The following is a 111,252-nucleotide window of genomic DNA, read 5'->3' on the forward strand; positions in this document are numbered from 1 at the left end:
GCAGCCGGCCCACCAGCGCTTGCAGCGCCCCGGCCGCGTCGGCCGGGGTCTGGTCGCCCCACACCTCGTCGACCAGGACGGCCACCGGGACGGTCCGCCCCGGCCGCAGCGCGAGCGCCGCGAGCAGGGCACGCAGTCGGGCACCTCCGACGGCGGCGAGGGTGCCGTCGGGGCGCAGGGCCCGGGTGACGCCTAGAACGCGATATCGCACGCCCCCATTGTCGCCGTTCGCTCCCCGGGCCCGGGGCCGGGCTCCGCGGGGCCCGAGGAACCACCCGGCCGTCGCCGGACGTTCACGTACTCCTGCTGTACGGTCGGGCACGCCGCGCCAGGCCGCGCCTGCCGCGCGCCCGCTTCGGGCGTGCGGCGACCGCACGAACCCCAGGAGCCCCGCACCATGACCGGCCACTCCCACGGCGACCGCCGGGTCAGCCCCGTCTTCCTCGGCATCGCGGCCGTCACCGCGGTCAGCGGCTGGGCCGCCTGGACCGGCTTCGCGGACAACCCCGGCTTCGCCGTCTTCCTGTTCGTGACGTCGGCCTGGGTTGTCTCCCTGTGCCTGCACGAGTACGCGCACGCGCGCACCGCCCTGCACGGCGGTGACGTCTCCGTCGGGGCGAAGGGCTATCTGACCCTGAACCCGCTGAAATACACGCACGCGCTGCTCAGCATCGTGCTGCCCGTCCTCTTCGTGATCATGGGCGGCATCGGCCTGCCGGGCGGCGCCGTGTTCATCGAGCGCGGGCGGATCAGGGGCCGCTGGCGGCACAGCCTGATCTCGGCGGCGGGCCCGCTGACGAACGTGCTGTTCGCGATCGTGTGCACGGCCCCGTTCTGGCTGGACGCGCTCGACGGCGTCCCGGACACGTTCCGCTACGCGCTCGCGTTCCTCGCCCTGCTCCAGGTGACGGCGGCGATCCTGAACTTCCTGCCGATCCCGGGCCTGGACGGCTACGGCGTCATCGAGCCGTGGCTGTCGCACTCGGTCCGCCGCCAGGTGGAACCGTTCGCGCCGTTCGGCCTGCTCGCGGTGTTCGGCATCCTGTGGATCCCGGAGGTCAACCACGCCTTCTTCGACGCCGTGGACGCGATCCTGCGCGGCCTCGGCGTGGAGGAGTGGGACACCTACTGGGGCCAGCGCCTCTACCGCTTCTGGCAGGGCACCCCCGACATCCCCGAGATCACCGGCTAGCGGCGGCGGCCTCGCGCGCCTGCCGCTCCAGCTTGGCGCGGCGGACGTAGTACCAGGTCATGTTGGACGACAGGCCCGCGAGCAACACCCACACGATGCCGAGCAGGCTGCCCTGGGCGAAGGAGACCACCGCGGCGGCGACGGCCAGGACGCAGACGACGAGGGTGTACAGCGCTAGGCGGGGCATGGGGTTCGGCTCCTGATCACAGCAACGCGGCATTCCGGACGGACGTACCGCACCAGTGTCCCCCATGCCCCGCGCGCCGGGGCACAGGCCTAGACGTCGGTGACCCGGAGCCCCGCGTGCGCCTTGTAGCGCCGGTTGACGGAGATCAGGTTGGCGACGAGGGACTCCACCTGGTGGGCGTTCCGCAGCCGCCCGGCGAAGACACCGCGCATGCCGGGGATGCGGGCGGCGAGCGCCTGCACCTGGTCGGTGTCGGCGCGGCTCTCGCCGAGCACCATCACGTCCGTGTCGACCTCCTCGATCGAGGCGTCCTGGAGCAGCACGGCCGACAGGTGGTGGAAGGCGGCCGTCACCCGCGAATCGGGGAGCAGCGCGGCGGCCTGCTCGGCGGCGCTGCCCTCCTCGGGCTTGAGGGCGTACGCGCCCTTCTTGTCGAAGCCGAGCGGGTTCACGCAGTCGATCACGAGCTTGCCCGCGAGCGGTTCGCGCAGCGCTTCGAGGGTCTTGGCGTGGCCGTCCCACGGCACGGCGACGATCACGATGTCGCTGCGCCGCGCGCACTCGGCGTTGTCGGCGCCCTCGACGCCGAGGCCGAGGTCCGCGGCGGCGGCCTCGGCGCGCTCGGCCGCGCGGGAGCCGATGATCACCTTCTGCCCGGCGCGGGCGAGGCGGTAGGCGAGGCCGCGCCCCTGGTCACCGGTGCCGCCGAGGACCCCGACGACGAGCCCGGACACGTCGGGCAGGTCCCAGGGATCCTTGGCGGGCGCCTTCTGCACACTTTCCGTGGAAGTCATGGTCAGACCCTACGTCCGCGCCTTCCGCGGCCGCGGTCAGGTGAGCCGGTCGAGCGGCACCCGCCGGAAGGTGATCGTCTCGTACGCGCTGAAGTCACCGGTCTCGTACAGGAGTCCGACGGTGTCCTCGTCGACGCGTACGAGGTCGGAGTAGGCGGCGGGCAGCCCGTCGACGGTGTGGACGCGCCGCCAGGTGGTGCCGTCGTCGTCGCTCCTGCGGATGCTCATCCGCGCGCGGAAGCCGGGGTCGGCGGGGCCGGAGAAGAGCAGCACGTCGGGGTCGCGCACCTGGAGCACGCTGCACTCGACCACCGGGCCGGTCAGACAGGACTGCGGCCGGAACGGCTTGACCAGGCTCCTGCCGCCGTCCTCGGAGTGGGCGTCGGCGCGGTTGCCGGGGGCCGGCGAGTCGTTGCGGGTGTTGAAGTAGACGCGGCCGTCGGGGAGTTCGGCGGCGGTGGTCTCGTTGACGTTGATGTAGCCGTTGGTGTTGTCGTCGACGTAGCCGATGCGCCAGGTCTGGCCGAGGTTGTCGCTCAGCAGGCAGTGGCCGCCGTTGTACCGCCCCTCGGTGCCGTTGTCCGTGCCGGTGGGGGGCAGCGAGTGGTTGGCGGGCACCACGATCCGGCCGCCGCCGAGCTGGATCGCGTGGCCCGGCGTGGTCGCGTACCAGCGCCAGTCGGCCCGCTTCACCTGTTTGGTGATCTCCCGGGGCGTCGACCAGGTGAGCCCGTCGTCGTCGCTGTGCTGCACCCAGACCCTGCGGCCGTCCGCCGCGGTGACCCGGCCGCGCCGGATGGCGTCCTCGGTGGCCTCGGCCGCGTTCCTGACCTGGACGAGCAGGATCCGCCCGGTGTCGAGGACGACGGGTGCCGGATTCCCCGCCAGGTCGGTGCCGTTGGCGCCGACGACCTGGAGCGGGCCCCAGGTGCGACCGCCGTCGGTGGACCTCTTCAGTACGACGTCGATGTTCCCGAAGTCCTCCTGCGACCCGACGCGGCCCTCGCAGAAGGCCAGGACGGAGCCGTCGTGCGTGACGACGACCGCCGGGATGCGGAAGCTGGCGTACCCTTCGCGGCCCGCCCGGAACGGGACGGACACCTCATCTGTCTCCACTGCCATCCCCGCCCCTTCCCCACCTCGGGGGAATTCGTGGTGAACTCCGGCTGTACGAATGACTTGTTGAGGCAGTATGCGCCTCCATGGACGCGGTACGGGTCGCGCTGCTGCGCGAAGTTCTGAACGGCACCGAATGGCCGGACGCCACGCGCCGCTTCGCCGGGGCGCTGCGCGCCGGCGTGGTGCCCCACGGCGGGGGCCTGCTCCTGGTGGGCACGCACGAGTACGAGCCGTGGCACCTGGCCGCGCACCTCACGGACGAGGCCGCCTGGTCCGGCACGCCCGAGCTGACGCCCACGCTCGTGCGGCACCGGCCGCGGGCGGGGGCGCCCGCGCACCTGTCGGTGGGGCTCGGCCGCGTGGCGGCGGCCCGGCGCGGCGAGACGCTGCTCGTGGTCGCGCCCGGCACGCCCGCGCCGGGGCTGCTCTCCCGCGTCCATGACGCGCGGCGCGCGGGCGCCACGGTCTTCGCGCTCGGCGCGGACACGGGCGCGGGCGACGAACTCGGGGCGCTCGCGCATGAGGCGCTCACCGTGCCGCGCGCCGGTGACCTCGACCTGGACACGGTCCAGCACCTGGTGAGCGCGGCGACGGGCGAGAACAGCCTGCCCGCGCCGCGGGGGCGGCGCCGTGTGCGCGACCGGCTCTCCCGGCTCGCGGACCAGCTGACGGCGCCACCGCCGACGCGGTGGTGAGGGGCGGCCCGGGCCGCGGCGCCGGGGACCCGGGAAATCGTTTGCGCGCCGACATGCGCGCCGCTGACCATGACCCCTTGTGAAACGAATCGCCGCGATACTGCCCGACCTCTCCCCCTGGCGCTCCAGCCCGGACTTCCGCCTCCTCTGGGTCCAGGGCCTGGTCACCTACTTCGGCAGCTTCATGGCGCTGATCGCCCTGCCCCTCCAGATCAAGGACCTCACCGACTCGCCGCTCGCGGTCGGCGCGATGGGCGCGGTCGAGCTGGTGCCGCTGATCGTCTGCGGCCTGTACGGCGGGGCGCTCGCCGACGCGGTGGACCGGCGCAAGGTGATCCTCCTGACGGAGGCCGCGCTCGGTCTGCTCGCCCTCGTCCTGTTCGTCAACGCGCTGCTGCCGCAGCCGCTCCTGTGGCCCCTGTACCTGGTGGCGGCCGGGGTCTCCGGGCTCGCCGGGCTCCAGCGGCCCGCCCTCGACTCGCTCCTCGCCCGGATCGTGCCGCACGACCAGCTCACGGCCGCCGCCGCGCTCAACTCGCTGCGCTGGAACGTCGGCGCCATCGCCGGGCCCGCCCTCGCGGGCGTGGTCGTGGCCTACGCCGGGCACGCCAGCGCGTACGCCGTCACCGTCGCCGGCTTCGCCGCCTCCGTGGCGCTGTGCACCCGGCTCTCGCCCGCGCCCGCCGCGCACGGCGCGCCGAAGCCGTCGCTGCGGGGGCTCGCGGAGGGGGCGCGGTACGCGTGGTCGCGCCCTGTGCTCCTCGGCACCTACGCCATCGACGGGGCGGCCATGGTCTTCGCCTTCCCCAACACGATCTTCCCGTTCCTCGCGGACGACCTGGACGCGGAGTGGTCGCTCGGCCTGATGTACGCCGCGGGGGCCGTGGGGTCGCTGCTGCTCAGCCTCACCAGTGGGTGGACGTCACGGGTGCGGCGGCACGGGGTGCTCGTGGTGTGCGGGGCCGCCGGGTGGGGGCTCGCCGTCACGGCGGCGGGGCTCCTGTCGAACGTGTGGCTCGTCCTGGGCGCCCTCGCGCTCGCCGGGGCGGGTGACATGCTCAGCGGGCTCGCCCGCAGCACCATCTGGAACCAGACCATCCCCGACGAGCTGCGGGGGCGGCTCGCCGGGATCGAGGTCCTCTCCTACAGCGTCGGGCCGCAGCTCGGGCAGGTGCGGGCCGGGGCGGCGGCCGGGTGGACCGGGACGCGGCCCGCCATCTGGTCCGGGGGCCTCGTCTGCGTGGGCGCGGTGGCCGCGCTGTGCGCGGTGCTGCCGTCCTTGCTCTCCTACGACTCCCGCACCGACAAGGACGCCACTCGCCGCCGCACCACCGCTGCCGCTTAGCCTTGGCCGTGCGGGGCCCTGCCCTTGCCGCAACGGTTGCTCGGCGCCCAGGACTGTGCCCACCGGTCCCGCCCTGCGGCGATGCCGCGCTGCGCGCGACCGGGCCAGTCCCACCCACCCGCCCCCACCTGGAACGGCAGTCCGGGAGGGCACCACCCGCAAGCGCCCCGCGCCGGGGCCACACCCGGCAACGCCGGGGAAGCCCCGCGCAGCGGGAGGGCGGGGCCCGTCAGGGGGTGGGGTGGTCCGGGTCGGGGGTGTCGTGCCAGCGAGGGTCGGTGTCCCATTCCAGGTTCCGCTCGGACGCAGTCCGCATCGCGTGGACGGCCTCCTCCCGAGAGGCATAGGGCCCGAACCGGTCCTTGCCGGGACAGTCCGGACCCTCCTCGACCGTCTTGTGCTCCAGGCAGAAGTACCACTCCCCCGGTTTCCCGGAGGTCCGCTTCTTGAACAGCGCCATGACCGGCTCCCGTCTCCCGCGTCCTCTCCCGCCATGCTGCCCCATCCACGCTCGTTAGACTCGCTGGCATGTCTGGCCAGTCACTGCTCGTACCAGGGGAGCTGTCTCCCACCCGTTCCGTGCCCGGGAACATCAGGCGCCCGGAGTACGTCGGCAAACCCGCACCGACGCCGTACACCGGGCCGGAGGTGCAGACCCCGGAGACCGTCGAGCTGATGCGCACGGCGGGCCGCATCGCCGCGCGCGCGATGGAGGAGGCCGCCAAGGCCATCGCGCCGGGCGTGACCACCGACGAGCTGGACCGCATCGCGCACGCGTACATGTGCGACCACGGCGCGTACCCCTCGACGCTCGGCTACCGCGGCTTCCCGAAGTCGCTGTGCGCGTCGGTCAACGAGGTCATCTGCCACGGCATCCCGGACTCCACCGTCCTGCGCGACGGCGACATCGTGAACCTCGACGTCACCGCGTACATCGGCGGCGTACACGGCGACAACAACGCGACGTACCTGGTGGGCGACGTGGACGAGGAGTCGAGGCTCCTGGTCGAGCGCACCCGTGAGTCCCTGAACCGCGCCATCAAGGCCGTCAGGCCCGGCCGGCAGATCAACATCATCGGCCGTGTCATCGAGTCGTACGCCAAGCGCTTCGGCTACGGCGTGGTCCGGGACTTCACCGGCCACGGCATCAACACGTCGTTCCACTCCGGCCTGATCGTCCCGCACTACGACAGCCCGCACGCGACCACGGTCATCCAGCCCGGCATGACGTTCACGATCGAGCCGATGCTGACCCTCGGGACGCACGAGTACGACATGTGGGACGACGGCTGGACGGTCGTGACCAAGGACCGCAAGCGCACCGCGCAGTTCGAGCACACGCTGGTGGTGACGGACACCGGGGCGGAGATCCTCACCCTGCCGTAGTTCCTCGCTCTGCCGTGAGCCGGAGCGGCGCGTAACGTTTTTACCGACAGGGCGTCGGGAACCAGTTGACTTAGGTAAGCCTAACTTGGATGATCGGTCCTTGCCACACTGGTTTCCCGCCCTTCTCGGCATCCGGAGGTCCCGCATGGACTCGGCGATCCCTCAGCCCACCGCACCGCTCTCGTTCTCGACGCTCATCCGCACCGCGTCCCACGAACAGCACACGGAGGCGGAGACCTCGACGTTCATGGGCGACCTCCTCGGCGGCCGCCTCGGCGTCGACGCGTACGCGCGCTACACGGAACAGCTGTGGTTCGTCTACCGCGCCCTGGAGGACGGGGTCGAGGCCCTGCGCGAGGACCCCGTCGCCGGGCCCTTCCTCAAGGCCGAGCTGGAGCGCGTCGCCGAGCTGGAGCGGGACCTCGCCCACCTGCGGGGCCCCGGCTGGCGCGAGCGGGCGAGCGCGCTGCCCGCGACGGCCGCGTACGCGGCGCGGATCGAGGAGTGCGCGCGGACGTGGCCGGGCGGGTACGTGGCCCACCACTACACCCGCTACCTCGGCGACCTCTCCGGCGGGCAGATCATCCGGGGCCGGGCGGAGAAGGCCTGGGGGTTCGCCCGCAAGGGCGACGGCGTGCGGTTCTACGTCTTCGAGGGGATCCCCAACCCGGCCGCGTTCAAGCGGAGTTACCGCGAGCTGCTCGACCGGATCGAGGTCACCGTGCCCGACGAACTGGAGCGGCACCGGATCGTCGACGAATGCAAGCGGGCCTTCGCCCTGAACACGGCCCTGTTCCGGGACCTGGGCGGGGAGTTCCCGCACGCGGCCTAGGACCCGCTCGGCTCAGGGCCCCCAGGTGGCGTGCGACGGCAGCGCCACCCGGCCGCCCACCTCGATGAGGTCTCCGGGCCCCGGCGCCGTGATGATCTGAGAGCCGCGCCCTTGCGTGATGTTGAGGGCCCGGCCCAGCTGGTGGGTGAGGAGGAGGGCCGCAGCGCCGGTGGCCTCGTCCTCGCGGATGCCGTCGTTCCGCCCGGGGAAGCCCCGCGCCCGCACCCGCCCCGCGGCCTCGTCCTCCCACGCCCAGGCGTAGATCCACTCCCCGGCGGGCGGCACCGCGAGCGCCTCGACCTCGGCCGCCGAACCGTACGCCCGCAGCGTCCGCGGCGGCGCCCATGCGGCCCGAGCCGCGATCCAGGTGAACTCCCCGTCCTGCCGCGCCTCGACGACTCCGGCGGACGTGACCAGTTCGGGCACGTCGAGGAGCCAGGCGGCGCCCAGGCAGGGGTGTCCGGCGAAGGGCAGGCGCGTGGTGGGCGTGTAGATGTCGATGTGCCCGCGCTCGGGGTCGTCGACGAACACCGTCTCGCTGAAGCCGAGTTTCCCGGCGAGTGCCTGCCGCGCCTCGCGCGTGGGCACGCGGCCGCCGTTCCTGACGACGCCCAGCTCGTTGCCGTGCCGGCCCCCGGGGTCGCAGAAGACCCGCAGGACGTCGACCCCGGCGTGCACGTCGGTCCCACCGGGTGCGCCCGGCCCCTGTTCTTCGGTCACTTGGGCATTCAAGCATCCGGCGCCGCACGTGCGTGCGGCGCCGGACGAGGAGTTGGGGTCGTCACACCCCGGCCCGGGTCACGCCGGTGGCGTCACGCCCGCGCGCCGTGGCCGGGGTGGTGCCGCCGCGCCGCGTACACGGCGCCCGCGCCGGCCGCGACCACCGCGCCCGTGATCCCGAGCAGCGCGCCCGACGGGGTGCCGGAGCCGGTCTCCGCGAGGGCCCCGGTGTCCCCGCCGACGGAGCCACCGCCGCCCACGGACCCGGCGGGCCCGGTGTCGCCGCCCATGCCGGACGCTCCGGAGCCCGAGGGGCCCGTGGAGGACTCACCGGTGGAGGCCGGGGCGGGCGGGACGGCCGCCCGCTCGGACAGGGTGAGCACGACGGTCACCGGGTCGATCGGGTCGCCCGGCTTGTAGATGGAGCCCACGGTGCCGTTGGCGAACTGCCGCGCGCCCGCCGCCGTGAACTTCGCGGGGACCTTGCTGAGGAGCACCACGTCGTTCTTGGCGGCGTACGAGACGCGGGACAGGTCGAGCGTCGCGAACTTCACGTTGTCCCTCGTGCGGCCCTGCGCCTTCACGTCGGTGTAGAGCGTGCCCTTCTTGCCGCTGGCCTTGACCCTGAGGTCGCTGAACGTCATGTCGATGCCGTGCGCCTTGTACCGGAACCGCACGCTGCCGCCGAAGGAGGCGTCCACCGTCCTGGCGCTCGCGCTCCACTTGGCCTTGGCGTGCGGGAAGTCGTAGCCGCTCGCGGTCTTCTTGGCGCCGCCGGCCGTCGTCACCTTGCCGCCGGCGGAGATGTAGCGGCGGAAGCTCTCCTTCACGCCCCACGACATCTTGCCGCCGACGACCTTCTTCGGCTTGGCGGGGGCCGGGGTCGGCCTGGGCCCGGGCTTCGTCGGGGCGGTCGGGGTCGGCTTCGGCTTCGTGGGGGTCGACGGGGTCGGCTTCGGGCCGGGGTCGGGCGCGGCGGGCTTCACCGTGAGGGTGGCCGGGTCGAGCACCTCGCCCTCGCGGTACATGCCGTCGAAGGCTTCGGCGCCCTTGGCCGTCAGTTTCGCCGGGATGTCCTTGTACGTCATCGCGCCGCCCTCGCCGTGGCCCGGCTGGATGCCGTCGAGGTCGAGCGTGGCGAGGTCGATGTCGTCCTGCTTGGTGCCGTTGAGGGTGACGTCCGCGCGGATGGCGCCGGTCTTGCCCTTGGTGTGCACCTTCACGTCCGCGAGGGAGATGTCGAAGCGGTGCGCGGTGGAGGTGAAGCGGACGCCGCCCTTGAAGGCGGCCTTCAGGGTGTGGTCGCCGATGTCGTACGTGCCCTTGGCGCGGCCGAAGGTGAACACGCCGTTGCGCGGGGCCTGTCGGGCGCCGCCGCTGGTGGTGATCTTCCCGCCCGCGCCGTTCACCACGTACTCGCGGAAGGACTGCTTCAGGCCCCAGTCCAGGGTGCCGTCCACGATGCTGTGCACGGGCGGCGCCTGCGGGGCGCCTGCGGCGGGCTCGTCGGCGGCGAACGCCGGGAGGGTGAGCGCGCTCGCGCCGAGCGCTGCGGCCGTCGCGACGGCGGCCGCGCGGACTATGGGGCGGCGGGGGGCAGCCATGTCGGTGTGCTCCTTGGGATGGAGGGAGGGGAGAGCGGGGAAGGGAGGTTCAGGGGGTGCCGGTGGAGTCGTCGGCGGTGGCGGCCGCGCGGGCCGCGCGCCGCTTGCGGGTGAGACCGAAGGCCACGGCTGCCGCGACGAGCAGGGCGGCGACGGCGCCGACGGTGATCGGCAGGGCGGGCGAGGAGTCCGACGTGTCGTCCGCGGACCGCGCGGCCTTCTCCGTCCTCGGCCCGGCGTCCGGGGACTTCGCGGTCTCGGGCGCCGCGGCCGTGCCGAGGTCCGGCAGCGCGGGCAGGTCCGCCTTCCCGTCGACGGCGACGGCCAGCGACACGGGGTCCATCGCGGTGCCCGCCTTGTACATGGAGCCGAACGCCCTGGCCCCGTCCGCCGTGAGCTTCGCGGGCGCCTCGGTGACGGTGATGAGGCCGTCCTTCGGTTCGAGTCCCGCGAGGCCGGGACCGGTGAAGGTGACGAGCGGCGCCTTCTTCTTGGTGAAGTCACCGCTGTCGACGTCGGCGTAGAGCGTGCCCTCGCCGTCCTGGACGCCGACCGAGACCCGGCTCAGGGCGATGTCGAGACCGTGCCTGCCGGTGAAGCGGACGGCCCCGGTGAAGTCCGCGTCGAGGGTGCGCTTCTTCTCGTCGTACGAGCCCTCGCCGCGCGGGAAGCGGAACAGCGCGCCGCCGTCCAGGGCCCCGGCCGACAGGGTCCACTTGCCCTTGGCGATGGCTCCGGAGACGTACTCGCGGAAGGTGCGGCGCACGCCCCAGTCGACGGCGGCGTCCTCGATGCGCCCGGCGGGCTTCGCCTTCCCGTCCTTCTTCCGGTCCTTGCCGTCGGGCTTCTCCGGCTTGTCGGACGGCTTGTCGGACGGCTTGCCGGACGGTTTGCCGGACGGCTTGCCGCCGGTGGTCGCGGCGAGGTCCGTGGACAGGCTCACGGGGTCGAGCCGCGTGCCCGCCGTGTAGTACCCGGCGAAGGCCTTCGCGCCCCGGGCGGTGAGCGTGGCGGGGATGTTGGTGAGGGCGATCGGGCCCGAGCCGCCCTTCATGTCGATGCCCGACAGGTTCAGCGAGGCGAGGGGCACCTGCGCGGCCGATGTGACCTTCCCGGTGCCCTTGGCCTTGCTGACCACGTCGGCGTAGAGCGTGCCGGAGCCGCCGGAGACCTTCACGGTGGGGCGGCCGATCGTCAGGTCGAGCTGGTACGAGGAGCCCTTCTTGTGGCCGGTGAAGTGCACCCCGCCCGAGAAGGCGGCGCTGAAGGCTCCGTCGGCCGGGTCGTAGGACCCCTTGGCCGAGTGGAAGCGGAACTGGCTGCCGCCGACGGTCGCGGCGCCGCCCCGGAGGTTCCAACTGCCGTGCGCCATGGGCCCGGTGACATAGCTCTGGAACGAGGACTTGATGCCCCAGTCGAGCCTGCCGCCGCGCACGGTGCGCTCCTCGGCGTGGGCGACGGCCGCGGGCAGCAGCGCGGTGACGAGTCCGGCCGCTACCGCCACCACGGCGGCGCGGCCACCGTGGCCGCGGCGCGCTCGCGACGGTCTGGACGACGGCATGGGGCACCTCCAGGGCGAACGACGACCATCAAGGCCTAGATCGTTAGGTAAGGCTAACCTAAACTAAGATCTCGTCATCAGGGAACCACACGACAGGACGGTGGACTTCGGTGCGTAAGCCGCGCTCACTCCGGACGGCCGCCACCTTGGCGGCCGCACTCGCCCTCACCCTCGCCGGATGCGGAACCCCGGGTGACGGCGGATCAGGCGGAGGCGTCAAGGCGAAGGCGGCCGACGCCGACCGCGTCGAGCCGCTCACGGCCACACCCCGTCCGAAGCTCCCCGTGACCGTGGACTCCGCCGACGGCGAGAAGGTCACGGTGAAGGACACCAGCCGCATCGTGCCGCTCAGCGGCGGTCTGAACGAGATCGTGTTCACGCTTGGCCTCGGCCGGAACGTCGTCGCCCGGGACATCACCGCGACCTTCGACCAGGCCAGGAAGCTGCCCGTGGTGACGCGGGCCCACGACGTGTCGGCCGAGAGCGTGCTCTCCCTGAAGCCGACGGTCGTCCTCGCCGAGAGCACGACGGGCCCCGCGGAGGCCGTCGACCAGATCCGGGACGCGGGCATCCCGCTCGTCGTCCTCGACCCGGCCAAGGGCCTGGACGACGTCGGCCCGCGCATCGAGGCGGTCGCGCGGGCGCTCGGCGTGCCGAAGGCGGGCGCGGCCCTCACCTCCCGGACGCAAGCACGGCTCGACAAGGTGCGCCGGTCCGTGCCGGACAAGGGCAAGAAGCCGCGCGTGGCCTTCCTCTACCTGCGCGGCTCGGCCTCCGTCTATCTGCTCGGCGGCCGCGATTCGGGCGCCTCGTCCCTGCTGGAGGCGGCGGGAGCCCTCGACGCGGGCAAGGAGTCGGGCCTGCGGAAGGACTTCACGGCCATCACCAGCGAGGCCCTCGCGAAGGCCGCGCCGGACGCGATCCTGGTGATGTCCAAGGGGCTCGACTCGGTCGGCGGCGTCGAGGGCCTGGTGAAGATCCCGGGCGTGGCCGAGACCCCGGCGGGCCTGGACCGCCGCGTCGTCTCCGTCGAGGACGGCGTGCTCCTCAACTACGGCCCGCGCACGGACCGGGTCCTCGCCTCCCTCGTGGAGCAGCTGTACGGGGACGCCGAGTGACCCTGGTGACCGAGCCGCCCGCGGCGGCCCCCGCGCGCGAGCAGGGCACCGCCCGGCGCGGGCGGCGCGGCACGCCCGCGCTGCTCACCGCCGCCCTGACCGCCGCGCTCGCCGTGCTGTGCCTGCTGTCCGCCGGGCTCGGCGCGTACGACATCCCGCTCGGCGACGTCCTCGCCTCCGTCCAGCACCGCGCCGGCCTCGGCGGGCACGCGCTCGACCGGGTGGCGGAGAGCGTGCTGTGGAACGTACGCCTGCCGCGCGTGGTGCTCGCGCTGCTCGTGGGCGCGTCGCTCGGCTGCGCGGGCGCGCTGATGCAGGGCGTGTTCGGCAATCCGCTGGCCGAGCCGGGCGTCATCGGGATCTCCTCCGGCGCGGCCGTGGGCGCGGTCGCCTCGATCGCGCTCGGCCTGAGCTTCCTCGGCAACTGGACCGTCACGGTGTGCGCGTTCGTCGCCGGTCTCGTCACCGTGCTGCTGGTGTACGCCCTGTCGCGTGAGGGCGGCCGCAGCGAGGTGGTGACGCTGATCCTCACCGGCATCGCCGTGAACGCCTTCGCGGGCGCGCTGATCGGCCTGTTCATCTTCTTCGCCGACAACGCCCAGGTCTCGCAGATCACGTTCTGGCAGCTCGGCTCGCTCGCCCAGGCCACCTGGCCGAAGGTGCTCGCCGTCCTGCCGTGCGCGGCGGCCGGGCTGCTCGTCGCGCCTTGTTACGCCCGCAAGCTGGACCTGCTGGCGCTCGGCGAGAGGCCCGCGCGGCACCTGGGCGTGGACGTGGAGCGGCTGCGGGTCGTCCTGGTGCTCGTGGTGGCGCTGCTCACCGCGGCGGCCGTGGCGGTGGCCGGGATCGTCACGTTCGTGGGGCTGCTCGTGCCGCACCTGCTGCGGATGGCGGCCGGTCCCGGGCACCGCTTCCTGGTGCCGGGCAGCGCGCTCGGCGGGGCCGTGGTGCTCGTCGGCGCCGACCTCGCGGCCCGGACCGTGGCCGCCCCCGCCGAGCTGCCGCTCGGCGTCCTCACCGCGCTCTTCGGCAGCCCGTTCTTCTTCTGGCTGCTGCGCAGGACCCGTCGCAGGCAAGGGGGCTGGTCATGATCGGGCGGCTCTTCGGCGTGCGCGAGCGCGCGCTGCCCGGGCCCGTCGCGCCCGGTGACGTGCTGGCCGAGGCCGTGGACGCGCGGCTCTCGCTCGGCGGCCGGGAGGTCCTGGGGGGCGTGTCGGTGGCGGCCCGCGCGGGCGAGGTGCTGGCCCTCGTCGGCCCCAACGGCGCGGGGAAGTCCACCCTCCTGGCCGCGCTGGCCGCCGACCTGCCGCTCGCCTCCGGCTCCGTGCGGATCCACGGCCGGGCGGCCGGGGACTGGCCCGCTCCCGAACTGGCGCTGCGCCGGGCCGTGCTGCCGCAGTCGGCTGCGCTGTCCTTCCCCTTCCCCGTCGAGGACGTCGTACGGATGGGGCGCGCGCCCTGGGCCGGGACCCGCCTGGAGGAGGACGACGACAAGGCGGTGCGGGATGCGATGGCCGCCACGGAGGTCACGGAGTTCGCGGGGCGGCCGTTCTCCGCGCTCAGCGGCGGCGAGCGGGCCCGGGTCGCGCTCGCCCGCGTGCTCGCCCAGCGGGCGCCGCTGCTGCTGCTCGACGAGCCGACCGCCGCGCTCGACCTGCGCCACCAGGAGCTGGTCCTCAGGATCTGCCGGGAGCGCGCCGGGGCCGGGGACGCGGTGGTCGTCGTGTTGCACGACCTGGGTCTCGCGGCGGCGTACGCGGACCGCGCGGTGGTGCTGCACGCCGGGACCGTGGCGGCGGACGGCGCCCCCCACGACGTGTTCGGCGCGGAGCTGCTGTCCGGCGTGTACCGCCAGCCGATCGAGGTGTTCCCGCACCCGCGCACCGGCAAGCCGCTGGTCACACCGGTGCGCGAGGGCGGCTGACGGCGTCCGCGCGGGCGCGGGCCGCCGCTCGTCGAGCACCCCTCTGGGCGGATCGCTCACCCCGTACATCCCCCGGGCGCGTTCGGCGGTCTACGTCATCCCGTCCGGGGGCGGTACGAGGGCGACTGGTGGAGCCGTGCGCTGTGCACCGGGAAGGCGTGAGTGGTGTTCGGCACCTTTCTGATCGGTCTGCGGGCGGGCCTGGCCGCCGCGCTCGTGGTGAGCGTCCTCGCCGCGCGCCTGGCGAGGGCGGGGCGCCGCGAGGCACTGGCCCCGGCAGGGGCCGGCGCAGGGGCCGCGGCGGCGTTGTTCCTCGGCTTCGGCTGCGTCCTCACCTTCGGCTCACGGGAGTTGACGGCCGAGGCGCGGGAGGTGCTCGGTGGTTCCCTTTCGGTCCTCGCGGCGGCGCTCGTGACGTGGCTGGTCCTGCGGGCGCGGCCGGATGCCGCCCCGCGGTCGAGCACGGCTGCGCCGGCCGCGACGGCGTTCCTGGCCGTGGGCCGCGAGGGCCTGGAGACCTCCCTGCTCGTCTGGGCCTCCGTGCGCACGGCGGACGACGGCACGTACACGCCGCTGCTCGCCGTGGTCCTGGGTCTGCTCACCGCGGCCGCGCTCGGCCTGCTCTGCCGCCGCGGCGTCCTGCGCGTCGGCGGCGCCGGGTTCTTCACCTGGACCGGGGCGCTGCTCCTCGTGGTGGCGGCGGGCTTCCTCGCGTACGGCGCGCGTGCCTTCCAGGCGGCGCGGCTCCTCGGCGGCGTCGAGGACGTGGCGTTCGACGTCAGCGCGGCGATTCCGCCGGACCGTTGGTACGGCGCCCTCGTGGAGGGCGTGTTCGTCCTGCCGCCGCAGCCGACGGTCCTCCAGGCCGTCGTCTGGTCGCTGTACTTGGCATCGGCCCTCGCGGTGTTCCTGACGGCGCCCCCGCGCCGGGGCCCGGCGGGGCCCCGGTAGGGTTCGGGCCCGGGAGCGGGGAGAGCGAAGGGGTCCCATGAACAGGGTGCGCAGGCTCGGGCGGTCCGGTGCCTCGGCGGCAGCGGCACTGGTCCTGTCGGTGACGGCGAGCGGATGCGTGACGGTGCACGGGGAGCGGGAGGTCATCCCCACCGCCACCAAGGCCGAGGCCGCCCGGGCCCTCAAGGAGTTCACGCGCGCCTACAACAAGGCCGACAAGGCCTACGACCCCGCCCTGGACGCGGCCCGCGTCACCGGACCGCTCGGCGCCATCAACCAGGCGGGCCTCAAAGCGCGGCGCGCGCAGCACCCGGGCGGCAACACGCGGCACGTGCCGCTGCGGTTCACCGACGTCGAGTACGCCATCCCGAAGAAGGCGGGCTGGCCCCGGTTCTTCGTCGTCAACGCCCTCAGCAACCGCAAGCCGCACGGCTTCCGCTGGTTGATCGTCTTCACCCGCGGCAGCGGGGACCAGCTGTGGGAGGCCACGTATCTGAACCTGGTCCTTCCCGGCCGGATCCCGGACCTGAAGAAGGACGAGGACGGATACGCGGAGCCGGTCGCCGTCGACCAGGCCGGGCTCGCGGTGGCGCCCCGGCGCCTCGGTGCGGAGTACACGGCGTTCCTCAAGTCGGGCGGCGACGCGTTCGCGCCCGGCCCGCACACCACGCAGTGGAAGGCGGCCCGCGACAAGAACGGCAGGCGCCTCGGCCTCGCCGTGCAGTACCTGGACGAGCCCCGGAACACCGGCGCGTTCGCCCCCGTGGGCCTGCGTACCCGCGACGGCGGCGCGCTCGTCTTCTTCTCCACCCACCACTACGAGAAGCAGACGGCGTCCAAGGGCCTCACGGTCGACGTGGAACCGGACGTCAAGGCCCTCATGAAGGGCGAGGCCAAGCAGTCCGTCACCCTGGAGCGCGTCTCGAACCAGGTCTCCCTGACCCCCGGCTCCCGGGGCGAGATCTCGATACTGGGCCGCATGCAGGGCCTGGTCGGGGCGAAGGGCGAGTAGCCCTCAGCCGCGCAGCGGCCAGGCGGCCACGTCGCCCTGCGGCTCCCCCGCGTACCGGGCGCATTCGTCGGTGAGGATCTCCAGGAGGGTCAGCGGGTCGGGCAGGGGGAACTCGGGCCCGCGGACCCAGCCGACCGCCAGGTCACCCGGAAGGCGCGCGGGCGGTACGAGGACGTAGGACCCGCGGCAGTGCCAGCGGAGGCCCGGGTGCTCGTCCATCGTCTCCGGGTGGCAGTCCAGCTCGCAGGGCCACCACTCGTCCTCGTCCTCCGGCGTCCCTCGCGTGGCGGTGAAGAACAGCATCCGCGCCTGCCCGTGCGCGCCCTCGGACTCGGCGACGGGCCCGACCTCGATGCCGTCCGCGAGCAGCCGCTCAAGGGCGGCGCGGCCCGCCTCAAGGGGCACGTCGAGGACGTCGTGCACCATGCCGGTCGCGGTGATGAAGTTGGCCTGCGGCTGGTGCCGTGCCCAGCGCTCGATCTGCGCGCGGTCGGTGGTGGACTGGGTCTGCCAGGCGAAGGAGACGGGGTGCCGGGCGGGCGTGGGACAGCCGATGCGGTCGCAGGAACAGCGGTATCCGGCGGGGTGCGCGGCCGGGGCGAGCGGAAGGCCCGCTGCGGCGACGGCGAGCAGCAGGTCCTCACGGCGCGTGGCCTCGGCGGCACCGTCCGCGCCCGCACGTGATCGCCGGCGAAGCCATTGGGAGATCCTGCCCTGCGCGCCGGACGTCCGGCCGAACTCCGCGCCCATCTATCCCCTCACCTCGCCGTCGTGCGGAACAGCATGACCTATGGTCCCACCATCCTGCTCCCCGGGTGGCCGTAGCCCACATCCGAGGTAGCTGGGGTGATGCAAGGCGGGGGGTGACATAGCGCGTCATTACGGGCGAAGAGGCGATTTCCACTCCTACGGTGGTCGCCATGGTCACACGGACTGTGCTGTCACTCTCGGGCGTCACCGCCCTGGCCCTCACCGGACCCACCGCCTTCCTGGCCCCGCTGGAGTGGGGCGGGGGCCCGCTCACGGTCGACGCGCTGCCGCCGTTCGTCTACACCGCGCACCGGGGCGGTGCCCTTGAGGTGCCGGAGAACAGCATGTCGGGCCTGATGACGGCGTTCGAGCGGGGCACGGCACAGGTCATCGACGCCGATACGCGGATGCTGGCCGACGGCACCCTGGTGGTCATGCACGACGCGACCCTGGACCGCACGACGTACGCGACGGGCCCGGTGAACCTGCTGACGGCCCGCGAGTGGCAGCACGTACTGCTGCGGCCGCAGCGGCACGTGCCCGGGTTCTGGCGGATCGAGCGGCCGCCGACGGTGACGGAGGTGCTCGACCGGTTCGGCGGGCGGGTCATGCTGATGCTGGAGGCGAAGGACCCGGAGAGCCTGAACCGGCTGAGCGCGCTGATCCACGAGCGCGGCCTGGCCCGCTCGGTGTTCGTGAACTCCAACAAGCCCTGGGTGGCCCGGCGCGCGCACCACCTGGGCCTGCTCGCGCAGCTGTGGCGGTCCGGGCGGCAGCTGCGCACGGACCGGCCGGAGCGCTGGGCGGCGTTCGTCGACGTACTGGACGTGGACTACAAGGCGCGCGACGAGGATCTCAGGCGTGCGGTGAACTCCGGCATCCCGCGCGTGTGGGCGCACACCGTGACCACGCCCGCGCAGCGCGACCGGGTGCTCCGGCTCGGCTGCGACGGCGTGATCACGGACGCCCCTGGGCTGCTCACGCGGACGCCGGTCAAGGGCGGCAAGGCGGCGCGACGCCTGCTGGGACCGCTCAACCAGCGGTGATCCGCGCCGCCTTGCCGCAGGTCAGCGGGGCGCGATGCCGTACAGGGCGTACTCGACGAGCTTGTCGGCGTACGCGTGGGTGAGCGGCCCCGTGCGCTGCATCCAGCGCTGGGCGAGCGGGCCCGTCCACAGTTCGAGGGCGATGCGCGGGTCGATGTGGGCCGCGATCTCGCCGCGCTCCTGGGCGGCGCGCAGGCGCTTCACGTAGTGCTGGAGCTGGGGTTCGAGGAGTTTCTCCATGAACTCGGTGCCCAGCTCCTGGTTGACGACGCCCTCGGCGGCGAGCGCGCGGGCCGGGGCGTCGAACTTGGGGTCGGTCATCTCGTCGACGGTGGCGCGCAGCACGTACTTGAGGTCGGCTTCCAGGTCGCCGGTGTCCGGGATGTCGGTCGCGGGCTCCTCGAGCCCGGCCTCCTCGCTGAGCTGGGCGTTGGCCTGTTCGGCCAGGTCGAGGAAGGCGTCGAGCAGGACGGCGCTCTTGGAAGGCCACCAGCGGTAGATGGTCTGCTTGCCGACGCCCGCGCGGGCGGCGATCGCCTCGATGGTCATCTTGCCGTAGCCGACCTCGCCGACCAGGGCGAGAGCGGCGTCGTAGATCGCGCGGCGCGAACGCTCGCTGCGGCGCGTGGAGTCAGGTGCGGTCTTCTGGGCCATACCGTCGAATGTAGCAGCGACACGAGACGCTGCGTCTCACCAACGCCGACGGCGCCCCCGACCCCCTCGCAATCCCCTCGGTAATCCCCTCGGCAATCCCCTCGATAATTCCCTCGACAAGACGGAGCGTCTCGGTTATTGTCGACGTACAACGAGACGAAACGTCTCGTGTTTGTCGGTGCGGCACCCGCGCCGGCGACCACTTCGACGACTCACGGAGGTCGCACCATGTCGCGAGGCGGATCCGGAATGCTCGGCGTCGGCGGTACCCGCAGCAACCTGTCGCGCAAGGCACTGCGCGGCGGCAAGGGCGCGGGCCGCGTCGGCGGTGGGCTCAGCCCCCAGGAACAGAAGCGTGAGCTGCTGCGCAAACTCCAGGAGGGCCGGGCGGCGAACGACGGCTCATGACGCCGGATGCCCCCGCGAACGAAAGGCTCCTGACCGCCGGAACCTCCGGTTCATGAGCAAATTCCCGTCCAGACCACAGTTCGAGCCACTCAGATCACTGCGCGAAGGCTCCTCAGACCGCACCATGGGCAGCAATAGCCCCTGCGGTTCGTGAGGAGCCTTCGTTGCGTCAAGCTGCCCGGCGCGCCACACCCCGGCGCTACCTGATGTGCCCACCGGCGCACTTCAAGGTCACGTACTCCATCAATCCGTGGATGGACCCCGCCAAACCCGTCGACGTCCCGCTGGCCATCGCCCAGTGGGAGGACCTGCGCGACCGCTACCGCGCGCTCGGCCACACCGTCGAGGAACTCGAACCCCGCCCCGATCTGCCGGACATGGTCTTCGCGGCCAACGGCGCCACCGTCGTCGACGGCCGGGTCCTCGGCGCGAGCTTCGCCTACCCCGAGCGGCAGGCGGAGGCGGCGGCCCACCTGGAGTGGTTCCGCGCGCACGGCTTCGAGCACGTGCACGAGCCGACCCACATCAACGAGGGCGAGGGCGACTTCGCCGTCACGTCCTCGTACGTGCTCGCGGGCCGCGGCTTCCGCGCCAGCCCGCTCTCGCACGGCGAGGCCCAGGAGGTCTTCGGCCGACCGGTGATCGGCCTGGACCTGATCAACCCGCGCTACTACCACCTGGACACCGCCCTCGCGGTCCTGGACGACACGGCGGACGACGTCATGTACTACCCGGGCGCGTTCTCGCCGGGCAGCCAGGCCGTGCTCAGGAAGCTGTTCCCCGACGCCCTGATCGCCGAGGAGGCGGACGCCGAGGCCCTCGGCCTCAACGCCGTGTCCGACGGTCTGCACGTGCTGCTTCCGCAGGCGGCGACCGGGCTCTTCCAGCCGCTGCGCGACCGCGGCTATGAGCCTGTCGGCATGGACTTGGGCGAGTTGCTCAAGGGCGGGGGCAGCGTCAAGTGCTGCACGCAGGAGCTGAGGCTGCGGTAGGCCGTCCTTTGGCTGCGGGCCGTCGTGGCTGGTCGCGCAGTTCCCCGCGCCCCTTCGGGGCGCTCCTCTGTGCGGGCGGCCTGTGACCGCCCGCACCTCTCCTTCAGGAGTTCAGCTCGGCCGGGCACAGCCGCCGCGGCCTGGCGTCCGTGCGCAGCTTCGCGTCGACGCAGCCGCCCGGGAGCCCGGCGCGGGCCTTCGTGCCGAAGTTGGCGGTGGCGGTCAAGGTGCCGTCGCCGAAGACCGTGCGCTGGACGGCGCGGTCGCCGGTCAGCCATCGGAACGACGTGAGCCGCTCCGTCCCCGCCGCCCGGTGCAGCGGCGCGAAGTAGCGCTGGAGGGCGGCGAGTTCCCGGCCGTGGCGGGTCAGCGCGGGCCCGTCGAGGACGTAGTTGAGCGGCCGGTTGTACAGCATCGCGAGCAGCGCGCGCCGTGTCTTCTCCGCGGGCAGCTTCTCGTACGACAGCTCCCAGCGCTCGGCGCTGACGGTCGAGCCGTGCAGGGCTGTCCCGTACAACGGGACGCGGTAGCGCGGCGCGTACATGGCCCGGCTCAGGTCGGCGGGCAGGCGCACCGGCTTGAAGAACATCTTCGGGGCGCTCTCCGGGTAGTAGCCGCCCCAGTTCTCCCGGTCCTTCTGGAAGGCCCACAGCCTGTCGGCGACGGGGGTCGCGCTGCCGTGGTCGAAGGCGATGACCTGGTTGGCCCAGGCCTGGGCGGTCTCGGAGCCGAGGACGAGGCCGGATCCGCTGATGCGGCGCATGCGCGCGAGGCGGTGGGCGCGGTCCTGGGCCCTGGTCATCGGGTGGGCCGCGGAGTGGTCGCGGAACAGCTCGCCGGTGGCGTCCACGTCGAGGAAGTAGCTGTCGGCGCCGTTGCGGACCATGGCGCGGGTGCGGTCGGCCAGGTAGTGCCGGACGGGCTCGGCGCGTTCGAAGGCGGCGGAACTCAAGTAGCAGCCCCGGCCGCCGAATCCGGTGTGCGGGGAGCCGTCGGCGTCGCGGACGCAGAAGTCCGGGTAGACGCGTCCCGGCCACACGGAGGTGGGGCTGTCGGCGGTCTTCGGGTCCTGTCCGTTGGCGAAGGTGTCGTACGGGCCCACGAGGTAGCCGGCGGCCTTCGCCGCGGCGACCGCCTTCTTGTCCATGGGGCCCGGCCCCGCGTCGTAGCCGAGCCACATCCGGTCGGCGCCGAGCGCGCGAAGCCGCCGCACCCCGGCGGCGGTACGGGCCTCGCCCCACAGGTAGGCGTGGAACGCGCCGAGGAGCCCGCGCGCCGCCGGGTTCTTCCGGAACTTCGCGCGCAGGCTGCCGAGCCGGCCGCGCTCGGCGAGGTAGGCGCGGTAGTCGGCGGCGGGTGCGACGGGGTTGCCGTCGGTCAGGGCGAGCGTGACGGTGTAGACGCGGGTGCCCTCGGCGCGGCGGAAGGCGTGCGTGGCGGTGGCGCGCAGGCGCCCGTGGGCCTTGCTGAAGGCGAGCGAGGTGCCGAGGTCGGTCGGGGTGAGGTAGCTGACGCCGTGCCGTCCGGCGGAGTACCCCCACAGCGGCAGCGTCAGGTCGGCGCCCACGTCGACGCTCGTGCCCGCGAGACGGCCGCCCCCGGAGGTCCAGAAGGGGTCGGCCACCGGGATGTCGAGCCCTTCGCCGCGCGGGAGTTGCAGGCTTGCCGAGGCCGGGGCGCCGACGCCGGTGACGGGCCAGCGCAGGGTGGTGTCGCGGCGGGCGGCGAAGCTCAGCGCGAGGCGGCCGTGGTCGGCCCGGGCGGTGACGTCGAGGCCGCGCTCGGGGTAACTCCAGCGCACCTGGCCGCCGTCGAGCCGCCGTACGGGCCCCGGCTTACCGAGCGCGGTGGCGGAAGCGGCCGAGAGCAGCCGGTCGTGGCCGTCGCGGGTGCGGGCGCGCACGGCGAGCGTGGCGGTGTCCACGACGGCGGTGCCGCCGCGGACGGCCAGTTCGACGCGGGTGCCGGGGGCGCGTTCCGGGGCGGCTTCGGCGGTGGCGCTCCCGGCGGCGAGGGTGAGGACGAGTCCTAGGGCTGTGATCTTGAGGGGCATGGTGACGTGGATAGTCACCGGTTCTAAGGGGCTTCTAAGAGCCGGGCCCGCAGCGGCGCCTAGGCCGTGGGCCAGGCGTCGCCCCAGGCGGCGTCCCGCGCCTCGCGGTAGAGGGCGCCGTGCCGCTTCGTCACGGTCTCCCGGCGCAGCGCGCCCTCCGCCTCGCACAGGTCGAGGAGGACCTGGCCCTTGCGGATCTGCGGCTTGCGGACGACGCGGCGGGGCGCGGGCGCGAGGCCGTCGGCGGCGGGGCCCGTCGCGCGGACCGCGGCGACGTAGGCGAACTTCTCGTCCTCGTACGCCAAGGAGCCGCCCTTGACCTTGCGGTGCAGCGATGACCGGCTGACCCGGGCCGAGAAGTGGCACCAGTCGCTGCCGGGCTCGATCGGGCAGGCGCCGCTGTGCGGGCAGGGCGCGGCCACCCGGAACCCGGCGGCGACGAGCTGGTCGCGGGCCTTGAGGACGCGGGCGTAGCCGTCCGGGGTGCCGGGCTCCACCACGACCACGGCGTCGGTGGCGGCGCGGGCGGCCACGTCGACGACCCAGGCCCGGTCGTCGCCGGTCAGCTCGCCGAGGACGTACGAGAGGGTGACGAGGGCGGTGGGCGCCACGGTGAGCGAGGTGCCGATGCGGGCGCGCTGCCACTGGGCGGCGGCCAGGTCGGGGTGCGCGGCGGCCAGTTCGCGGCCCAGGTCCAGGGCGGGTTCGGCCCAGTCCATGACGGTGACGGGCCGCTCCCCCGGCCAGGTGGCGCTGACCGCCCAGGTGGCGGCGCCCGTGCCGCCGCCGATGTCGGTGTGCCCGGCCGGGGCCCAGCCCGCGGGCGCCGCGGCGGCGAAGGCCCGCAGCGCGGAGCGCACGGCCTCGAAGGTGGCGGGCATCCGGTAGGCCGCGTACGCCGTGACGTCGGCGCGGTCCCGCAGGACCGGGGCCTCGGTCGGGGTGGCGCCCCGGTAGTTCGCGATCAGCCGGTCCACGGCCCTGGCCGCGGCGCGCGGAGGGAGGTCCTCCAGCAGGTCGGCGAGGGCGGTGCGGAGGGTTTCGGCGGGGGAGAGGTGGTCGTGCACCTGTCGATTTTAGGCCGGTCCCGCGGGGGCTCGGCGCCCCCGCGGGGTCAGCGGGGGCGCAGCGCCCGGGCCAGGGTGGTGGCCGCCCGGGCGCGGGGGGCGCTGGTGGCGGGCCCGCGCCGGGGGTGGACCGTGGTGGCGAGGAGGACGAGGTAGGTGTCCGTGGCGCGGTCGAGCACCAGGGACGTGCCGGTGAAGCCGGTGTGCCCGGCGGCGCCCCGGCCCGCCAGCTCCCCCATGAACCACGGCTGGTCGACGGCGAAGCCGAGCCCGGGCGGTGCCAGCATCAGGTCGACATAGGCGGGCCCCAGGACGCGGGCGGAGCCGTACGCGCCGCCGCACAGCAGCGCGCGGCAGAACACCGCGAGGTCCCGCGCGGTGGAGAAGAGCCCCGCGTGGCCCGCCACGCCCCCGAGCGCCCACGCGTTCTCGTCGTGGACCTCGCCGCGCAGCATGCCCCGGTCGGCCTTCGCCCAGGGCTTGCGCTGGTCCTCGGTGGCGGCCGCGCCGGGGCAGGGGCCGAAGCCGGTGGCGGTCATGCCGAGCGGCCGCGTGATGCCCTCGCGGACGAGCACGTCGAGCGGGCGCCCGGTGACGCGGTGCAGGACGTGCTGGAGGAGCAGCAGGTTCAGGTCGGAGTAGAGGTAGGTGCCCGGCGGGCCTGAGGGCTCCTCGGCGCGCAGCGCCCGCAGCCGCGCGGTCGCGTCGGGCAGGTCGTACAGCGGCAGCTCGGGGCGGAGTCCCGAGGTATGCGTGAGGAGTCGGCGCACGGTGACGCCGTGCGCGGCGGCGCCCGTGAACTCGGGGAGGTACCGGCCGACCGGCTCGTCGAGCCCGATGGCGCCGCGCTCCAGCTGCTGCACGGCTGCCACGGTCGTGAACAGCTTGGTGAGCGAGGCCAGGTCGAAGGGCGTGTCCACGGTCATCGGCACCCGCCGCTCGGGCGGCAGCTCGACGCCCGCGTCGGCGTGCTCGTCGTACGCGGCGTAGCGCACGGCCCAGCCCGCCGCGTCGGCCACGGCGATCACGGGGCCGCGCCCGGCGAGGACCACGGCGCCCGCGCACCAGGGCCGCGGTCCGCGCGTCAGCTCCCGTACGTCCTGGACGAGGCGGGCGAGGGCGTCGGGGTCGAGGCCCGCGCGCTCCGCGGGGCCCGGGCGCAGCGCCCGGGGCGGCGTCAGCGGTCCGCCCCCTCCGGCTCCTGCTGGGTACTGCCGCTCCGCTGCCACGGGCGGCACAGTCCCAGGAAGCAGCCGACGGCCGCAAGGCCGCACGCCAGCTGGACGACGGCCATCGGGACGGCGGTGTTCTCGCCCGCGATGCCGACCAGCGGCGAGGCGACGGCGCCGATCAGGAAGGAGGAGGTGCCGAGCAGCGCGGAGGCGGAGCCCGCGGCGTGCTTGGTGCGCATCAGCGCGAGCGCGTTGGTGTTGGGCATGGCCAGGCCCATCGCCGACATCAGGACGAAGAGCCCGGTGGCCACCGCGCCGAGGCCCACGTCGCCGAAGACGCCGCTGGTCATGAGGAGCAGCGCGGTGGCGGCGAGCGTGATGACGGCGAGCCCGAGGCCGAGGGCCTTGTCGAGGCTGACCCGGCCGACGAGGAGCTTGCCGTTGATCTGGCCGACGATGATCAGGCCGATGGAGTTCACGCCGAACAGGAGGCTGAAGGTCTGCGGCGAGGCTCCGTAGATCTCCTGGATGACGAACGGGGACGCGGAGATGTACGCGAACAGGGCGGCGAAGGCGAAGCCGCCCGCGACCATGTAGCCGGCGAAGACGCGGTCCGCGAGGAGGCCGCGCATGGTGCGCAGCGCCTCGGCGGTGCCGCCGCCGTGCCGGTCCTGGGGCGCGAGGGTCTCCGGCAGGCTCCGCCACACGAGCAGCGTCAGGGCGATGCCGACGACCGTCAGGACGACGAAGATGCCGCGCCAGTCCGTCACGCGCAGGACCTGGCCGCCGATGAGCGGCGCGACGACGGGGGCGACGCCGGAGATCAGCATCAGGGTGGAGAAGAAGCGGGCCATCTCCACGCCGTCGTACAGGTCGCGCACCACGGCCCGCGCGATCACGATCGCGGCGGCGCCGGCGAGGCCCTGGAGCAGGCGGAAGGCGATGAGCAGCTCGGCGGTGGGGGCGAGCGCGCAGATCGCGGTCGCGAGGACGTAGACGAGCAGGCCCGCCAGGAGGGGGCGGCGTCTGCCCCACTTGTCGCTCATCGGCCCCACCACGAGCTGGCCGAGCGCCATGCCCATGAGGCAGGCGGTGAGGGTGAGCTGGATGGTGGCGGCCGGGGCGTGCAGGGCGTCGGTGACCTCCGGCAGGGCCGGGAGGTACATGTCCATGGACAGCGGGGGCATGGCCGTGAGGCCGCCGAGGATGAGGGTGACGAGGGCTCCGGTCGCCACGCGCAGGGCCCCGCGGTTCGCGGGGTCCACGCCCTCCCGGGCCGCGGCGCCCCCGCCGCCTATGTGCCCGTCGGACTGTGTGCCCGTCCCCTGCCCGCGCTCGGCCATCGCGCCCCTCCCGGTAGTTGTCACGTCCCCCTATCGTCGCAGGCGCCGAGGAGTGCCCTCGCGGGGCGCCCCAGGCCCACCCCTTCCCGATCCTGGGGGCTCCGCCCCCAGACCCCCGCTCCTCAAACGCCGGAGGGGCTGAAATCGCTGCCGCAACCGGCGACAGTTTCAGCCCGTCCGGCGTTTGAGGACGAGGCCGCGGGCCGATCAGGCCGGTCCAGAGTCAGGCCTCCGCGTCCCGGAGGGCGCGCCTCCGGGAGGCCACCAGCGCGGCCGTCGCGACCCCCGTGGCGAGCAGGGCCGCCGGTGCCATCCAGGGCCGGTTGAGGACGTCGCCGATGGCGTGGTCGGCGGAGAGGCGGCCGGGTCCGGTGACGGCGAGCGCCGCCGACACGAGCCCGAGTACGGCCGGGTACTCGAAGCCGCCGCCCTGGTTGAAGAAGCCGTTGGGGGCGTGCACGGGCGCCGCCCCCGCCATCGCGCCCGCCGCGGCGGCCCCGGCCGCGGGCGTGGCGAGGCCGAGCGCGAGGAGCGTGCCCCCGCCCGCCTCCGCTAGCCCCGCGAGCACGGCGTTGACCTTGCCCGGCCGGTAGCCGACGGACTCGAAGTACGCGCCGGTGCCCTCGACCCCGCCGCCCCCGAACCAGCCGAGCAGCTTCTGCGAGCCGTGCGCGGCGAGCACCGCGCCCGTGCCGGTGCGGAGCAGCAGCAGGCCGATGTCACGCCGGTCGGGGCGGCAGCGGGGGTGGGAGCGGCGACAGGTCACGGCGGCCTCCAGGGCGGGCTCGGGGCAGGGGCCCCGGAGAGGCGCGCCCCGGGCAGGGGCGCGCTCCGTGACCCCCGGTCCCCTCCACCGTCCACCGGGCGGGCCCCGCGCACCCGGTGCGGCCCGCCGTCCGGGTGAGCGGCCGCCGGGGCGTGCGGAGCGGCCGGGACGGTCACAGGGCGTGCGAGGCGGCCGGGGCGGTCACGGAGCGTGCGGGCGCCGGTGGCGGGAGCGGGGCCCCGGTGTGACCGTGGACGCATGACGATTCCGGTGAACCAGCTCAGCGACCCGACGGTGAGGGCCTTCGTCACCGCCCTGAACGCGGGCGACAGGTCCGCCCTGACGGGCCTGCTCGCGCCCGGCGCGACCATGTCCGACGACGGCTCGGACCGGGACCTCCAGGACTGGCTGGAGCGCGAGGTCTTCTCCTCCAACGGCCACATGGACGTGGAGTCGGAGGCGGACGAGGGCCGCGCGCTCGTGGCCGACTACCGCAACGACACCTGGGGCGCGATGCGCACCAAGTGGCAGTTCACGGTGGACGGCGGGAAGGTGTCCCGCTTCGAGACCGGTCAGGCCTGAACCACGGCCGGAGGTCAGCCCGGGATGCGCACCGCCGCGCCCGACACGCGCACCCGGGCGTCCCCTTCGCGCAGCGTCACCGTGAGGACTCCGGGGCGCCCCATGTCCGCGCCCTGGTGGAGGGTCAGCTCCGCCGCGGCGGGCACCAGGCCGAGTTCGCGCGCGTAGGCGCCGAACGCCGCCGCTGCCGCGCCGGTCGCGGGGTCCTCGACGACGCCGCCGACGGGGAACGGGTCCCGTACGTGGTAGACGGACGGGGTCTCCCGCCAGACCAGCTGGACCGTCGTCAAATCGAGCCGCAGCATCAGGGACCTCAGCCGCTCGAAGTCGTAGTCCAGGTCGGCGAGCCGCTCGCGCGTGGCCGCCGCGAGGACCAGGTGCCGGGCGCCCGCGAAGGCGATGCGCGGCGGCAGCTCCGCGTCGAGGTCGGCCGCCGCCCAGCCGAGGGCGGCCAGGGCCTCGGTGACGTCGTCGGCGGGGGCCTCGCTCACCTTCGGCTCGACGCTGGTGAGAGTGGCGCGCAGCGTCCCGTCGACCGCCGCGACGGTGACCGGGACGGACCCGACCCGCGTGTCGAACACGAAGTCGCCCGCCCCGTCGCGGTCGGCGAGGGCGACCGCCGTGGCCACGGTGGCGTGGCCGCAGAAGGGGACCTCCGCCTGCGGGCTGAAGTACCGCACGGTGAAGGTGCGGCCCTCGGGCCCGAGGCCCGCGGGTCCCGGCGTCAGGAAGGCCGTCTCGCTGTAGCCGAGGTCCGCGGCGATCGCGAGCATCCGCGTGTCGTCGAGCCCGTCGGCGTCGAGGACGACTCCGGCCGGGTTGCCGCCGTCGGGGTCGGTGGCGAAGGCCGTGTAGCGCAGGATGCCGGTGGCTCGGGCGTGCTGGTCCGGTGTGCTCATGCCGGACGACAACCGCCGTGCGTCCGTGATCATTCCCGGACGCACGGCGGCGTGTGCGCGAGCCCGCGCGGGCTCAGTGGCAGTTCTTGGCGCCCCGGTCGCGGGTGGTCCAGGAGCAGGAGTCGAGCTGCGTGCCGTTCGGCTTGATCAAGCGGGCCTTGTCGCTGGTGTTGTTCCACACGTGCCAGCCGCGGCCCCAGTAGCGCACCCCGGAGGCGTTGGTGCCCTTGCCGGTGCGGACCTTCACGGTCTTGCCCGCGCCTATCTTGTAGCTGCCGAAGGTGTAGGTGTAGTTGGTGTTGTCCTTCAGCTTGTAGCCCTTGAGCTGGATCGGGCTGCCGGAGCTGTTGTGGATGTTCACCCACTCGCCGTTGACCGAGGCGCGGGCGGTGGTGTCCCGGCCCGGGCTGTCGTACTGGATGTAGCCGAGGTGCAGGCCGCCCTGGTGGCGGGGGGCCGCGGTCGCCGGGGCCGCGGTGAGAAGCGGGGCCGCGAGGGCGGTGGCGGCGAGGGCGGCCGTGACTGCCGAACGTATGCGCAACGTGTGCTCCGTGTACTCGATGTGTTCCGTGCGTTACGTGTGCTCCACGTGTTCCGCGTGTGAAGTTTCCGTGGAGAGCTGCTGAGCCTAGCGGGAGGCATGGGGCCCCCGAGCCGGATTCCGGCAGCTGGCCGGAACCTGGTCCCGCAGTTCGTACGAAATCCGTAGGGGCGTCAGCCGCGCCTGGGCACAAGGCAGTTCGCCACCCACCACGTCCGGCGTAGGGCGGTCAGCCGCGCCCGATGTACGGCATCGCCGTCGCGAGCACCGTGGCGAACTGGAGGTTGGCCTCCAGGGGCAGCTCCGCCATGTGCCGCACCGTGCGCGCCACGTCGGCCGCGTCCATCACCGGCTCGACCGCGAGTTCCCCGTTGGCCTGGAGGACCCCGGAGGTCATGCGCGCGGTCATGTCCGTCGCCGCGTTGCCGATGTCGATCTGGCCGACGGCGATGCGGTACGGACGCCCGTCCAGGGACAGGGACTTGGTCAGGCCCGTGAGGGCGTGCTTGGTGGCGGTGTACGCGACGGAGTGCGGGCGCGGCACGTGCGCGGAGATCGAGCCGTTGTTGATGATCCGGCCGCCCTGCGGCGCCTGCTCCTTCATCTGCCGGAACGCGGCCTGTGCGCACAGGAAGGCCCCGTTGAGGTTGGTGTCGACGACGTGGCGCCAGGCGTCGTACGGCAGCTCCTCGACGGGCACGCCGCCGGGCCCGAACGTGCCGGCGTTGTTGAAGAGCAGGCCGAGCCGCCCGAACCGCTCGCGCACGGCGGCGAAGAGGGCGGCCACGTCGTCCGGCGCGGCAACGTCGGTCCGCACGCACAGCGCCCGTTCGCGGACGGCGTCCCCCTGGTCGGCCGCGGCCAGGTCGAGCGTCTCGCGCAGCGTGGTGTCGCGGCGGCCCGCGAGCGCCACCGACCAGCCCGCGCGCAGGAGTTCCACGGCGACGGAGCGGCCGATTCCGGAGCCCGCGCCCGTGACGACGGCGGTCTTCGCGGCGGCTTCCGGAGCCGCGTGCCGGGTGGCGTCCGGGGCCACCTCACGGGCTGGGCCCGGAGCCGCCTCACGGGCGGCGCCCGAGGCTGTCTCACGGGCGGTGCCCGAGGCTGTCTCACGGGCGGTGCCCGAAGCTGCCGCCCGGGCCGCGTCGGGGGCCTCCTGAGGGTCCGTCCGATGGCCCTGATGAGCCGTCCGGGAGGCGTCGGAAGGGGCCGTTCGCTCAGCGTTCATGGCCCCGCAGCGTACGGGAGGGTCCGCAACTCGGACATCATCTGCTCGCCATATGGCTGTTGTGTACGCGACAGTCCATCGTCGTCCCTCAGCACTCCAATGCACCGTACAGCCATTGTCCGGGAGGGGCACATGTCAGCTTCAGGTCACCACGCACCCGAACTCCGCGCAGCGGCACGCCACTTGGGCCGCCGCCGCTTCCTGACCGGCACGGGCGCGGCCGCCGCGCTCGCCTTCGCGACCAACCTGCCCACGGCGGGTGTCGCGGGCGCCGCCGAGCTGGACGCCGCACGCGTCTTCGACGACCCGTTCACCCTGGGCGTCGCGTCCGGCGACCCGCAGCCCGGCTCCGTGCTCCTGTGGACCCGCCTCGCGCCCCGGCCGTACGAGGAGAACGGCGGCCTGCCCGCGAAGCGCGTCACCGTCCACTGGGAGCTGGCCCGCGACCCGCGCTTCCGCCGCGGCGTCAGACGCGGCACGGCGACCGCGCACCCCGAGTTCAACCACTCCGTGCACGTCCAGGTCGACCACCTCGACGCCGACCGCGCGTACTACTACCGCTTCCGCACCGGCAAGTGGACCTCCGACACCGGCCGCACCCGCACCGCGCCGCACCCGCACGGCCGCACCGGCGCCCTCACCCTGGCCGCCGTGTCCTGCCAGGCGTACCACGACGGCTACTTCACCGCGTACAAGCACCTCGCGCAGGACGACGTCGACGTCGTCTTCCACCTCGGGGACTACCTCTACGAGTACGCCGTGAACTCCGCGGGCGGCGCCCGCAAGTACACCGACCGCGTCCTGCCCGCCGTCTTCAACCGCGAGACGCAGACCCTGGACGACTACCGCCGCCGGTACGCGCTCTACAAGTCCGACCCCGACCTGCGGGCCGCGCACGCCGCGCACCCCTTCGTCGTCACCTGGGACGACCACGAGGTCGAGAACAACTACGCCGACGACGTCGACGAGAACGGCAACCCGCCCGAGGAGTTCCTGCTGCGCCGCGCCTCCGCGTACCGCGCGTACTGGGAGAACCAGCCGCTGCGCCGCCCGCAGCGGCCCACCGGCTCCGACATGCAGCTCTACCGCAGGCTTCAGTGGGGCCGCCTCGCGCAGTTCGACATCCTCGACACCCGGCAGTACCGGTCCGACCAGGCCTACGGGGACGGTGCGCACGTGCCCGGGCCCGAGTCGCTCGACCCCAAGCGGACGATCACCGGGGCAGGACAGGAGCGCTGGCTCATCGACGGCTGGCGCCGCTCGCGCGCCCTGTGGAACGTCGTCCCGCAGCAGGTCACCTTCTCCCAGCGCAAGCTCGACCTGAACCCCGTCGCCAAGGTCAGCATGGACGCCTGGGACGGCTACGCGGCCTCCCGGCAGCGGGTCCTCGCCGGGGCGAAGTCCGCGGGCGTCGAGAACCTCATGGTCCTCACCGGTGACGTGCACGTCGGCTACGCCTTCGACATCCTCGACGACTTCGACAAGCCCTCGTCGAAGGTCGTCGGTACGGAGATCGTCGCGACGTCCATCGCCAGCGGCAAGGACGGCGCGGAGCGGCCCGCCAACTGGGAGACGTACATGAAGGCCAATCCGCACCTGAAGTTCTACAACGGGCGGCGCGGCTACGTCACCGTCGCCCTGGGCCGCGACGAGGCTCGCGCGGACTTCAAGACGGTGTCCGCGGTGACGACACCCGGCGCCCCGCTGACGACGGCGGCGTCCTTCGTGACGGAGGCGGGCGACCCGGGCCTGAAGCCGGCGTAGCCCCCAGGAAAAGCGGCCGGCTGAGCCGCCGCTAGCCGCGCCCGAACCAGTGCTCGGCCAGCGCGTCGAGCGTCGGTTCGGGCGGGGCGGGCAGTTCGCGCAGGTACCAGGGCAGGTTGCCGTAGACGTGCAGCAGCGTGAGGGCGAGGAGGTGGCGGGGCTCGAAGTCGCGGCCGTACGCCGCCATGAGGCGAGCCAGGAGCCGGGGGTCGGCGCGCGTGACGAACAGGCCGACGGCCACGAAGTCGTACGCCGGGTCGCCGATCATCGCGGGCTCGAAGTCGAAGAGCCCGGTCAGCTCCCGGCGGCCGTCGGGCCCGGGCGCGGTGAGCAGGTGCTCGCGCATGAACTCGGTGTGCAGCAGGGCACGGCGGGCCCCGGCCGGCGGCCCCACCGCGTCGAGGAAGTCCGGGATCTGCTCCAGCCAGTGCTCGGGAAGCCCCTTCGCGCGCTGCCGCTGGACGGCGCCCGCCCGCTGCCGGGCCAGGAACGCGTCCCAGTCGCCGGGCCCGAGGGCGTCCGCGAGCGGCGCGTGATCGAGGGCGTGCAGCGCGGCGAGCGCCTCCCCGGCCCGCTCGGCGAGCCGCTCCCGGCCGGCCGCGGGCAGGCGCGGCCAGGCGCGGTGCAGGCCCTCGCCGGGCAGCCGGGACATCAGGACGTAGCGCCAGCCGTTCTCGTACGCGCCGGAGGCGTGGACCTCAGGGGTCGCGACGGGGAGGCGGCCGTGCACGTGGGCGAGGACGCGGGCCTCGGTGACGCCGTCGTCGGCCGCCGTGGCGGGGAAGAGCTTGAGTACGAGGTCGTCGCCGACGGCGTAGACCGGCTGGGAGCCCTCGCCGAAGCGGACCAGCGGCGCGCCGCCGACGCCCAGCCGGGCGCACAGGTCCCGCGCGCCGGGCCGCATCACGGCCTCGTCCGGGACGATCGCGTCCCATTCCTCGTCGGTGCGTACGGGAGGCAGCATGATCGGAAACGTAGGCGGGGCGCGGGGGTGGCGGCAACGGGATTACGCGTGCGGGCGCCGCCGCCCGCCGTCCGGGCGGCGGCGCCCCGCGGTGGCTGGTCAGCCAGGACGGTCAGGCCTGGCGGTCGGCCCTGGCGGTCGGCCCGGGCGGTCGGCCCGGGCGGTCGGCCCGGGCGGTCGGCCCGGGCGGTCAGAAGACGAACGGCCCCGGCTTCTGCTCCGAGGTCGCGTTGCAGGTCACGGTGATGCCGAAGACCACGATCGTGAGCGACTTGGCCGCGAGGCGGTCACCGGCCGCGACGGTGCCCTTGAGCGGGCCGCTGGATATGGGGCTGCCCGCCGGGATGGCCGGGTTGGCGTTGCCGGTGAACGTGGTGGTGCCGGTGCCGTTCTTGGTGAGGGTGAGGGTGGAGTTGACCGCGCCCGCGCCGATGGCGACCGGGGCGGTGATCGCGGACGTGGACAGCTCGATGGTGGCGCTGGTGCCGTTCTGCGCGGCCTTGAGGGTGGCCGCGCCGGCGCCGAACGAGCCGCACTCGAAGTCGATGGTCGCCGTCTGCGGGTCGACGGCGGGCGCGGAGGCGGCGGTGGCGGGGGCGAGGGCGCTCAGCGCGAGCGCGCCGGTGCCGAGTGCCGCAGCGAGGGCGATTCTGCCGTGCCTCATGGGATGGCCTGCCTTCACATGGGGGGAGTGTGGGGTGCCGCATCGCCGAACACGCTCCCGCACGGTGGCGGCTGACGGTATGTCAGCGATCCGGGTTGGAGGCATTGAGGCACGCTCCCCCGGAGGTCACAAGACACACCTCCTTGATTTTTGACATGTCACGACCAAAACCGGCCGAGCCGTCGGCGCTCGCCCTTCCGCCACCTGGCGCACGCGCCGGAGTGAACATCGTGAACGCGCCCCGTCATGCTATGAACACACCGGTGAACGGCTACCATCGCCAGGACCGTCAACACCGTCAGCGCGGCGCACCACTCCCCGGCCCCGGCCGGACCCGCCGCCACGACCCCTGTGACTCGCCTGTGACTCGACCTGGAGGGCTCCCCGTGTCCGAACCGCGCCTGGGTGTGGCCATCGTGACCATGGGCAACCGCCCCAAGGACGTCGACGCCCTCCTGGAGTCCGTCGCCAAGCAGGACGTCCCGCCCACCCGGGTCGTCATCGTGGGCAACGGCACCGAGCTGCCGGACTTCCCCGCCTACCCCGGCGAGGTCACCACGATCGCGCTCGACGAGAACCTGGGCTGCCCCGGCGGGCGCAACGTGGCCCTGCGCCGCCTCCGCGAGTTCGGCGACGTCGACGTGGCGGTCGAGCTGGACGACGACGGGCTGCTCGTCGACCCCGACGTGTTCCGCACCATCCAGCGCCTGTTCGCCGAGGACCCGCGCCTCGGCGTCGTCGGCTTCCGCATCGCCGACGAGCACGGCGAGACCCAGCGCCGCCACGTGCCGCGCCTGCGCGCCAAGGACCCCATGCGCCGGGGCCTGGTCACGTCCTTCCTCGGCGGCGGCCACGCCTTCTCCATGGAGATGCTGGAGCGGACCGGCGACTGGCCCGCGGACTTCTTCTTCACGCACGAGGAGACCGACCTCGCCTGGCGCGCCCTCGACGCCGGCTGGAAGGTCCTGTACGAACCCTCGCTGCTGCTCCAGCACCCCAAGACGTCCCCCGCCCGGCACGCCGTCTACTACCGCATGACGGCCCGCAACCGCGTCTGGCTCGCCCGCCGCCGCCTGCCCCTGCCCCTCGTCCCCGTCTACCTGACGGTCTGGACCCTCCTCACCCTCGCCCGCACCCGCTCCGCGGGCGGCCTGCGCGCCTGGGCGGGCGGCTTCGCCGAGGGCGTACGCACGTCGTGCGGGGAGCGGCGCCCCATGACCTGGCGCACGGTATGGCTGATGACGAAGCTGGGCCGCCCGCCAGTCATCTGAGCCTCACCGCCACCGGCCTCGGCGGCCGTCCACCCCCTGCGGACCGTTCCAGTGAAGCCACAGGCCCGCCCTGCCGCACCACAGCTCCCGCCAGGTGACCTCCGCCCGTCGCACACCGGACATGCAGCCAAGCCCCGTCCGTCAGACCAAGGCCATCTCTCAGGCGTGCCGCACGTACCTGGGCTGAACTCCTTCACCTCGTGTCGAGCCGGTACCTGAGCCAGGAACGAGCCGCTTCCTCCATCGTTCGGAGCCAGTCGGCCTGAGAGGCCAGGCCTCGTTGTCGGTACATACGCCAAGTGGCTCTGGCGAAGGCGTCGATCGCCTTCGGGTCTGCGGCCTCCCAGGCAGGGCATCGGGCAGCCCAAGATTCCGCGTCGGCTGGCAGATGCCCAGCGGTGATCAGCTGAATCACCAGCAAGGCAGGATCGATGAAGCCCGATCCACACGACGGCCACGACCAGTCGACAATCCACACCCGGTCGGGTCCGATCATGATGTTGCTGGGGTTGATATCCGAGTGGATCAGCGTGTTGCCCCGCAGCAGAGCAGTCTCAGAGTCACTACTGGTGAAGTCGTCCCACCGGTCTTCCGCCCAGTCCTTCGCGACTTCAGGAAGTTCCAGTTCTGCGATCTGGTTCAGCGCCTCGACAACTGCATGCAGGTCTGACGATCCCGGTTCGAAACGCGATGGCCTGCCCTCGACGGCTTCGAACCCGAGGATGATCCATCCGTCCTCGTCTCCGCCAGCGCTCCACACCAATGAAGGAGACAGAGGCTGTACGTACGAGTTGATCGCCCGCTCCCGGAGAAGGGATTCCTTCCGCCCTCCGGGAAGGTTGAACATGGCCTTGACGAAGAACCGGCCTTTCTCGCCTTCCAGAACTGCGGCGAAGTCCGAACTGAACCCACGGGCCGGAGCCTGGATGTAACTGACTGCTCCCGTGTGCGGGTGAATCAGTTCCTCGAAGTGCGCATCAGGGAGGCCGTCCATGCCGGTTCTCCTCGTACGTCAGTTCCTGGGCTTGCACTCACTGGGTGGGGTACCCGGGCGGCACACGGCATTCGGCTCGCACCGGGGATCGCACGGGTTCTGCGGGACGCAGTCAGGACGGCACGCTTTGTCCTTCCCTCTCACTGCGCCTTCGATCAAGGCCACCGCCCTAGCCAAAGCGGGACCACCCAGGATAGAGGCCAGCGAAGCGTCTCGGACGTTGCCGACACGCATCCAGGTAGAGAACACGCACGGCGCCACCTCGCCGTCGGGGCCGATCGAGGCCCTGCCGTCACCGCACTTGCCGCACAGGTTCGACGCGTCCGGCTCCTGACCGCCGCACGCCCGCCCGAACTCGCGGACGCGATCGGTGCCGATCGTCTTCACGCCCATCTCCCGCAGGTCGCGCTCCGCTGCCTGGATGTGCCTCTTCTTGTTCCCGACGATCCCGACACGGATCGGGATGCCCAGACCGAGGGCCTTGACGATGTTGTCGCGAGTCCTGGCGTGGCTTGGACGACGCGTTACCTGGTTGTGCCGCTCGGGCTTGTTCGAGTAGTACGAGGTAGCGAGGGACATGCCTTCTTCCTGGAGCACCGCCCACCAGGAGTCCGGGACGTGCACCAAGTTGGTGTAGACCTCCACCCGCATCTCGAGGGTCAGCGCGTGTTCCGCGACCTCGATCGCGTGGGGGTACATGGTCGGCTCTCCACCGATCAGCGTGACGTGGCCGACGCCGACTTTCGCCGACTGCTCCAGAACACTGAACCAGTCGGCCCGGGACATCGTGCCGTGTTCGCCGTACGGTCCTGACGAGTTGTAGCAGTGCACGCAATTGAGTTGGCACTTCCGTGTCACGTCGAGCCATACCTGCTTCGGGGCTTCACCGGTAACACGCGTTCCGTGATCGATGCAGACATGCTCACTCTCCTTTGATTGAAGGCGTGCCTGTCGGTTCAGGCTCGGTTCGCGGAGGCTCCGCGAACCGAGCCAGGAGCCGCCTCAGCGCACAGGCGCCGGTCCTGCTCCCGTGCCTCGCGGTTCGGCCCCTGAGTTCTCCCCGCGGTGGGCGTCAGCGTCCCCATGCGCTCACCCTCCCCTCGGGGATTGGTATGTCGCACTGACTGCTGTCATATCCCCGCCTCAGGCGGAATGACGGATAGGGCCCGCTCACCGTGCTGGGCTCGCAGCAGGGTGGAGGAAGGAGCATGTCACGTGAGCGGGGCCATACTGTCCGGCGCAAGCGGCCGGGCATTGTGGCTACGCCCCGGCGGCTTCGCCGAATACGTAAAAGGGCATCCTCTTCGCCCACGCGTGGGCTTTCACAGCGTTATGGATGCGCCGCACCTGGTAGCCCAGGGCGAAGTTGTCCAGCCGGCTCATAGGAATCCAGGCGAGGCCTGCCAGCTCGTTTCGAGCCGTGTCCGGCAGGGCGATGCCCGCAGCTACCTCAGCCGACAACTGTCCGCCGTCACAGACGAAGTTGATGCCCTCGGCGCTGCTGCCGTCCTCGCCTTCGGGCACCTGGTCCACACAGAGGAAATGCGTGATCGACAGTGTCAGACCGGTCTCTTCCCGCACCTCGCGCACCGCAGCGTCTGCGATGGGTTCGCCCTTGTGCGCGGTCCCGCCAGGCAGTTGCCACCGATACGTTCGTCAGCGTGCTTGTACTTCGGCTTGACCATCAGTACGTCACCCTCTGCATTGCGAATGAGGGCTTCGCATCCGAGTCGCCTCGGGGGCTGGTCACCAGAGTTCAGGTCGCGGTGCACGATTGCTCCATTTTCGTGGTTTCGAAGCCGAGTCACACGGAGCGGCCGAAGGCGATCACCATGAGCAGTACGGCGCGGACGACGAAGCACACTCCGGCGATGACGACCCCCGTGACTCCGCAGCCGCCAGAGCCGCCGACCCGAGCCTCGGCGACCTTCACAGGTCGAACCTCGTGAGATCGACTCGAACGGCTGTGGCAAGGTCGTTCACAGAGACGGCGGGGCTCAGGTTCCGTCGCTCGGCGTCCCAGGAAACGCCGTCACGGGAACGGATCCGGACGAACGTCCCTTCGGCATCCACGACCTTCCCCACCGACCTCTTCGCCGAGTCGTAGACCATCTGCCCTCGGTCCGGGTTCACAGCAGCCTCCCGAGACCGCCCTCGACGGCCCGCAGGACCTGCGGCGTTGATGGGTCGAACACGAGAGGAAGCCAGTCCGGCGCCTGCCCCCAGAAGCCGCCCGCCTGTATGAGCGCCGCCATCTCTTCGATCTCACCCATCCGCTCCAGGGCGGTACTGCGTTGCTCATCGGCCATGGCGTCACTCCATCTGATGATCGACCGCGTTCCCTCGCGATCTCCCCTTACCTCTACGCAACCGCACGGCCACGCTCAGCGGTACCGTGGAAGCGGAGCGGATGTATGAAAGCCATGAACGCCGCACTGTCTGGCGGGAGTTGAGGCATGACGAGGCGTACAGGTAAGCCGAACGTGGGCCTGGAAGGACTGCTCCATCAGGCGAAATGGAGCCGCTCGCAGTTCGCGATCATCGTGAACCGACTCGGCGCTGAAGCCGGTTTGGCTCTCCGCTACGACCAATCGGCCGCCTCTCACTGGGTTCGCGGTACGGTGCCGAACGCCCCGGTCAGGAGAGTGATCGTTGAGGCGTTCTCTCGGAAGTTGCAGCGCCCCGTGACGCATGCGGAGGCAGGACTTCCGATTCCGCCGTCCGACCAAGCTCCGCAAGGAATCGACACTGTGGAACAACTCGTCGATCTAGGGAGGGCCGATATGGACCCCACGCGACGTGGTCTCATTGCCGCAAGCGGGCTTTTCTCCGCAGCCTTGGCGGTGCCACTGTTCGCCGACGTGGCGCATGCCGCACAAGTCGCCCCAGTGAAGCTTGGCAAGGCAACAGTTCGGATCGGTCCGGCCCAAGTCGAGTCGGTTCGCAGGATGACGGACAAGATCGCGGATATTCTCGACGAGCTTGGAGGGGCGCACGCTCGTCCCATGGCTGGCGCGTTTCTGGTCAACACGGTGGGGCCATGGTTACAGGCCGAGGCTTCCGAGACTGTCAGAAAGGACATGTTCGCGGCAGCCTCCGACCTGACTTACCTCACCGGGTGGATGGCGATGTACGAGCGGGACCACCACACTGCGCAGGACTATTACACCCGGGCGCTGGAACTCGCCGGTTACGCAGACGATCACGTGACCTACTGCCGGACTCTGCGAGGAATGAGCCTTCAGGCAACCAACCTTGGGTACGGAGCCCGCGCCGTGCGACTCGCTGATTCAGCGGCAGAGGCCGCACCGAAGGCTGGTCCGAGGCTCCGAGCATTCCTCACCGGACAGCAGGCCCATGCCGCTTCGATGGTCGGTGACCACAGGCGCGCCCGTCGCCTCTTGGCGGAGACCGAAACGTCCCTGATGCGTGCGGACAACCGCCGGGAGTCGATCGGGGGCTACGACCAGTCCGCGTACGCCTTCCACGTGTCCCACGTGCTGTACGAAGGGAATGATCTCCCCGGCTCAATTGGGGCACTCCAGCAGGCTCTGAAGGTGCAGCCCAAGAACGAGCGTCAAGGTCGGGTGCACTTCAATGCCGTTCTCGCCCAGCGCCAGTTGCAGCATGGACATCTGGACGCGGCATGCGAGTCGTGGAGGCGGTTCCTCAACGACTACGAACACATCTCCTCCGCACGAGGGGACGAGCACTTCGAGACCATGCAACTTCGCCTCAACCCCCATCGACGCGCGCGATCAGTCAAGGCGCTGTCCACTCGAATCGCCGAAGTGGCGGCGCTGAAAGGCTAACTGCTGCCCGAGCCTCGCCCCTTCCGACAGGGGCGGGGCTCTCAGCCCTCAGGCAGCGTCGCACTCGTGTGGCCGCCCGCGTCATTCGGCCCATCGAGGGTTATCGAGCAGCCGCACGGCGTCTGGCAGCCCTGCCCGGCTCAGGGACTCGATCACGTTCCGGTCGAAGTGCGCGAGGCTCGAGATCTCGTCTCGCGACGCGAAAACTGCCCCCTGGACGCCGCCACACGATCGCCACACGACATACAGGACCAGGCCTGAGCAGTCGCAACGAGTGCGTGGGCCTCGCAGGTGGCGCTGACATCGGAAAGGCTCCCTGACCAGGGAAATACCAGGTCAGAGAGCCTGAGTGGCAGACGAGTCGGGCTGTACGCCGGGTTCTGTCGCCCGGGCGCCTCGCGGCGGCCGGGGAGACGGCCATCCATCTAGGGCCGGCGTTGCCGCCGGCCTCGTGCGGTCTACCCGCGGACTCGGGCGGGCAGCCCTCGGTCGTCCGCGCAGAACCGCCCCTTTTCACAAAGCGGCGTTTCCTTTTGACCTTGCTCCAGGTGGGGTTTACCTAGCCGCCTGAGTCACCTCAGGCGCTGGTGGTCTCTTACACCACCGTTTCACCCTTACCGAGGACCGGAGTCCTCGGCGGTCTGTTTTCTGTGGCACTGTCCCGCGGGTCACCCCGGGTGGCCGTTAGCCACCACCTTGCCCTGTGGAGCCCGGACGTTCCTCGGAGAGGTCCGCAAGGACCTCCACGCGGCCGTCCGCCCGGCTCGTCTGCCGTGTCGACCATGGTACCCGCCGTGGCCCGCCCCCCGGCGCCGAGGCGGCCGTGGCCAGGAACGAGCCCGCCAGGATCAGGGTGAAGGCGGCCCAGAAGGAGGGGGTGAGGTGTTCGGAGAGGAAGGCGACGCCCGCGACCGCCGCCACCGCCGGGTTGACGTAGGTGAAGACGACGGCCCTGGTCGGGCCCGCCTCGTGGATGAGTTCCAGGAAGACCACGAAGGCCAGGGCCGTGCAGATGACGCCGAGGCCCGCCAGGGCGGCGAGCGTCCTGGTGTCGGGGACCTCGCTCGGCCAGGTCGCCGCCGCCGCGGGCGCGTACACCACCGCCGCGAGCGCCAGGCAGGGGGCGATCAGCTGGAGCGTGGGCACCTGCCGGAGGTGGCGTGCCACGATCAGCGGGGCCGTGGCGTAGCCCAGCGCGGTGATCAGGACCTCGGTGAGGGACCACGCGTCGCCGCCCGTCAGCCGCGGCACGGTCAGGACGGCGACCCCCGCGAAGCCCAGGCCGAGGCCCGTCAGGCGGCGGCCGCCGAGGCGTTCGGTGTCGCCGAAGAAGCGGGCGAGGGCCGCGCCGATGATCGGCACGGCGGCGATGAGCAGGCCCGCCGTGGAGCTGGACAGATGCCGTTCGGCGTCGGTCAGGGTCCACCAGGGGCCGAGGATCTCCACGGCGGCGAAGGCCAGCATCGGGCGCCAGTGGGCTTTCAGTACGCGGGGCAGACCGCCCTGGCGTATCGCGAAGGGCAGCAGCAGCGCGGCGCCGAGCGCACAGCGCGTGAACACCACCATGGACGGTGTCAGATCACTGTCGACCGCCACTTTGATCATCAGGTACGGGATGCCCCACAGGACACCCATGAGCGAGAAGAGAAACCAGCCTCGTGCCGTCATGCCCGCAGTGTGCGGACGGCGGGCGGGGGGCGTCTTGAACGTTGTTGCAGGCCCGGGCCCCGGGGGGCGCGCGCCGGGCTCAGGGCGTGGCCACCCCGCGCACGCTCCTGCGGTACGCCGCCGGCGTCACCCCTAGCACCCGCCGGAACCAGCGCGTCAGATGGGCCTGGTCGGCGAAGCCCACCTGGGCCGCGGCCTCCGCCGGCCTGCGTCCCGCCTCCAGGAGCGCGCGGGCCCGGGCGACGCGGTGCTGGGCCAGCCAGGCGTAGGGCGGCATCCCCATCGTCGTACGGAAGGCTCGCAGCAACTGGTAGCGGGACAGGCCCGTCTCGGCGGCGAGCTGGGTGAGCGTGGGCGGGGTGCTGAGGTCGTCCGCCAGGCGGTCGCGGACCGCGAGGGCTATGGAGGCCGCGCCCGGGACAGTGCCGGGGGCGGGGCGCGCGCTGCCGTGGCGGCGGGCCAGCGTGCTGAGCAGCCAGGCGATCCGGGCCTCGGCGGCGAACGTGGTGAGGGGGTCGGTGCCCCCGCCCGCGCTCAGCTGGGTGTGCGCCGCGTACAGGGCCGCCGCCAGCTGGCTGTCGTCCACGACCGCCTCCCTGAAGTGCGGCAGGTCCCTGGTCGCTTCGGCCAGGAGGTGCGGGGCCGGGTACATCGCTCGGTACGCGTAGCCGTCGCCCAGGGCGGGGCGGCCGGTGTGGGGCTCGCCGGGGGCGAGGACGACCACGGCGCCGGGGCCGATGTCGAGGCGGCCGCCCCGGTAGTCGATGATCTCGCTGCCCGCCACACAGACGCCGACGGTGAACTCCTCGTGGGAGTGGGGGGCGTAGCGGTGCCGGTCGAAGCGGGCGGTGAGCAGGTCGAGCGTGGCTCCGCCCCCCAAGGGGGCCCGGGTCCAGATCGCGCGCTCGCCCGCGCCGCGTTCGCTCTGTCCGCGAAGGCTCGCGCCGCCCGTGCTTTCTGTGCCGCCCATCCCCCGTCGCCCCCTCGTACCCGTACCCGTGCCCGTACCCGTGCCCGTATCCGTACCTGTGCCGCGCTGTGTCGTCGTATGCCTGCGCGTGCGTCGTGGCTGGTCGCGCAGTTCCCCGCGCCCCTTACGGGGCGCTCCCCTCGTACGCCGTCCGCAGCCGAAGGCGCGATCGTACGAGACGCGGGCGCGAAGCCGACCGCGGGGCGCCCTGCTCAGGCCGAAGAAGGGGGCTCCGGCGAACCAGCCGACGCGGAGCGCGACGCGCGAGGCGGTGCGGGCGGGCGCATTCAGGGCGGGCACGAAGCCGGGGCGAGACGGAGGCTTGACCTTGCCGCAGCGTCAACGTTTCTACTGAGGACATGCGGATCGGAGAGATCGCGGCGGCCGTCGGCCTGACGACGCGCGCCATCAGGCACTACCACCACCTCGGACTGCTGCCCGAGCCGGTGCGCCTGCCCAACGGCTACCGCTCGTACGGCCTGCGCGAGGCCATCGTGCTGGCGCGGATCAAGCGCCTCACCGAGCTGGGCCTCGGCCTCGACGAGGTGCGGGACGTGCTCGCGGACGACGCCGGGCGCGAACTGACCGAGGTCCTCGCGGAGCTGCACGAGGACCTGGCCCGCCAGGAGACGGCCGTCCGGGAGCGGCGGGCCCGGCTCGCCGAGCTGCTGCGGATGTCGCGCGAGGGGCTGCTGCCCGGCGACGGGCCGGTCTCGCCGGGGCTCGCCGAGCTGTTCACGCGGCTGTGGCCGGTGGAGTCGGCGACCGCCGCGAAGGACCTCGAACACCTGGCCCTCTTCGACGCCATCGCCGAGCCGGGCCTGCGAGAGCGCCTTTACCGGACGCTGCGCGAGGTCGCCGACGACCCCGTCCTCACCGCCCGCCTGCGGGAGGTGTACGCACGCCTGGACGAGCTGGCCGACGCGCCCGTCGACGACCCCCGGGTCGTGCCGCTCGGCAAGGAGCTGGCCGGTCTCGTCCCCGACGGCATCCTCGCGGTCCTCGTGCACGGGGGCGAGGACCGCGAGGAGCCCGAAGGGCCGAAGGACCGGGGCCGCCTCGGCACCGCCTTCGGGGACGCGTTCCTCGACGACTTCGCGCCCGCCCAGGCGGCGGCCGTACGGCACATGGTGGAACTGCTCACGGGCACGACGGAGTGGTCGCTGTGATGGCGCCGGCAAGGGTGGCGCGGCGGCTGGTCGCGCACGAGCTGCGGGGGTTCCAGAGCCTCGGCCTGTGGGTGGCGCGGCGGCGGCACGGGGTCGGCGCCCGCGACCGCGCGGCGGCGTACACCGGGCCGCAGACCTCCACGCTCCTCGCCTTCGCCTTCCTCGCGGTGGTCGAGACGGTCGCGCTCGCCGTCGTCGTGCCGTGGCCGCTCGCCCACGCCGCGCTGCTGTGCGTCGACGCGTACACCGTGGTGCAGCTGATCGCCCTGCACGCCGCGTGCGTGACGCGGCCCCATGTGGCGGGCCCGGACGGCTCGTTGCGGGTGCGCTACGGACAGCTCGTCGACCTGCGGATCCCGGCCGCGCTCATCCGCGGCGCCCGCGTGGAGCGCCGCTACCCCGAGGGGCGCGCGCTCCGGGTCGGCGACGACGGCACGGTGGACGTCTCCGTGGGCAACCAGACGACGGTGACCGTCGAACTCACCGAGCCCGTCGCGTTCGTCCGCCCGCTGGGGCGGGTGGCGTACGCGCGCGTGGTGCGGGTGCACGCCGACGATCCGCAGGGTCTCGTCGACGCGCTCCGGCGCCCGCGGGAGGCGAGGGCCGCAGGGCTCGCGGTGGAGGGGCCGCGCGCCCACGACCTGGTCACGCGGGAGTGAAGAGGACCTTCGCCTCGGCGGGGTCCGCCCGGGCGAGGCGGACGCGGAGCCGTTCGCCCAGGGGCAGCCGGGCCGTGCCGGACTCGACGCGGGCGACGACGGCGGGCTCGGTCAGCTGGACGGTGCCGACGGCCGGTTCCGCCTCCTTCACGTCCACGACCACCGCGTCGAAGACCTCGCCGACGCGGTCCTCGAGCAGGGCCGCCTCGACGAGGTCGACGCACGCGCGCTCCACCGCGTTGCCGCGCCGCGTGCCCTCCGCCATCTCCTGGGGCAGGCCGGGCAGTGCCGCCAGCACCCACTCCGGCGGGGCGGCGTCCGCGCACGCGGCCAGGCACAGCTCGGCCGCGTACCGGTCGACGAGGCGGCGCAGCGGCGCCGTGCAGTGCGCGTACGGCGCGGCCACCGCGGCGTGCGTCGTCAGCTCGGGGACCTCGCCGCCGCTGAACGCGGTGTACCCGGCGCCGCGCAGCAGCGTGGTGCACTCCTGGAGGAACGCGGCGTGGCGGGGCAGGCGCGGGTCCAGGGAGCGGACGAGCGCCGCGTACGGGACGTGGTGCGGCCAGTCGACGCCCAGGGCCTTCGCGGTCCTGCGCAGGCGGCCGACCGCGCCGTCCGGGGCGGTCGGCAGCGTCCGCAGGACGCCCGTACCGGAGTCGATCATGAGTTGTGCGGCGGCCATGCCCGTGAGCAGGGAGATCTGGGCGTTCCAGCCGTCGGCGGGCAGGGGCGCGCGGTAGGCGAGCGCGTACGAGCCGCCGCCCGGGGCCTCGACGATCTCCTGCTCGGGGACGTTGAGGGAGATGCCGCCGCGCTCGGCCTCCAGGCGCTCGCGCAGGCGGCCGATGTCCGCGAGCAGCGCGAGCGGCTCCTCGGCGGTGCCCGCGTCGACGGCGCGCTGCACGCCCTCGTAGTCGAGTTTGGCGCGGCTGCGGACCAGGGCGCGGCGCACGTCGGCGCGCTCGGTGCGGCCCTCCGCGTCCAGGTCGACGGTCCACACCAGCGCCGGGCAGGTCTGGTCCGGCAGCAGGCTGGCCGCGCCCTCGCTGAGGGCGGTCGGGTGCAGCGGCACCTTCTCGTCCGGGAAGTACAGGGTGGTGACGCGCCGGTGGGCCTCGGTGTCGAGCGGGCCCTGCGGGGTGACGTACGCGGCCACGTCGGCGATCGCGTACCGCACCCGGTAGCCGCCGCCCGGCCTGCGCGACAGGTGCATCGCCTGGTCGAGGTCGACGGACGTCGGCGGGTCGACCGTGAAGAAGGGGATGCCCGTGGCGTCCTCGCCGGGAAGGCGCGGGGCCGCGGCGGCGCGCTCCGCCTCCGCGAGGGCCTCCGCCGGGAATTCCTCGGGTACGTCCAGCCGCGTGCGCAGGTCCCGCAGCGCCGCCCGCAGCGGGGCCTCGGCTGCGCCGGTCACGCGGAGATGGCGCCGGGGCATACCCCGAGCGTAGGCCCGGTCCTCGCGGGTGGCATCCGAGTGCCTTCGGCTGCGGGTCCCGTCGTGGCTGGCCGCGCCCCTGGGGAGCCCACGCTCAGCGCGCCACCCCGTACGCTTTCGCTGGGGCCGAGCCCCGTCCCGTACCGCCGAAGGAGAAGACCTTGCTCGTCCTGCTGCCGCCGTCCGAGGGTAAGGCCGCCTCCGGGCGCGGGGCGCCGCTCAAGCCCGAGTCCCTGTCCCTCCCGGGCCTCGCCGAGGCCCGGGCCGCCGTCCTGGACGAGCTGGTGGAGCTGTGCGCCGCCGACGAGGAGAAGGCGCGCGATGTCCTCGGCCTCAGCGAGGGCCTGCGCGGCGAGGTCGCCAAGAACGCCGAGCTGCGCACGGCGGGGGCCCGGCCCGCCGGTGAGATCTACACCGGCGTCCTGTACGACGCGCTCGGCCTGGCCACGCTCGACGCCGCGGCGAAGCGGCGCGCCGCGCGCTCCCTGCTCGTCTTCTCCGGCCTGTGGGGCGCGGTCTCCGTCGCCGACCGCATCCCCTCGTACCGCTGCTCGATGGGCGTGAAGCTGCCGGGCATCGGCGCGCTCGCCGGGCACTGGCGCGGCCCGATGGCGACCGTGCTGCCCGAGGCCGCGGGGGACGGCCTCGTCCTCGACCTGCGGTCGGCGGCGTACGCGGCCGCGTGGAAGCCGAAGGGCGAGGTCGCGGGGCGGACCGCGACGGTACGGGTGCTGCACGCGCGCGTGGTGGACGGCGTGGAGAAGCGCTCCGTCGTCTCCCACTTCAACAAGGCCACCAAGGGCCGCGTGGTGCGCTCGCTCCTGACCGCGGGGGCCGCGCCCGCGTCCCCCGCGGAGCTGGTGGAGGCGCTCCGCGACCTCGGCTACGCGGTGGAGGCGCAGGCGCCCGCGAAGCCGGCCGCCGCGTGGTCGCTCGACGTGGTGGTGCGGGACATCCACTGAGGCCCTCGCTTGTTGCAGGGAGTGCAACGGGCTTTGCGGAGGGTGGTGGCGGCGAGGCACGATGCCCCCATGGACACCCCCGCCGACCAGGCCTCCGTGCTGGACCTCGCCCCCGTCATCCCCGTAGTGGTGGTGGACTCCGTCGACGCCGCCGTGCCGCTGGCGCGGGCGCTCGTCGCGGGGGGCCTGCCCGCCATCGAGGTCACGCTGCGGACGCCGGTGGCCCTCGACGCCCTGCGGGCCATCGCGGCCGAGGTCCCGGAGGCCGTGGTGGGCGCGGGCACGGTCATCTCGCCGGACCACGTGAAGGCCTCGGTGGACGCGGGCGCCCGGTTCCTGGTCAGCCCCGGGTGGACGGACACGCTCCTGGAGGCGATGAAGGGGGCGGGCGTCCCGTTCCTGCCGGGTGTCTCGACGACCTCGGAGGTCGTGGCGCTGCTCGAACGCGGCGTGCGCGAGATGAAGTTCTTCCCCGCCGAGGCGGCCGGGGGCACCGCCTATCTGAAGTCGCTCGCGGGCCCGCTCCCGCAGGCCCGCTTCTGCCCGACGGGCGGCATCTCCGCGGCTTCGGCGCCGTTGTATCTGAAGCTCGCGAACGTCGGGTGCGTGGGCGGCAGTTGGATGCTGCCCGCCGACGCCGTCGCGGCCGGGGACTGGGGCCGGGTCGAGTCCTTGGCCCGCGAGGCCGCGGCGCTCCATGACGAGAGCGCCCCGTAGGGGCGCGGGGAACTGCGCGACCAGCCACGACGGACCCGCACCCGCCCGACGACAGGGTGCGGCGACCCGGGGCTAGGCGCTTGGACGGCGCACGCTCACCGCAGGTGCCCCGTGTCGTTCAGGAGCCGCACGCTGGCGTTGCCGTCGGCGTAGTACGCCACGGCGGACAGCGAGGCCGCTGACAGCTCCATGCGGAACAACGATTCGGGCGGTGCGCCGAGTGCGAGCCGGACGAGCGTCTTGATGGGCGTGACGTGCGTGACGAGCAGCACGGTGCGGCCCGCGTACGCGGCCTGGAGCTTGTCGCGGGCCGCCGAGACCCGGCTGGTGACCTCGGCGAAGGACTCGCCGCCGGGCGGCGCGACGTTCGGCGAGGCGAGCCACGCCGTCAGCTCGTCGGGGTAGCGCTCGCGCGCCTCGGCGAAGGTGAGGCCCTCCCAGGCGCCGAAGTCCGTCTCGCGCAGGCCCGGTTCCAGCTCGACGTCGAGGCCGAGCCGGGCGGCGACGGTACGGGCGGTCTCCTGGCAGCGCAGCAGCGGGGAGGAGACGACGGCCTGTACGGTGCCGCGCGCGGCGAGCGCGGCGGCGACGCGCACGGCCTGCTCACGCCCGGCGTCGGACAGGGACGGGTCGCTCCCGCCGCTGCCGGAGAAGCGCTTCTCGGGCGTGAGGGCGGTCGCGCCGTGGCGCAGCAGGACGAAGGTCGCGGGGGCGCCGAGATCGGCGGACGCGGGCAAGGCGACGGGCGGGGCCGTGGTCTCCGCGACGGTGACGGGGTCGCCCGTGGCCACCGAGTGCGCGGCGCGTACATCGGCGACGGCGGCACCCGCGTGCGCGGCGGGTACGTCGGCGACGGCGGCACCCGTGCTCGCGCTCGCCCCGCCGGTGGCCCGGCCCGTCGCCCCGGCGAGGGCCGCCCGGGCCCTGGCCGCGCCCGCGGCGGCGTCGCCGGGCGGACCCGCGGGCTCCGCGGCGGCGCGGGACGCGGCGCGCAGGTCCGCGGTCGACGCCGACGGCGACCACTGCTCGCCGCGCTTGCCCGCGTCCATCGCCTCGTTCGCCAGGCGGTCCGCGTGCTTGTTCTTCTCACGCGGGATCCACTGGTACGTGACCTGCGCGCCGGGAAGGACCGCGGCCGCCTCGGCGGCCAGGGGCTTCATGTCGGGGTGCTTGATCTTCCAGCGGCCCGACATCTGCTCGACGACCAGCTTGGAGTCCATGCGGACGCGGACCGTCGCGTCGGGGTCCAGGTCGCGGGCCGCCTTCAGGCCTGCGACCAGGCCCTTGTACTCCGCCACGTTGTTCGTGGCGACGCCGACGTACGCGGCGGTCTCCGCCAGCGTCTCGCCGGTGACGGCGTCGATGACGACCGCGCCGTACCCCGCGGGCCCCGGGTTGCCCCGGGAGCCGCCGTCGGCCTCGACGATGAACTCCTGCGCCACGCCCGCCCCTTACAGGCCGGACTCGGCGGTGCGCACCAGGATGCGGCTGCAGTTCTCGCAGCGCACGACCTTGTCGGGCGCGGCCGCCTTGATCTCGTTCACCTCGGTGATGTCCAGCTCCAGGCGGCAGCCCTCGCAGCGCCGCTGGTGGAGCTTGGCCGCGCCGATGCCGCCCTGCTTCTCGCGCAGCCGGTCGTACAGCGCGAGCAGATCGGCGGGGACGGCCCCGGCCACGATCTCGCGGTCCTTGGTGACCGACGCGGCCTCGCGGTCCAGCTCGCCCTGCGCGGCGTCCCTGCGGCCCGTGGCGTCGTCGAGCTTCGCCTGCACGGAGGAGACCCGCTCGGTCAGCTCGGCGACGCGCTCCTGCGCGGACTCGCGGCGCTCCATGACCTCGAGGACGACGTCCTCCAGGTCGCCCTGGCGCTTGGCGAGGGAGGCGATCTCCTTCTGGAGGTTCTCCAGGTCCTTGGGTGAGGTGACCGCGCCGGAGTCCAGGCGCTGCTGGTCGCGGGCGGCGCGCTGGCGCACCTGGTCCACGTCCTGCTCGGCCTTGGTCTGCTCGCGGGCGCAGTCGCTGTCCTCGGTCTGCGCGGCCACGAGCAGGTCGCGCAGCTGCGTGAAGTCCTTCGTCAGCGACTCCAGCTCGGCGTGCTCGGGCAGCGACCTGCGCTTGTGCGCGAGCTGCGCGAGGCGGACGTCCAGGGCCTGGACGTCGAGGAGACGGATCTGGTCGGCGGGCGCGGCGTTCAGTTGGGGGCTCCAAAGGAATCAGAAGGGGCGCGCGAGGCGCTCCCTGCGGGGGACGACGCCGCGTGGGCGGTCCAGGGGTCGGTGACCGTCTTCGACACGTGGACGCGAAGGCCCCAGCCGTGCCGGTCGGAGATCTCGTCGAGCTGGGCGGCCGCCAGCTCGCACCAGGGCCACTCGGTGGCCCAGTGCGCGGCGTCGAGCAGCGCGAGCGGTGCCTCGGCGCGGGCCTCCGACACCGGGTGGTGGCGCAGGTCGGCGGTGAGGAAGGCGTCGACGCCCGCGGCGCGCACGGCGCCGAAGAGGCTGTCGCCGGAGCCGCCGCTGACGGCGACGGTGCGGATCGGCTGGTCCGGGTCGCCCGCGACGCGGACGCCCTGGGCGGTGGCGGGCAGCCGCTTCGCGGCCTGCTCGGCGAACTCGGCGAGGGTCAGCGGATGCTCCGGCTCGCAGATCCGGCCGAGCCCGCGCCGCCCGTGCTCGTCGGCCGGGTCCGGCACCAGCGGGCGCAGGACGCGCAGGCCGAGGGCGCCCGCGAGGGCGTCGGAGACGCCCGGGTCCGCGGTGTCGGCGTTGGTGTGGGCGACGTGCAGCGCGATGTCGTTCTTGATCAGGTCGTGGACGACCCGGCCCTTGAACGTCGAGGCGGCCACCGTCGTCGTACCGCGCAGATAGAGCGGGTGGTGGGTGACCAGCAGGCCGGCGCCGAGCCGGACGGCCTCGTCGACGATCTCCTGGACGGGGTCGACGGCGAACAGGACGCGCGCGACCTCCTGGTCCGGGTCGCCGCAGACCGTGCCGACCGCGTCCCACTGCTCGGCCCGCTCCGCGGGCCACAGGGCGTCGAGGGCGGCGATGACTTCAGACAGACGGGGCACGCACAAAAGGCTACCTGCACACCTCTCCGCGGCTGAACCGGCGCCGCTCTCGCGGAAGTGGCTGGTCGCCGTCCGGGTTCCTCAATCGACGGCTGCTGTGATCTTCGCCATAGGGGTTACTTGACCAGGTGGGTCTTCAGATCGTCCAGGACCCGGTCGGCGGCGGTCACGCCGAGGCCGAGGTACCAGGTCTCGTCCGGGACGTTCCGCGCGCGGCCCGCCTTCACGGCGTCGAGCTTCTTCCACAGCGGGTTGCCCTCGGCGGCGGAGCGGCCGGTCTTCTTCGGGTCGCCGTAGACGCCGGTGAAGATCCAGTCGGCGTCCGACTCGTCGATCTTCTCCGGGCTGATCTCCGTGGCGAGGTCGTCGACCTGCTGGTTCTTGGGCCGGGGCAGGCCGGCGTCCTGGAGGATGGTGCCGATGAACGACGCCTTCGCGTACAGGCGGACGCGGTCCGGCATGTACCGGAGCATGGTGACGGTGGGCTTCTTCGGGCCGATCGCCTCGCCGAGCGCCTTCGCCTTCTTCTCGTACGCGCCGAGCGCCGCCTTCGCCTCGGCGGACCTGTCGAGCGCGGCGGCGTTGAGGAGGTAGTTCTCCTTCCAGGTGAAGCCGGGGCGCACGGAGAACACGGTGGGGGCGATCCTGGAGAGCTGCGGGTAGAGCTTGGCGGCGCGCAGCTCGCTGCCGAGGATCAGGTCGGGCTTGAGGTTCGCGATCGCCTCCAGGTTGAGGGCGTTGATCGTGCCGACGTCCTTGGGGCTGCCCGCCCGCTTCTTCAGATAGCCGGGGACGCCGGCGTCGCCCTCGGTGGGGGCGTAGCCGACGGGCTTGACGCCGAGGGACACCACGTTGTCCAGCTCGCCGACGTCCAGGACCACGACCCGCCGCGGCCGCTGCTTCAGCTCCGTCTTGCCCATGGCGTGCGTGAGCGTGCGCGGGAACTGGCCGGGCTTGGCCGTGGTGCCCATCCGCGCGGTCCGCTCCGCGGCCTTGGCGAAGTCCTCGCCGCCCTGGGCGACGGCCTTGCTGCCGGTGCCGCTGTCGCGTTTGCCCGCGTCGTCGTCGCCGGAGCCGCAGGCCGCGAGGGCGAGCGCCCCGGCCACGGCGAGGGCGACGGCGGCGGTGCCGCGGGCGGGTCGGCGGCGTCGTACGGACATCGGTGCTCCAGGAGGACGTGCGGGGCGCACGGGACCCGAGGGGACGGACCCGCATGCGACTTAGGCTTGCCTAACCATAACCGCCCCTCTTCCAGCACACTCGCCCCCGGCTTCTCAGGCGATTCGGGACATCACCACACGTACGCGTGAAGCGACCGGCCTCGGATGCCACGCCAGAACGTGCGAAAACTAGCGTCGCGGGCGGAGGTGACCCCCATGACAGCGCCTGTGGCCGAGCCATCGCCGCCTTCGCCGCCCACCGGCCCGGCCGGGCCGCCGGCCGCCTCGCCGGCCTCGGCGCGGCGCGTCGCGGTGCCGGGCGGCGGGACGGTCCTCGTGCCAGGGCCCGGCGCGGCACTGCCGTCCCCGGCCGCACCGCCCGCCGCCCTCACCGCCGACGGCGCCTACGCCGCCCGGCTCACGCACACCGGCGGCTCCTGGTACCCCGAGCGCTGGACGCTCGACTCCCCCGAGCCGTACGCCGTGCCGCTGCCCGGCCACCAGCCCGAGGAGCCCGGCACCGCGGTGCTCCCGATGGCCGACGGCCGCGTCCTGGTGCACCGGCGCGCGGCGGGCCGCCACGTCTTCGCGCTCCTGTACCCCACAGGGCCCGGCACCGGCGAGGTCGCGCTCGGCGGCGTGGAGTGCGAGGACGCGGAGCTGACGCTGCTGCCGCCCGCCCCGGACGGCACGTACGCGTACGCCCTCGCGGCGGGCGCGCGCTCCACGGCGGTGTGGCTGGTCGCGGGCGGCTCCTTCGGGCCCGAGCACCTCGCCGAGGTCCCCGGCCGCTGCACCGGCGGCGTCTGGCTCGACCGCACCAACCGCATGCTGGCCCTCGACCGGCAGCTCGAAGGACCGGCCAAGACGGTGGCCGTGGACCTGGAGCGCGGCGGCGAGGTGACGCCGCTGCTCCAGATCGCGGCCGACAGCGACGACCGGCTGCTGCTCGCCGACGCCGCCAGCGGGCTGCTGCTGATCCGCTCGGACGCGCCGGGCGAACCCCGCCTCGGCTGGGGCGTGTTGGGCAGTACGCACCCGGTGCGCTTCCCCGAGTGCCTGCGCCTGCCCGGGCTCCGGGCTACGCCGTTCGCGATCCAGCCCGGCCAGGTCCTCACCCCGGAGGCCTGCGCGGTCGCCCTGCGCCTCGACGCCCACGCGTCCGCCGCCGGTGACGACCCCCGGCCGCCCGCGCTCTGCGCCTGGCGGCCCGGCGACCGGAAGGTCCACCAACTCACCCCGCCCGACGGCTGGTTGCCCGGCGTCGGCCACTGGACCCCGGAGGGCGTGCTGCGCCTGCCGTACGCGAGTGGCGCGGTGCCGTGCGGGGTGGCCCGGCTCGAACTCCCCAGAGCCCCGGCCGCGCGCCCCGCCGAGACATCGCCCCAGGCCACCGCCCCCCGGGCCGCCCGGCCCGTGCCCCTGCAACAGGCACCTCTCGGGGGGCGCGCGACGGGCGGTTAGACTCGCCCGCCGGTACGAACGATCTTTACTACGGGGTGAGTTTCATGACGACCGACACGACGACGGACACCATGGCCGATCCACGGCACGCCGCGGGCGACGAGGAGGGCCACGGCCGCCACCGGGGGCCCGGGGCCGCGCATGACGAGGAGGCAGCCCCGAGCGGCCGCCACCGCCGCCAGGCCACCGAGGCCTAGCCCTCGCGGGACGCCCCAGACCCGCCCCTTCCCGCTTCCTGGGGGCTCCGCCCCCAGACCCCCGCTCCTCAAACGCCGGAGGGGCTGTTCACTTCAGGGACAGGACCTCCGTCGCGGCGAAGGTCTCGCCCTGGGGGCGGCCCGCGAAGTACGGGGTCAGGGAATCGGCCAGCTCGGTGGTGCTGAACGCCCCGGCGGTCGCGCGAAACGTGGCGGCCACCTTGGGGCGTTCCATCACGGCCACGATGCCGCCGTGCACGACCAGGAGCTGGCCGTTGACGTGTCCGGCCGCGGGTGAGGCGAGGTAGCCGACCAGCGGGGCCACGTGCTCGGGCGCCAGCGGGTCCAGCTCGCCGTCGGCCGGCTCGGCGAAGCCGGCGAACACGTCGGAGGTCATCCGCGTACGCGCCCGGGGGCAGATGGCGTTGGCGGTCACGCCGTACTTGGCGAGGGCGAGCGCCGTGGACGTGGTCAGGCCGACGATGCCGCCCTTGGCTGCGGCGTAGTTGGGCTGCCCGGCGGAGCCGGCGAGGAAGGCTTCCGACGAGGTGTTCACGATCCGGCCGTAGACCGGGCCGCCCGCGGCCTTCGCGCGCTCGCGCCAGTGCGCGGACGCGAACCGGACCGTGTTGAAGTGGCCCTTGAGGTGCACGCGGACGACCGAGTCCCACTCGTCCTCGGACATCGAGAAGACCATCCGGTCCCGCAGGATGCCCGCGTTGTTGACCAGGATGTCGAGCTTGCCGTAGGTCTCGACGGCCAGGTCCACCAGGGCGCGGGCCCGGTCGTGGTCGGCGACGTCCCCACAGTGGGCGACGGCCTTGCCGCCCGCTTCGCGGATCTCGGCGGCGACGTCCTCCGCGGGCCCGGCGGACGCCTCGCCGGTGCCGTCGCGGCCCGGCTGACCGTAGTCGTTGACGACGACACCCGCCCCGAGCCGGGCGAGTTCGAGGGCCTCGGCCCTGCCGAGCCCGCGGCCCGCCCCGGTGACGACGGCCGACAGGCCCTCAAGCGGTTGCAGCACGGCGACTCCCTCAGATCTCGACGCAGGTCCGCAGGGCGGCGCCCGACCGCATCTGCTCCAGGGCCTCGTTGACCTCGGCGAGCCGCACCCGGTGCGTGATCATGCCCGCGAGGTCGACGCGTCCGGCGCGCCACAGCGCGATGGCCCGCTCGTACGACCGCAGCACGTCCCCGCCCCCGTACAGGGACGGCAGGATGCGCTTCTCGTCGAAGAACAGCTCGAACATGTTGAACTGGACCTGGTCGTCCATGGCGCCAGCGCCGACCACGCACAGGGTGCCGCCGCGCCGGGTCGCCTCGTACGCCGCGCGGGCCGTGGCGGACTTGCCGACGACCTCGAAGACGTAGTCGAAGCCCTCGCCCGCCGTCGCCCGCTGTTTGGCGTCGCCGAGGGCGTCGGGCGCCACCGCCTCGCTCGCGCCGAACCGCAGCGCCCCCTCGCGCCGGGCCGCCACGGGGTCGACGGCCACGATGTGGGCCGCGCCCTTGAGCCGCGCGCCCTGGATCACCGAGACGCCGACGCCGCCGCAGCCGATGACGGCGACGGACGAACCGGCCGCCACGTCGGCGGTGTTGAGGGCCGCGCCGAGCCCGGTGGTGACGCCGCAGCCGATGAGCGCCGCGATGTCGTACGGCACGTCGTCCGGGATCGGCACCGCGCAGGCCGCGTCGACCACGACCTCCTCGGTGAACGTGCCGGTGCCCGCGAAGCCGAAGACGTCGCCCTGGGGCCGCTTGAAGTTGGGCGTGCCCGCGTTCATGAACCCGGCCAGGCACAGCTCGGTCTGGCCGCGCTTGCAGGCCGGGCACTGCCCGCAGGCGGGGAGCCAGCACACCACGACCCGGTCGCCCGCCTTGACGTGCGTGACGCCGTCGCCGACGTCGAGGACCTCGCCCGCGCCCTCGTGCCCGGGGACGAACGGCGCGGGCTGCGGCAGGACGCCGTTCATCGCGGACACGTCGGAGTGGCACAGGCCCGTGGCCCGGACGCGGACGCGCGCCTTCCCCGGGCCGAAGCCCACCGCCTCGACGTCGTCGAGCACGTCGAGCTTGTCCTGGCCTGTCTCGTGCAGTACGGCTGCGCGCATGAGGGTGGGGCTCCTCTCACCTCTGGGGTACGTGCACCGGTGGTACGTACGTCAGTCGTGCTCCACGAGGGTGTCGGCGAGCACCGGCGCCCCGCCCCGCTCCAGGGCGGTGACGACCGCCTGCACCCGGCCCGCCGACTCCCACATGCCGATGCGCAGGGTCTCGCCGGGGAAGACGACCCCGGTGAAGCGGGCGCGGTAGGCGCGCACCCGCGCCACGTCGCCGCCGAGCACGGTGTCCACGACGGCCTTGAGCGTCATCCCGTACGAGCACAGGCCGTGCAGGATCGGCCGGTCGAAGCCGCCGAGGGCGGCGAACCCGGGGTCGGCGTGCATCGGGTTCCAGTCCCCGGACAGCCGGTAGAGCAGCGCCTGATCCTCCCGGACGGGGCGCTCGACGGTCCGGTCGAAGGGCCGGTCGGGCACGTCGAGCCGCGCGGACGGGCCGCGCTCGCCGCCGAAGCCGCCCTCGCCGCGGACGAAGAGCTGGGACTCGCTCGCCCACAGCGGCCCGTCGTCGTCGGCCGCCTCGGCGCGCAGCACGATCACGGCGGCCTTCCCCTTGTCGTGGACGGCCGCGACCCTGGAGGTCAGGGTGGCCGTGCCGCTCACGGGGATGGGGCGGTGCAGCTCGATGGCCTGGCCGCCGTGCAGGAGGGCGGCCAGCTCCACGTCGATGCCGGGGGCGGACAGGCCGCTCATGACGCCCATGCCCGCGCCCGCGACGGTGGCGAAGCTGGGCAGCACGTGCAGCCGGGACTCCAGCGTGTAGCGCAGCTCGTCGGGGTCGGTGGCGGGGTGCTCCTTGTCGGGGTTGGCGGCGGCGCCGATGCCGAGGTGGTAGAGCTGCACGTCCTTGTGGCCCCAGCTGATCCCGGCGCTGCGGGGCTCGGCGGCGAGGGCCTTGGCGGCGTCGATGGGCATGGGTGGCGGCTCCTTGGTGGTCGTGAGACCTCGGCGCGGCCGTCCGCACCGTCGGCCGCACCGAGGTCGCGACAGGGCCGGAAGAGCCCGTTCTAGAACGCGTTCCAGTCCGGCGCTCCCATGTATAGCCCAGCGCCCGGCAGTTGGGAAGGCTCCCGGCACCGCCTCCTGACGCAGCGTCAGCTACGGCGGCGGGCGCCGGCACCCATGACATTTGTCCTGGCCAGGACCGTACGAAGGGGTCTGCGCGGCCCCCGCCCCCGTTCCGTACTGTCGACGTCACACACGGAACGGACCGGGGACCGACGGGGAGCACGACATGTCCTGGATGCGCGGCGTCACCTGCCGACTGCACGAGGTGCGCGCGGCACGTGGCGCGTGGCACGCCGAGTGGCCGCGGCAGAAGGCCGCCTGGCGGGAGCGGCGGCGCGACCGCCGGGAGTGCGACGAGGAGCCCCCGGGCCCGCCCAACGGCTTCGCACTGCTCCCGTGGCTGCTCATGGGCCTGGGCGCGTTCTCCCACCTGCTCCAGGGCCGGACCCCGAACCCGTGGATCGCGGGGGTGGGCCTGCTGGTCTTCAACTCGCTCTACATCTCGATCGCCTTCCGGGCCTTCGACAAGGCCAAGCGGGAGTCGCGCGGCACGCGGGGCGCGCTCCTGGCGATGGGCGCGCTGACCGTCGCGCTCGCCGCGGGGTACGGCGGGAACTGGCTGATGTTCTTCCCGCTGTTCGGCCTCGCCGTCGGCGCGGTGGTCCGGGGCCGCCGCCTCGGCCCCACCGGCCTGGCCCTGGCCGCCCTCGCGGGCGCGGTCGCCGGGCTCAGGGAGGGCTGGGACGGCGTCAACATCGCGTACGGCACGTTCCTGTCGACGATGGTGACGGCGGCGATCCTGTCCCTCTCCGAAGCGGTACGGGACCTGCGGGCGGCCCGCGAGGAACTGGCGCGGCGCGCGGTGGCGGAGGAGCGGCTGCGCTTCTCCCGGGACCTGCACGACCTGCTCGGCCACACCCTGTCCGTGATCGTGGTGAAGTCGGAGGCCGCGCGCCGCCTCGCGCCGCGCGACGTGGACGCCGCGCTCGGCCAGGTCGCGGACATCGAGTCCGTCGGCAGGCAGGCGCTCACGGAGATCCGCGAGGCCGTCACCGGCTACCGCGAGGCCTCGCTCACCTCGGAGCTGGACCGGGTGCGCGACCTGCTGGACGCGGCGGGCGTGGAGACGGTCGTACGCCAGTCGGGGCCGCCGCTCGACCCGCGGTCGTCGGCGCTGCTCGGCTGGGTGGTGCGCGAGGCGGCCACCAACGTCGTCCGGCACGCCCGGGCGAGCCGCTGCGAGATCGAGGTCACCGGCACCGCGGACCGCACCCGCCTGGCCGTCACCGACGACGGCCGCGGCACGGGGGCGACCCCGCCCGGCAGCGGCCTCAAGGGCCTGGCCGAACGCCTCGCCGCGGCGGGCGGCTCCCTGGAGTCGGGCCCGGGGCCACGCTCCGGCTTCCGCATCACGGCCGTACTGCCGGCCGAGGGCGGGGAGCGCGCGGCGGCGGGGGCCGCCCCGGCGTGAGGCTCCATGTGCCGGACTGTGCCGGAATGCGCCGCAGCTCTTGACGGAGTTCAGTCAACCCGTAAGGTCCAGTCCAATGGCTTGGCCAGGCGCCAGGCCGGTTCGCCCCCCACTTCGGACTGGGACCCCGGGGCTCGCCCGAAGCCCCGGACGGGGGGGAGGCCGGCCGGACCCGAAAGGCCCCCGGGGGTCCGGCCGGCCGGGCACCGCCACGCCTGTCGCGATGACGGCCGCTCGGGCACTGGGCGAACCACTCACCCCGGCCCCGTCCGCGCGCTCCGCCGAGGACACGTAGGCGGGGCTTCTCCATGCTCTGAACTGGAGCCCTGGCCGTAGCCTGACGCCATGGACGAGATGCCCCGGGACCACCGGCCCACGCGATGTACCAGAGTCCTCCTCGCCGAGGACCAGGGCATGATGCGCGGCGCGCTCGCGCTGTTGCTGGGGATGGAGCCGGACATCGAGGTCGTCGCGCAGGTCGGGGCGGGGGACGAGATCGTGCGGACCGCGCTGACCGCGCGGCCCGACGTGGCGCTGCTCGACATCGAGCTGCCGGGGCGCAGCGGGCTCGACGCGGCGGCGGAGCTGCGGGAGGAGTGCCCGGACTGCCGGGTGCTCATCCTCACCACGTTCGGGCGGCCGGGGTATCTGCGCCGGGCCATGGAGGCGGGCGCGGCGGGCTTCCTGGTCAAGGACGGGCCCGTGGAGGATCTCGCGGAGGCGATCCGGCAGGTGCTGCGCGGCGAGACCGTCATCGACCCGGCCCTGGCGGCGGCAGCCCTGAGCGCGGGCCCGAACCCGCTCACGCCGCGCGAGGCGGACGCGCTGCGGGCCTCGGTGGACGGGGCGACGATCGCCGACATCGCGGCGGCCCTTCACCTGTCGGAGTCGACCGTACGGAACTACCTGTCGGCCGCCATCGGCAAGACGGGCACGCGCAACCGCATGGAGGCCGCGCGGGAGGCCCGCCACCAGGGGTGGCTGTAGCCGCGGGTCAGTCGCGGGCCGCGCGCGGCACCCAGACGAGGACGACGAGCGCGGCCAGGGCGAGGAACACCGCGCCCCAGAGGAACGCGAGCGCGTAGCCGTCCGCGACCGCCGCGGCGCCGGGGCGCCCCGCCGTGCGGGCCGTGGCGACCGTGGAGAGGATCGCGAGCCCCAGCGAACCGCCCATGGTGCGCGAGGTGTTGATGAGCCCGGCGACGAGCCCCGCGTCCCCCGGCTCGGCCCCGCTGGTGGCAAGGGACGCCAGCGGGGTGCCCGCGAGCCCGGCGCCGAGCATCATGAGGATGCCCGGCAGCATGATCGAGGTGACGTACTCCCCGTGCGCGCCGTCCCCGGCGAGCATCCGCCACTGCCAGGTGAATCCGGCGGCCGCGGTCAGGACGCCGATGACGGTGACCGACCGCGCCCCCATGACCCGCATCAGCCGGGGCGCGACCTTGGAGCCCACGACGACGCTGACGGAGCTGGGGATGAGCGCGAGCCCGGCCTCAAGGGGCGTGTAGCCGAGGACGTTCTGCGCGTACAGGGTCATGAAGAACCACATCGCGAACAGGCCCATGCCGCAGACGAACATGGTCGCGTTGGCCGCCGAGACGGACCGCACCCGGAACAGCTTCAGGGGCATGAGCGGCGCCTTGGAGCGCGCCTCGACGCCGAGGAACGCGGCGATCAGGGCGAGCCCGGCCGCGAGCGGCACGAGGGTCGCGGCGGAGGACCAGCCCTCCACCTCGGTCTGCACGATGCCGTAGGCGAGCGTGGCGATGCCCGCGGTGACGAGGACGGCCCCGGGCACGTCGAGGCGCCGGGCGCCGCCCGCCCGGCTCTCGCTGATCCAGCGCAGCGCGGCGGCGAACACGAGGACGCCGACGGGCACGTTCACGAGCAGCACCCACCGCCAGGAGAGCCCGTCGGTCAGGACGCCGCCGACGAGCCCGCCCGCGGCGCCGCCCCCGGCCCCCACGGCCGACCAGGTGGCGATGGCCCGCACCCGCGCGGCCCCCTCCGGCACGGCGGAGGTGAGGATGGTCAGGGTGGAGGGCGCGAGGACGGCGGCGCCGAGGCCCTGCACCGCCCGCGCGGCGAGCAGCTGCCAGCCCTCCTGCGCGAGCCCCCCGCCGAGCGAGGCGAGCGTGAACAGGCCGAGCCCCACCAGGAACATCCGCTTGCGCCCGAACAGATCTCCCGCGCGCCCGCCGAGCAGCATGAACCCGGCGAAGGCGATGGAGTAGGCGTTGACGACCCACTGCAGGCCCGTGGCGCTGAGGCCCAGGTCGGCCCGCATGGACGGCAGGGCCACGTTGACGACGGACACGTCGAGGACGACGAGGAACTGACCGGCGCAGGCGGCGGCCACGACCAGCCACAGGGGCGCGGCGGCGCGCCGGGATATCGGGGTGTCGACGGGGGTCTCCAGCATGGGCTCCATGCTGACAGCCGACGCGTGCCCCGTACATCGGAAATTGGCGGGGCAGGCCCTGGGGCGCGGGACCTAGGCCGGAAGTCCCGGGCCCGCCGGCCGCCTCACTCCGGCTTCCGCAGCAGCGTCACCACCGCCGCGCCGCCGAGCCCGATGTTGTGCGCGAGGCCGACCCGCGCCCCGGGCACCTGCCGCTGGCCCGCCTTACCCCGCAACTGCCAGGTCAGCTCCGCGACTTGGGCGATGCCCGTCGCGCCGAGGGGGTGCCCCTTGGAAATCAGGCCGCCGGAGGGGTTCACCACCCAGCGCCCGCCGAACGTGGTCGCGCCGGACTCGACGAGCTTGCCGGACTCGCCCTCCGCGCACAGGCCGAGGCTTTCGTACGTGAGGAGTTCGTTGATGGAGAAGCAGTCGTGCAGCTCGATGACGTCGAGGTCGTCGGCGGTCAGGCCCGAGCGGGCGTAGACCCGGTCCGCGGCCGCGCGCGTCATCGGGCGGCCCACCACGTCGAGGCACGAGCCGGAGGCGAAGGACTCCTCGGTGTCCGTCGTCATGGCCTGGGCGAGGATCTCGACCGCCCGGTCCGCGAGCCCGTGCCGCTCCACGAAGCGCTCGGACGCGACGAGCGCCGCCGCCGCGCCGTCGGAGGTCGGCGAGCACTGGAGCCTGGTGAGCGGGGCGTGGATGACCTTGGCGGCGAGGACCTCGTCCACGGTGTGGACGGACCGGAACTGGGCGAGGGGGTTGTGCGCCGAGTGCCGGTGGTTCTTGGCGGCCACCGCCGCGAGCTGCGCCGGTGTCGTGCCGTACCGCTCCATGTGCTCGCGGGCCGCGTTGCCGAAGATCTGGGCGGTGGGCGGGGTGGCCGCGAAGCCGTGGCGTGCGGCCATGACCCCGTAGTGGCGGGCCACGGGGGACGCGGCGAAGTCACCGTCGCCGCTCCCGCCGAGGGAGCCGCGCTTCATCCGCTCGAAGCCGAGGGCCAGGACGCAGTCGCCCGCACCGCCCGCCACGAGCTGGCGGGCGAGCATCAGGGCGGTCGAGCCGGTCGCGCAGTTGTTGTTGACGTTGTAGACGGGCAGGCCGGTCAGGCCGAGTTCGTACACCGCGCGCTGGCCCGCCGTCGAGGCCTGGAAGCAATAGCCGACGACCGCCTGTTCCACTCCCGCGTACGGAATCCCGGCGTCCGCCAGGGCCCCGGTGCCCGCCTCCCGCGCCATGTCCCAGTACTGCCAGTCCCTGGTCTCGGGCTTCTCGAACTTCGTCATGCCGACGCCGACGACGTACGTCTTCATCCGTTCCTCCCTGGCGGTGCCCGGTGGGACGGCGGCAGAATAGAACACGTTCCAATTCGACGGAAGGCCGGTGCGCGGCCAGGGGGTAGCACCGGGCACGACGGGCAGATCGAGGGGCGGGCGGCGGGTGCGCGTACAGGCGCGGTCAATGGCGGGTCAAGAGTTCCTTTGGTACGACGCGCGCCGGAATAGTCGCCCCGGGAGACAGGTTCATCGTGCATGTAATCGCGGGCGCCCCGCCCGCCCCACTCATCACACACACCTCACACGCGACGCGCTCCACACCTCACCCGGCCGTCGCACCGCCCCACCGCCCCGTCACCCCTTCGCCCGGAGGCCCCAGCCCTATGTCGCACGCGACGGCCCACCCCCGCGCTGACCGCGCAGCCCGCGGTGTCGTCCCCGTACTCGCCTTCGCCGGCATCACCGTCGCCGTCATGCAGACGCTGCTCGTGCCGGTCATCAAGGACCTGCCGGCCCTGCTCCGCACGACGCCGTCCAACGCCACCTGGGTCATGACGTCGACGCTCCTCGCGGGCGCCGTCTCCACCCCGATCATGGGCAGACTCGGCGACCTCTTCGGCAAGCGCCGGATGCTGCTCACGAGCCTCGCGGTCATGGTCGTCGGCTCGCTGGTGTGCGCCCTCACCGACGACCTCGTCGTCATGATCGCCGGGCGTGCGCTGCAAGGCTTCGCGATGGGTGCCATCCCGCTCGGCATCGGCCTGATGCGCGACGAGCTGCCCCGCGAGAAGCTCGGCTCCGCCATGGCCCTGATGAGTTCCTCCATAGGCGTCGGCGGCGGCCTCGCCATGCCCGCCGCCGCCCTCGTGGCGCAGCACGCCGACTGGCACGCCCTGTTCTTCGGGGCCGCGGGCCTCGGCGCGCTCGCCATGCTGCTCATCGTCCTGTTCGTGCCGGAGAGCCCGCTGCGGGCCGAGGGCACCTTCGACGTCCTCGGCGCGCTCGGGCTCTCGGCGGGCCTCGTCCTCTTCCTGCTGCCCATCACCAAGGGCAGCGACTGGGGCTGGGGTTCGGGCCTGACCCTCGGCCTGTTCGCGGCCTCGGCCGTGGTGCTCGTCCTGTGGGGCGTGATGGAGCTGCGCGTCAAGGCGCCGCTGGTCGACCTGCGCACCACGGCCCGGCGCGAGGTGCTGCTCACCAACCTCGCCTCGATCATGGTCGGTGTCGCCTTCTACGCCATCTCGCTGGTGCTCCCCCAGCTCCTCCAGCTCCCCTCCGCCACCGGCTACGGCCTCGGCCAGTCGATGGTCGTCGCGGGCCTGTGCGTGGCGCCGCTCGGCCTCACGATGATGTTCACGGCGCCCCTCTACGCGCGCCTGTCGGCCGCGTACGGGCCGAAGGTCACCCTGATCCTCGGCATGCTCGTCATCGCGATCGGCTACGGCGCGGGCCTCGGCCTGATGAGCGCCGCCTGGCAGACCATCGTCATCTCGGTCGTGGTCGGCGCGGGCATCGGCCTGGCCTACTCCTCGCTGCCCGCGCTCATCATCGGCGCCGTCGACCCGTCCGAGACCGGCGCGGCCAACGGCCTCAACACCCTGATGCGGTCCATCGGCACCTCGGTGTCCAGCGCCGTCATCGGCATGGTGCTCGCCAACACCGCCGACCGCGTGGGTCCCGTCGAGGTGCCCACCATGGAGGGGTTCCGCGCCTCCTTCCTCATCGCCACGGGGGCCGTCGCGATCGGGCTCGTCCTCGCGCTGTTCCTGCCCGGCAGGCAGCGGCCCGCCGCGGCTCAGCACACGCAGCTGCGGGCCAGCAGCGAGGAGGACGCCGCGCTCGCCCGGGCCGCGGAGGCCCTCACCCGCGGGTTCCAGGGGCGGGTCCTCTCCCCCGGCGGCACGCCGGTGGCCCGCGCCCAGGTCACGTTGATCGACCCGCACGGCCGCCGGGCGGGCTCCGCGCTCACCGACGGCGAGGGGCGGTACGCCCTCGCCGCACCGGCCGACGGCGCCTACGTGCTCTCGGCCACCGCCGCCGGGCACGCGCCGCACGCCGTCACGGCCGTCCACGGGGGCGAGGGGCGGCCCGTCGAGGTCGACCTGGCCCTCCCCGGTGGCAGCGAGATCCTGGCCTGAGCCGCCCGCGCGAGCAGGTCACACCCCCGTCGCCCCGGCGCCGGGGGTGTGGTGCACCATGGCGCCCGTACGTACGCGGGTCCTCTCCCGCGCTGGTCCCGTCCGGAAGGAAGACGATGGCTGCCACTCAGGCCCAGACCCCCGCGCCGGAGGTCCTCGGCGCCTTCGAGGCGGCCAAGGGGTTCATGCCCGTCCGCGAGGGGCTCGCCCTGTACGCGGCCGCGCGCCGGGCGGCGGCCCTCGGGCTTCCCCTGCTCGAAGTCGGCACGTACTGCGGGCGCTCCACCATCCTGCTCGCGGACGCGGCCCGCGCGGCCGGTGTGAGTGTGATCACGGTCGACCACCACCGGGGCAGCGAGGAGCAGCAGCCCGGCTGGGACTACCACGACCCGCAGACCGTGGACCCGGAGGTGGGCCGCATGGACACGCTGCCCACCTTCCGGCGCACCCTGCACAAGGCGGGCCTTGAGGACCACGTGATCGCGGTCGTCGGCCGCTCCCCGCAGGTGGCGCGGCTCTGGCACGCCCCGCTCGGCCTGGTCTTCATCGACGGCGGGCACACCGACGAGCATGCGAGCGCGGACTACGAGGGGTGGGCGCCGCACGTGGCCGACGGCGGCCTGCTCGTCATCCACGACGTGTTCCCCGACCCGGTGGACGAATGGACGGGGCAGGCCCCGTACCGCGTCTACCTCCGGGCCCTGGAGTCCGGGATGTTCACAGAGGACGCAGAAAACCCCGTCACCGACTCCCTCCGCGTCCTGCGCCGAACCGGCGCGGCCCGCTCCGGCCACGGATAGGCTCCCTGTCGTGTCGTACGTAGGTCCGGACAGCCAGCCACCCCGCCCGCCCCGCCGTTTCCGCGGCGGCCGCGCACTCGCGGTCAGCCTCGCCGTGCTCGCGCCCGCCGCGCTCGCGGGCTACCTCGTCCACGACGCGACGAGCGGACCGGAGGACTCCGACTCGGCGAGAACGCTGCCTTCGGCCCTCCGCTCGGACCGGAACGCGCCGTCGAAGCCGACCGCGGACGACTCCTCGAAGTCCCCCGCCCCGGGCAGGTCGGAGAAGCCTGCGGACAAGCCGGACGACAAGCCCTCGGGGAAGGACCCCGAGGACTCCAAGGCCCCCAAGGACCCGAAGACCCCGAAGGTCCCGCCGGGGGGCCGCCCCGCGCCCTCGGGCCCCCTCAAGGGCAAGGTCGTGGTGATCGACCCGGGCCACAACCCGGGCAACTTCCGGCACAGCGCGGAGATCAACCGCCCGGTGAACATCGGCACCAACTCCAAGGAGTGCGACACCACCGGCACCTCCACCAACAGGGGTTACACGGAGGCCCGTTTCACCCTGGATCTCGCCCACCGCCTGCGGGACCAGCTGCACCGGCAGGGCGCCACGGTCCGGCTCACGCAGGACGGCGACCGCGCCTGGGGTCCGTGCGTCGACGAGCGCGCCCGCATCGGCAACGCGGCCCGCGCCGACGCCGTCGTCTCGCTGCACGCCGACGGCTCGGCCGTCGGCAACCGCGGCTTCCACGTGATCCTGCCCGCCAAGGTCCGCGGCGGCGCCGCCGACACCACCGCCATCGTCGGCCCCTCCCGCGACCTCGGCGAACGCATCGCGGGCAAGTTCCTGTCCGCCACCAAGAGCGCCCCCTCCAACTACGTCGGCGGCGGCACGGGCCTCGACGTCCGCAGCGACCTGGGCGGCCTCAACCTGTCCAAGGTCCCCAAGGTGTTCATCGAGTGCGGCAACATGCGCGACCCGAAGGACGAGGCGTTGCTCACGAACCCGGACTGGCGCCAGAAGGCGGCCCGCGGCATTTCCGACGGAATCGGGAGCTTCCTTACCGGCTGAGTACAGGCGGTCTTGAGGAGCCCGTCGCCGCCTCGTCACGGGACGGCAACCGGGAGATCTTCACTCAGTGACGATCTTTATCTGAAGCAGACACCCCGCCCGGGCGGAGGATAAGGTCCTCCGTACGATGAGGGGCCACCCCCGCGCTTCACGCCCGCGAGCGAACCGCGACCAGGCGACAGCGACGCCTCTACCGACGAGACGACTGACGAAGGACCTGAAGTGAATTTCCGCTCCCTCACTCGAGGCGACGGCGTGGTGATCGGAGCAGCGGTGTTGCTCTTCATCGCGTCGTTCCTCGACACCTTTGACGGTGACGAAGCTCCCAATGCCTGGGACAACGGCAACCTGCTGATGAGCGTCTACCTCGCCGGCATCATCGGCGCCGGGCTCATCGTCGTGGGCCGTGCGATGGGCGCACAGCGCAAGGTCGCCGGTCTGGACCTCGGGACCTTCGGCATCGGCCTCACCTTCGCCGCCGCCTGGAGCTCGCTCGGCGCGATCTTCGACACCGGCCAGTCCTACGACAAGGTCTTCGAGCTTCTCAACGCCAGGCTCGGCGGCACCAGCGGTGGCAGCGAGTCCCCCGACGCCGGCGTGGGCCTCATCCTCGGCCTGATCGGCGCGCTCGTCCTCGTCGCCGCCGCCGTCGCCACGAACATCGTCCCCGCCCTCAAGGCCCCCCTCATGGGCGCCCCGGGCCCGGTCGCCCCGCAGCCCTACGGTGGTCAGCCGCAGGGTGGCTACGGCTACCCGGGGGCCCAGTCGCAGCCGTACGGCGCGCAGCCGGGGCAGCCGCAGCAGCCGTCGTTCGGCGGGCAGCCGCAGGGTGGCGGCGCCACTCCGCCGCCGGCCGCCGCGCAGGCGCAGCCCGCGTCGGCGGACTTCTCGCCGTTCTGGTTCGCCGTGCCGGTGCCGCGTCCGCTGTACCCGGAGGACGGCTCGCCGACCCCGATCGCCGAACTGGCGCCGGGCACCTGGTACCTGGCCGTCGAGCAGCGCGGCCAGAGCCTGGTGGCGCAGACGCAGGACGGGCGTCGCGGTGTGCTCCAGGACACCACCGGGATCCAGCGCGGCTGACCCGGCTCCCGCAAGCCTTCAGCGGCCCCTCGCCCTTCCGGGCGGGGGGCCGTTGGCGTACAGTCCCGGCGGGACAGGCAACTGACGGTACGTCAGGACGTGTGCCGGGAGGAACCATGCGCCTTGGGCTCGCGCTCGGGTACTGGGGGCGCGGCCCCGAGCCCGGGCAGCTCGCGCTCGTCCAGGAGGCCGAGCGGCTCGGGTACGACTCGGTGTGGACGGCCGAGGCCTGGGGCTCGGACGCGTTCACGACGCTGACGTGGATCGCGGCGCACACCTCGCGGATCCGGCTCGGCACGGCGGTGGCGCAGATGGCCGCCCGCTCCCCCACCGCCACGGCGATGCACGCCCTGACCCTCGACCACCTCTCCGGCGGCCGGGTGCTCCTCGGGCTCGGGCTCTCGGGCCCGCAGGTGGTGGAGGGCTGGTACGGCAGGCCGTTCCCCGCCTCCCCGCTGACCGCGACGCGGGAGTACGTGGACGTCGTACGCCAGGTGCTGCGGCGCGAGGCCCCGGTGGCGCTCGACGGCCGCTTCCACCCGCTGCCCTACCCGGGGGGCGACGGGTCCGGGCTCGGCAAGCCGCTGAAGCCCATCACGCACCCGCTGCGCGCCGACCTGCCGGTGCTCCTCGGCGCCGAGGGCCCGAAGAACATCGCGCAGACGACCCGGATCGCGGACGGCTGGCTGCCCCTGTACTGGTCGCCGACGCGCACGGACGCGTACGAGGCCTCGCTCACCGGCCTGCGCGACGGTTTCATGGTGGCCCCTCTCGTCCGCGCGACGGTGTGCGACGACGTCCGCGCGGGCCTGCTGCCGGTGAAGGCCATGCTCGGCTTCTACATCGGCGGCATGGGGCACGCGAAGAGGAACTTCCACGCCGACCTGATGGCCCGGATGGGCTTCGCGGACGAGGCGCGGCGGGTGCGGGAGCTGTTCCTCGCCGGGCGGCGCGAGGAGGCCGTGCTCGCCGTGCCGGACGCCTTCGCCGACGAGATCTCCCTGGTGGGACCGCGCGAGCGGATCGCCGAGCGCCTGGAACTCTGGCGCAAGGGGCCCGTCACCGACTTCCTGGTCCTCGCCCGGGAGCCGAACACCCTGCGGGTGCTCGCCGAACTCTGCTCCTAGGCGCGGCGGTTCAGCGGAAGATCGCCACCGGATCCAGGGTCAGCTCGCCCGCGTCGCGGTTCCAGGTGCGGACCTTGCCGAGGCAGCGGGCCTGGAACTCGCCGCTGAAGTAGTCCTCCTCGTGGAACTCCTCGCGGATGCCGTCCTCGGCGCAGGTGATCTTGACGTGGGCGGCCGGGCGGGCGTCGCCGTAACGGGCGCGCAGGACCACGTCGCCGCCGGGGAGGCCGCGCGCGGTGAAGCGGCCGGTGACCGAGACGAACTCGGACATCACCGCGCTGAGCGCGACGCGGTCGTCGTCGCTGTCGCGCAGGGTGTCGGCGAGGGCGCGGTTGGGGACGAGCAGGCCCGTGGTGAGGTCGGCGTGGACGACGGCGTCCTCCCTGCGCATCGTGTCCATGAGCAGCCCTATGACCGTGATGGGGGTGTTCTGCTGGACGTAGGAGGTGAACCGCTCCTTGGTGACGTCACGGCCCGCCGTGCCGCCCGCGCCGCGGAACCTCGCCCACAGGCTGAAGCCCCCCGTCACGTTCGTGCGGTCGGCCACCTCCTGCTCAAGGGCGGCCGAGAAGCCTCCGGTCTGGTAGAGGTCCATCACCCGCTGTTCGTGCAGGTAGAAGCACATGCCGTGGAAGCTTCTGCGGCCTCGCGCGGCGCGCCGCCTGCCGCGCCTGAGCCAGCCCAGGCGCACCAGGGCGTGACGTACGAGCACGCCCACGCACACCGCCGTCAGGAGCCAGACGGCCATCCACGGCCACCACAGGTCCCACCACGCGCTGTCAACGACACCCACGGATCTCCTTGAACGCCTGGGAGAGGGAGGAGGATCCGGCGTCCACGACGCGCCCCCCGGTCTTGGCCGCGGCGCGCCGCAGCGCCTTCGCGTCGGCCTCTCCTAAGTGGACGGGGAAGGTGGGCACCGACCGCACGGCGGGGCCCCGCTGCGAGTGACGGCGGGCGAACTGGCCGTACGACAGGCCCGAGTTGCTCTCGCCGTCGGTCATCAGGACGATCGAGACGCGGCGGCCCGGGTCGTCGCCGACGGTGGCCCCGGCCCGGTCGTAGCCGCGGTCGAGGGCCGACCACACGGCCGTGGCGTCGCCGAAGCGGCCGCCCGCCACGAAGGAGTTCAGGGCGCGCAGATCGCCGTCGCCGCGCACCGTCACCGTACGTTCCTCAAGGATGCGGCCCGCGAACCGGACCACGGTCAGCCGCTCGCCCCGGTAGAAGCGGGCGAACTTGCCCGCCGCCGTCGGGTCCGCGCCGCTCAGCCCGGCGAACGCCGCGCGCAGGTCCGCCATCCGCCCGCCGCGCATCGACGTGGAGAAGTCGAGCAGGAACACCACGTGGTCGCCGGTGCGGCGGGCCGGGTCGCCGTAGTCGTCCATCAGGCGCCGGACGACGGAGAGCTGGTCGGGGTACGAGAGCGCGTTGCCGATGGCGGACCGCAGCTGCCGCGGCCGGGGCACGTCCGCGCCGACGGGCCGCCGCCAGGTGCGCTCCACCAGTTTCTTCTGTACGTCGTCGCGCCGCAGCCAGTCGACGACCTTGCGGTACGCCTTGTGCTCATCGGCGTCGAGGAGCATCAGCGGGAAGTCCGACAGGACCATGCCGTCCGCCGGGTGCACGATCTCCAGGGGGTGGTCCAGGGTGCCCGCCGCGTTCAGGGAGAGGAGTTCCGCCTCGTGCGCGATGAGCGCGTTGGTCCGGCCGGGGCTGCGTACGTAGGCGTCGATCAGCGCGCGGGAGCTGGCGGCGGTGAGCGTCTGCCCGGAGCGGAAGCCGCGCAGCCGGTCGCAGGACACGTCCCGCTCGCGCAGCACCCCGCCGGTGCCGGCGGCGGCGGTGGCCACGCCGACGAGCGCCGCGCGCCCGGTGTCGCTGCGCCGCGGGTCGGCCATGCCGAAGCGCACGCTGCCGTCGGCGGCGGCGTCCGCGACGTCGGCCCAGGTGATCCGGGAGCCCCGCGCGGACGCGCGGACGCGCTGGGCGGTGGCGTGGGTGAGGCCGACGACGACCGGCGAGCGCATGATGGCGGTGGACTCCGGTGGCGCGGCGGGCCGCCCGCGCTCGCGCAGCCGCAGCAGGTACGAGCGGTCGGAGGCGGGCCAGGCCAGGTCGTAGGAGCCGAGCGGCCCGGAGAGGTCGGCCGTGGCCGTGAAGTCGATGTCGAGGTCGACCCCCGTGTCGTCCTTCAGCTCTCCCAACAGCGGCTCCACGTCCGCGAGTTCCGGGCTGGCGAGCACCCTCAGGGTCGTGCTGTCGTCCCCCTTGGTGCAGGCGGTGAGGGCGGTGGCGAGCAGGGCCAGGCAGACGGCGACGGCACGCCGCCTCATGAGGTGCCGCCATCGGCCGGCGGGCAGTTGCCGACGTGGTTGATGATCCGCTCCAGGGCGTCCAGGTCGGGCGCGTCGGCCTTCGTCCGGTCGGGGTTGGGGGTCGGCACCTGAACGCCGTGCTCGCGCAAGTAGGCGTTCAGCTGCTCGCTGGTGCTGTCCTCGCCGGAGAACCGCACCCGGAAGCCCAGCTCGATGGCCCGCCGGCGCAGCTTCGCGTCGGACTCCAGCAGGGCGGTGAGCCGGTCGCCCCGGCCGTTGAGGGAGATGAGCTGTGGCTCGGTGAGGGCCTGCGGCGAGGGGTAGAGCAGGACGCGGCGGGTGTCGGCCCGCCGGTGGCGCTTCTGGAATCCCACTTGGTGGGCGAGGAACTGGTGCTCGTAGATCAGGGACACCGGCGCGATGGACTCGCCCTCGTCGGAGAAGTAGCTGTCGGCCTGCTCGTCCGCGGCCATGCCCTGGAGGTTGATCAGCGGCTTGACCTTGGCGGCCACGTCGAGGACGGGGTCGCCGCCGCGCCCCCGCCCGGTGCCCGGCGGCCGGTTCCCGTTCTTCACGAAGGCGAGGATGCTCAAGTACGTGCCGGCGGCGTTGGACTCGCAGACGCTGGAGGTGCGCACGAGGACGCGGCCGCTGTTGCTGTGGGTGGAGTGGTCGCGGTAGCCGATGCCGTTCCAGGTCTTGTCGCGCTCGATGAGCCGCAGGAACCCCGCCATGTCGAGGTCGTAGTACAGCGTGTCGCCGCCCCGCGCCCGCTGCGGGCGGGCCACGCCCTCGGCCACAAGCGTCTGGGCGTACTCGCGGAACGTGCCGAGCGCCAGCGGCGTCACGAACGGGCGGGCCGTGCGCACCGAGCGCCGCTGCTCCCGCATGATCAGCCGGGCGGCGGGCTGGCCCGAGGGGAAGACGACGTCCATGCCCCCGAGCGACTGCGTGGCGATGCCGCGCGAGCCCAGGCGGTGGATGTCCACGCGGATGCCGTGCTTCAGGAGCAGGCGCTGGACCTCGGGGTCCTTGAAGTAGTCCGACTTCGACGCCATCTTGCCGTCGATCGTCGTGATGCGCTCGAAGGGGCGCAGGGCGTTGCCCGAGACGAGCAGCGCGAGGAGGCCCGCGAGGGCCAGGGGCATCGCGGCGATCACATGCCGGGGGAAACGGCGCCGCCGCCGGGCCGCCGGGCGGCGGGTGGCCAGGCGGGGCTCTTCTCTGCTGGACGTATCGGCTCTCTCGGGCACCGCGCTCTCCTGCCTCGGGCGGGGGGCAGGAGCATGCGCCTCCGCCGCGAACGAGGTGCCCTGGAGGCGCCAACTCCGTCTGAACCTAAAGTGAATGACGCCCCATCAGGTAGCGCGGCCCACCACACCTTGTCGCGCTGCGCGCTCGTCCTCAAACGCCGGACGGGCTGGATATTCGCCGGTGCGGCTCGGTGCTCGTCCGCGGCCCGCGGAGCGTCTCCGACGGGCCCGGGGGGCCGAAGAGGCTCAGCCCTTGGTTTCAACGGGCGCGGGGCCGGTACCCGCCCCTCATGTCCCCCCGATTCACCAAAAGCAGCCGAGGCGGCGCCGAGGCCGCGACGGTCATCGTCGTCCTCGCGGACGTCGCGGCGGTCATCATCGCCCTGTGGATCCTGATGGACCTCCTCGAGGCCAACCGCGGCAACGACCTGGTGCAGGTCGTGCGCGACGTCGCCCGGTGGCTCGCGAGCTGGTCGCACGACCTGTTCACCTTCGACGAGCGGTGGGCGCGGGTCGTGGCGGGCTACGGTCTGGCCGCCGTCGTCTACCTCGTGGTCGGCCACCTCGTGGCGGGGCGGCTCCGCCGACACTGACGCCGGGGAGCCCCCCCAAGGGGCGCGGGGAACCGCGCGCCCAGCCACAACGGCTCCGCAGACGACCGGCGGCAGGGCACGGCAGAACTCCAGCGGAGCGCTCAGCAGCAGTCCGGGTCGAGCCCCGCCGGCAGGTCCGTGCCCGAGAACACCCGGCAGGTCGCCTCGTCGCCGCCGAGCGCCGCCACCGCGAGCAGCAGGGAGCCCGCCGTCCAGGTGGTCTGCTCGACGGGCCAGACGGCCGCGTCGTCGTACACGTAGCCCGTCCAGTACAGGCCCGTCTCGTCGTCACGCAGGTGCTGGATGGACCTGAGGACGTCCACGGCGCGGTCGGACTCGCCGAGCGCCCACAGGGCGAGGGCCAGCTCCGCGCTCTCGCCGCCGGTGACCCAGGGGTTGGGCACCACGCAGCGCACGCCGAGGCCGGGCACGACGAAGCGGTCCCAGCCCTCCTCGATGCGGGCCTTGGCCTCGGCCCCGGTGAGCGCGCCGCCGAGGACGGGGTAGTACCAGTCCATCGAGTAGCGGTCCTTGTCGAGGAACCGCTCGGGGTGCCTGCGGATCGCGTGGGCCAGGGCGCCCGCCGCCAGCTCCCAGTCGGGCTGCGGGTCCTCGCGCGTCTCGGCGATGGCGAGGGCGCAGCGCAGCGCCTGGTGGATGGAGGAGGAGCCGGTCAGGAGCGCGTCGGTGACCGGGGTGCCGTCCGGCTCGCGCTTCCAGCCGATCTGGCCGCCCGGCTGCTGGAGCGCCAGGACGAACTCGACGGCGGCCACGACCACCGGCCACATGCGGTCGAGGAACACCTCGTCGCCGGTGGTCAGGTAGTGGTGCCAGACGCCGACGGAAACGTACGCGCAGAAGTTGGTCTCGCGGCCGCGGTCCGTGACGTCGTCCGGGTCTCCGTCGGCGTACGCCGCGTACCAGGAGCCGTCCGCGTTCTGGTGCCGGGCGAGCCAGTCGTAGGCGCGGGCGGCGGCCGCGTGCTCGCCGGCCGCGTCCAGGGCCATGGCCGCCTCGGTGTGGTCCCACGGGTCCAGGTGGTGGCCGCGGAACCACGGTATGGCGCCGTCCGGACGCTGCGCGGCGAGGATGCCCCGGACCGTGTCCGCTGCCTGATGTGCCGTCAGAACGCCGGGCAGGACCAGGTGTTCGGTGCGCTCGGGACTCGTCACGCCCCGGCCTTCGCGTCGGCGGGAGCGGTGGCCGCGGCGGCGCGCGGCAGGTGCGGCTTGGTCGCGTACGCCACGAAGCTCTTGCCGATCAGCGGGTTCAGGGCCTGCTCGGCGAGCTTCGTCGCAAGGGGCTTCTTCATGATGTCCCAGACCAGGAGCTTGTGGTACGCGCGCACCGGCAGCGCCTTGTCGTTGTCGACGCCGAAGGCGCACTTGAGCCACCAGTACGGGGAGTGCAGCCCGTGCGCGTGGTGGGTGCCGTAGGGCTTGAGGCCCGACTCCCGCATCCTCGCGAGGAGTTCGTCCGCCTTGTAGATGCGGATGTGGCCGCCCTCGACCTCGTGGTACGCGTCGCTGAGCGCCCAGCAGACCTTCTCCGGGCCGTAGCGCGGGACGGTCACCGCGATGCGGCCGCCGGGCTTGAGGACCCGGACCATCTCCGCGAGGACGCCCTTGTCGTCGGGGATGTGCTCCATCACCTCGGAGATGATCACGACGTCGAACGACTCGTCCGGGAAGGGCAGGTTGAGCGCGTCGCCCTCCATCGCGGTCGCGGTGGCGCCCGCCGGGGCCTCGCCCGCCTCCTTCATGGCCGCGAACCACTTCGCGACCTCGCGGATCTCCTCGCCGTTTTGGTCGAGCGCCACCACCTGGGCGCCGCGCCGGTAGCACTCGAAGGCGTGCCGTCCGGCCCCGCACCCGAGGTCGAGGACGCGATCCCCCGGCGCGAGCGGGAAGCGGGTGAAGTCGACGGTCAGCACGGAGTCCTGCTTTCGTGGTGGGGGCCAGCAACTTCGGAGAGGGCGGCGGCGGGGGCAGTGCCCCGCGGGGCCGCAGGACGCACCGGGACCGCCCGCAAGGAGGGGGTCGGGGAGCCCGCCATGGCTGCGCGGTAGCGCTCCACCGTGCCCTGCGCGGCCCGCGCCCAGGTGAACCTGTCGAGGACGCGGGCACGCCCGGCCGCGCCGAGGCGCGCCCGCAGCTCCGCGTCGCCCAGGAGGCGCCCGAGGCCCGCGGCAAGGGCACCCGGGTCGCCGGGCGGCACCGCGAGGCAGGTCTCGCCGTCGGCCCCCGCGACCTCCGGGATGGCCCCGCCGGTCGTGGCGAGCAGCGGCGTGCCGGTGGCCATCGCCTCGGCGGCGGGCAGCGAGAAGCCCTCGTACAGGGAGGGCACGCAGGCGATCTGCGCCGAGCGCACCAGGTCGACGAGTTCCGCGTCCGTGATGCCCTTGACGAACTCGATCGACCCTTCGAGGCCGTACCGCTCGACGGCGGCGGCGACCGGGCCCTCCTCGGGGCGCTTGCCGACGACGACGAGATGCGCCTCGGGGTGCTCCGTACGGGCCTTCGCGAGGGCCTCGACGAGGTGGATCAGGCCCTTGAGCGGGACGTCCGCGCTGGACGTCGTCACGATCCTGCCGGGCACCTCCGGCACGGCCGGGTCGGGCGAGAAGAGGTCGGTGTCGGCGCCGATGTGCACGACGCCGATGCGGTCGGGACGGACGCCGAGGTGGTCGACGATCTCCTGGCGCGAGGTGCCGGACACCGTGACGATCGAGGGCAGCCGGCGCGCGACGCGCTTCTGCATCCGCGTGAACGCGTACCAGCGGCGCACGGACGCGCGGCGCTTCCAGTCGGCGGCCGCGTCCAGCTCCAGCTGCCGGTCGACGGTGATGGGGTGGTGGATGGTCGTCACCAGCGGGGCGCCGAGGTCGCCGAGCAGGCCGTAGCCGAGCGTCTGGTTGTCGTGGATGACGTCGAACGCGCCGCGCCGGGCGCGCAGATGGCGCCGGGCGCGCAGACTGAAGGTGACCGGCTCCGGGAAGCCGCCGGTCCACATCGTGGCCACTTCGAGCGCGTCGATCCAGTCGCGGTACTCGTCGCGCCCCGGGGTGCGGAAAGGGTCCGGCTGACGGTAGAGGTCCAGGCTCGGCAGCTCGGTCAGGCTGAGCCCGTCGAGGCCCTCGCCCTCGTCGAGCACCGGGTAGGGCTGGGCGCCGATGACTTCGACGGTGTGGCCGAGCCGGGCCAGCTCGCGCGAGAGGTGGCGGACGTAGACGCCCTGGCCGCCGCAGAACGGGTTCCCCTTGTAGGTCAGGAGAGCGATGCGCAGCGCGCGGCCGCCGTCCGTCGCGGAGCCCGGCGGGGGGCCCGTCTCTCTGGCCTCAGCGGTCACTGTCGGCCCCCTTCTTCCTTCAGTATCCGGGAGACTACGCCGGGACGGTAATGTAGAACAAGTTTCAGAGTTGTTCCCCTCGCGACCGCCCTTGATCGCCGGACGCGGTTGAATCTACCGGCAGGTAGCCACGCCGGAAGGCCCGGATCAGGTGATTCGCGCCACGGCCGCCGCCCTGCTGTACGGTCGCTTCGCGGTCGCGGTCCCGGCGGCTCACCGGACGGGACCGCGGGGCGGAACTGTGGGATCTTTGCGGACGAGTGGGATGGGCTCGGGACCCCCGGGACCCCAGGGACGGCTGACAGGACTGACGGGGCGACGGGACGATGACAGCTGACGCGAAGACGGCCGGGGCGCGGGTGACCGCGTCGGCGCCGCTCACCGAGCGCCAGGAGGCGCGCCGCCGCCGCATCCTGCACGCCAGCGCCCAACTGGCCAGCCGCGGCGGCTTCGACGCGGTCCAGATGCGCGAGGTCGCGGAGGCCGCCGGGGTCGCGCTCGGCACGCTCTACCGCTACTTCCCCTCGAAGGTGCACCTGCTCGTCGCGACGATGCAGGACCAGCTCCAGCACATGCACACCACGCTCCGCAAGCGGCCGCCCGCGGGCGAGACGCCCGCCGAGCGGGTCGCGGAGACGCTGATGCGGGCCTTCCGGGCGCTCCAGCGCGAGCCGCACCTCGCGGACGCCATGGTGCGCGCCCTGACCTTCGCCGACCGCTCCGTGAGCCCCGAGGTGGACACGGTCTCGCGGCTCACCACGGCGATCGTCCTGGACGCCATGGGCCTGGCCGGGCAGCCGACGCCCGCGCAGCTCTCCGCGGTGCGGGTGATCGAGCACACCTGGCACTCGGCCCTGATCACCTGGCTCTCGGGCCGGGCCTCGATCGCCCAGGTGAAGATCGACATCGAGATGGTGTGCCGCCTGATCGACCTGACCGCGGCGTGACGCTCCGCTGGAATGGCCGCGACGGGGCCGTCCGTCGTCTGCGGATCCGTCGTCGCTGATCGCGCAGTTCCCCGCGCCCCCACGGGCGCCGCCCACAGCCCTGCGCCGGTCTACTCCCCCGGCGGGAACACCACCTCCCCACTGCCGAGCAGGGTGATCGTGAAGGCCACGACGGCCGTGCGTCGTCTGCGGATCCGTCGTCGCTGATCGCGCAGTTCCCCGCGCCCCCACGGGCGCCGCCCACAGCCCTGCGCCGGCCTACTCCCCCGGCGGGAACACCACCTCCCCACTGCCGAGCAGGGTGATCGTGATGGCCTCGACCGGGCAGCCCTCGGCGGCCGTGAGGAGTTGTTCGGCCGCGTCCGTCTCGGCCCGCCTGGGGTGCGCCTGGCGGGCGGAGTCCAGGGCGAAGCCGTCCGGCGCGTGGTGCACGCACGTCCCGGAGCCGATGCACACCGACCGGTCGACCTCGACGTGCCAGCGGTCGCCCATCAGGCCCCGGCCTCCCCGGGCGCGTGACCTGGGGGCAGGTGGATCATCTTGTGCTCGAAGTACTCGCCGTACCCCTCGGGCCCGAACTCGCGGCCGATGCCGGAGTTCTTGTAGCCGCCGAAGGGGCCGAGCATGTCGAGGCTGAAGGTGTTCACGGAGTACGTCCCGGTGCGCACCCGGCGGGCGACGTCCAGGCCGCGCTCGACGTCGGCGGTCCACACGGTGCCGCTGAGGCCGTACTCGGAGTCGTTGGCGATCCGCACGGCCTCTTCCTCGTCGTCGTACTCGATGAGGCAGATGACCGGCCCGAAGATCTCCTCGCGGGCGACCCGCATGGAGTTGTCGACGCCGCCGAGCAGCGTCGGCTCGACGTACCAGCCGCGGTCGAACCCGGCCGGGCGCCCGCCGCCCGCGAGGATCTTGGCGCCCTCCTCCTGGCCGATGCGGATGTAGTCGAGCGAGCGGCGCTGCTGCCGCTCGGCGACCAGCGGCCCGAGTTCGGTCGCCGGGTCCATCGGGTCGCCGACCTTCAGCGCCGCCGCGGCGGCCGCGAAGGCCTCGGCGAACTCCCCGCCGCGGGAGCGCGGCACGAGGATGCGGGTCTGCGCCACGCACGCCTGGCCGTTGACCATCCAGGCGAAGGGCACGATGCCGGCCACGGCGCTCGCCGCGTCGGCGTCCGGCAGGATGACGGCGGCCGACTTGCCGCCCAACTCCAGGGTGACCCGGGTGAGATGGCGGGAGCAGACCTCCATGACGCGCTTGCCCGCGGCGACGGATCCGGTGAAGGACACCTTGTCGACGCCCGGATGCCCGACGAGGTACTCGCTGACCTCCCGGTCGGCGCAGACGACGGAGAGCACGCCCGGTGGCAGGCCCGCCTCCACGGCGATCCCGGCGAGGACGTACGCGTCGAGCGGCGTCTCGGGCGAGGTCTTGAGGATCACCGGGCACCCGGCGAGCAGCGCGGGCGCGAGCTTGGCCGCGGCGGTGAACTGCGGGACGTTCCACGGCACGACGGCCGCCACCACACCCATGGGCTCGCGCCGCACCAGGATCCGGCCGAGCACCCCGTCGCGCGCCTCCTCGTACGTGAAGGTCCGCGCGGTGGTGATCGCCGCGTCCCAGACCATCATCGCGGCCAGGGCCTGCACCAGGACGGACGAGGTGATCGGGGTGCCGTTCTCGGAGCTGATGACCCGCGCAAGCTCCTCGTGCCGCGCGGCCAGACCGTTCTTGATCTTCGTGACGACCTCGATCCGCTCGTCGAGGGCAAGGCGCGGCCACGGCCCCTCGTCGAAGGCCTCGCGGGCGAGGGCGACGGCCCGGTCGACGTCGGCGGGCGCGGCGTGCGGCACCCGCCCGAAGACCTCGCCGGTGTGCGGCGAGACGACCTCGATGACGTCCTTGCCGAGTGGATCCGTCAACTCCCCGCCGATGAAGTGCTGTCCGTACTCCACGAACTCCGTCATGGCCGACCGCCTCCTGCGGGACGCTTCCTGACGCTGTTTCAGAACTGATATCAGTTCTAGTTATAGTGGGCAACGGCCGTGCGGCCGACAGCTCCGGCGGCAGGGACGGGGGCGGCGGATGACCCAGGTGACGAGCACGGGCGCGACCGACCACGGCGGGGGCCTGTGGAGCGTCGCCGTGCCGATCCCGGACAACCCCCTCGGCCACACGCTGGTGTACGTGCTCGACACCGACCGCGGCCCCGTCCTCGTCGACACCGGCTGGGACGACCCGGCGTCGTGGGACACGCTCGTCGCCGGGCTCGCCGCGTGCGGGACCGAGGTCGCCGACGTGCACGGGGTGCTGCTCACCCACCACCACCCGGACCACCACGGCCTCTCCGCCCGGGTGCGGGCCGCATCCGGGGCGTGGCTCGCGATGCACGAGGCCGACGCGCAGGTGGTGCGGCGCACCCGGGAGTTCCCGATGCGGCGGTGGTTCGGGTATCTCGCGGACAAGCTGAGCGCCGCGGGCGCGCCCGCCGCGCACGTGGCGCCGCTGACCGCCGCCCGCGACGCGGGGCGCGTGCCCGGGATCGCCGCGCGCCTGCCCGCCCTGCCCGACCGGCCGATCCCGCCCGGCGAGCTGCTCGACCTGCCCGGCCGCCGCCTGCGCGCGATCTGGACCCCGGGCCACACCCCCGGCCACGTCTGCCTGCACCTGGAGGAGGAGCACCCGGCCCGACTGCCGGGCCGGGGCCGCCTGTTCAGCGGCGACCACCTGCTGCCGGGCATCACCCCGCACATCGGTCTGTACGAGGACCCGGACGACCGGACGGTCACCGACCCCATCGGCGACTACCTGGCCTCCCTGGAGCGGGTCGGGCAGCTCGGTGTCGCGGAGGTCCTGCCCGCGCACCAGCACGCCTTCGCCCACGCGCACGCCCGGGTACGGGAGTTGCTCGTCCACCACGAGGAGCGGCTCGCGGGCCTGCTCGCGCTGCTCACCGACGAGCGCACGCCCTGGCAGCTCGCCGAGCGCATGGAGTGGAACAGGCCCTGGGCCGACATCCCCTTCGGATCCCGCACCATCGCCGTGTCCGAGGCCGAGGCGCACGTGCGCAGGCTCGTGAAGCTGGGGCGGGCACAGGCGGTGCCGGGCAGCGACCCGGTGACGTACGTGGCGGTGTGAGGCCCCCGGGGGTGCCAGGCCCCAGTGGCCGCGCCTGGCGCGTCACCAGACCTCCTCGCCCCGCAGCACCGCGTCCGCGCCGCCGTCGATGAACACCACCTGGCCGGTGACGTGCGTGTTCTCGGGCGAGGTGAGGAAGTCGAGCAGCGGGGCGACCTGCTCGGGCTCGCCGTAGCCGTTCAGCGGCATGGGGACGGCGGCGTCGGCGATCGCGCGGATCTCCGGGTCCTCGATCATCGGGCGGCTCATCGGGGTGCGGATGATGCCCGGCCCGATCGCGTTCAACGGGATGCCCGCGCCCGCCCACGCGTCGCTCACGGCGGCGCGGCGCACCCAGCGCACCAGGGCGTGCTTGGTGGAGGTGTACACCCGCTGCGGCTCGCCCCTCTCGATCGCCTCCCGCGCGGCGGCGACGGCCGCGGCCTCGTCACCGGCCAGCACCGCGTCGACGATCGCCGGGTCGGCGGGGTGCAGGGCGGCCACGGACGCCACGGCCGCCGCGCGCGGATGGCGGCCCGCGGCGAGCAGCGGGCGCAGGCCGGTGAGCGTGGCGATCGCGCCGAAGGCGTTCACCCGCACCGTCACCGGGTCGTACGCGGCGACCCCGGCACAGGCGATGACGGCGTCGAGACGGCCGCCGCCGAGGTCGGCCGCCGCATCGGCGAGCAGGGCGCGGCCCTCCGCGGTGGAGAGGTCGGCGCTGATGTCGGTGCCCTTGAGGTCCGCGCCGATGACCCGGTGGCCGCGCGCGCCCAGGTGGCGTGCGGTGGCCCTGCCGATGCCCGAGGCGGCCCCGGTGATCAGATAGGTACGGGCGGTCTGGTCGGCGCCGCGGTCCGGCTGCGTACGGCTCGGGTCCTGCACGGTCCTGCTCCCCTCAACTGCCGCGCCCTGGGGCTCCCGCCACGCTACGCCCGCCGCCCGGGCCGCACCAGAGCGCGATCACCCGCCGCGCCTGGCCGGGAGGGGCGGCGTACGGGCCGGTAGAGTGTGCGGGTCGTCATCACGTACGTACGAGGGGAAGCCGGTGGGAATCCGGCGCCGGACCTTCCCGGGGCCCCGGCCCCGCCCGGCCCGGCAGTGGCCGCCGTGGCATCACCCGCCCGTGGCACCACCGCCCGCGGCGAGCCGGAGCACCTCGTGCGGCGTGACCGGCTCGCGTCATCGGGACCGTACCGATGGCCGGCACCGTCGAGGCACACGGAGCCGGAGCCGCCCGGTGCCCCTGTCGTGCCGTGCCGCCCGGCTCCCCGCAGGGAGAGGCACCCGCCGCATCATGAACGTTCGCCGCAGCGCAGCTGCCCTGGCCGCCGTCGCCGCCCTCGGCACGGCCGCGGCCCCGGCCGCACTCGCCGACGAGGCCGCGCCCTCGCCCTCCAGCGCGCTCCCCTCGGGTCTGTACGGCACGTCGGACCCGAAGTTCGACGGCGTGTTCCGGCAGTCGTACGCCCTGCTCGCGCAGGACGCGACCGGGGTCACGCCCGCGGCGAAGGCCGTGGACTGGCTGACCGGCCAGCAGTGCGGCAGCGGCGGCTTCGCGGCCTACCGCGCCGACGCGGACGTGCCCTGCGACTCCAAGGTGCAGGTCGACAGCAACTCGACGGCCGCGGCCGTGCAGGCCCTGGCCGCGCTCGGCGGCGAGAAGGCCGTCGACACAGCCGTCACCAAGGGCGTCGCCTGGCTGAAGTCCGTGCAGAACCAGGACGGCGGCTGGGGCTACAGCCCGGGCCTGCCGAGCGACGCCAACTCCACCGGCATCGCGATCGGCGCGCTCGCCGCCGCCGGGGAGAAGCCCGCGGCCGCGAAGTCCCAGAAGGGCAAGTCGCCGTACGACGCCCTGACGAAGCTCGCCATGGACTGCGGCAAGGACGGCGGCGCCTTCGGCCTCGCCGACGCCAAGTCCGGCAAGCTCGCGCCGAACGCCGACGCCACGGCGGCCGGTGTCCTCGGCGGCCTCGGCAAGGGCCTGGTCGTGACCGCGCCCGAGAAGCCGGAGAAGCACGCCGCCGCGCCGAAGTGCGCCAAGGCCGACTCGGCGGAGCAGGCCGCGGCCAACGGCACCGGCTACCTCATCGACGCCCTCGGCAAGTCCGGCCACCTCACCTCGTCCCTGCCCGGCTCCACGGACAAGCCGGACGTCGGCAACACCGCCGACGCGGTCGTCGCGCTCGCCGCGGCGGGCCAGGGCGAGCAGGCGAAGAAGTCCGCCGAGTGGCTCGCGGGCCACTCCGCGGCCTGGGCGAAGCAGAGCGGCCCCGCCGCCTACGCCCAGCTCGTCTTCGCCGCGCACGCCGCGGGCCTGGACCCGCGCGACTTCGGCGGCGCCGACCTGGTCGAGCAGCTCAACGCGACGGGCCCGGCCCCGCGGGCGCAGGCGGCCGACGAGGAGAAGGACAAGAACGACGACGACGGCAGCGGCATGAGCGTCTGGTGGATCGTCGGCGTCGGCCTGGCCGCGGGCGCGGGCATCGGCTTCCTGCTGAGCGGCCGCAAGAAGAACCAGCCGTGACGCACCGCCGTCGCGGGCGCGGCCACCGCCGCGCGGTGGCCGCGCTCTTCACCGCCCTGCTCGCGCTGTGCGCGGCGGCCCCCGCGCACGCCGCCGACTACCGCTACTGGTCGTTCTGGCAGCGCGGCGAGGGCGGCGCGTGGGTGTACGCCACCCAGGGGCCCTCGATCGCGCGGCCGGACGACGGGGACGTGGACGGGTTCCGCTTCGCCGTGGCCGCCGACGCCAAGAGCGCGAAGAAGCCGCGCGGCACCGCCGACTTCGACGCGATCTGCGCGGACACCGAGGCCGCCGCGGGCAAGAAGCGGATCGCGGTCGTCATCGACTTCGGCACGGCCGCCGACGCGCCGGGCGGGCGGACGCCGCCGAAGCCGCGTACCGCGTGCGCCCGCATCGACGACGGCGGGACGAGCGCCGACGCGCTCGCCGCCGTCGCCAAGCCCCTGCGCTACGACAACAACGCGCTGCTGTGCGCCATCTCCGGCTACCCGAAGGCGGGCTGCGGCGAGCAGGTCTCCGGCGACAAGGGCGACCGCGACGGCTCCGCTGAAGGCGACGGCGACGGCGGCCCGTCCGTCGGCCTGCTCGCCGGGGCCGCCGCCGTGGTCGTGCTCGGCGGCGCCGCCCTCTGGCAGGCCCGCCGCCGGCGCGCCTGAACCGGGGCCGACACGATGACCAGCCCACGCGCCGCGCGGCCCGCCCCGCGCCGCCGCCTCGCCCCCGAGGCGAACCGCTCCAACGCCCTGCACCCGGGCGCCTGGTGGCTGTGGGCGCTCGGGCTCGCCACGGCCGCGTCCCGCACCACCAACCCGCTGCTCATCGGGCTGCTCGTCGGGGTCGCGGGGTACGTCGTCGCGGCCCGGCGCACCTCCGCCCCGTGGGCGCGCGCGTACGGGGCGTTCGTGAAGATCGCCCTGCTCGTCATCGGCATCCGCCTGGTCTTCGCGGTGTTCCTCGGCTCGCCGATCCCGGGCACCCACCTCATCGTGACGCTGCCGGAGGTGCCGCTCCCCGACTGGGCGCAGGGGGTGCGGATCGGCGGCCGGGTCACCGCGGAGGGCGTGGTGTTCGCGCTGTACGACGGGGTGCGCCTCGCGGGCCTGCTGATCTGCGTCGGCGCCGCGAACGCCCTGGCGAGCCCGGCCCGGCTGCTGAAGTCCCTGCCGGGCGCCCTGTACGAGGCGGGTGTCGCCGTGGTCGTGGCGATGACGTTCGCGCCGAACCTGATCTCCGACGTCCAGCGGCTGCGCGCCGCGCGCCGCCTGCGCGGCCGGGCGGACCGCGGGGTGCGCGGCCTCCTCCAGGTCGGCCTGCCCGTCCTGGAAGGCGCCCTCGAACGGTCCGTGGCGCTTGCCGCCGCGATGGACGCGCGCGGCTTCGGGCGCACCGCCGCCGTGCCCGCGCGGGTGCGCAGGACCACGGCGGCCTTGACGCTCGGCGGCCTCATGGGCGTGTGCGCGGGGACGTACGGGCTGCTCACCGCGGACGGCGGGACGTACGGCCTGCCGGTGCTCGGCGCCGGGCTCGCCGCCGCGCTCGGCGGTCTGTGGCTCGGCGGGCGGCGCGCGGTGCGCACCCGCTACCGGCCCGACGTGTGGGGCGTACGCGCCTGGCTCGTGGCGGGGTCCGGCGCCGCCGTCGCGGGCGTGATGATCGCCGCCGGCTCGGCGGGAGTCAGTGACCTGCAACCCGGAGTCGTCCCGCTGGTCGCGCCGGAGCTGCCGCTGTGGCCCGCCGCCGCGATCCTGCTCGGCCTGCTCCCGGCGTTCGTCGCGCCGGTGCCGCCGCCCGCGCAGGCCCCCGCTCCCCGCCCGTCCCGAGCCGCCGCCGCCAAGGAGCAGAGCCCATGACCATGATCCGGTTCGAGGACGTGTCCGTACGGTACGAGGGCGTGCCCGGGCCCACCGTCGAGCACGTGGACCTGGCCGTCCCCGAGGGCGAGCTGGTCCTGGTGGTCGGCCCGTCCGGGGTCGGCAAGTCCACGCTGCTCGGCACCGTGAGCGGCCTCGTGCCGCACTTCACGGGCGGCACGCTGCGCGGGCGCGTGACCGTGGCGGGCCGCGACACCCGCACCCACAAGCCGCGCGAGCTGGCCGACGTGGTCGGCACGGTGGGCCAGGACCCGCTCGCCCACTTCGTGACCGACACGGTGGAGGACGAGCTGGCGTACGGCATGGAGTCGCTCGGTCTCGCCCCCGACGTGATGCGCCGCCGCGTCGAGGAGACCCTGGACCTGCTCGGCCTCGCCGAGCTGCGGGGCCGGCCCATCTCCACCCTGTCCGGCGGCCAGCAGCAGCGCGTCGCCATCGGCTCCGTCCTCACCCCGCACCCCCGGGTCCTGGTCCTGGACGAGCCGACGTCCGCGCTCGACCCGGCCGCCGCCGAGGAGGTCCTGGCCGTCCTCCAGCGCCTGGTCCACGACCTGGGCACCACGGTCCTGATGGCCGAGCACCGCCTGGAGCGGGTCGTCCAGTACGCCGACCAGGTACTGCTCCTGCCCTCGCCCGGCGCGGCCCCCGTCCTGGGCGACCCGGCCGAGCTGATGGCGATTTCGCCGGTGTACCCGCCGGTCGTGGCCCTGGGCCGGCTCGCCGGGCTCGCACCGCTGCCGCTGACCGTGCGGGACGCGCGCCGCAAGGCGGGTGGGCTTCGCGAGCGGCTCGACGGCGTCACTCCGCCGCAGCGGGGCGCGGCGCCCGCCGCCCCCGAGGAGCGGCACGCTTCCCCCGCCGGGCGGTGGTGGCGGCTCGGGCGGAAGGGGCCTCAGGAGCCCGCGGGCGGCGTGGCCGCGACCGGCGCGCGGGTCGAAGGGCTCGCGGTACGCCGGGGACGCGTGGAGGCGCTGCGGCGCGTCGACCTGAGCGTGGCGCCCGGCGAGACCCTCGCGCTGATGGGCCGCAACGGCGCGGGCAAGTCCACCCTCCTGTCCACCCTGGTGGGCCTGCTGCCGCCGACGGCCGGAACGGTCCGCGTGGGCGGCGTGCCCCCGCACCGCACGGCCCCCCGCGAGCTGGTCCGCCGCGTCGGCCTCGTCCCGCAGGAGCCGCGCGACCTGCTGTACGCGGACACCGTCGCGGCCGAGTGCGCGGCGGCCGACCGCGACGCGGGGGCGCCCGCGGGCCGCTGCCGCGCTCTGGTGGCGGAGCTGCTGCCGGGCATCGCCGACGACACGCACCCGCGGGACCTGTCGGAGGGCCAGCGCCTGGCCCTCGCCCTGGCGATCGTCCTGACGGCCCGCCCGCCCCTGCTGCTCCTCGACGAGCCGACCCGGGGACTGGACTACGCGGCCAAGGCCCGCCTGGTCACGATCCTGCGCGGCCTCGCCGCCGAGGGCCACGCCATCGTCCTCGCCACGCACGACGTGGAGCTGGCGGCCGAGCTTGCGCACCGGGTGGTGATCCTCGCCGAGGGCGAGATCGTCGCCGACGGCCCCACCGCCGAGGTGGTCGTGTCGTCCCCGGCCTTCGCCCCGCAGGTCACGAAGGTCCTGGCACCACAGCGGTGGCTCACGGTTTCACAGGTACGACACGCCTTGGAGGCGACCGATGGATAGCGCCCCAAAGGGGCGCGGGGAACTGCGCGCCCAGCCCCCGACGGCCCGCAGAGAACAGAACGCCCAGGCGCGCCCCATCCGGCTCGGGCCACGCTCGGTGGCGGCCCTGGCCCTGGTGAGCGCCACCGGCGTGGCGGCCTTCGCCTGGCCCCTGCTCGCCGGGCCGGACTCAGACCTCAGCGCACACGCGCAAGACGCGCCGTGGCTGTTCGCGGCCCTGCTCCCGCTGCTCGTGGGCGTGGTCGTGGCGACCATCTCGGACGTCGGCCTGGACGCGAAGGCCATCGCGATGCTGGGGGTGCTCGCCGCGGCCGGGGCCGCGCTGCGGCCGCTCGGCGCGGGCACGGCCGGGATCGAGCCGATGTTCTTCCTGATGGTGCTGAGCGGGCGCGTGCTCGGGCCCGGCTTCGGGTTCGTGCTCGGCGCCGTGTCGATGTTCGCGTCGGCGCTGCTCACCGGCGGGGTGGGCCCCTGGATGCCGTTCCAGATGCTGTCCATGGGGTGGGTGTGCATGGGCGCGGGGCTCCTGCCGGGCGCCGACAGCCTGCGGGGGCGCGGCGAGCTGTGGCTGCTCGGCGCGTACGGGGCGGTCGCCTCCGTCCTGTACGGGGCCGTGATGAACCTCCAGGGCTGGCCCTACATCTCCGGCCTCGCCACCGGCGTCTCCTACGTCCCCGGTGACGCGGTCGGCGACAACCTGGCCCGATTCCTCGCGTACTGCCTGGCCACGTCCCTGGGCTGGGACCTGCCGCGGGCGGCGCTCACCGTCGTCCTGAGCCTCGCGCTCGGCCCGGCCGTCCTGAAGGCGCTGCGCCGGGCCACGCGGCGGGCCGCGTTCGAGGCGCCGGTCACATTCGAGGCCCCGAAGCCGTGACCGGCGTTGCGCGTTCTGTGAGGAAACAGGGGGGTGTGCGGTGAGGCGCCCCACAGGACTTTGGTCCTCTACTACGGGGCCCCGTAGCCGCGCAGCGCTGTCAAGTACACGCCAATTTACGCTCTGACCTGCGGATTGAGAGCCAGATCACAGCGGGGCCCTTCGTCCTCGGTGCGAGTGCCACTAGTAAGAGGGGTCATTGCGGCGGCGTAACAGCCCTGCTTCTCTGGATGAGTCGCACGGCGCCGACCGGCCGTCCACGAGCCCCCCGGGCCCTTCCGGGAAACCGCTCAAGGCCTCGGCGCCGACGCATTGCCCCCGCTCTTTACGAGCCGGTGCGGCAAGCGCCCCGCGACCGTCCTGTTCCCGACCGGAAGGTCCTCTGTGTCCGTCACGCTCCTCCGCCGCATCACGCCCAAGAAGGCCATCGTCGGCGGTGCCCTCGCAGCCGCCGCCACCGGCATGGTCTTCGCCGCGGCCCCCGCTCAGGCCGCTCCGGCGTCCGACTCGGCCAAGGCCGTGGCGCAGCGGGTGATCGGCGACGCCGGCCAGTTCCAGTGCTTCGACAAGATCGTCTCCCACGAGAGCGGCTGGAACGTCACCGCCACGAACTCCTCCTCCGGCGCGTACGGCCTGGTCCAGGCCCTGCCCGGTTCGAAGATGGCCTCGGCGGGCTCCGACTGGAAGACCAACGCCGAGACCCAGATCAAGTGGGGCCACTCCTACATGAAGGACCGCTACGGCAGCCCGTGCGGTGCGTGGAGCCACTGGCAGGCCAACGGCTGGTACTGAGCCTGGCCCCCGGGCCTCGACCAGCGCAGGCGGTCACCCCCTCGACGGGGGTGGCCGCCTTTTCGCATCCGCGGCAGTCGGGGCGGTCCGCTCCCGGCTCCCGGGGGGGCGCACCGGGCGGCCTCGCTAGGCCTGCTTGGGGGCCGCCTGCTGGACCACCTCGAAGGACCAGACCTCGTTGCCCGTCGCCGCGGGCTTGGGGCGGTCGCCGCCGCCCTGGTGGGCCGCCTTCATCGGGCCCTCCATCCACGCCTGGAAGGCCGCCTCGTCACGCCAGCGCGTGTACACCAGGTAGTTGTCCGTGCCGTCGACCGGGCGGAGCAGCTCGAACCACTCGAACCCGTCCGAGTTCTCCACGGTGCCCGCGCGGGACGCGAAGCGCTTCTCCAGGACCTCGCGCTGCTCGGCGGGCACGTTCAGGACGTTGATCTTCACGATGCTCATGGGGTCATCCTCGCCTACGGCCGCGTCGGGGCGGCGTGAGGCCCCGGTCCCGCCCGGACCGGGCGCCGGGGTCAGGTGGCGCGCCGTTCGCGCCACTCGCGCGCCACCTCGTCCACGTCGTACGGGCGCAGACCGAGGGGCGGGCCCGGCGGAGGCGTGCGCAGCGCCTCGCGGATCTTGTCGTTCAGCTCCGTCACCAGGCGCCGCGCCACACGCTCGGACGGGGCGTCGACGGCGGCCGCGAGGACGTCCTCCGCCTCCTTGCGCAGCGCGAGCGTGGGCGACAGGACGGACACGCCCTCGCGGGCCAACTTCCGCTTGATCCACCACAGTTCGTCGTACGCGGCGGTCGCGTCGGCGGGCAGGGGCCGGCCCCTGCCGGGCAGCGCGGCGAAGTCCCCGCGCTCCTCCGCCTCGCGGATCTGCCGGTCGACCCAGGACTCGAAACTCACACCAGGCGGTTTCCGTTCCGTCATGGGTCCATCGTCCCAAAGGCAATCGGCGGCGGCGAGGCTAGGATGCGCGCGAGTGTCCGAAACCATGGGGGTGCGGGGATGCTGGAGCTGACGATGGCCACGGTGTCGGGTGCGGACGCGGGCGCGACCGCGGGCATGACGATGGCGGAGGCTCCCAGCGAGCCGGGCACGGTCCTTCTGGTCGGCCGCGACGGCGGCGTGTGCGGCCTGGTGCCGCCGCAGGACTGGCTGTTCGTCTCCCGTACGCACCTGGAGTTCCGCTGCGGCCCGGACGGCACCTGGACGGTCACCTGGCTGCGCGGCTCCCAGCCGAACCCGGCGTCCGAGGTCCGCCTCATCGCCCACGGGGCGGCGACGCCGCTCGCCTACGGAGGGGCGGCGCCGCTGCCCCGGGGCGGCTCGGGGGAGATCGTCGTGCAGGACCGCTCGGGGCCGCGGAGCGTGAACGTGGGCTTCTACCACGAGGGCTGAGCCCCCGGCAGGACCCTGGATCAGGCCCGTACGCGGGCGAGCGCGAAGCCGTCGTAGCCCTTCGCGCCCACCGTCTGCACCGCCGTGCCGTCGAGCCCGGGGTGGCTCGCCATCAGCTCAAGGGCCTCGCGGGTGCCGCGGATCGACGGGTCGTCGGACGCGGGGTCGGCAACCCCGCCGCCCCGCACCACGTTGTCCAGGACGATCAGGCCGCCCGGCCGGGCCAGCTTCAGGGACCACTCCAGGTAGCGGGCGTTGTTGGCCTTGTCCGCGTCGATGAAGACCAGGTCGAAGGGGGCGGCGCCCTCGGCGTGCAGCGCGGCCAGGGAGTCGAGGGCGGGGCCCGTGCGCAGCTCGGTGAGCTTGTCCAGGCCCGCGTGGGCGAGGTTGGCGCGGGCCACGGCGGCGTGGGCCGGTTCGGACTCCAGGGTGACCAGGTGGCCGTCGTCGGGCAGGGCCCGGGCCAGCCAGATGGTGCTGTAGGCGGCGAGGGTGCCGATCTCCAGGATCCGCCCGGCCGGGACGAGCCGGGCCAGGAGGTGGAGGAGTTTGCCCTGGGTGGGGGTGACGCTGATCGAGGGCAGCCCCGCGGCCTCGGCGGCGCGGCGGGCGTGGGTGAGGGCCTCGTCCTCGGGGACGAGGAGGTCCGTGAAGTAGGTGTCCACGGTGGTCCATGCGGGGTGGGCCGTCACAACGGGCTCCTCGGTGCGGGGTGGCGTGGGGGCGGTGCGCCCTGCCGGTGGGCTCCCCCGTCCGGCCCCTCCCCGAAACCCGGGGCTCCGCCCTCCGGCCCGTTGGCGCCCCCGTCCGCGAGAGGCCGCCGCGTTAGCGGCAGGAGGGCCGGGAGGGCCGGGTCAGGCCCCGGGCTCCACCGCGGGCGGGGAACCCGGCAGGGGGCGGCCCGCGGACTCCGTCATGCGCCAGACGGCGAAGCCACCCACGACGGCCGCGGCCATCATGTAGTACGCGGGCATCATGACGTCCCCGGTGGCGCCGATGAGGGCCGTGACCACCAGCGGGGTCGTACCGCCGAAGACGGACACGGAGATGTTGAAGCCGATGGACAGCGAGCCGTAGCGGACCTTCGTGGGGAAGAGGGCCGGCAGTGCCGACGGCATCGAGGCCGTGAAGCAGACCAGGAGCAGGCCGAGCGCCGCCATGCCGAGGCCGATGGCCCACAGGGAGCCGTCGCGGATCAGGAGCAGGGCGGGCACGGAGAGCAGGAAGAAGCCGGCGCAGCCCGCCGCGATGACGGGACGGCGGCCGACGCGGTCGGTGAGCGCGCCCACGAACGGCTGGGCGCACATCATCAGGGCCATCACCGCGAGGACGACGAGCAGCCCGTGCGTCTCGTCGTACTTCAGCTCGCTGGTGAGGTACGTCGGCATGTACGACAGGAGCATGTAGTCGGTGACGTTGAAGACCAGGACGAGGCCCACGCACAGGAGCAGGGTGCGCCACTGGCCGGTCACCATCTCGCGCAGGCTCACCTTGCCGCGGGTGCGCTCGTCGGCGTGCGCCCGCTCCAGCTGGGCGGCGAACGCCGGGGTCTCCTCCAGGCGCAGGCGCAGGTAGAGGCCGATGAGGCCCATCGGGCCCGCGATCAGGAACGGGATGCGCCAGCCCCAGGACAGCAGGTCGTCGCTCGACAGGAGCGCGGTCATCAGCGTGACCAGGCCCGCGCCGCCGATGTAGCCCGCGAGGGTGCCGAACTCCAGCCAGCTGCCGAGGAAGCCGCGCCGCTTGTCGGGGGCGTACTCGGCGATGAAGGTGGAGGCGCCCGCGTACTCGCCGCCGGTGGAGAAGCCCTGCACGAGGCGGGCGAGCAGCAGCAGGACCGGGGCCCAGACGCCGATCGTGGCGTACGACGGGATCAGGCCGATCGCGAAGGTGCCGGCCGCCATCATGATCATGGTGAGGGCCAGCACCTTCTGGCGGCCCACGCGGTCGCCGAGGGGGCCGAAGACCATGCCGCCCAGGGGGCGGATCAGGAAGGCCGCGGCGAAGGCGCCGAAGGTGGAGAGGAGCTGCGCGGTCGGGTTTCCGGACGGGAAGAAGACCTTGCCGAGGGTGACCGCGATGTAGCTGTAGACGCCGAAGTCGAACCATTCCATCGCGTTGCCGAGCGCGGCCGCCTTCACCGCGCGCCTGACCAGCGCGGGGTCGGTGACGGTCGGCTCGGGGGCACGGGCGGCGCCGGGTCCCTGGGGGGACGGCGCCTCCTGCTTGCTCAGGGCGATGGTGCTGGCGTTCGGCAAGGGCTCGCTCGCCTGCCTTTCGATCGACGACAAGGGCACAAGTCGACGACCATAGGTGTAATCACCATCATTACGGAGAGTGCCCTTCTCGTGTCATAGGGCTGTAAAAGCAGGTGTACGCAGCTCAAACGGATCAAGATGGGCCAGTGCGGACATGGCGGCTTTGTGATCTATGTCGCGTCCTGGGCCGGGAACCGAACCCCAGGGGGCGAAGAGTCCTGTGAAAGATGGGGTGTCGGTCGCCGTGCCCGGCGCGGGCCCCGTCCGGCCGGGCGTCCCGGAGGCCGGCCCGGTTGGGCACCGCAGCCGAAAAGCCGGTAGAAAGCGGTGTGGCTGCCAGGTGAAGTGGGGGTTGCGCGCGTCTCCTCCACGGGCGTGCGAGCCTTTCCGGGTGAGATCACGGATCTCCTGGCACTTTGATCGAGGATGACGGATGGGGCGGGAGGGTCGACAGGGCGTGGCGAATGTTGAGCAGAGGGGACCGGGAAGCGCCTTCGGCGCGGGGACGTCCGGTTCGCCCAAGGCCCGGATCGAGGCGATCCGTGTCGTCCTCTGGCTGATCGCCGCCGTCCTGGCGGTCCGGCAGGCCGCCGTGGTCCTGCGCACCCCCAAGGGCGAGCGGCTGACCGACCTGGAGACCTGGATCGGGCCGCACGGCGTGCTGCACGTCAAGGGCTCCCTGTACGACGCGGACAAGTTCACCGGCACCCCGTTCGCCGGGCTCGTCCTCAAGCCCCTCGCCAGCTCCGCCGAGCAGGCACTCGGCTGGGCCTGGACCTTCGGCACCCTCGGGCTCGTCGTCGCGCTCGGGCTCGTCGCCGCCCGCGCCCTGCCGCAGCCCGTCTCCCGGCGCGCCTCGCTGCTCGCGGCGCCCGTCGCGATCTGCCTGCTCATGCTGTCCCTGCCGGTCCGCAACACGCTGCACCTGGGGCAGACCAGCATCATCCCGGTCCTCCTCGTGCTGCTCGGCTGCTTCGCCGCCCGGGGCGAACGGACCAGCGGTCTGCTCATCGGCGTCGCCGCGGCCCTCCAGCCGGCCGTGCTGCTCTTCGCGCCGCTGCTGTGGTTCACCGGCCGCAGGAAGGCCACCGCGTCCCTGGGCGTCACCTTCGCGGGCCTGACCGCCGTCGCCTGGGCGGCCCTGCCGCACGACTCGACGACGTACTGGGTGCACCATCTGGCGGGCGCGGGCCTCGGCGCGAACCCGGACGCCAGCACCAACCAGTCGCTGCACGGCGCGCTGCTCCGCCTCGGCCTCCAGGGTCCGCTGGAGATCGGGCTCTTCCTGGCCCTGGGCGCGGCCGTCGCCTTCGTCGGCCTGCGCCGCGCGGTGAGGTACGCGAAGGACGGCCAGCTGCTGCTCGCCGTCGCGCTCACCGGCTGCGTGGCCATCGCCGTGTCCCCGACGAGCTGGCAGCACCAGCTCCTGTGGCTGCTGCTCGCGGTGGTCGGCCGCGTCGGCAAGCGCGCGTCCGACCGGTACGTGTGGCCGATCGCCATCGTCCTGGTGATGACGCTGCCGTCGAAGATGATGCTCCCGAACATGTCGGCCCTGGATCCCCTGCGCGACAACGTCGTCCTGCTCGCCGCGCTCGCCTCCGCGCTGATCGTGCCGTTCCTGTCCAGGACCGCGCCGGAGTACCGGAAGCCGATCCCCACCTCGTACGCCGCTCCGGTGCCCGCGCGGTGGAAGTGGGTGCCGCTGTTCCCGTTCTGGCGGCGCGTGCTCACCCGGCCGAACCTGCTGCTCGAACTGCTCCTGATCCGCGTCGGCTACTCCGCCTACCAGCAGACCCGCCTCGCCGCGACGGGCGGCACCATCTCCGGCGGGCGCGAGCGGGCCGAGGCGCACGGCGAGCAGATCCACTCCATCGAGCAGTTCCTGCACATCGACATCGAGCACTGGTTCAACCATCTGACGGCGCGCACGCCGTGGATGGAGAGCTTCTTCAACTTCTACTACACGTCGTTCCACTTCGTGGTGCCGCTGAGCGTCCTCGCGATCCTGTACCTGCGCCGCCCCGCCCAGTACCGCTGGGCGCGCTCCGCGCTCGGCTTCGCCACGCTGCTCGCGCTCATCGGCTTCTGGGGCTACCCGCTCGCGCCGCCACGGCTGATGGAGGACCTGGGCTTCATCGACACCATCCACGGCCCGCAGGACTTCTCGCAGCCGGACTACGGCACGCTGACGAAGCTCACCAACCAGTACGCGGCGATGCCCTCGCTGCACTTCGGCTGGTCCCTGTGGTGCGGTCTGACCATCGCGATCCTCGCCCCGAAGTGGTGGATGAAGGCCCTCGGCCTGCTGCACCCGTTCTTCACGGTGTGCGCGATCGTCGGCACCGGCAACCACTGGGTGCTCGACGCGGTGGGCGGCGCCGCGGTCGTCGGCGCGGGCTTCGGCCTGACCTACCTGCTCCAGGGGCCGCGGGTGAAGGCGGTCCTGAAGCCCGGCTCGCTGAAACCCGGGCTCGGATCCCCACAACCCGCTGTGGCGGGCCCACCCGCGCAGGCCGCGGCGCCGGACCGCTTGAGCAAGCCGGACCGCGTGGACAGGGCCGCGTCCGAGCCCGGCAGCACCGGCAGCGCCGAGGGGGACGACGGCCCCGAGCCGCCGGACGGCTCCGAGGCCGTCAGCAGCGGGCGGGACGCGCCGGGCGACCGTACCCCGAGCTGACCGTGTAGGTGCCCGGCGCGGGCACCGTGAGGCGGGTGAAGTCGCCGTCCTTCGCCAGGCACGCGCCCTCGGCCCGCAGCCACGGCGAGTACACGATCCGCAGCGTCACAGGCCCCCGCTCCGGGACCCGCACCACCACCTCGTTACCGGTGGAGCGGACCACGGAGGCGGGGGCCGACGCCATCGGGACGGCGTCGCGCACCCGGAAGATCCGCCAGTGCTCGTCCTTCCACACCGGCTGAAGCCACTCGGGGCGGCTTCTGACGAGCGCGGCCTCGTCCTCGGCGGGCCCGTCCGGGCGCGCCGACGGCAGGACCACGAAGCCCACCGCCCACTTGTCGAGCCAGGCCCGGTAGGTGGTCGCGGAGAACGAGCCGTCGTAGAAGAGGCGGCCGCGCTCGATGTCGAGCTGGCGGTTCCAGCCGCGCGCCATGTTCACGTACGGGGCGAGCGCGGTGGCCTCGCGGTGGTTGCGGGCCGGGACCACCTCGACCCGGCCCCGGTCGGCACCGAGCCGCTCCAGGGCGCTCACCACGCCGTCCGTGTGGGCGGCCCACGCGGGGACGACCGTCGACACCTTCAGGTCGTCGGCGGTCTTCTGCGCCACCCACACCGTCGACAGGACGAGCGCCGTGATCAGCGCGAGGCGGCGCATCACCGGCAGCGAGCAGGCCAGCAGCGCGGCGAGCAGCAGGGCGGGCGCGACCAGCTCGGCGAGCCGCTCGACGTTCGTGCCGATCGGGGACGGGATGAGGTACGTCAGGACGGTCCCGGCCGCGTACACGGCCGCGCCCCTGCGCAGCACCCGCCACTCGCGGGGCCCCGCGACGATCAGGACGAGGCTGAAGAAGACCGGCGGGAAGATCCGGTCCGCCCACATCAGGTGCTCGCCCTTGAACGGGAAGAGCACGGTCGTGACGCCGACGACCACGACGGGCGGCACCAGCAGGGCGAGGGCACGCGCCCAGTCCCGTACGAGGAAATAGCCCGCGCCCGCCACCAGCAGGAACAGGCCCGCCACCGGCGACGCCATGGTGGCGAGCGCCGAGCACAGGGCCGCGGCGGCCGGGCGGCGCGTGCCGAGCAGGGCGAGGACGGCGCCGAGCCCGAAGGCGAGGCCGAGCGCGAACGTGGTGCGCCCGGAGGCGACGTTGCACCACACGGCGAGCGAGGCGAGCACGGCGGGGGCGAGCGGGCGGCGCACCCCGGCGCGCTCGATGAGCTTGGCGACCAGCCAGGCACCGGCTATCCCGGAGAGCACCGTGACGGTCTTCACGCCGAGGGCGGCCATCATGTACGGCGAGATCACGCTGTAGTTGGCCGTGTGCATGCCGCCGTACCAGAACAGGCTGTACGCGGCCGTGCCATGGTCGGCCGCGAAGCGGGCCCAGGCCTCCTGCGCGGCGAGGTCACCGCCGCCGGTGGCGAGGAACGCGGCCCAGAGCGCGTACAGCGGAAGCGTGGGTGCGGTGGCGAGGACGGGGACGCGGTGGCGCCGGTAGAAGGAGCGGAAGGCGCGGAACGGGCCCTTCCGATCGATGGGTGAGCTGCTGGCGGGAACGATCGAGAGGTCGGCAGGGACCACGGTCACCGTTTCCGTTCGAAGTCTTGAGGCGCTTGAAGGGCGGCGTTCACCCCTCAAGACGCTGTACATGACGAAAACGTTGGTGCGTCCTGCCGATCACGTGAACATCTGGCGGAATCCCTCGGACGGTTGATGACGGTACGGGGCGGTACGCGCGGGTTCGTGCGGGGCGCGGGATCCGGCCAGGGGAGGCAGGGGCGGAGCGTAGGGGATGGGCCCCTGCCTCCCGTGGGGCCCGGTCAGCGGGTGCTGACCTGGAGTTCCTTGACCCCGTTGAGCCAGGCCGAGCGCAGCCTGCGCGGGTCGCCGGTCAGGCGCAGGCTGGGCATCGCCTCGGCGACGGCGGTGAAGATGAGGTCGATCTCCAGGATCGCGAGGGACTTGCCGAGGCAGAAGTGCGGGCCGCCACCGCCGAAGCCGAGGTGGGGGTTCGGGTCCCGGGTGATGTCGAACGCGCCCGGGTCGTCGAAGACTTCGGGGTCGTGGTTGGCGGAGGAGTAGAAGAGGCCGACGCGGTCGCCGCGCTTGATCCGGGCGCCGCCAAGGTCGGTGTCCTCCGTGGCCGTGCGCTGGAAGGAGACCACGGGCGTGGCCCAGCGCACGATCTCCTCGGCGGTGGTCCGCGGCCGTTCCCGCTTGAACAGCTCCCACTGCTCGGGGTGGGTGAGGAAGGCGTGCATGCCGTGGGTGATGGCGTTGCGGGTGGTCTCGTTGCCCGCGACGGCGAGCAGGATCACGAAGAACCCGAACTCGTCGGAGTTCAGATTGCCCTCGTCCTCCGCCGCGACCAGCTGGCTGACGATGTCCTTGGCCGGACACTCCTTGCGGGCGGCCGCGAGGTTCATCGCGTACGAGACGATCTCCATGGCGGCCTCGGTGCCGACCTCCTCGGTGATCGCGTACTCCGGATCGTCGTACGCCGCCATCTTGTTGGACCAGTCGAAGATCTTGGAGCGGTCCTCCTGGGGGACGCCGATCAGCTCGGCGATGGCCTGGAGGGGCAGCTCGCAGGCGACGTTCGTGACGAAGTCGAAGCCGCCGTCGGGCCTGGCGTTCGCCAGGGCGGCGCGGGCGATCCCGTGCGCGCGGGTGCGCAGGGCGCCCTCCAGGGAGCGGATGGCGCGGGGCGTGAAGCCGCGCTGCACGATCTGGCGGACCCGGGTGTGCTCGGGCGGGTCCATGTTGAGCATGATCAGCTTCTGGGCCTCGATCTGGTCGCGGCTGATCGTCTCGTTGAAGCGGATGATCGCGGTGTTGAGGTTCGACGAGAACAGCTCGGGGTGCGTGGAGACGTGCTTGACGTCGGCGTGCCGCGTCACGGCCCAGTAGCCCGCGTCCTCGTAGCCGGCGACGCCGGGCCGCTGCGCCACCCAGTGCACCGGCTCCACCTGCCGAAGGCGCGCGAACTCCGGGAAGGGCACGCGGTCTTGGAGGACGTCCGGGTCGGTGAAGTCGAACCCGTCGGGCAGCGCGGGACAGGACATCGAGGGCTCCAGGCGTTTCGGCACCGGTGGGGTCGGGGGGCGGGGCGGACTGCTGCGCGTGGTTCTGACGGCCCATCAGGAGATGGCTCGACCGTAGTAACCGGTTCTACAAGTGGCAAGGCTCGCGGGGCGGTTCGTTGCGTGCGCGGCGGGCCGCGGTGTGTGCACGACCCTTGCGGGAGCGGGGTGGGGCTCAGCAGACTGCTGACCGGAACTAGAACGCGTACTAGTTCTCGCGTACTTCGGCAGCGCCGAAGGGGCGCGGGGAACTGCGCGATCAGCCACGACGGACCCGCAGGTGATCATCGGTCCATCGCGGCAATCCCAGCGAAGCGCCTCGCATCCGGAGGAGAGGACGAGATCGTGGCCGCCGAACCTGTCATCGTCGAAGCCGTACGCACCCCGATCGGCAAGCGCGGAGGAGCCCTCGCCAACCTCCATCCCGCCTACCTCCTCGGCGAGACCTACCGCGAGCTGCTCGGGCGGACCGGAATCCACGCCGACTGCGTCGAGCAGATCGTCGGCGGCACGGTCACGCACGCGGGCGAGCAGTCCATGAACCCGGCGCGCACGGCCTGGCTCACCATGGGCCTGCCCTACGAGACCGCCGCGACGACCGTCGACTGCCAGTGCGGCTCCTCGCAGCAGGCGAGCCACATGGTCGCGAACATGGTCGCGGCGGGCGTCATCGACATCGGCATCAGCTGCGGTGTCGAGTCCATGTCCCGGGTGCCGCTGGGGTCCGGCAGCAAGCACGGGCCCGGCAAGCCCTTCCCCGACGAGTGGAACGTGGACCTGCCCAACCAGTTCGAGGCCGCCGAGCGGATCGCGCGGAGGCGCGGCCTCACCCGGCGGGACACGGACGCCCTCGGGCTGCTCTCCCAGGAACGGGCGGCCGCCGCGTGGGCCGAGGAGCGCTTCAAGCGGGAGACCTTCGCGGTCCAGGTGCCCACCACCGAGGAGGAGCAGGCCGCGGGGCAGGGCATGTGGCGGCTCGTGCACCGGGACGAGGGGCTGCGCGACACGTCCCTCGAAGCCCTCGCCGGACTCAAGCCGGTCATGCCGAGCGCCGTGCACACCGCCGGGAACTCCTCCCAGATCTCCGACGGCGCGGCGGCCCTGCTGTGGGCCTCCAAGCGGATGGCACGGGCCCTGAAGCTCAAGCCGCGCGCCCGGGTGGTCGCGCAGGCCCTGGTGGGGGCCGACCCGCACTTCCACCTCGACGGGCCGGTCGATGCCACGAGGGCCGTCCTGGGCAAGGCCGGGATGACCCTGCGGGACATCGACCTCGTCGAGATCAACGAGGCCTTCGCCTCGGTCGTGCTCAGCTGGGCCCGGGTCTTCGAGCAGGACCTGGGGAAGGTGAACGTGAACGGGGGCGCGATCGCGCTCGGGCATCCCGTGGGCGCGACGGGGGCGCGGTTGCTGACCTCGGCCTTGCACGAGCTGGAGCGGAGCGACAAGGAGTTCGCCCTGGTGACGATGTGCGCGGGCGGAGCGGTGGCCACGGCCACGATCTTGCAGCGGCTGTAGCCAGGGGGCTCCGCCCCCTGGACCCCCGTAACGGCGCTCCGCGCCTCGTCCTCAAACGCCGGACGGGCTGAATATCTGCGCAGCGTGGGACGCGTCTCGCCCGCGACCCACAGAGAGCATCCGGCGGGCACCGAGGACATTCAGCCCGTCCGGCGCTTGAGGACAAGCGCGGTAGCGCGGCGCAGGAACGGGACACGGCAAGCCCTACCGCAGAGAAGCCCGCGCCGGGCCCCGCGGGCGCTCCCCGTCCGAGCCGCACATCTCCGCGCCCAGCTCCTCCACGAGCTGCCTGAGGTCCGTCGGCCGCTGCGGACCCCACCAGTCGCCGAGCAGCTCCGCGAGGGACTCCTCACGGGCCCCGGCGAGCCGGGCGGCAGCCTCCGCGCCCTCGGGGGCCAGCCGCAGGCCGAGGCCCTCGCGCACCACGAGGCGGCGCTCCTCCAGCTGGCGCGCGGCCTGGGTGATGACGGTCAGCGGCACCATGCTGCGCTCGGTGAGCGTCGCGGGCTCCACGTGCCCGTGGCGGCTGACGCGCAGGAGCAGCCAGCTCGCGGCGGGCAGCAGGTCGTACCCGGCCCGGCGGGTGATGTCCTCGTAGACCGCGCGCCGCCCCTCCCGCGTGCCGAGGACGGACAGGGCCCGCGCCACCTCGTCGTACGAGGACCGCTGGACGGGGTTGCTGGCGAGCGTCTGGGTGGGGTCGGGCGCGGTGACCGCGCCGCGCAGCTTGTCCTCGCGCAGGAACCAGGCAAGGACGAAGGCGGCGAGCGCGACGGGGGCCGCGTACAGGAAGACGTCGGTGACGGCGCCGGCGTACGCGTCGACGACACGGGGCCGCAGGCCCGGGGGCAGCTCCGCGATGCCGCGCGGGTCGGCCTTGAGGGACTCGGCGCTGACGCCGGGCGGCAGCTGCTGCCCGCCGAGGGCCGCGCCGAGCTTGTCGCCGAGCCGGTGGGTGAACACCGTGCCGAAGACCGCGACGCCGAAGGCCGCGCCGATGGACCGGAAGAAGGTCGCGCCGGACGTGGCGACGCCCAGGTCCTCGTAGCCGACGGCGTTCTGCACGATCAGGACGAGCACCTGCATGACGAGGCCGAGCCCGAAGCCGAAGACGAAGAAGTACGCGCTCATCTCGAAGGTCGGGCTGTCCGGTTTCAGCTGGTGCAGGAGCAGCAGGCCGAGCGCGGTGACGCCGGTGCCCACGACGGGGAACACCTTCCAGCGGCCGGTGCGGCTGACGATCTGGCCGGACGCGGTCGACGAGATCAGCATGCCGACGACCATGGGCAGCATGTGCACGCCCGACATGGTGGGCGACACGCCCTGCACGACCTGGAGGAACGTCGGCAGGTACGTCATAGCCCCGAACATCGCGAAGCCGACGACGAAGCTGATGAGGGCCGAGAGGGTGAAGGTGCGGACCCGGAAGAGCCGCAGCGGGAGCACCGGCTCCGCCGCCCTGCGCTCGACCGCCACGAAGCAGGCGGCGAGCACCACGCCGAGCACCGCGAGCCCGATGATCTGCGGGGAGCCCCAGCCCCAGGTGGTGCCGCCGAGCGAGGCGACGAGCACCAGGCAGGTGGCGACGGACGCGATGAGGAAGGTGCCGAGGTAGTCGATGGTGTGCCGGGTGGAGCGGACCGGGACGCGCAGCGCGGCAGCGATCACGACGAGCGCGACCGCGCCGACGGGCAGGTTGACGTAGAAGACCCAGCGCCAGCTCAGGTGCTGTGTGAACAGGCCGCCGAGCAGCGGCCCGAGCACGCTGGTGGCGCCGAAGACCGCGCCGAACAGGCCCTGGTACCTGCCGCGGTCGCGCGGCGACACGATGTCCCCGACGATCGCCATCGACAAAACCATGAGCCCGCCGCCGCCGAGGCCCTGGAGGGCGCGGAAGGCGATCAGCTCCGGCATGTTCTGCGCGGCACCGCACAGCGCCGAACCCGCGAGGAAGATCACGATCGCGGCCTGGAAGAGCTTCTTGCGGCCGTACTGGTCGCCGAGCTTGCCCCACAGCGGGGTGGCCGCCGTGGCGGCCAGCAGATACGCCGTGACGACCCACGACAGGTGCTCCATGCCGCCGAGGTCGCTGACGATCGTCGGCAAGGCGGTGGAGACGATGGTCTGGTCGAGGGCGGCGAGCAGCATGCCGAGCAGCAGCGCGCCGATGGAGACCAGTACGCCGCCGGGCACGTGCTCGCCCGGCCCTGCCCCGTGCTCCGGCCCGGACGGACGGGCACTCACGTCCTGCGTCATGGACACCTCCCCGGGTGCTCCTCCTCTCCATCGTGGGCCGAGTCACCCGTTATGGCCTGTTGAGCCGTACGGCTGCATACTCCTGGGGAGCTCTACGGGGCCGCCGAGGGAGGGGAGCACCCAGTGAGCGAGCAGCACGGGAGGCCCGCGGGGCCCGAGGAGCCGGTCTTAGGGCCTGGTGGGACGCCTGAAGGGATGTGTTGCCCCCGGTGTGGCACATCGCGTGCGCCGGGTGGTGCGCCCGCGTGCGGATGTGCGCGCGAGGCGGCGGAGGCGGTCCTGGAGACCCGCTCCGCGCAGGCGGCCGCCGCCGAGGACTTCGATCCGCTGCGCATCCGCCCGTACGTGACGCTGCCGGAGCCACGAGCGCCGCTCCCGGCCCTGTCCTCGGCTCCGCCGCCGCCGGCGGTACGGCCCGCGGCGGCCGGGGCGGCCGGGCGGCCGGAAGCCCCGCGCACCTCCCACAGACGGGTCCGCCGCCGGGGTCGTACGACCCTGTTGGCGGGGGCGGGGGCGCTCTTCGCCTCGGCGGCGGTGTTCGCCACCGGGATGCTCTCGGAAGGCGACGGCGGGGGCTCCGACCGGGCCCTCCCGGACACGACGGCGAGCACCGACGACGACCCGCCGCCGAAGGAGGAGCCGGCCGCGCGGCTCTCGGCCGAGCCCGTGTCCAGTCCGCCGCCGAGCCGTGCGAGGCCCACGCCCTCCGCGACCCCGACACCGTCGGCATCGGCGTCGCGCTCCCCGCGGCCGAAGCACGCGCCGGCCACGTCCCCGACGCGTACGACGGCCCGCGCCACCGGCACCGTGACCTTCCCGCCGCCGCCCCCGGCGCTGCGCTTGGGCGACCGCGACCCGGAGGTAACCGAACTCCAGCACCGCCTAAGCCAGTTACGGCTGTACGCGGGCCCCACGGACGGCGTCTACTCCCCTCTGCTGGCCCAGTCGGTAGCCCGCTACCAATGGACCCGACGCATCACCCAGGACCCTCTCGGCACCTACGGAAGGGCGACCCGCAGATCCCTGGAGGCAGAAACCGAAGCGCTGCCTTAGGCCTGTCGGCGCCCGGAACCAAAGCACCGCCTCAGGGGCGCGGGGAACTGCGCGACCAGCCCAGTACAACCGGCAGCTCAAAGACCACAGACCACGCTACGGCGCGACAGAACACTCAGCAGGAGGCCCCGAAAGAGAGCCGCAGCCCCCCGCCCGCCAGGGCGGCGACCCGCACCTGGGTGAGGTCGTCGACGCACACAGTCGGACCGTACTCAACCGCCCGAGGGCCGACCCCAACCACCCGCATGCCCGCACCGCGCCCCGCCGCGATCCCCGCTCCCGAGTCCTCGAAGACGACGCAGTCCTCGGGAGCGATCCCGAGTTCCGCCGCCCCCTTGAGGAACCCCTCCGGATCCGGCTTGCTGGCGCCCACGCTCTCCGCGGTGACGCGTATCGCGGGCATCGGCAGACCCGCCGCCCGCATGCGGTTGGTGGACAGGGCCACGTCCGCGGAGGTCACCAGGGCGTGCGGGAGGCCGGCGAGCGAGGCCATGAAGGCGGGGGCGCCGGGCACGGGCACGACGCCGTTCAGGTCGGCGGTCTCGCGCGCGAGCATCTCGCGGTTCTCCGCGTGGTTCTCCGCCATGGGCCGGCCGGGCAGCAGCAGCGCCATGGAGGCGTGCCCCTGGCGGCCGTGCACGACCTTCATGACCTCGTCCGGGTCGAGCCCGTGCTTCGCCGCCCAGTCGCGCCAGCAGCGCTCCACGACGGCGTCGGAGTTGACGAGGGTCCCGTCCATGTCCAGGAGGAGGGCTCGGGCGGTCAGTTCGGTCACGGCCGTCATCGGCGTACTCCAAAGGCGAAGGGGACCCGCGCACACGTCACGAGAGGACGTGAGAGAGACAAGGCGGCCCCGCCCGCCGGTCAGGGAGTACGGGCGGAGCCACTTTGTTCCTTCACGGTACAAAACAAGTCCCGCAAGCGGCAACAACGCAGGTCAGACCCCTACCACTAGCCCCATCGGGGGACATGCGCCGCACCGGCACCGACTCAGGCCACCGCCTCGTAGAGGCTCCACAGGCCGAGCACCAGCATCAGCAGGGCCGCGATCCTCGTGATGAGGGCCAGCGGCACCCGCTTCATCAGCGCCTTGCCGCCGACGATGCCGAGCCCGGCGACCGCCCAGAGCGCGAGCACCGCGCCGACGCCGACCGACAGCGGGTCGTCGTAGCGCGCGGCCAGGTTCGCCGTCATGATCTGTGTCAGGTCGCCGAACTCCGCGACCAGGATGAGCATGAAGCCCGCCCCCGAAACCCGCCAGAAGCTCTGGTCCTTGGGTGCCTTGACCTCGTCGGATCCATCGCCCTCGCCCTTCTTCATCAGCAGCATCGCGGCGCCGCCGAGGAAGAGCACGCCGGTGATCGCGTGCACCAGGCGCTGCGGCGCGAGCGTCAGGACGCCGCCCGCGGCCACGGCAAGCACGACGTGCACGGCGAACGCGGCGGCCACGCCCGCGAAGACGTAGCTCGCGCGGTAGCGGGTGCCGAGCACGAGTCCGGCGAGCGCGGTCTTGTCGGGCAGTTCGGCAAGGAAGACGACGCCGAAGACGAGCGCGGTCACACTCAAGCTGATCAAGGTTCCTCAATCGGTCGGGCCACCCCACCGAGAGCCTCGCAGCAGCCTTCGCGTACGACACCTCGGCACGGCAGCGCACGGCGGCGCACACGGATGTGTGCGCGGGGCACTGCTTGCCGAAGGTCTCGCTGGCCGCCCACCTCGTGGGCTGCCTCCGGGCGCCGGCCCAGCTCGCGCTGAGCAGTGTGTCGACGGTCCGGCGAAGAGCTACTCCCCTTCTGCTCCGGCCATCGTACGGGATCCCTCCAGGCCCGCGAACAGGGACTTTGGTCCGGTCCAGGGCGCCGCGCGGAGTGAGCCGGGTCACTCGGGGACAACTCCCGGCGACCCGCGTACATATGACAAGCCGTGACATACCGCCGAAGCCCTTGCCCCGGCCACCCTTTTGACGCGACCCTGTCACCGCGCGCACACCTGCCGGCCAGCCTGACCACGCCCGAGTGGTCACCGTCCCCCCACTTCAAGGGAGTTCGCATGCCCGGAATCTACGCGCGTCGCCGCCTCGCCGCCCTGACCGGCGCCGCCGCCCTCGCCTGTACCGCCACCCTCCTGTCCGGCTCCCCCGCCCAGGCCGCGCCGCCCACCCCGGTCGGCGCCGACACCGCCCGCACCTACCTCGGCCGGCTCACGGTGCGCGCCGAGGGCTCGTCCGACGGCTACAGCCGGGACAAGTTCCCGCACTGGAGCACCCAGTCCGGCGCCTGCAACACCCGTGAGGTCGTCCTCAAGCGCGACGGCGAGAACGTCCAGCAGGACGGCAGCTGCGCCGCCGTCTCCGGCACCTGGAAGTCCGCGTACGACGACGCCACCTGGACCCAGGCCTCCGACCTCGACATCGACCACGTGGTGCCGCTCTCCGAGGCCTGGAAGTCCGGCGCCAACGCCTGGACCCAGGACCGGCGCCAGGCCTTCGCCAACGACCTGGGCCAGCCCCAGCTCATCGCGGTCACCGACAACGTGAACCAGGCCAAGGGCGACAAGGACCCCGCCGAGTGGCTGCCGCCGGTGGCCTCGTACCACTGCTTCTACGCGCGCATGTGGGTGGACGTGAAGCAGCACTACAACCTCTCCGTCGACCCGGCCGAGAAGAGCAAGCTCTCCTCGATCCTCAGCGGCTGCTGACCGGCAGATCGCCAAAGCCGTTCCGCCCGCCTCCGTCGTTCCGTACCGTACGGGGCGACGGAGGAGAGTGATCACTGTGGCACGGCTGCGTCTGGGCCCCCTGCTGAGGTACGTCGACGCGCGGTCCGCGACCGTGTGGGTCGAGGCCGACCGGCCCTGCACGGCCGAGGTGCGGTGCGCGGACGGCGCGGGCGGCTCGGCCCGCACGTTCCAGATCGCCGGGCACCACTACGCGCTCGTCCCGGTGACCGGACTGCGCCCCGGCACGGAGACCGCGTACGAGGTGACGCTCGACGGGGGCGCCGTCTGGCCGCTGCCCGAGAGCCCCTTCCCGCCGAGCACCGTGCGCACGCCGCCGGACGGCCGGGAGGACGTGCGCGTCACCTTCGGCTCCTGCCGCTGGGCCGCGCCGCCCGCCGGTGAGCACGACCCCGTCGGCCCGGACGCGCTCGACGCCCTCGCCGCGCGCCTGGCCGCCGAGCAGGGCGCCGAGCGCCCGGACGTCCTGCTGCTCCTCGGGGACCAGGTGTACGCGGACGAGGTCTCCCGGGCCACCCGCCGCTGGCTCGCCGCCCGCCGCGACCTGTCGGAGCCCCCGGGCGACGAGGTCGCGGACTATGAGGAGTACACCCACCTCTACTACGAGTCCTGGCTCGACCCCGAGGTGCGCTGGCTGCTGTCCACCGTGCCGAGCTGCATGGTCTTCGACGACCACGACGTCATCGACGACTGGAACACCAGCGCCGCCTGGCTCGCCGACATGCGGGCCACGCCCTGGTGGGCCGAGCGCGTCCGCAGCGGCCTGATGTCGTACTGGGTGTACCAGCACCTGGGCAATCTGCCGCCCGCCGCACTCGACCGCGACGAGCTGTACGCGGCGGTCCGCGCGACACCCGACGGCACGGACGCCCTGAGCGCCTTCGCCGCCCGCGCCGACTCCGACCCCGGGGCCGCCCGGTGGAGCTACCGCCGCGACTTCGGCCGCGTGCGCCTGCTCATGGTCGACACCCGCGCCGCCCGCGTCCTCGAGGAGGACCGGCGGGCCATGCTCGACGCGGACGAGGCGCGCTGGCTGCGCGAGCAGGCCCTCGACGGCGATTACGACCACCTCCTGATCGGCACCTCGCTGCCCTGGCTGCTCCCGCACCTCATCCATGACGCCGAGGGGTGGAACGCCGCGCTGTGCCGGGGCGAGCGCGGCGCCCGCTGGGCCCGCTTCGGCGAGGACCTGCGGCGGCGCGCGGACCTTGAGCACTGGGCGGCGTTCCCGGCCTCCTTCGCCGCGCTCACCGATCTCATCGCCGAGGCGGGTACGGGCCCGGGCGCCCCCGCGACCGTCCTCGTCCTGTCCGGCGACGTCCACCACGCCTACGTGGCCGAGCCCTCCTGGCCCGACGGCCGGGCACCCGACGCCCGGGTCCTCCAGCTCACCTGCTCCCCGGTGCACAACTCCATCCCCGTCTCGATACGCGTCGGCTTCCGCTTCGGCTGGAGCCGCGCGGGCCGCGCCATCGGCAGGCTCTTCGCCCGCCACGGAAGGCTGGCCGGGGCCGGGGTCACCTGGCGCAGGACGGGCGGCCCCTGGTTCGGCAACCAGCTGATGACCCTGACGATGCGGGGCCGCGACGCGGAGCTGCGCCTGGAGCAGGCCCGGCGCGGCCGGGGCCTGACGGCCACGGCGACCCGGCGGCTCTGAGGCCGGGCCCGGGCTGCGGGTGGGGCCAGGGCTGCGGGTGGGGCCCGGGCTGCGGGTGGGGCCAGGGCTGCGGGTGGGGCCCGGGCTGCCGCTGAGGCCAGGGCGCGAAGCGGCTGTGCGGGGCCCGGGGCAGAGCCCCAGTTTCGGGAAAGGGGCGGGCCCGGGGCGGGCCAGGAGGCATGATGCGGACCGTCCGCTTCCCCGAGCACCACCTCCGCCGCACCGCAAAGGGAGCCCCCGTTTGTCCCTCGCACCCCTCACCCCCGCCCTGGCCGTCGTAGGGGCGGGCCCCCGCGGCACCAGCGTCCTGGAACGCCTGTGCGCGTCGGCCGCCGAACTGCTCGCCCCGGGCACGCGGGTCACCGTCCACGTCGTCGACCCCGCGCCCCCGGGCCCCGGCCGGGTCTGGCGCACCGACCAGGCGCCCGAGCTGCTGATGAACACCGTCGCCTCCCAGGTGACCCTGTTCACCGACGCGAGCGTCGACTGCGCGGGGCCCGTCAGACCGGGGCCGAGCCTGTACGAGTGGGCGGCGGACGGGCACATACCCGGGCTCGGCCCCGACGACTACCCGACGCGCGCCGACTACGGCCGCTATCTGGAGTGGGTCTTCGCCCGGACCCTGCGCACCGCCCCCGGCGCCGTCCGCGTCGTCCCCCACGCGGCCCGCGCGACCGCCCTGTCCCAGACGGCCGACGGCCTCCAGACCCTCGTGCTCGACGGCTCCCGCGCCCTGACCGGCCTGTCGGCCGTGGTGCTCGCCCAGGGCCATCTGCCCGCCGCCCCCGACGCCGCGCTGACCGGTCTCTCCGCGCTGACCGGCCTTTCGGAGTACGCCGCCCGCCACGGCCTGCGCCACGTCCCGCCCGCCAACCCGGCCGACGTGGACCTCTCCGCCCTCGCGCCCGGCGAGCCGGTCCTCCTGCGCGGGCTCGGCCTGAACTTCTTCGACCACGTGACGCTCCTGACCGAGGGCCGCGGCGGCCGGTTCGTCCGCACGCCGGGCCGTCCGCCGCGCTATCTGCCGTCGGGGAACGAGCCGCGCCTGTACGCCGGTTCGCGGCGCGGCGTGCCGTACCAGGCGCGGGGCGACAACGCGAAGGGCCCCTACGGCCGGCACGAGCCCGCCGTGCTCACCGCCGACGTGATCGCCCGCTTCCGCAAGCGCGCGGACAGCGGGGACGCGCCGGACTTCCTCGCCGAGATCTGGCCGCTGGTGGCGAAGGAGGTGGAGACGGTCTACTACGGGGCGCTGCTGAGCGCCCGTGGCACACCCGGGCGGGCGCGGGACTTCCGCGGCCGCTTCCTCGACGTCGCCCACCGGGACCCCGAAGAGCCCCGGCTCCTGGACGCCTTCGGGATAGCGGAGGCCGACCGCTGGTCCTGGGAGCGCCTCGCGCGCCCGTGCGAGGGGCAGGCCTTCGGCTCGCCGCGCGAGTTCCGCGCCTGGCTCCTCGGCCGACTGCGCGAGGACGCGGCCCAGGCCGCGCTCGGCAATGTCGCGGGCCCGCTGAAGTCGGCCCTCGACGTCCTGCGCGACCTGCGCAACGAGCTGCGCCTGACCGTGGACCACGGCGGCATCACGGGCCGCTCGCGCCGCGATCACCTGGACGCCTGGTACACCCCGCTGAACGCCTTCCTGTCGATCGGCCCGCCCCGGCGCCGCACAGAGGAGCTGACGGCGCTGATCGAGGCGGGCGTGGTCGAGGTGCTCGGGCCGCGCCTCGAAGTACGGGCGCGGGACGGGGCGTTCCTCGCGCGCTCACCGGCCGTGCCGGGTTCCGATGTGCGGGTGACGACCCTGGTGGAGGCGCGGCTCCCGGAGCCGGACGTGCGACGCACCGGGGACGCGCTGCTCGCGGGCCTGCTGCGGTCCGGGCAGTGCCGCCCGCACACCGTCGACGGCTATGAGACGGGCGGCCTCGACGTGACCGGGCGCCCCTATCACCTGATCGACCGTCAGGGCCGGGCGCACCCGCGGCGGTTCGCGTTCGGGGTGCCCACGGAGGGCGTGCACTGGGTGACGGCGGCCGGGGCGCGGCCGGGCGTCGACTCGGTGACCCTCGCGGACGCGGACGCGGTGGCGCGGGCCGCGCTGCGGGCGGCGGCAGCTTTCCCCGGCACGCCTCTGGCCCCCGGCGCTCCCCAGGCTCCAGACTTGGCCCAGACCCCCGACTTGGTACAGACCAACACCTGAGCATCGTCACCGGAGTTGCTCCCGGATCCGGCCACACCCCCTCCCGCCAGGGGCGGGCGAACGGTCGCGGTCAGGGCATTCTCATGAAACACTCAGATGTTGAAGTTGCAAGTACTACTTAGGCCCACCTAATCTTGAGGCTTCGCGATCGGTTCACGTCCCCAACCGAACAAGACCGAAGGAGTCCCCCACCATGACTGAGCGGCTGAACAGCGCCCAGCCCTATGCCCTCGGCCTCTTCCGCATCGTCGTCGGCCTGCTCTTCTTCTGCCACGGCGCCGCCTCGCTCTTCGGCGCCTTCGGCGGCACGGACGGCAACGGCGCCACCATCGACGCGGGCACCTGGCCCGGCTGGTACGCGGCCGTCATCCAGCTCGTCGGCGGCGCCCTCGTCGCGCTCGGCCTCGGCACCCGGGCGGCGGCGTTCATCTCGTCGGGCTCGATGGCGTACGCCTACTTCAAGGTCCACCAGCCCGAGGCCCTGTGGCCGATAGAGAACGCCGGCGAGGCCTCGGCGATGTTCTGCTGGGCCCTGCTGCTGCTGGTCTTCACGGGCTCCGGGGCGTTCGGCCTCGACCGCGTCATCGCGACGGCCCGCGGCGAGCAGAAGGCGACGGCGGACTCCGACCGCTCCCCCATCGCGGCCTGAGCGCGCCCCCACGCGCGAACGGTGCCCCCGTTCCGTCCCGGCTCACCGGTACGGAACGGGGGCACAGCCATGCGCGGACGGGACGGGCCTATCCGCCCGGGGGCGGTGCGAACGGCACGCTGAAGCAGGCGAGCCGGTCACCGGCGCCGCCCTGTTCGCGGTGCAGCACGACGGACGCCGCCTCACCGCGCCGGAAGCCCCAGTCGTGGACGGCCGACGCCTTGCCGGAGCCGTCCTTGCGGGCGGTGAAGTCCAGCCAGACCTCGTTCTCCGGATTGACGTCGCCCGGGTCCTGGGACGGCTTGTTCTGGTAGTGCCCGCCGGCCGCGGCCGGGTCCGCTCCGCACGGCTTCTGGTGCACGTGCACGCCGTACGCGTAACCGGCCTTCAGGCCCTTCACGCGCAGGGAGACACGCGTGCCGTGCTGATCACTGCGCTGTGTCACCTCGATCCAGGAGGCGGCGGGCACGAGCTGCTGCTCGTACGTGATCGCGGAGGACGGCACGAAGGCCGTCGGCGGGGCGAACCGCGCCTGCGCGCGCACCTCCACACTGTCCGCTGTGCCGCTTCCCGTGCTTCCGGCCGCGGCGAGCACAACCGCCGCAACAGCCGAGGTCAGCACTCCTGCCACCATGGCAAGCTCCTCGTATCGCCAGGTCAGGCCCCTTTGGGGCGCTCTGTCACTGTTCGTACGGGCCGTCCACCACCGTACGCCTCGGCCGCGTCGCCCGCCGGGTGAACGACCGACCCCCCGGTGAACGTGACGTAGCGAACAACTGAGCCCCCAGTGGATCTCTGGGCGATCTCGCGGCGTACGCTGTACAGCTGTCGTCAGGCCGCCACCCGCCGCTCCCCGCGATATCGCGGCGATGAGTTGCCGACCGGGGAGCTACGGGGAGATTCGGGTGTTTGAGAGTGTGGGGGCGCTGACCGCCAGTCCGTGGATCTACGCGGTCGTGGCCCTCTCCGTCCTGTTCGACGTGTTCCTGCCGCTGCTGCCCAGCGGTGTCCTCGTCATCACCGCGGCCACGGCCGCCGCAGCGGCCGGCTCCGGCACCGGGCGGGTGCCGCACGACGTGCCGGACATCCTGCTCCTGATGCTGTGCGCCGCGACCGCGTCCGTGCTCGGCGACCTCGTCGCCTACCGCATCGCCTGGCGCGGCGGGGAGCGCCTCGACCGGGCCATCGCCCGCTCCCGGCGCCTGACCAGCGCCCAGGAGCGGCTCGGCGCGGCCCTCTCGCGGGGCGGCGGCGTCCTCGTCGTCATCGCGCGCTTCGCCCCCGCCGGGCGCTCGATCGTCTCCCTCGGCGCGGGCGCCGCGCACCGCCGCAAGCGCGACTTCCTGCCCTGGTCGGCCCTCGCGGGCGTGGCCTGGGCCGGCTACAGCGTGGGCCTCGGCTACTTCGGCGGCCAGTGGCTCGGCGCGACCTGGCTGGCCACGGGCGTCTCGGTCGCGGCCCTCTTCGCCGCGGGCGCGGGGGCGGCCTATCTGGTGCGCCGCCCCGCGTAGGGGCTTGCCCCCAGCCGCCCGCCCTTCCGTCGCCGGCGCGGTTCAGGCACCGCGCTGCCGCGCTTGTCCTCAAACGCCGGACGGGCTGAAAAGCTCCGGCACGCGCCGTGGGCATGCGGCCCGTCCGGCGTTTGAGGCCTACCTGGCCTTGGCTCCGCGCACTTCGAGGCTTCCGAGCAGCTCGGCCGTAGCGGCGGCCACCGCGTCCACGGCCCGGTCGAACACCTCCTGGTTGTGCGCGGCGGGCGCCCGGAACCCGGACACCTTGCGGACGTACTGGAGCGCGGCCGCCCGGATCTCGTCCTCGGTGGCCTCCTCGGCGAGCGCGGGCGGGCGAAGGGTCTTGATGCTGCGGCACATGCCTCCAGCTTCGCGCGTCCCGCCCCCTGGCGAGAACCCCTCCTTCGCCTCGCGCGCCCCTCGCCTCACAAATTCGAACAGGAGTAGCATTACGGCGTGCCCGAGTCTCCCCCGCCCGCGTTTCCCGATGACCTCCTGTCCGCCCAGGAGGAGCTGCACCAGGTCAGGTCCGAGCTGCACGCGCTGCTCCGCCGCCTCCCCTGGTCCGTCGAGCCGCACGACGGCTTCAGCGACGACCACGGCTGGCGCAAGCTGGAGCGCCCGGCCACGCCCGGCTGGAGCCCGGACGAGCAGGCCGAGGTGGAGAAGCTGCGCGCGCGGGAGCGCGAGCTGGCCGTGTTCGTGACGTGCCACCGCTTCTGGGAGCAGGTTTCGGGACCGGAGGCGGTGGATACCCGGATGAGGCTCAAGCACGTCCACCGGGCCGCGGCCGACGCCCCGCCCGAGGCCCGATGAGCCCGCGTACGCCCTCGCGACCCGGGGTGCGCGCTCCGGAGCCGACCCCGCTCCGCGCCGCGCGGGCCCGCCCCTGTCCATGAAGGCCACGCCCAGCCCCCGCGTCCAGCCTGCGGAGGTACCCATGACTGTCCTGACGATCGCCCTGCTGCTCGTCCTGATCGCCCTCGGCTTCAGCCAGCCGCTGCTGTGGCTGCTCGCGGCGGCGATCGCGTACTTCCTGCTCCGCCACCACGACCGCGCCGCGGTCAAGGGCGGCACGACCGGGAGCGCGGGCGGTGGCGCGGGCACGCCCGCCACGTACCGCGACTACCGCATCCGCCGGTCCCGCCAGGAGCGCTGGGAACGCCGGTACCGCCGTACGCACGCGCGCCACAAGTAGGCCCACGCCACCCCCGCGCCACCGGAACCGGTAGGACTACTCACCGACGCGAGTGAAACCACGCTTACCCGCGCCGCCACCGGGGATCCTGCGCACGCACCGTGCCGAGCCCACCCCGGGAGCCCCCATGCGCCTGCGCGCCCTCGCCTCCGTACCGCTGCCCGTCCTCCTGGCGGGCGCCCTCGCGGCGGGATGCGCGTCCCCGGCGCCGCGTCCGCCCGCGCCCTCCCCCGACGACGTCATCAAGGCGGCGCAGCAGCGGCTCACCGACAGCTGCCTGAGCCACCGGGGCCTCACCCCGCCCCGCCGGGGCGAACGCCCGCCGTCCGGCACCGAGCGGGAGCGCGTGGCCCGCGCCCTGTTCGGCACCGGCCGCACGGAACTC

108 protein-coding genes, 1 other RNA gene and 1 pseudogene (2 of these 110 only partly in view) are annotated in these 111,252 nt (G+C 73.5%); 51 read left to right on the forward strand and 59 right to left on the reverse strand.

Annotated elements, in window-relative coordinates:
• Positions 1–211, reverse strand: the 5' portion of a protein-coding gene (locus AC07GB_RS17595; protein ID WP_478846274.1) for a BTAD domain-containing putative transcriptional regulator. 3,116 nt of this gene lie to the left of the window's left edge; only the first 211 of its 3,327 coding nucleotides appear in the window; its start codon is at positions 209–211; its stop codon lies off the left edge, out of view.
• A gap of 186 nt (positions 212–397) precedes the next feature.
• Here AC07GB_RS17595 and AC07GB_RS17600 point away from each other — a divergent pair, with 186 nt between their 5' ends.
• Complete coding sequence (locus AC07GB_RS17600; protein ID WP_478846276.1) at positions 398–1,192, forward strand: site-2 protease family protein; 795 nt, start codon at positions 398–400, stop codon at positions 1,190–1,192.
• On the opposite strand, the gene AC07GB_RS17605 is transcribed toward AC07GB_RS17600, so the two are convergent.
• The 3 genes from AC07GB_RS17605 to AC07GB_RS17615 are packed head-to-tail and all read right to left on the reverse strand — an operon-like array spanning position 1,182 to position 3,295.
• Positions 1,182–1,445: a hypothetical protein gene (locus AC07GB_RS17605; RefSeq protein WP_478846278.1), complete on the reverse strand. Its 264-nt coding sequence runs from the start codon at positions 1,443–1,445 to the stop codon at positions 1,182–1,184. The two genes, AC07GB_RS17600 and AC07GB_RS17605, sit on opposite strands and share 11 nt — an antisense overlap.
• Before the next feature lie 23 nt (positions 1,446–1,468).
• Positions 1,469–2,173, reverse strand: a complete 705-nt coding sequence (gene npdG / locus AC07GB_RS17610; protein WP_478846280.1) for an NADPH-dependent F420 reductase — start codon at positions 2,171–2,173, stop codon at positions 1,469–1,471.
• A gap of 36 nt (positions 2,174–2,209) precedes the next feature.
• Positions 2,210–3,295, reverse strand: a complete 1,086-nt coding sequence (locus tag AC07GB_RS17615) for a sialidase family protein (protein WP_478846282.1) — start codon at positions 3,293–3,295, stop codon at positions 2,210–2,212.
• A gap of 80 nt (positions 3,296–3,375) precedes the next feature.
• Here AC07GB_RS17615 and AC07GB_RS17620 point away from each other — a divergent pair, with 80 nt between their 5' ends.
• Entirely contained in the window at positions 3,376–3,987 is a 612-nt protein-coding gene (locus AC07GB_RS17620; RefSeq protein WP_478846284.1) for a hypothetical protein, read from the forward strand.
• Between the two features lie 79 nt (positions 3,988–4,066).
• Positions 4,067–5,332, forward strand: coding sequence for an MFS transporter (locus AC07GB_RS17625; RefSeq protein WP_478846286.1), 1,266 nt, complete (start codon positions 4,067–4,069; stop codon positions 5,330–5,332).
• A gap of 229 nt (positions 5,333–5,561) precedes the next feature.
• Here the strand turns inward: AC07GB_RS17625 and AC07GB_RS17630 are convergent, their stop codons facing one another.
• Positions 5,562–5,792, reverse strand: coding sequence for a hypothetical protein (locus AC07GB_RS17630; RefSeq protein ID WP_478846288.1), 231 nt, complete (start codon positions 5,790–5,792; stop codon positions 5,562–5,564).
• 68 nt (positions 5,793–5,860) lie between these two features.
• On the opposite strand from AC07GB_RS17630, the gene map reads away from it, so the two are divergent.
• Together map and AC07GB_RS17640 are read left to right on the forward strand one after the other, a co-directional pair.
• Positions 5,861–6,718: a type I methionyl aminopeptidase gene (map, locus tag AC07GB_RS17635; RefSeq protein ID WP_150510700.1), complete on the forward strand. Its 858-nt coding sequence runs from the start codon at positions 5,861–5,863 to the stop codon at positions 6,716–6,718.
• Between the two features lie 145 nt (positions 6,719–6,863).
• Positions 6,864–7,550 carry a biliverdin-producing heme oxygenase gene (locus AC07GB_RS17640; RefSeq protein WP_478846290.1) on the forward strand — a complete coding sequence of 229 codons (687 nt, stop codon included), beginning with the start codon at positions 6,864–6,866 and terminating at the stop codon, positions 7,548–7,550.
• 12 nt (positions 7,551–7,562) lie between these two features.
• On the opposite strand, the gene AC07GB_RS17645 is transcribed toward AC07GB_RS17640, so the two are convergent.
• The 3 genes from AC07GB_RS17645 to AC07GB_RS17655 form a co-directional block, all read right to left on the reverse strand.
• Positions 7,563–8,270, reverse strand: coding sequence for a PhzF family phenazine biosynthesis protein (locus tag AC07GB_RS17645; RefSeq protein ID WP_478846292.1), 708 nt, complete (start codon positions 8,268–8,270; stop codon positions 7,563–7,565).
• Positions 8,271–8,362: 92 nt separating this feature from the next.
• Positions 8,363–9,874 carry an HtaA domain-containing protein gene (locus AC07GB_RS17650; RefSeq protein WP_478846294.1) on the reverse strand — a complete coding sequence of 504 codons (1,512 nt, stop codon included), beginning with the start codon at positions 9,872–9,874 and terminating at the stop codon, positions 8,363–8,365.
• Between the two features lie 49 nt (positions 9,875–9,923).
• Positions 9,924–11,435, reverse strand: a complete 1,512-nt coding sequence (locus tag AC07GB_RS17655; RefSeq protein ID WP_478846296.1) for an HtaA domain-containing protein — start codon at positions 11,433–11,435, stop codon at positions 9,924–9,926.
• 110 nt (positions 11,436–11,545) lie between these two features.
• Between AC07GB_RS17655 and AC07GB_RS17660 the strand changes: the two genes are divergently transcribed.
• The 5 genes from AC07GB_RS17660 (at position 11,546) to AC07GB_RS17680 (ending at position 16,440) form a co-directional block, all read left to right on the forward strand.
• Positions 11,546–12,553: a heme/hemin ABC transporter substrate-binding protein gene (locus tag AC07GB_RS17660; RefSeq protein ID WP_478846298.1), complete on the forward strand. Its 1,008-nt coding sequence runs from the start codon at positions 11,546–11,548 to the stop codon at positions 12,551–12,553.
• Complete coding sequence (locus AC07GB_RS17665) at positions 12,550–13,644, forward strand: FecCD family ABC transporter permease (protein ID WP_478846300.1); 1,095 nt, start codon at positions 12,550–12,552, stop codon at positions 13,642–13,644. The genes AC07GB_RS17660 and AC07GB_RS17665 overlap by 4 nt, the downstream gene beginning before the upstream one ends.
• Complete coding sequence (locus AC07GB_RS17670; protein WP_478846302.1) at positions 13,641–14,477, forward strand: heme ABC transporter ATP-binding protein; 837 nt, start codon at positions 13,641–13,643, stop codon at positions 14,475–14,477. The genes AC07GB_RS17665 and AC07GB_RS17670 overlap by 4 nt, the downstream gene beginning before the upstream one ends.
• A 165-nt stretch (positions 14,478–14,642) precedes the next feature.
• Positions 14,643–15,428, forward strand: coding sequence for an FTR1 family protein (locus AC07GB_RS17675; RefSeq protein WP_478846304.1), 786 nt, complete (start codon positions 14,643–14,645; stop codon positions 15,426–15,428).
• A 37-nt stretch (positions 15,429–15,465) separates the two neighbouring features.
• Positions 15,466–16,440 carry an SCO2278 family lipoprotein gene (locus AC07GB_RS17680; protein WP_478846306.1) on the forward strand — a complete coding sequence of 325 codons (975 nt, stop codon included), beginning with the start codon at positions 15,466–15,468 and terminating at the stop codon, positions 16,438–16,440.
• A 3-nt stretch (positions 16,441–16,443) separates the two neighbouring features.
• Here the strand turns inward: AC07GB_RS17680 and AC07GB_RS17685 are convergent, their stop codons facing one another.
• Complete coding sequence (locus AC07GB_RS17685) at positions 16,444–17,190, reverse strand: bifunctional DNA primase/polymerase (protein WP_478846308.1); 747 nt, start codon at positions 17,188–17,190, stop codon at positions 16,444–16,446.
• 170 nt (positions 17,191–17,360) lie between these two features.
• On the opposite strand from AC07GB_RS17685, the gene AC07GB_RS17690 reads away from it, so the two are divergent.
• Positions 17,361–18,236: a glycerophosphodiester phosphodiesterase gene (locus AC07GB_RS17690; protein ID WP_478846309.1), complete on the forward strand. Its 876-nt coding sequence runs from the start codon at positions 17,361–17,363 to the stop codon at positions 18,234–18,236.
• A 21-nt stretch (positions 18,237–18,257) separates the two neighbouring features.
• On the opposite strand, the gene AC07GB_RS17695 is transcribed toward AC07GB_RS17690, so the two are convergent.
• A complete protein-coding gene (locus AC07GB_RS17695; protein WP_478846311.1) occupies positions 18,258–18,890 on the reverse strand; it encodes a TetR/AcrR family transcriptional regulator in 633 nt (210 codons plus the stop codon).
• Between the two features lie 228 nt (positions 18,891–19,118).
• On the opposite strand from AC07GB_RS17695, the gene AC07GB_RS17700 reads away from it, so the two are divergent.
• Complete coding sequence (locus AC07GB_RS17700; RefSeq protein WP_478846313.1) at positions 19,119–19,298, forward strand: DUF6243 family protein; 180 nt, start codon at positions 19,119–19,121, stop codon at positions 19,296–19,298.
• 164 nt (positions 19,299–19,462) lie between these two features.
• A complete protein-coding gene (ddaH, locus tag AC07GB_RS17705) occupies positions 19,463–20,290 on the forward strand; it encodes a dimethylargininase (RefSeq protein WP_478846315.1) in 828 nt (275 codons plus the stop codon).
• Positions 20,291–20,393: 103 nt separating this feature from the next.
• Here the strand turns inward: ddaH and AC07GB_RS17710 are convergent, their stop codons facing one another.
• From AC07GB_RS17710 to AC07GB_RS17730, 5 genes are all read right to left on the reverse strand, one after another.
• Positions 20,394–22,343: a glycoside hydrolase gene (locus AC07GB_RS17710; protein ID WP_478846317.1), complete on the reverse strand. Its 1,950-nt coding sequence runs from the start codon at positions 22,341–22,343 to the stop codon at positions 20,394–20,396.
• Positions 22,344–22,402: 59 nt separating this feature from the next.
• The gene (locus tag AC07GB_RS17715) at positions 22,403–23,410 is read right to left on the reverse strand and encodes a small ribosomal subunit Rsm22 family protein (RefSeq protein WP_478846319.1); all 1,008 of its coding nucleotides are present in this window, start codon (positions 23,408–23,410) and stop codon (positions 22,403–22,405) included.
• A gap of 47 nt (positions 23,411–23,457) precedes the next feature.
• Positions 23,458–24,639 (reverse strand): serine hydrolase domain-containing protein, encoded by a 1,182-nt coding sequence (locus AC07GB_RS17720; RefSeq protein WP_478846321.1) that lies wholly within the window; start codon positions 24,637–24,639, stop codon positions 23,458–23,460.
• A complete protein-coding gene (locus tag AC07GB_RS17725; RefSeq protein ID WP_478846496.1) occupies positions 24,588–25,925 on the reverse strand; it encodes a multidrug effflux MFS transporter in 1,338 nt (445 codons plus the stop codon). The genes AC07GB_RS17720 and AC07GB_RS17725 overlap by 52 nt, the downstream gene beginning before the upstream one ends.
• A gap of 223 nt (positions 25,926–26,148) precedes the next feature.
• Complete coding sequence (locus tag AC07GB_RS17730; RefSeq protein WP_478846323.1) at positions 26,149–26,691, reverse strand: DoxX family protein; 543 nt, start codon at positions 26,689–26,691, stop codon at positions 26,149–26,151.
• 258 nt (positions 26,692–26,949) lie between these two features.
• Between AC07GB_RS17730 and AC07GB_RS17735 the strand changes: the two genes are divergently transcribed.
• The gene (locus tag AC07GB_RS17735) at positions 26,950–27,273 is read left to right on the forward strand and encodes a nuclear transport factor 2 family protein (RefSeq protein WP_478846325.1); all 324 of its coding nucleotides are present in this window, start codon (positions 26,950–26,952) and stop codon (positions 27,271–27,273) included.
• A 14-nt stretch (positions 27,274–27,287) separates the two neighbouring features.
• On the opposite strand, the gene AC07GB_RS17740 is transcribed toward AC07GB_RS17735, so the two are convergent.
• From AC07GB_RS17740 to AC07GB_RS17750, 3 genes are all read right to left on the reverse strand, one after another.
• Entirely contained in the window at positions 27,288–28,172 is an 885-nt protein-coding gene (locus AC07GB_RS17740) for a PhzF family phenazine biosynthesis protein (protein WP_478846327.1), read from the reverse strand.
• Positions 28,173–28,245: 73 nt separating this feature from the next.
• Positions 28,246–28,713, reverse strand: coding sequence for a lamin tail domain-containing protein (locus AC07GB_RS17745; RefSeq protein WP_478846329.1), 468 nt, complete (start codon positions 28,711–28,713; stop codon positions 28,246–28,248).
• Between the two features lie 229 nt (positions 28,714–28,942).
• On the reverse strand, positions 28,943–29,749 hold the full coding sequence (locus AC07GB_RS17750; protein WP_478846498.1) for an SDR family oxidoreductase: 807 nt from the start codon (positions 29,747–29,749) through the stop codon (positions 28,943–28,945).
• Between the two features lie 324 nt (positions 29,750–30,073).
• On the opposite strand from AC07GB_RS17750, the gene AC07GB_RS17755 reads away from it, so the two are divergent.
• Positions 30,074–31,705, forward strand: a complete 1,632-nt coding sequence (locus AC07GB_RS17755) for an alkaline phosphatase D family protein (protein WP_478846331.1) — start codon at positions 30,074–30,076, stop codon at positions 31,703–31,705.
• A gap of 31 nt (positions 31,706–31,736) precedes the next feature.
• Here AC07GB_RS17755 and AC07GB_RS17760 read toward each other — a convergent pair whose 3' ends face one another.
• Both AC07GB_RS17760 and AC07GB_RS17765 read right to left on the reverse strand, forming a co-directional pair.
• A complete protein-coding gene (locus AC07GB_RS17760) occupies positions 31,737–32,669 on the reverse strand; it encodes a phosphotransferase family protein (protein ID WP_478846333.1) in 933 nt (310 codons plus the stop codon).
• 190 nt (positions 32,670–32,859) lie between these two features.
• Entirely contained in the window at positions 32,860–33,333 is a 474-nt protein-coding gene (locus AC07GB_RS17765) for a hypothetical protein (RefSeq protein ID WP_478846335.1), read from the reverse strand.
• Positions 33,334–33,719: 386 nt separating this feature from the next.
• On the opposite strand from AC07GB_RS17765, the gene AC07GB_RS17770 reads away from it, so the two are divergent.
• Positions 33,720–34,604: a glycosyltransferase family 2 protein gene (locus AC07GB_RS17770; RefSeq protein ID WP_478846337.1), complete on the forward strand. Its 885-nt coding sequence runs from the start codon at positions 33,720–33,722 to the stop codon at positions 34,602–34,604.
• A gap of 193 nt (positions 34,605–34,797) precedes the next feature.
• Here the strand turns inward: AC07GB_RS17770 and AC07GB_RS17775 are convergent, their stop codons facing one another.
• From AC07GB_RS17775 to AC07GB_RS17800, 6 genes are all read right to left on the reverse strand, one after another.
• Complete coding sequence (locus AC07GB_RS17775; protein ID WP_478846339.1) at positions 34,798–35,598, reverse strand: protein kinase; 801 nt, start codon at positions 35,596–35,598, stop codon at positions 34,798–34,800.
• 18 nt (positions 35,599–35,616) lie between these two features.
• On the reverse strand, positions 35,617–36,456 hold the full coding sequence (locus AC07GB_RS17780; protein WP_478846341.1) for a radical SAM/SPASM domain-containing protein: 840 nt from the start codon (positions 36,454–36,456) through the stop codon (positions 35,617–35,619).
• 402 nt (positions 36,457–36,858) lie between these two features.
• Positions 36,859–37,236, reverse strand: coding sequence for an NUDIX domain-containing protein (locus AC07GB_RS17785; protein WP_478846500.1), 378 nt, complete (start codon positions 37,234–37,236; stop codon positions 36,859–36,861).
• A gap of 166 nt (positions 37,237–37,402) precedes the next feature.
• A complete protein-coding gene (locus AC07GB_RS17790; RefSeq protein WP_478846343.1) occupies positions 37,403–37,531 on the reverse strand; it encodes a hypothetical protein in 129 nt (42 codons plus the stop codon).
• Positions 37,528–37,731 (reverse strand): hypothetical protein, encoded by a 204-nt coding sequence (locus AC07GB_RS17795; protein ID WP_478846345.1) that lies wholly within the window; start codon positions 37,729–37,731, stop codon positions 37,528–37,530. Before AC07GB_RS17795 ends, AC07GB_RS17790 begins: the two co-directional genes overlap by 4 nt.
• Positions 37,728–37,907, reverse strand: coding sequence for a hypothetical protein (locus tag AC07GB_RS17800; RefSeq protein WP_478846347.1), 180 nt, complete (start codon positions 37,905–37,907; stop codon positions 37,728–37,730). Before AC07GB_RS17800 ends, AC07GB_RS17795 begins: the two co-directional genes overlap by 4 nt.
• Before the next feature lie 147 nt (positions 37,908–38,054).
• Between AC07GB_RS17800 and AC07GB_RS17805 the strand changes: the two genes are divergently transcribed.
• Positions 38,055–39,410 (forward strand): hypothetical protein, encoded by a 1,356-nt coding sequence (locus AC07GB_RS17805; RefSeq protein WP_478846349.1) that lies wholly within the window; start codon positions 38,055–38,057, stop codon positions 39,408–39,410.
• A 353-nt stretch (positions 39,411–39,763) separates the two neighbouring features.
• Here the strand turns inward: AC07GB_RS17805 and rnpB are convergent.
• From rnpB to AC07GB_RS17820, 3 genes and pseudogenes are all read right to left on the reverse strand, one after another.
• An RNA gene (gene rnpB, locus AC07GB_RS17810) (RNase P RNA component class A) lies at positions 39,764–40,177 on the reverse strand.
• A 118-nt stretch (positions 40,178–40,295) separates the two neighbouring features.
• Positions 40,296–41,078, reverse strand: a pseudogene (locus AC07GB_RS17815) (DMT family transporter); the annotation flags it as partial.
• Positions 41,079–41,157: 79 nt separating this feature from the next.
• Entirely contained in the window at positions 41,158–42,048 is an 891-nt protein-coding gene (locus tag AC07GB_RS17820; protein ID WP_478846351.1) for an AraC family transcriptional regulator, read from the reverse strand.
• 359 nt (positions 42,049–42,407) lie between these two features.
• Between AC07GB_RS17820 and AC07GB_RS17825 the strand changes: the two genes are divergently transcribed.
• Together AC07GB_RS17825 and AC07GB_RS17830 are read left to right on the forward strand one after the other, a co-directional pair.
• A complete protein-coding gene (locus AC07GB_RS17825; protein ID WP_478846353.1) occupies positions 42,408–43,217 on the forward strand; it encodes a MerR family transcriptional regulator in 810 nt (269 codons plus the stop codon).
• Positions 43,217–43,876 carry a hypothetical protein gene (locus tag AC07GB_RS17830; protein WP_478846355.1) on the forward strand — a complete coding sequence of 220 codons (660 nt, stop codon included), beginning with the start codon at positions 43,217–43,219 and terminating at the stop codon, positions 43,874–43,876. The genes AC07GB_RS17825 and AC07GB_RS17830 overlap by 1 nt, the downstream gene beginning before the upstream one ends.
• On the opposite strand, the gene AC07GB_RS17835 is transcribed toward AC07GB_RS17830, so the two are convergent.
• Positions 43,863–45,311, reverse strand: a complete 1,449-nt coding sequence (locus AC07GB_RS17835) for an RNB domain-containing ribonuclease (protein ID WP_478846357.1) — start codon at positions 45,309–45,311, stop codon at positions 43,863–43,865. The two genes, AC07GB_RS17830 and AC07GB_RS17835, sit on opposite strands and share 14 nt — an antisense overlap.
• A 161-nt stretch (positions 45,312–45,472) precedes the next feature.
• Here AC07GB_RS17835 and yaaA point away from each other — a divergent pair, with 161 nt between their 5' ends.
• Both yaaA and eda read left to right on the forward strand, forming a co-directional pair.
• A complete protein-coding gene (gene yaaA / locus AC07GB_RS17840) occupies positions 45,473–46,273 on the forward strand; it encodes a peroxide stress protein YaaA (RefSeq protein WP_478846359.1) in 801 nt (266 codons plus the stop codon).
• Between the two features lie 69 nt (positions 46,274–46,342).
• Entirely contained in the window at positions 46,343–46,990 is a 648-nt protein-coding gene (gene eda, locus AC07GB_RS17845; protein ID WP_478846361.1) for a bifunctional 4-hydroxy-2-oxoglutarate aldolase/2-dehydro-3-deoxy-phosphogluconate aldolase, read from the forward strand.
• A gap of 95 nt (positions 46,991–47,085) precedes the next feature.
• Here eda and AC07GB_RS17850 read toward each other — a convergent pair whose 3' ends face one another.
• From AC07GB_RS17850 to AC07GB_RS17865, 4 genes are all read right to left on the reverse strand, one after another.
• Positions 47,086–48,432, reverse strand: a complete 1,347-nt coding sequence (locus tag AC07GB_RS17850; protein WP_478846363.1) for a bifunctional RNase H/acid phosphatase — start codon at positions 48,430–48,432, stop codon at positions 47,086–47,088.
• Positions 48,433–48,441: 9 nt separating this feature from the next.
• Positions 48,442–49,185, reverse strand: coding sequence for a zinc ribbon domain-containing protein (locus tag AC07GB_RS17855; protein WP_478846502.1), 744 nt, complete (start codon positions 49,183–49,185; stop codon positions 48,442–48,444).
• Positions 49,182–50,060: a Nif3-like dinuclear metal center hexameric protein gene (locus AC07GB_RS17860; RefSeq protein ID WP_478846365.1), complete on the reverse strand. Its 879-nt coding sequence runs from the start codon at positions 50,058–50,060 to the stop codon at positions 49,182–49,184. Before AC07GB_RS17860 ends, AC07GB_RS17855 begins: the two co-directional genes overlap by 4 nt.
• A 116-nt stretch (positions 50,061–50,176) precedes the next feature.
• Positions 50,177–51,220, reverse strand: coding sequence for an ABC transporter substrate-binding protein (locus tag AC07GB_RS17865; RefSeq protein WP_478846367.1), 1,044 nt, complete (start codon positions 51,218–51,220; stop codon positions 50,177–50,179).
• 216 nt (positions 51,221–51,436) lie between these two features.
• Between AC07GB_RS17865 and AC07GB_RS17870 the strand changes: the two genes are divergently transcribed.
• Together AC07GB_RS17870 and AC07GB_RS17875 are read left to right on the forward strand one after the other, a co-directional pair.
• Entirely contained in the window at positions 51,437–52,684 is a 1,248-nt protein-coding gene (locus AC07GB_RS17870; protein WP_478846369.1) for a hypothetical protein, read from the forward strand.
• Positions 52,685–52,728: 44 nt separating this feature from the next.
• Positions 52,729–52,881: a hypothetical protein gene (locus AC07GB_RS17875; protein ID WP_478846371.1), complete on the forward strand. Its 153-nt coding sequence runs from the start codon at positions 52,729–52,731 to the stop codon at positions 52,879–52,881.
• Positions 52,882–52,969: 88 nt separating this feature from the next.
• Here the strand turns inward: AC07GB_RS17875 and AC07GB_RS17880 are convergent, their stop codons facing one another.
• Genes AC07GB_RS17880 through AC07GB_RS17890 form a run of 3 tightly spaced genes read right to left on the reverse strand, consistent with a single transcriptional unit; the run spans position 52,970 to position 55,916 of the window.
• Positions 52,970–53,905: a 3-oxoacyl-ACP reductase gene (locus AC07GB_RS17880; protein WP_478846372.1), complete on the reverse strand. Its 936-nt coding sequence runs from the start codon at positions 53,903–53,905 to the stop codon at positions 52,970–52,972.
• Positions 53,906–53,915: 10 nt separating this feature from the next.
• A complete protein-coding gene (locus AC07GB_RS17885; RefSeq protein WP_478846374.1) occupies positions 53,916–54,992 on the reverse strand; it encodes a Zn-dependent alcohol dehydrogenase in 1,077 nt (358 codons plus the stop codon).
• 51 nt (positions 54,993–55,043) lie between these two features.
• Positions 55,044–55,916 carry a MaoC/PaaZ C-terminal domain-containing protein gene (locus AC07GB_RS17890; protein ID WP_478846376.1) on the reverse strand — a complete coding sequence of 291 codons (873 nt, stop codon included), beginning with the start codon at positions 55,914–55,916 and terminating at the stop codon, positions 55,044–55,046.
• Positions 55,917–56,235: 319 nt separating this feature from the next.
• On the opposite strand from AC07GB_RS17890, the gene AC07GB_RS17895 reads away from it, so the two are divergent.
• Together AC07GB_RS17895 and AC07GB_RS17900 are read left to right on the forward strand one after the other, a co-directional pair.
• Positions 56,236–57,480 carry a sensor histidine kinase gene (locus AC07GB_RS17895; RefSeq protein ID WP_478846378.1) on the forward strand — a complete coding sequence of 415 codons (1,245 nt, stop codon included), beginning with the start codon at positions 56,236–56,238 and terminating at the stop codon, positions 57,478–57,480.
• A gap of 345 nt (positions 57,481–57,825) precedes the next feature.
• Positions 57,826–58,467 carry a response regulator gene (locus tag AC07GB_RS17900; RefSeq protein WP_478846380.1) on the forward strand — a complete coding sequence of 214 codons (642 nt, stop codon included), beginning with the start codon at positions 57,826–57,828 and terminating at the stop codon, positions 58,465–58,467.
• A gap of 7 nt (positions 58,468–58,474) precedes the next feature.
• On the opposite strand, the gene AC07GB_RS17905 is transcribed toward AC07GB_RS17900, so the two are convergent.
• Together AC07GB_RS17905 and AC07GB_RS17910 are read right to left on the reverse strand one after the other, a co-directional pair.
• The gene (locus AC07GB_RS17905; protein WP_478846381.1) at positions 58,475–59,902 is read right to left on the reverse strand and encodes an MFS transporter; all 1,428 of its coding nucleotides are present in this window, start codon (positions 59,900–59,902) and stop codon (positions 58,475–58,477) included.
• 104 nt (positions 59,903–60,006) lie between these two features.
• Positions 60,007–61,296, reverse strand: a complete 1,290-nt coding sequence (locus AC07GB_RS17910; RefSeq protein WP_478846383.1) for a lipid-transfer protein — start codon at positions 61,294–61,296, stop codon at positions 60,007–60,009.
• Between the two features lie 248 nt (positions 61,297–61,544).
• Between AC07GB_RS17910 and AC07GB_RS17915 the strand changes: the two genes are divergently transcribed.
• From AC07GB_RS17915 to AC07GB_RS17935, 5 genes are all read left to right on the forward strand, one after another.
• Positions 61,545–63,299 carry an MFS transporter gene (locus tag AC07GB_RS17915; RefSeq protein ID WP_478846385.1) on the forward strand — a complete coding sequence of 585 codons (1,755 nt, stop codon included), beginning with the start codon at positions 61,545–61,547 and terminating at the stop codon, positions 63,297–63,299.
• A gap of 116 nt (positions 63,300–63,415) precedes the next feature.
• The gene (locus tag AC07GB_RS17920; RefSeq protein ID WP_478846387.1) at positions 63,416–64,099 is read left to right on the forward strand and encodes a class I SAM-dependent methyltransferase; all 684 of its coding nucleotides are present in this window, start codon (positions 63,416–63,418) and stop codon (positions 64,097–64,099) included.
• 10 nt (positions 64,100–64,109) lie between these two features.
• Positions 64,110–65,153, forward strand: coding sequence for an N-acetylmuramoyl-L-alanine amidase (locus tag AC07GB_RS17925; protein ID WP_478846389.1), 1,044 nt, complete (start codon positions 64,110–64,112; stop codon positions 65,151–65,153).
• Positions 65,154–65,375: 222 nt separating this feature from the next.
• A complete protein-coding gene (locus AC07GB_RS17930; RefSeq protein WP_478846390.1) occupies positions 65,376–66,233 on the forward strand; it encodes a hypothetical protein in 858 nt (285 codons plus the stop codon).
• A 116-nt stretch (positions 66,234–66,349) separates the two neighbouring features.
• Positions 66,350–67,360 (forward strand): LLM class F420-dependent oxidoreductase, encoded by a 1,011-nt coding sequence (locus AC07GB_RS17935; RefSeq protein ID WP_478846391.1) that lies wholly within the window; start codon positions 66,350–66,352, stop codon positions 67,358–67,360.
• A 10-nt stretch (positions 67,361–67,370) separates the two neighbouring features.
• On the opposite strand, the gene AC07GB_RS17940 is transcribed toward AC07GB_RS17935, so the two are convergent.
• Genes AC07GB_RS17940 through AC07GB_RS17950 form a run of 3 tightly spaced genes read right to left on the reverse strand, consistent with a single transcriptional unit; the run spans position 67,371 to position 70,931 of the window.
• Positions 67,371–68,153 (reverse strand): hypothetical protein, encoded by a 783-nt coding sequence (locus AC07GB_RS17940; protein WP_478846392.1) that lies wholly within the window; start codon positions 68,151–68,153, stop codon positions 67,371–67,373.
• On the reverse strand, positions 68,140–69,696 hold the full coding sequence (locus tag AC07GB_RS17945) for a substrate-binding domain-containing protein (protein ID WP_478846393.1): 1,557 nt from the start codon (positions 69,694–69,696) through the stop codon (positions 68,140–68,142). Before AC07GB_RS17945 ends, AC07GB_RS17940 begins: the two co-directional genes overlap by 14 nt.
• Positions 69,693–70,931 carry a hypothetical protein gene (locus tag AC07GB_RS17950; protein WP_478846395.1) on the reverse strand — a complete coding sequence of 413 codons (1,239 nt, stop codon included), beginning with the start codon at positions 70,929–70,931 and terminating at the stop codon, positions 69,693–69,695. Before AC07GB_RS17950 ends, AC07GB_RS17945 begins: the two co-directional genes overlap by 4 nt.
• Before the next feature lie 290 nt (positions 70,932–71,221).
• Between AC07GB_RS17950 and AC07GB_RS17955 the strand changes: the two genes are divergently transcribed.
• Positions 71,222–71,524 (forward strand): hypothetical protein, encoded by a 303-nt coding sequence (locus AC07GB_RS17955; protein ID WP_478846397.1) that lies wholly within the window; start codon positions 71,222–71,224, stop codon positions 71,522–71,524.
• A 101-nt stretch (positions 71,525–71,625) separates the two neighbouring features.
• On the opposite strand, the gene AC07GB_RS17960 is transcribed toward AC07GB_RS17955, so the two are convergent.
• From AC07GB_RS17960 to AC07GB_RS17970, 3 genes are read right to left on the reverse strand one after another with little or no spacing between them, the layout of a single operon-like run.
• Positions 71,626–72,696 carry a prenyltransferase/squalene oxidase repeat-containing protein gene (locus AC07GB_RS17960; RefSeq protein ID WP_478846399.1) on the reverse strand — a complete coding sequence of 357 codons (1,071 nt, stop codon included), beginning with the start codon at positions 72,694–72,696 and terminating at the stop codon, positions 71,626–71,628.
• On the reverse strand, positions 72,693–73,457 hold the full coding sequence (locus AC07GB_RS17965; RefSeq protein ID WP_478846401.1) for a class I SAM-dependent methyltransferase: 765 nt from the start codon (positions 73,455–73,457) through the stop codon (positions 72,693–72,695). The genes AC07GB_RS17960 and AC07GB_RS17965 overlap by 4 nt, the downstream gene beginning before the upstream one ends.
• Positions 73,451–74,872 (reverse strand): glycosyltransferase family 4 protein, encoded by a 1,422-nt coding sequence (locus AC07GB_RS17970; RefSeq protein WP_478846403.1) that lies wholly within the window; start codon positions 74,870–74,872, stop codon positions 73,451–73,453. Before AC07GB_RS17970 ends, AC07GB_RS17965 begins: the two co-directional genes overlap by 7 nt.
• Positions 74,873–75,198: 326 nt before the next feature.
• Between AC07GB_RS17970 and AC07GB_RS17975 the strand changes: the two genes are divergently transcribed.
• Complete coding sequence (locus tag AC07GB_RS17975; RefSeq protein WP_478846405.1) at positions 75,199–75,819, forward strand: TetR family transcriptional regulator; 621 nt, start codon at positions 75,199–75,201, stop codon at positions 75,817–75,819.
• A gap of 258 nt (positions 75,820–76,077) precedes the next feature.
• On the opposite strand, the gene AC07GB_RS17980 is transcribed toward AC07GB_RS17975, so the two are convergent.
• Both AC07GB_RS17980 and AC07GB_RS17985 read right to left on the reverse strand, forming a co-directional pair.
• A complete protein-coding gene (locus AC07GB_RS17980) occupies positions 76,078–76,311 on the reverse strand; it encodes a ferredoxin (RefSeq protein ID WP_478846407.1) in 234 nt (77 codons plus the stop codon).
• A complete protein-coding gene (locus AC07GB_RS17985) occupies positions 76,311–77,783 on the reverse strand; it encodes an aldehyde dehydrogenase (RefSeq protein WP_478846409.1) in 1,473 nt (490 codons plus the stop codon). The genes AC07GB_RS17980 and AC07GB_RS17985 overlap by 1 nt, the downstream gene beginning before the upstream one ends.
• Before the next feature lie 118 nt (positions 77,784–77,901).
• Between AC07GB_RS17985 and AC07GB_RS17990 the strand changes: the two genes are divergently transcribed.
• Positions 77,902–78,954: an MBL fold metallo-hydrolase gene (locus tag AC07GB_RS17990; protein WP_478846411.1), complete on the forward strand. Its 1,053-nt coding sequence runs from the start codon at positions 77,902–77,904 to the stop codon at positions 78,952–78,954.
• 42 nt (positions 78,955–78,996) lie between these two features.
• On the opposite strand, the gene AC07GB_RS17995 is transcribed toward AC07GB_RS17990, so the two are convergent.
• Complete coding sequence (locus tag AC07GB_RS17995; RefSeq protein WP_478846413.1) at positions 78,997–79,818, reverse strand: SDR family oxidoreductase; 822 nt, start codon at positions 79,816–79,818, stop codon at positions 78,997–78,999.
• Positions 79,819–80,230: 412 nt separating this feature from the next.
• Between AC07GB_RS17995 and AC07GB_RS18000 the strand changes: the two genes are divergently transcribed.
• The 6 genes from AC07GB_RS18000 to AC07GB_RS18025 all read left to right on the forward strand — a co-directional run bounded on the left by AC07GB_RS18000 (position 80,231) and on the right by AC07GB_RS18025 (position 86,682).
• The gene (locus tag AC07GB_RS18000; RefSeq protein WP_478846415.1) at positions 80,231–81,463 is read left to right on the forward strand and encodes a prenyltransferase/squalene oxidase repeat-containing protein; all 1,233 of its coding nucleotides are present in this window, start codon (positions 80,231–80,233) and stop codon (positions 81,461–81,463) included.
• Entirely contained in the window at positions 81,460–82,119 is a 660-nt protein-coding gene (locus tag AC07GB_RS18005) for an SCO2322 family protein (protein WP_478846417.1), read from the forward strand. The genes AC07GB_RS18000 and AC07GB_RS18005 overlap by 4 nt, the downstream gene beginning before the upstream one ends.
• A 15-nt stretch (positions 82,120–82,134) precedes the next feature.
• Positions 82,135–83,313, forward strand: a complete 1,179-nt coding sequence (locus tag AC07GB_RS18010; RefSeq protein ID WP_478846419.1) for an energy-coupling factor transporter transmembrane component T — start codon at positions 82,135–82,137, stop codon at positions 83,311–83,313.
• Positions 83,314–83,315: 2 nt separating this feature from the next.
• Positions 83,316–85,016, forward strand: coding sequence for an ABC transporter ATP-binding protein (locus AC07GB_RS18015; protein ID WP_478846504.1), 1,701 nt, complete (start codon positions 83,316–83,318; stop codon positions 85,014–85,016).
• Positions 85,009–85,890 (forward strand): ECF transporter S component, encoded by an 882-nt coding sequence (locus AC07GB_RS18020; RefSeq protein WP_478846421.1) that lies wholly within the window; start codon positions 85,009–85,011, stop codon positions 85,888–85,890. The genes AC07GB_RS18015 and AC07GB_RS18020 overlap by 8 nt, the downstream gene beginning before the upstream one ends.
• Positions 85,891–86,274: 384 nt before the next feature.
• Complete coding sequence (locus tag AC07GB_RS18025; RefSeq protein WP_478846423.1) at positions 86,275–86,682, forward strand: aggregation-promoting factor C-terminal-like domain-containing protein; 408 nt, start codon at positions 86,275–86,277, stop codon at positions 86,680–86,682.
• A gap of 126 nt (positions 86,683–86,808) precedes the next feature.
• On the opposite strand, the gene AC07GB_RS18030 is transcribed toward AC07GB_RS18025, so the two are convergent.
• Positions 86,809–87,126: an antibiotic biosynthesis monooxygenase family protein gene (locus AC07GB_RS18030; protein ID WP_478846425.1), complete on the reverse strand. Its 318-nt coding sequence runs from the start codon at positions 87,124–87,126 to the stop codon at positions 86,809–86,811.
• A 71-nt stretch (positions 87,127–87,197) separates the two neighbouring features.
• The gene (locus tag AC07GB_RS18035; protein ID WP_478846427.1) at positions 87,198–87,602 is read right to left on the reverse strand and encodes a DnaJ family domain-containing protein; all 405 of its coding nucleotides are present in this window, start codon (positions 87,600–87,602) and stop codon (positions 87,198–87,200) included.
• A gap of 78 nt (positions 87,603–87,680) precedes the next feature.
• Between AC07GB_RS18035 and AC07GB_RS18040 the strand changes: the two genes are divergently transcribed.
• A complete protein-coding gene (locus AC07GB_RS18040; protein ID WP_478846429.1) occupies positions 87,681–88,073 on the forward strand; it encodes an FHA domain-containing protein in 393 nt (130 codons plus the stop codon).
• A 20-nt stretch (positions 88,074–88,093) separates the two neighbouring features.
• On the opposite strand, the gene AC07GB_RS18045 is transcribed toward AC07GB_RS18040, so the two are convergent.
• Together AC07GB_RS18045 and proP are read right to left on the reverse strand one after the other, a co-directional pair.
• On the reverse strand, positions 88,094–88,765 hold the full coding sequence (locus AC07GB_RS18045) for an O-methyltransferase (RefSeq protein WP_478846431.1): 672 nt from the start codon (positions 88,763–88,765) through the stop codon (positions 88,094–88,096).
• Between the two features lie 162 nt (positions 88,766–88,927).
• The gene (gene proP, locus AC07GB_RS18050) at positions 88,928–90,307 is read right to left on the reverse strand and encodes a glycine betaine/L-proline transporter ProP (RefSeq protein ID WP_478846506.1); all 1,380 of its coding nucleotides are present in this window, start codon (positions 90,305–90,307) and stop codon (positions 88,928–88,930) included.
• Positions 90,308–90,788: 481 nt separating this feature from the next.
• Here proP and AC07GB_RS18055 point away from each other — a divergent pair, with 481 nt between their 5' ends.
• On the forward strand, positions 90,789–93,008 hold the full coding sequence (locus AC07GB_RS18055) for a bifunctional glycosyltransferase 87/phosphatase PAP2 family protein (RefSeq protein WP_478846433.1): 2,220 nt from the start codon (positions 90,789–90,791) through the stop codon (positions 93,006–93,008).
• Here the strand turns inward: AC07GB_RS18055 and AC07GB_RS18060 are convergent.
• Both AC07GB_RS18060 and AC07GB_RS18065 read right to left on the reverse strand, forming a co-directional pair.
• Positions 92,965–94,593, reverse strand: coding sequence for a hypothetical protein (locus AC07GB_RS18060; protein ID WP_478846508.1), 1,629 nt, complete (start codon positions 94,591–94,593; stop codon positions 92,965–92,967). The two genes, AC07GB_RS18055 and AC07GB_RS18060, sit on opposite strands and share 44 nt — an antisense overlap.
• A gap of 239 nt (positions 94,594–94,832) precedes the next feature.
• On the reverse strand, positions 94,833–96,077 hold the full coding sequence (locus AC07GB_RS18065) for a cytochrome P450 (RefSeq protein WP_478846435.1): 1,245 nt from the start codon (positions 96,075–96,077) through the stop codon (positions 94,833–94,835).
• A gap of 363 nt (positions 96,078–96,440) precedes the next feature.
• On the opposite strand from AC07GB_RS18065, the gene AC07GB_RS18070 reads away from it, so the two are divergent.
• Positions 96,441–97,610, forward strand: a complete 1,170-nt coding sequence (locus tag AC07GB_RS18070) for a steroid 3-ketoacyl-CoA thiolase (protein ID WP_478846437.1) — start codon at positions 96,441–96,443, stop codon at positions 97,608–97,610.
• Positions 97,611–97,814: 204 nt separating this feature from the next.
• On the opposite strand, the gene AC07GB_RS18075 is transcribed toward AC07GB_RS18070, so the two are convergent.
• Complete coding sequence (locus AC07GB_RS18075; protein ID WP_478846439.1) at positions 97,815–99,866, reverse strand: DHA2 family efflux MFS transporter permease subunit; 2,052 nt, start codon at positions 99,864–99,866, stop codon at positions 97,815–97,817.
• Positions 99,867–100,061: 195 nt separating this feature from the next.
• On the opposite strand from AC07GB_RS18075, the gene AC07GB_RS18080 reads away from it, so the two are divergent.
• Positions 100,062–100,919, forward strand: coding sequence for a peptidoglycan-binding domain-containing protein (locus AC07GB_RS18080; RefSeq protein ID WP_478846441.1), 858 nt, complete (start codon positions 100,062–100,064; stop codon positions 100,917–100,919).
• Between the two features lie 115 nt (positions 100,920–101,034).
• Here AC07GB_RS18080 and AC07GB_RS18085 read toward each other — a convergent pair whose 3' ends face one another.
• Entirely contained in the window at positions 101,035–101,703 is a 669-nt protein-coding gene (locus AC07GB_RS18085) for an HAD-IA family hydrolase (RefSeq protein ID WP_478846443.1), read from the reverse strand.
• 206 nt (positions 101,704–101,909) lie between these two features.
• Complete coding sequence (locus AC07GB_RS18090) at positions 101,910–102,494, reverse strand: TMEM165/GDT1 family protein (RefSeq protein ID WP_478846445.1); 585 nt, start codon at positions 102,492–102,494, stop codon at positions 101,910–101,912.
• 474 nt (positions 102,495–102,968) lie between these two features.
• Here AC07GB_RS18090 and AC07GB_RS18095 point away from each other — a divergent pair, with 474 nt between their 5' ends.
• From AC07GB_RS18095 to AC07GB_RS18110, 4 genes are all read left to right on the forward strand, one after another.
• Entirely contained in the window at positions 102,969–103,616 is a 648-nt protein-coding gene (locus tag AC07GB_RS18095; protein WP_478846447.1) for an HNH endonuclease family protein, read from the forward strand.
• A gap of 76 nt (positions 103,617–103,692) precedes the next feature.
• Entirely contained in the window at positions 103,693–105,312 is a 1,620-nt protein-coding gene (locus tag AC07GB_RS18100; protein ID WP_478846510.1) for an alkaline phosphatase D family protein, read from the forward strand.
• A gap of 241 nt (positions 105,313–105,553) precedes the next feature.
• Positions 105,554–107,509 (forward strand): FAD/NAD(P)-binding protein, encoded by a 1,956-nt coding sequence (locus AC07GB_RS18105; RefSeq protein WP_478846449.1) that lies wholly within the window; start codon positions 105,554–105,556, stop codon positions 107,507–107,509.
• A gap of 193 nt (positions 107,510–107,702) precedes the next feature.
• Complete coding sequence (locus tag AC07GB_RS18110; protein WP_478846451.1) at positions 107,703–108,158, forward strand: DoxX family protein; 456 nt, start codon at positions 107,703–107,705, stop codon at positions 108,156–108,158.
• A gap of 88 nt (positions 108,159–108,246) precedes the next feature.
• Here AC07GB_RS18110 and AC07GB_RS18115 read toward each other — a convergent pair whose 3' ends face one another.
• Positions 108,247–108,792 carry a superoxide dismutase family protein gene (locus AC07GB_RS18115; protein WP_478846453.1) on the reverse strand — a complete coding sequence of 182 codons (546 nt, stop codon included), beginning with the start codon at positions 108,790–108,792 and terminating at the stop codon, positions 108,247–108,249.
• 271 nt (positions 108,793–109,063) lie between these two features.
• Here AC07GB_RS18115 and AC07GB_RS18120 point away from each other — a divergent pair, with 271 nt between their 5' ends.
• Positions 109,064–109,669, forward strand: a complete 606-nt coding sequence (locus AC07GB_RS18120; RefSeq protein WP_478846455.1) for a DedA family protein — start codon at positions 109,064–109,066, stop codon at positions 109,667–109,669.
• A 138-nt stretch (positions 109,670–109,807) separates the two neighbouring features.
• Here AC07GB_RS18120 and AC07GB_RS18125 read toward each other — a convergent pair whose 3' ends face one another.
• Positions 109,808–110,029, reverse strand: coding sequence for a DUF2277 domain-containing protein (locus AC07GB_RS18125; protein ID WP_478846457.1), 222 nt, complete (start codon positions 110,027–110,029; stop codon positions 109,808–109,810).
• A 96-nt stretch (positions 110,030–110,125) separates the two neighbouring features.
• Here AC07GB_RS18125 and AC07GB_RS18130 point away from each other — a divergent pair, with 96 nt between their 5' ends.
• From AC07GB_RS18130 to AC07GB_RS18140, 3 genes are all read left to right on the forward strand, one after another.
• On the forward strand, positions 110,126–110,485 hold the full coding sequence (locus tag AC07GB_RS18130; protein WP_478846459.1) for a hypothetical protein: 360 nt from the start codon (positions 110,126–110,128) through the stop codon (positions 110,483–110,485).
• A 124-nt stretch (positions 110,486–110,609) separates the two neighbouring features.
• Positions 110,610–110,867, forward strand: coding sequence for a hypothetical protein (locus AC07GB_RS18135; protein ID WP_478846461.1), 258 nt, complete (start codon positions 110,610–110,612; stop codon positions 110,865–110,867).
• Between the two features lie 127 nt (positions 110,868–110,994).
• On the forward strand, positions 110,995–111,252 hold the 5' end (the start) of the coding sequence (locus AC07GB_RS18140; RefSeq protein ID WP_478846463.1) for a hypothetical protein. Its footprint extends 282 nt past the window's final position; only the first 258 of its 540 coding nucleotides appear in the window; its start codon is at positions 110,995–110,997; its stop codon lies off the right edge, out of view.

The sequence above is a fragment of the Streptomyces sp. NPDC045778 genome (assembly GCF_056431945.1).

Coding starts and splice junctions, on each gene's coding strand:
- AC07GB_RS18080 (WP_478846441.1), top strand. CDS start 100,062: ATGTGTTGCCCCCGGTGTGGCACATCGCGTGCGCCGGGTGGTGCGCCC.
- map (WP_150510700.1), top strand. CDS start 5,861: ATGTCTGGCCAGTCACTGCTCGTACCAGGGGAGCTGTCTCCCACCCGT.
- AC07GB_RS18125 (WP_478846457.1), bottom strand. CDS start 110,029: ATGTGCCGCAGCATCAAGACCCTTCGCCCGCCCGCGCTCGCCGAGGAG.
- AC07GB_RS17985 (WP_478846409.1), bottom strand. CDS start 77,783: ATGACGGAGTTCGTGGAGTACGGACAGCACTTCATCGGCGGGGAGTTG.
- AC07GB_RS18135 (WP_478846461.1), top strand. CDS start 110,610: ATGACTGTCCTGACGATCGCCCTGCTGCTCGTCCTGATCGCCCTCGGC.
- AC07GB_RS17975 (WP_478846405.1), top strand. CDS start 75,199: ATGACAGCTGACGCGAAGACGGCCGGGGCGCGGGTGACCGCGTCGGCG.
- AC07GB_RS17835 (WP_478846357.1), bottom strand. CDS start 45,311: ATGCCCCGGCGCCATCTCCGCGTGACCGGCGCAGCCGAGGCCCCGCTG.
- AC07GB_RS18030 (WP_478846425.1), bottom strand. CDS start 87,126: ATGAGCATCGTGAAGATCAACGTCCTGAACGTGCCCGCCGAGCAGCGC.
- AC07GB_RS17915 (WP_478846385.1), top strand. CDS start 61,545: ATGTCGCACGCGACGGCCCACCCCCGCGCTGACCGCGCAGCCCGCGGT.
- AC07GB_RS17640 (WP_478846290.1), top strand. CDS start 6,864: ATGGACTCGGCGATCCCTCAGCCCACCGCACCGCTCTCGTTCTCGACG.
- AC07GB_RS17935 (WP_478846391.1), top strand. CDS start 66,350: ATGCGCCTTGGGCTCGCGCTCGGGTACTGGGGGCGCGGCCCCGAGCCC.
- AC07GB_RS18020 (WP_478846421.1), top strand. CDS start 85,009: ATGGATAGCGCCCCAAAGGGGCGCGGGGAACTGCGCGCCCAGCCCCCG.
- AC07GB_RS18000 (WP_478846415.1), top strand. CDS start 80,231: ATGAACGTTCGCCGCAGCGCAGCTGCCCTGGCCGCCGTCGCCGCCCTC.
- AC07GB_RS18065 (WP_478846435.1), bottom strand. CDS start 96,077: ATGTCCTGTCCCGCGCTGCCCGACGGGTTCGACTTCACCGACCCGGAC.
- AC07GB_RS17680 (WP_478846306.1), top strand. CDS start 15,466: ATGAACAGGGTGCGCAGGCTCGGGCGGTCCGGTGCCTCGGCGGCAGCG.
- AC07GB_RS17695 (WP_478846311.1), bottom strand. CDS start 18,890: ATGGCCCAGAAGACCGCACCTGACTCCACGCGCCGCAGCGAGCGTTCG.
- AC07GB_RS17735 (WP_478846325.1), top strand. CDS start 26,950: ATGACGATTCCGGTGAACCAGCTCAGCGACCCGACGGTGAGGGCCTTC.
- AC07GB_RS17800 (WP_478846347.1), bottom strand. CDS start 37,907: ATGGCCGATGAGCAACGCAGTACCGCCCTGGAGCGGATGGGTGAGATC.
- AC07GB_RS17945 (WP_478846393.1), bottom strand. CDS start 69,696: ATGAGGCGGCGTGCCGTCGCCGTCTGCCTGGCCCTGCTCGCCACCGCC.
- AC07GB_RS17905 (WP_478846381.1), bottom strand. CDS start 59,902: ATGCTGGAGACCCCCGTCGACACCCCGATATCCCGGCGCGCCGCCGCG.
- AC07GB_RS17980 (WP_478846407.1), bottom strand. CDS start 76,311: ATGGGCGACCGCTGGCACGTCGAGGTCGACCGGTCGGTGTGCATCGGC.
- AC07GB_RS17870 (WP_478846369.1), top strand. CDS start 51,437: ATGACAGCGCCTGTGGCCGAGCCATCGCCGCCTTCGCCGCCCACCGGC.
- AC07GB_RS18115 (WP_478846453.1), bottom strand. CDS start 108,792: ATGGTGGCAGGAGTGCTGACCTCGGCTGTTGCGGCGGTTGTGCTCGCC.
- AC07GB_RS17600 (WP_478846276.1), top strand. CDS start 398: ATGACCGGCCACTCCCACGGCGACCGCCGGGTCAGCCCCGTCTTCCTC.
- AC07GB_RS18010 (WP_478846419.1), top strand. CDS start 82,135: ATGACCAGCCCACGCGCCGCGCGGCCCGCCCCGCGCCGCCGCCTCGCC.
- AC07GB_RS17690 (WP_478846309.1), top strand. CDS start 17,361: ATGGTCACACGGACTGTGCTGTCACTCTCGGGCGTCACCGCCCTGGCC.
- AC07GB_RS18040 (WP_478846429.1), top strand. CDS start 87,681: ATGCTGGAGCTGACGATGGCCACGGTGTCGGGTGCGGACGCGGGCGCG.
- AC07GB_RS18095 (WP_478846447.1), top strand. CDS start 102,969: ATGCCCGGAATCTACGCGCGTCGCCGCCTCGCCGCCCTGACCGGCGCC.
- AC07GB_RS17765 (WP_478846335.1), bottom strand. CDS start 33,333: ATGAGGCACGGCAGAATCGCCCTCGCTGCGGCACTCGGCACCGGCGCG.
- AC07GB_RS17650 (WP_478846294.1), bottom strand. CDS start 9,874: ATGGCTGCCCCCCGCCGCCCCATAGTCCGCGCGGCCGCCGTCGCGACG.
- AC07GB_RS17805 (WP_478846349.1), top strand. CDS start 38,055: ATGACGAGGCGTACAGGTAAGCCGAACGTGGGCCTGGAAGGACTGCTC.
- AC07GB_RS17875 (WP_478846371.1), top strand. CDS start 52,729: ATGACGACCGACACGACGACGGACACCATGGCCGATCCACGGCACGCC.
- AC07GB_RS17825 (WP_478846353.1), top strand. CDS start 42,408: ATGCGGATCGGAGAGATCGCGGCGGCCGTCGGCCTGACGACGCGCGCC.
- AC07GB_RS17710 (WP_478846317.1), bottom strand. CDS start 22,343: ATGCCCCTCAAGATCACAGCCCTAGGACTCGTCCTCACCCTCGCCGCC.
- AC07GB_RS18015 (WP_478846504.1), top strand. CDS start 83,316: ATGATCCGGTTCGAGGACGTGTCCGTACGGTACGAGGGCGTGCCCGGG.
- AC07GB_RS17670 (WP_478846302.1), top strand. CDS start 13,641: ATGATCGGGCGGCTCTTCGGCGTGCGCGAGCGCGCGCTGCCCGGGCCC.
- AC07GB_RS17990 (WP_478846411.1), top strand. CDS start 77,902: ATGACCCAGGTGACGAGCACGGGCGCGACCGACCACGGCGGGGGCCTG.
- AC07GB_RS17920 (WP_478846387.1), top strand. CDS start 63,416: ATGGCTGCCACTCAGGCCCAGACCCCCGCGCCGGAGGTCCTCGGCGCC.
- AC07GB_RS17655 (WP_478846296.1), bottom strand. CDS start 11,435: ATGCCGTCGTCCAGACCGTCGCGAGCGCGCCGCGGCCACGGTGGCCGC.
- AC07GB_RS17885 (WP_478846374.1), bottom strand. CDS start 54,992: ATGCGCGCAGCCGTACTGCACGAGACAGGCCAGGACAAGCTCGACGTG.
- eda (WP_478846361.1), top strand. CDS start 46,343: ATGGACACCCCCGCCGACCAGGCCTCCGTGCTGGACCTCGCCCCCGTC.
- AC07GB_RS17760 (WP_478846333.1), bottom strand. CDS start 32,669: ATGCTGCCTCCCGTACGCACCGACGAGGAATGGGACGCGATCGTCCCG.
- AC07GB_RS17890 (WP_478846376.1), bottom strand. CDS start 55,916: ATGCCCATCGACGCCGCCAAGGCCCTCGCCGCCGAGCCCCGCAGCGCC.
- AC07GB_RS18110 (WP_478846451.1), top strand. CDS start 107,703: ATGACTGAGCGGCTGAACAGCGCCCAGCCCTATGCCCTCGGCCTCTTC.
- AC07GB_RS17685 (WP_478846308.1), bottom strand. CDS start 17,190: ATGGGCGCGGAGTTCGGCCGGACGTCCGGCGCGCAGGGCAGGATCTCC.
- AC07GB_RS17615 (WP_478846282.1), bottom strand. CDS start 3,295: ATGGCAGTGGAGACAGATGAGGTGTCCGTCCCGTTCCGGGCGGGCCGC.
- AC07GB_RS17955 (WP_478846397.1), top strand. CDS start 71,222: ATGTCCCCCCGATTCACCAAAAGCAGCCGAGGCGGCGCCGAGGCCGCG.
- AC07GB_RS17755 (WP_478846331.1), top strand. CDS start 30,074: ATGTCAGCTTCAGGTCACCACGCACCCGAACTCCGCGCAGCGGCACGC.
- AC07GB_RS17630 (WP_478846288.1), bottom strand. CDS start 5,792: ATGGCGCTGTTCAAGAAGCGGACCTCCGGGAAACCGGGGGAGTGGTAC.
- AC07GB_RS17820 (WP_478846351.1), bottom strand. CDS start 42,048: ATGGGCGGCACAGAAAGCACGGGCGGCGCGAGCCTTCGCGGACAGAGC.
- AC07GB_RS17740 (WP_478846327.1), bottom strand. CDS start 28,172: ATGAGCACACCGGACCAGCACGCCCGAGCCACCGGCATCCTGCGCTAC.
- AC07GB_RS17775 (WP_478846339.1), bottom strand. CDS start 35,598: ATGGACGGCCTCCCTGATGCGCACTTCGAGGAACTGATTCACCCGCAC.
- AC07GB_RS17900 (WP_478846380.1), top strand. CDS start 57,826: ATGGACGAGATGCCCCGGGACCACCGGCCCACGCGATGTACCAGAGTC.
- AC07GB_RS17700 (WP_478846313.1), top strand. CDS start 19,119: ATGTCGCGAGGCGGATCCGGAATGCTCGGCGTCGGCGGTACCCGCAGC.
- AC07GB_RS17830 (WP_478846355.1), top strand. CDS start 43,217: ATGGCGCCGGCAAGGGTGGCGCGGCGGCTGGTCGCGCACGAGCTGCGG.
- AC07GB_RS18035 (WP_478846427.1), bottom strand. CDS start 87,602: ATGACGGAACGGAAACCGCCTGGTGTGAGTTTCGAGTCCTGGGTCGAC.
- AC07GB_RS17865 (WP_478846367.1), bottom strand. CDS start 51,220: ATGTCCGTACGACGCCGCCGACCCGCCCGCGGCACCGCCGCCGTCGCC.
- npdG (WP_478846280.1), bottom strand. CDS start 2,173: ATGACTTCCACGGAAAGTGTGCAGAAGGCGCCCGCCAAGGATCCCTGG.
- AC07GB_RS17620 (WP_478846284.1), top strand. CDS start 3,376: ATGGACGCGGTACGGGTCGCGCTGCTGCGCGAAGTTCTGAACGGCACC.
- AC07GB_RS17895 (WP_478846378.1), top strand. CDS start 56,236: ATGTCCTGGATGCGCGGCGTCACCTGCCGACTGCACGAGGTGCGCGCG.
- AC07GB_RS18075 (WP_478846439.1), bottom strand. CDS start 99,866: ATGACGCAGGACGTGAGTGCCCGTCCGTCCGGGCCGGAGCACGGGGCA.
- AC07GB_RS17725 (WP_478846496.1), bottom strand. CDS start 25,925: ATGGCCGAGCGCGGGCAGGGGACGGGCACACAGTCCGACGGGCACATA.
- AC07GB_RS17605 (WP_478846278.1), bottom strand. CDS start 1,445: ATGGGGGACACTGGTGCGGTACGTCCGTCCGGAATGCCGCGTTGCTGT.
- AC07GB_RS18085 (WP_478846443.1), bottom strand. CDS start 101,703: ATGACGGCCGTGACCGAACTGACCGCCCGAGCCCTCCTCCTGGACATG.